Origin of the sequence: Mycobacterium parmense (assembly GCF_010730575.1) — a bacterium.
GTDB lineage: Bacteria > Actinomycetota > Actinomycetes > Mycobacteriales > Mycobacteriaceae > Mycobacterium > Mycobacterium parmense.
On the sequence record NZ_AP022614.1, the window covers coordinates 3,311,907 to 3,424,893 of the forward strand.

The 112,987-nt window shown below is 68.7% G+C and carries 112 protein-coding genes, 3 tRNA genes and 1 pseudogene (2 of these 116 only partly in view); 32 read left to right on the top strand and 84 right to left on the bottom strand.

Annotated elements, in window-relative coordinates; translation table 11 throughout:
• The 3 genes in view from G6N48_RS15220 to G6N48_RS15230 are tightly spaced (at most 12 nt apart) and all read left to right on the top strand, a layout consistent with a single transcriptional unit that may run on beyond the window.
• On the top strand, positions 1–243 hold the end of the coding sequence (locus G6N48_RS15220; protein ID WP_085271962.1) for a class I SAM-dependent methyltransferase. Its footprint begins 705 nt before the window's first position; the window shows 243 of its 948 coding nt (coding positions 706–948); the start codon falls outside the window, past its left edge; it ends in the stop codon at positions 241–243.
• 12 nt (positions 244–255) lie between these two features.
• On the top strand, positions 256–1,167 hold the full coding sequence (locus tag G6N48_RS15225; RefSeq protein ID WP_085271961.1) for a class I SAM-dependent methyltransferase: 912 nt from the start codon (positions 256–258) through the stop codon (positions 1,165–1,167).
• Positions 1,168–1,176: 9 nt separating this feature from the next.
• Positions 1,177–2,091, top strand: a complete 915-nt coding sequence (locus G6N48_RS15230) for a class I SAM-dependent methyltransferase (protein ID WP_085271960.1) — start codon at positions 1,177–1,179, stop codon at positions 2,089–2,091.
• 310 nt (positions 2,092–2,401) lie between these two features.
• On the opposite strand, the gene sppA is transcribed toward G6N48_RS15230, so the two are convergent.
• A complete protein-coding gene (gene sppA / locus G6N48_RS15240) occupies positions 2,402–4,204 on the bottom strand; it encodes a signal peptide peptidase SppA (RefSeq protein WP_085271959.1) in 1,803 nt (600 codons plus the stop codon).
• A gap of 38 nt (positions 4,205–4,242) precedes the next feature.
• Between sppA and G6N48_RS15245 the strand changes: the two genes are divergently transcribed.
• Positions 4,243–5,172 carry an LLM class flavin-dependent oxidoreductase gene (locus tag G6N48_RS15245; protein WP_085271958.1) on the top strand — a complete coding sequence of 310 codons (930 nt, stop codon included), beginning with the start codon at positions 4,243–4,245 and terminating at the stop codon, positions 5,170–5,172.
• Here G6N48_RS15245 and rplO read toward each other — a convergent pair whose 3' ends face one another.
• The 13 genes from rplO to G6N48_RS15310 form a co-directional block, all read right to left on the bottom strand.
• On the bottom strand, positions 5,173–5,613 hold the full coding sequence (gene rplO, locus G6N48_RS15250; RefSeq protein ID WP_085271957.1) for a 50S ribosomal protein L15: 441 nt from the start codon (positions 5,611–5,613) through the stop codon (positions 5,173–5,175).
• On the bottom strand, positions 5,610–5,795 hold the full coding sequence (rpmD, locus tag G6N48_RS15255; RefSeq protein WP_085271956.1) for a 50S ribosomal protein L30: 186 nt from the start codon (positions 5,793–5,795) through the stop codon (positions 5,610–5,612). Before rpmD ends, rplO begins: the two co-directional genes overlap by 4 nt.
• Positions 5,792–6,478, bottom strand: coding sequence for a 30S ribosomal protein S5 (rpsE, locus tag G6N48_RS15260; protein WP_085271955.1), 687 nt, complete (start codon positions 6,476–6,478; stop codon positions 5,792–5,794). The genes rpmD and rpsE overlap by 4 nt, the downstream gene beginning before the upstream one ends.
• Positions 6,479–6,518: 40 nt before the next feature.
• Complete coding sequence (rplR, locus tag G6N48_RS15265; RefSeq protein ID WP_085272082.1) at positions 6,519–6,887, bottom strand: 50S ribosomal protein L18; 369 nt, start codon at positions 6,885–6,887, stop codon at positions 6,519–6,521.
• Between the two features lie 41 nt (positions 6,888–6,928).
• Positions 6,929–7,468, bottom strand: coding sequence for a 50S ribosomal protein L6 (gene rplF / locus G6N48_RS15270; RefSeq protein WP_085271954.1), 540 nt, complete (start codon positions 7,466–7,468; stop codon positions 6,929–6,931).
• A 21-nt stretch (positions 7,469–7,489) separates the two neighbouring features.
• A complete protein-coding gene (rpsH, locus tag G6N48_RS15275; protein ID WP_085271953.1) occupies positions 7,490–7,888 on the bottom strand; it encodes a 30S ribosomal protein S8 in 399 nt (132 codons plus the stop codon).
• Between the two features lie 142 nt (positions 7,889–8,030).
• On the bottom strand, positions 8,031–8,216 hold the full coding sequence (locus G6N48_RS15280) for a type Z 30S ribosomal protein S14 (protein ID WP_007167851.1): 186 nt from the start codon (positions 8,214–8,216) through the stop codon (positions 8,031–8,033).
• A gap of 4 nt (positions 8,217–8,220) precedes the next feature.
• A complete protein-coding gene (gene rplE / locus G6N48_RS15285) occupies positions 8,221–8,793 on the bottom strand; it encodes a 50S ribosomal protein L5 (RefSeq protein ID WP_085271952.1) in 573 nt (190 codons plus the stop codon).
• Between the two features lie 4 nt (positions 8,794–8,797).
• Positions 8,798–9,115 (bottom strand): 50S ribosomal protein L24, encoded by a 318-nt coding sequence (gene rplX, locus G6N48_RS15290; RefSeq protein WP_085271951.1) that lies wholly within the window; start codon positions 9,113–9,115, stop codon positions 8,798–8,800.
• Entirely contained in the window at positions 9,116–9,484 is a 369-nt protein-coding gene (gene rplN / locus G6N48_RS15295; RefSeq protein WP_003403649.1) for a 50S ribosomal protein L14, read from the bottom strand.
• A gap of 282 nt (positions 9,485–9,766) precedes the next feature.
• Complete coding sequence (locus tag G6N48_RS15300; protein WP_085271950.1) at positions 9,767–10,723, bottom strand: DUF4436 domain-containing protein; 957 nt, start codon at positions 10,721–10,723, stop codon at positions 9,767–9,769.
• 239 nt (positions 10,724–10,962) lie between these two features.
• Positions 10,963–11,853 carry a formylglycine-generating enzyme family protein gene (locus G6N48_RS15305; RefSeq protein ID WP_085271949.1) on the bottom strand — a complete coding sequence of 297 codons (891 nt, stop codon included), beginning with the start codon at positions 11,851–11,853 and terminating at the stop codon, positions 10,963–10,965.
• A 29-nt stretch (positions 11,854–11,882) separates the two neighbouring features.
• Positions 11,883–12,830 carry a DUF4436 domain-containing protein gene (locus G6N48_RS15310; RefSeq protein WP_085271948.1) on the bottom strand — a complete coding sequence of 316 codons (948 nt, stop codon included), beginning with the start codon at positions 12,828–12,830 and terminating at the stop codon, positions 11,883–11,885.
• A gap of 382 nt (positions 12,831–13,212) precedes the next feature.
• Between G6N48_RS15310 and pstS the strand changes: the two genes are divergently transcribed.
• On the top strand, positions 13,213–14,334 hold the full coding sequence (gene pstS, locus G6N48_RS15315; RefSeq protein ID WP_139826030.1) for a phosphate ABC transporter substrate-binding protein PstS: 1,122 nt from the start codon (positions 13,213–13,215) through the stop codon (positions 14,332–14,334).
• 17 nt (positions 14,335–14,351) lie between these two features.
• Here pstS and G6N48_RS15320 read toward each other — a convergent pair whose 3' ends face one another.
• The 14 genes from G6N48_RS15320 to G6N48_RS15385 form a co-directional block, all read right to left on the bottom strand.
• Entirely contained in the window at positions 14,352–15,278 is a 927-nt protein-coding gene (locus G6N48_RS15320) for a DUF4436 domain-containing protein (RefSeq protein WP_085271947.1), read from the bottom strand.
• 128 nt (positions 15,279–15,406) lie between these two features.
• The gene (locus tag G6N48_RS15325; RefSeq protein WP_085271946.1) at positions 15,407–17,776 is read right to left on the bottom strand and encodes an arylsulfatase; all 2,370 of its coding nucleotides are present in this window, start codon (positions 17,774–17,776) and stop codon (positions 15,407–15,409) included.
• Positions 17,777–17,878: 102 nt separating this feature from the next.
• Positions 17,879–18,220 carry a 30S ribosomal protein S17 gene (gene rpsQ, locus G6N48_RS15330; protein ID WP_085271945.1) on the bottom strand — a complete coding sequence of 114 codons (342 nt, stop codon included), beginning with the start codon at positions 18,218–18,220 and terminating at the stop codon, positions 17,879–17,881.
• Positions 18,220–18,453 (bottom strand): 50S ribosomal protein L29, encoded by a 234-nt coding sequence (rpmC, locus tag G6N48_RS15335; RefSeq protein WP_085271944.1) that lies wholly within the window; start codon positions 18,451–18,453, stop codon positions 18,220–18,222. Before rpmC ends, rpsQ begins: the two co-directional genes overlap by 1 nt.
• Positions 18,453–18,869, bottom strand: a complete 417-nt coding sequence (gene rplP / locus G6N48_RS15340; RefSeq protein WP_085271943.1) for a 50S ribosomal protein L16 — start codon at positions 18,867–18,869, stop codon at positions 18,453–18,455. Before rplP ends, rpmC begins: the two co-directional genes overlap by 1 nt.
• Positions 18,870–18,872: 3 nt before the next feature.
• On the bottom strand, positions 18,873–19,706 hold the full coding sequence (gene rpsC / locus G6N48_RS15345; protein ID WP_085271942.1) for a 30S ribosomal protein S3: 834 nt from the start codon (positions 19,704–19,706) through the stop codon (positions 18,873–18,875).
• Positions 19,706–20,239, bottom strand: a complete 534-nt coding sequence (gene rplV / locus G6N48_RS15350) for a 50S ribosomal protein L22 (RefSeq protein ID WP_085271941.1) — start codon at positions 20,237–20,239, stop codon at positions 19,706–19,708. The genes rpsC and rplV overlap by 1 nt, the downstream gene beginning before the upstream one ends.
• Entirely contained in the window at positions 20,236–20,517 is a 282-nt protein-coding gene (gene rpsS / locus G6N48_RS15355) for a 30S ribosomal protein S19 (protein WP_019514048.1), read from the bottom strand. The genes rplV and rpsS overlap by 4 nt, the downstream gene beginning before the upstream one ends.
• 29 nt (positions 20,518–20,546) lie before the next feature.
• Entirely contained in the window at positions 20,547–21,389 is an 843-nt protein-coding gene (gene rplB, locus G6N48_RS15360) for a 50S ribosomal protein L2 (RefSeq protein WP_085271940.1), read from the bottom strand.
• Between the two features lie 27 nt (positions 21,390–21,416).
• Positions 21,417–21,719: a 50S ribosomal protein L23 gene (gene rplW / locus G6N48_RS15365; protein ID WP_085258076.1), complete on the bottom strand. Its 303-nt coding sequence runs from the start codon at positions 21,717–21,719 to the stop codon at positions 21,417–21,419.
• Positions 21,719–22,378 (bottom strand): 50S ribosomal protein L4, encoded by a 660-nt coding sequence (gene rplD / locus G6N48_RS15370; RefSeq protein ID WP_085271939.1) that lies wholly within the window; start codon positions 22,376–22,378, stop codon positions 21,719–21,721. The genes rplW and rplD overlap by 1 nt, the downstream gene beginning before the upstream one ends.
• Positions 22,378–23,031, bottom strand: coding sequence for a 50S ribosomal protein L3 (rplC, locus tag G6N48_RS15375; RefSeq protein ID WP_085271938.1), 654 nt, complete (start codon positions 23,029–23,031; stop codon positions 22,378–22,380). Before rplC ends, rplD begins: the two co-directional genes overlap by 1 nt.
• Before the next feature lie 15 nt (positions 23,032–23,046).
• On the bottom strand, positions 23,047–23,352 hold the full coding sequence (gene rpsJ, locus G6N48_RS15380) for a 30S ribosomal protein S10 (protein ID WP_003873519.1): 306 nt from the start codon (positions 23,350–23,352) through the stop codon (positions 23,047–23,049).
• A 442-nt stretch (positions 23,353–23,794) separates the two neighbouring features.
• Positions 23,795–24,403, bottom strand: a complete 609-nt coding sequence (locus G6N48_RS15385; RefSeq protein ID WP_264050398.1) for a TetR/AcrR family transcriptional regulator — start codon at positions 24,401–24,403, stop codon at positions 23,795–23,797.
• 156 nt (positions 24,404–24,559) lie between these two features.
• Between G6N48_RS15385 and G6N48_RS15390 the strand changes: the two genes are divergently transcribed.
• Both G6N48_RS15390 and G6N48_RS15395 read left to right on the top strand, forming a co-directional pair.
• The gene (locus G6N48_RS15390; RefSeq protein WP_085271936.1) at positions 24,560–26,176 is read left to right on the top strand and encodes an MFS transporter; all 1,617 of its coding nucleotides are present in this window, start codon (positions 24,560–24,562) and stop codon (positions 26,174–26,176) included.
• Positions 26,177–26,333: 157 nt separating this feature from the next.
• A complete protein-coding gene (locus G6N48_RS15395; protein ID WP_085271935.1) occupies positions 26,334–27,170 on the top strand; it encodes a PE family protein in 837 nt (278 codons plus the stop codon).
• Between the two features lie 7 nt (positions 27,171–27,177).
• On the opposite strand, the gene mftG is transcribed toward G6N48_RS15395, so the two are convergent.
• The 7 genes from mftG to mftA all read right to left on the bottom strand — a co-directional run bounded on the left by mftG (position 27,178) and on the right by mftA (position 33,691).
• Entirely contained in the window at positions 27,178–28,614 is a 1,437-nt protein-coding gene (mftG, locus tag G6N48_RS15400; protein WP_139826029.1) for a mycofactocin dehydrogenase MftG, read from the bottom strand.
• Positions 28,615–28,632: 18 nt separating this feature from the next.
• Positions 28,633–30,045, bottom strand: a complete 1,413-nt coding sequence (gene mftF, locus G6N48_RS15405; protein WP_085271933.1) for a mycofactocin biosynthesis glycosyltransferase MftF — start codon at positions 30,043–30,045, stop codon at positions 28,633–28,635.
• Positions 30,042–30,773 (bottom strand): mycofactocin biosynthesis peptidyl-dipeptidase MftE, encoded by a 732-nt coding sequence (gene mftE, locus G6N48_RS15410; RefSeq protein WP_085271932.1) that lies wholly within the window; start codon positions 30,771–30,773, stop codon positions 30,042–30,044. Before mftE ends, mftF begins: the two co-directional genes overlap by 4 nt.
• 157 nt (positions 30,774–30,930) lie before the next feature.
• Positions 30,931–32,118: a pre-mycofactocin synthase MftD gene (mftD, locus tag G6N48_RS15415; RefSeq protein ID WP_085271931.1), complete on the bottom strand. Its 1,188-nt coding sequence runs from the start codon at positions 32,116–32,118 to the stop codon at positions 30,931–30,933.
• Between the two features lie 2 nt (positions 32,119–32,120).
• The gene (mftC, locus tag G6N48_RS15420; RefSeq protein WP_085271930.1) at positions 32,121–33,326 is read right to left on the bottom strand and encodes a mycofactocin radical SAM maturase; all 1,206 of its coding nucleotides are present in this window, start codon (positions 33,324–33,326) and stop codon (positions 32,121–32,123) included.
• A complete protein-coding gene (gene mftB, locus G6N48_RS15425) occupies positions 33,327–33,596 on the bottom strand; it encodes a mycofactocin biosynthesis chaperone MftB (RefSeq protein ID WP_085271929.1) in 270 nt (89 codons plus the stop codon).
• A 5-nt stretch (positions 33,597–33,601) separates the two neighbouring features.
• Positions 33,602–33,691: a mycofactocin precursor MftA gene (gene mftA, locus G6N48_RS15430; protein ID WP_083112842.1), complete on the bottom strand. Its 90-nt coding sequence runs from the start codon at positions 33,689–33,691 to the stop codon at positions 33,602–33,604.
• A 104-nt stretch (positions 33,692–33,795) separates the two neighbouring features.
• On the opposite strand from mftA, the gene mftR reads away from it, so the two are divergent.
• The gene (gene mftR / locus G6N48_RS15435; RefSeq protein WP_163670967.1) at positions 33,796–34,392 is read left to right on the top strand and encodes a mycofactocin system transcriptional regulator; all 597 of its coding nucleotides are present in this window, start codon (positions 33,796–33,798) and stop codon (positions 34,390–34,392) included.
• Complete coding sequence (locus G6N48_RS15440) at positions 34,389–35,429, top strand: DUF2332 domain-containing protein (protein WP_085271928.1); 1,041 nt, start codon at positions 34,389–34,391, stop codon at positions 35,427–35,429. Before mftR ends, G6N48_RS15440 begins: the two co-directional genes overlap by 4 nt.
• Positions 35,430–35,436: 7 nt before the next feature.
• Here the strand turns inward: G6N48_RS15440 and G6N48_RS15445 are convergent, their stop codons facing one another.
• From G6N48_RS15445 to G6N48_RS15480, 8 genes are all read right to left on the bottom strand, one after another.
• Entirely contained in the window at positions 35,437–36,645 is a 1,209-nt protein-coding gene (locus G6N48_RS15445) for an NAD(P)/FAD-dependent oxidoreductase (protein ID WP_085272079.1), read from the bottom strand.
• A gap of 46 nt (positions 36,646–36,691) precedes the next feature.
• Positions 36,692–37,516 carry a mycofactocin-coupled SDR family oxidoreductase gene (locus tag G6N48_RS15450; RefSeq protein ID WP_085271927.1) on the bottom strand — a complete coding sequence of 275 codons (825 nt, stop codon included), beginning with the start codon at positions 37,514–37,516 and terminating at the stop codon, positions 36,692–36,694.
• Between the two features lie 80 nt (positions 37,517–37,596).
• A complete protein-coding gene (locus G6N48_RS15455; RefSeq protein ID WP_085272078.1) occupies positions 37,597–38,412 on the bottom strand; it encodes an SHOCT domain-containing protein in 816 nt (271 codons plus the stop codon).
• A 124-nt stretch (positions 38,413–38,536) separates the two neighbouring features.
• On the bottom strand, positions 38,537–39,727 hold the full coding sequence (gene tuf, locus G6N48_RS15460; RefSeq protein WP_085271926.1) for an elongation factor Tu: 1,191 nt from the start codon (positions 39,725–39,727) through the stop codon (positions 38,537–38,539).
• 163 nt (positions 39,728–39,890) lie between these two features.
• The gene (gene fusA / locus G6N48_RS15465; RefSeq protein WP_085271925.1) at positions 39,891–41,996 is read right to left on the bottom strand and encodes an elongation factor G; all 2,106 of its coding nucleotides are present in this window, start codon (positions 41,994–41,996) and stop codon (positions 39,891–39,893) included.
• Positions 41,997–42,080: 84 nt separating this feature from the next.
• Positions 42,081–42,551 (bottom strand): 30S ribosomal protein S7, encoded by a 471-nt coding sequence (gene rpsG, locus G6N48_RS15470; RefSeq protein WP_085271924.1) that lies wholly within the window; start codon positions 42,549–42,551, stop codon positions 42,081–42,083.
• Positions 42,551–42,925, bottom strand: a complete 375-nt coding sequence (gene rpsL / locus G6N48_RS15475; RefSeq protein WP_007767794.1) for a 30S ribosomal protein S12 — start codon at positions 42,923–42,925, stop codon at positions 42,551–42,553. Before rpsL ends, rpsG begins: the two co-directional genes overlap by 1 nt.
• Before the next feature lie 260 nt (positions 42,926–43,185).
• Positions 43,186–43,833: a TetR/AcrR family transcriptional regulator gene (locus tag G6N48_RS15480; RefSeq protein WP_085271923.1), complete on the bottom strand. Its 648-nt coding sequence runs from the start codon at positions 43,831–43,833 to the stop codon at positions 43,186–43,188.
• Between the two features lie 193 nt (positions 43,834–44,026).
• Here G6N48_RS15480 and G6N48_RS15485 point away from each other — a divergent pair, with 193 nt between their 5' ends.
• Positions 44,027–44,404, top strand: coding sequence for a DUF3060 domain-containing protein (locus G6N48_RS15485; RefSeq protein ID WP_085271922.1), 378 nt, complete (start codon positions 44,027–44,029; stop codon positions 44,402–44,404).
• A 44-nt stretch (positions 44,405–44,448) separates the two neighbouring features.
• Positions 44,449–44,922 carry a DUF3060 domain-containing protein gene (locus G6N48_RS15490; RefSeq protein WP_085271921.1) on the top strand — a complete coding sequence of 158 codons (474 nt, stop codon included), beginning with the start codon at positions 44,449–44,451 and terminating at the stop codon, positions 44,920–44,922.
• Positions 44,923–44,940: 18 nt separating this feature from the next.
• Here the strand turns inward: G6N48_RS15490 and G6N48_RS15495 are convergent, their stop codons facing one another.
• Genes G6N48_RS15495 through G6N48_RS15520 form a run of 6 tightly spaced genes read right to left on the bottom strand, consistent with a single transcriptional unit; the run spans position 44,941 to position 50,655 of the window.
• A complete protein-coding gene (locus tag G6N48_RS15495; protein WP_085271920.1) occupies positions 44,941–45,708 on the bottom strand; it encodes a crotonase/enoyl-CoA hydratase family protein in 768 nt (255 codons plus the stop codon).
• Positions 45,705–46,427, bottom strand: a complete 723-nt coding sequence (locus tag G6N48_RS15500; RefSeq protein ID WP_085271919.1) for a PaaX family transcriptional regulator C-terminal domain-containing protein — start codon at positions 46,425–46,427, stop codon at positions 45,705–45,707. Before G6N48_RS15500 ends, G6N48_RS15495 begins: the two co-directional genes overlap by 4 nt.
• Positions 46,428–46,429: 2 nt before the next feature.
• Positions 46,430–47,368, bottom strand: coding sequence for a crotonase/enoyl-CoA hydratase family protein (locus G6N48_RS15505; RefSeq protein WP_085271918.1), 939 nt, complete (start codon positions 47,366–47,368; stop codon positions 46,430–46,432).
• A gap of 8 nt (positions 47,369–47,376) precedes the next feature.
• The gene (locus G6N48_RS15510; RefSeq protein ID WP_085271917.1) at positions 47,377–49,005 is read right to left on the bottom strand and encodes an acyl-CoA dehydrogenase family protein; all 1,629 of its coding nucleotides are present in this window, start codon (positions 49,003–49,005) and stop codon (positions 47,377–47,379) included.
• A 46-nt stretch (positions 49,006–49,051) separates the two neighbouring features.
• Positions 49,052–49,894 carry an extracellular catalytic domain type 1 short-chain-length polyhydroxyalkanoate depolymerase gene (locus tag G6N48_RS15515; protein ID WP_085271916.1) on the bottom strand — a complete coding sequence of 281 codons (843 nt, stop codon included), beginning with the start codon at positions 49,892–49,894 and terminating at the stop codon, positions 49,052–49,054.
• 5 nt (positions 49,895–49,899) lie between these two features.
• Entirely contained in the window at positions 49,900–50,655 is a 756-nt protein-coding gene (locus G6N48_RS15520) for a deoxyribonuclease IV (RefSeq protein WP_085271915.1), read from the bottom strand.
• Between the two features lie 69 nt (positions 50,656–50,724).
• On the opposite strand from G6N48_RS15520, the gene G6N48_RS15525 reads away from it, so the two are divergent.
• From G6N48_RS15525 to G6N48_RS15535, 3 genes are read left to right on the top strand one after another with little or no spacing between them, the layout of a single operon-like run.
• Positions 50,725–51,021 (top strand): hypothetical protein, encoded by a 297-nt coding sequence (locus tag G6N48_RS15525; protein ID WP_085271914.1) that lies wholly within the window; start codon positions 50,725–50,727, stop codon positions 51,019–51,021.
• A gap of 2 nt (positions 51,022–51,023) precedes the next feature.
• Positions 51,024–52,301 (top strand): WXG100 family type VII secretion target, encoded by a 1,278-nt coding sequence (locus tag G6N48_RS15530; RefSeq protein ID WP_085271913.1) that lies wholly within the window; start codon positions 51,024–51,026, stop codon positions 52,299–52,301.
• A complete protein-coding gene (locus G6N48_RS15535; RefSeq protein WP_139826028.1) occupies positions 52,298–52,912 on the top strand; it encodes a hypothetical protein in 615 nt (204 codons plus the stop codon). The genes G6N48_RS15530 and G6N48_RS15535 overlap by 4 nt, the downstream gene beginning before the upstream one ends.
• Here G6N48_RS15535 and G6N48_RS15540 read toward each other — a convergent pair.
• The 5 genes from G6N48_RS15540 to G6N48_RS15560 all read right to left on the bottom strand — a co-directional run bounded on the left by G6N48_RS15540 (position 52,909) and on the right by G6N48_RS15560 (position 64,249).
• Complete coding sequence (locus G6N48_RS15540) at positions 52,909–53,451, bottom strand: hypothetical protein (RefSeq protein ID WP_085271911.1); 543 nt, start codon at positions 53,449–53,451, stop codon at positions 52,909–52,911. The two genes, G6N48_RS15535 and G6N48_RS15540, sit on opposite strands and share 4 nt — an antisense overlap.
• Before the next feature lie 180 nt (positions 53,452–53,631).
• On the bottom strand, positions 53,632–57,594 hold the full coding sequence (locus G6N48_RS15545) for a DNA-directed RNA polymerase subunit beta' (protein WP_085271910.1): 3,963 nt from the start codon (positions 57,592–57,594) through the stop codon (positions 53,632–53,634).
• Between the two features lie 60 nt (positions 57,595–57,654).
• A complete protein-coding gene (rpoB, locus tag G6N48_RS15550; RefSeq protein ID WP_139826027.1) occupies positions 57,655–61,170 on the bottom strand; it encodes a DNA-directed RNA polymerase subunit beta in 3,516 nt (1,171 codons plus the stop codon).
• 417 nt (positions 61,171–61,587) lie between these two features.
• On the bottom strand, positions 61,588–62,598 hold the full coding sequence (locus tag G6N48_RS15555) for an ABC transporter ATP-binding protein (RefSeq protein WP_085271908.1): 1,011 nt from the start codon (positions 62,596–62,598) through the stop codon (positions 61,588–61,590).
• Between the two features lie 169 nt (positions 62,599–62,767).
• Positions 62,768–64,249, bottom strand: coding sequence for a carotenoid oxygenase family protein (locus tag G6N48_RS15560; protein ID WP_085271907.1), 1,482 nt, complete (start codon positions 64,247–64,249; stop codon positions 62,768–62,770).
• 107 nt (positions 64,250–64,356) lie between these two features.
• On the opposite strand from G6N48_RS15560, the gene G6N48_RS15565 reads away from it, so the two are divergent.
• Entirely contained in the window at positions 64,357–65,067 is a 711-nt protein-coding gene (locus tag G6N48_RS15565) for a TetR/AcrR family transcriptional regulator (protein WP_085271906.1), read from the top strand.
• Between the two features lie 53 nt (positions 65,068–65,120).
• Here G6N48_RS15565 and rplL read toward each other — a convergent pair whose 3' ends face one another.
• The 5 genes from rplL to G6N48_RS15590 all read right to left on the bottom strand — a co-directional run bounded on the left by rplL (position 65,121) and on the right by G6N48_RS15590 (position 72,093).
• Positions 65,121–65,513, bottom strand: a complete 393-nt coding sequence (gene rplL, locus G6N48_RS15570) for a 50S ribosomal protein L7/L12 (RefSeq protein ID WP_085271905.1) — start codon at positions 65,511–65,513, stop codon at positions 65,121–65,123.
• 32 nt (positions 65,514–65,545) lie between these two features.
• Positions 65,546–66,109: a 50S ribosomal protein L10 gene (gene rplJ, locus G6N48_RS15575; protein ID WP_085271904.1), complete on the bottom strand. Its 564-nt coding sequence runs from the start codon at positions 66,107–66,109 to the stop codon at positions 65,546–65,548.
• A 259-nt stretch (positions 66,110–66,368) separates the two neighbouring features.
• On the bottom strand, positions 66,369–67,283 hold the full coding sequence (locus tag G6N48_RS15580) for an ROK family protein (RefSeq protein WP_085271903.1): 915 nt from the start codon (positions 67,281–67,283) through the stop codon (positions 66,369–66,371).
• A gap of 5 nt (positions 67,284–67,288) precedes the next feature.
• Positions 67,289–67,906 carry a DUF7158 domain-containing protein gene (locus G6N48_RS15585; protein WP_085271902.1) on the bottom strand — a complete coding sequence of 206 codons (618 nt, stop codon included), beginning with the start codon at positions 67,904–67,906 and terminating at the stop codon, positions 67,289–67,291.
• Positions 67,903–72,093, bottom strand: a complete 4,191-nt coding sequence (locus G6N48_RS15590; protein ID WP_085271901.1) for a glycoside hydrolase family 38 N-terminal domain-containing protein — start codon at positions 72,091–72,093, stop codon at positions 67,903–67,905. The genes G6N48_RS15585 and G6N48_RS15590 overlap by 4 nt, the downstream gene beginning before the upstream one ends.
• 50 nt (positions 72,094–72,143) lie before the next feature.
• Between G6N48_RS15590 and G6N48_RS15595 the strand changes: the two genes are divergently transcribed.
• The 8 genes from G6N48_RS15595 (at position 72,144) to G6N48_RS15630 (ending at position 80,007) form a co-directional block, all read left to right on the top strand.
• Positions 72,144–72,743, top strand: a complete 600-nt coding sequence (locus G6N48_RS15595; protein ID WP_085271900.1) for a DinB family protein — start codon at positions 72,144–72,146, stop codon at positions 72,741–72,743.
• A gap of 26 nt (positions 72,744–72,769) precedes the next feature.
• Positions 72,770–74,116, top strand: a complete 1,347-nt coding sequence (locus tag G6N48_RS15600) for an ABC1 kinase family protein (protein ID WP_179969879.1) — start codon at positions 72,770–72,772, stop codon at positions 74,114–74,116.
• 6 nt (positions 74,117–74,122) lie between these two features.
• Positions 74,123–75,040 (top strand): alpha/beta fold hydrolase, encoded by a 918-nt coding sequence (locus tag G6N48_RS15605; protein WP_085271899.1) that lies wholly within the window; start codon positions 74,123–74,125, stop codon positions 75,038–75,040.
• An 88-nt stretch (positions 75,041–75,128) separates the two neighbouring features.
• Positions 75,129–75,989, top strand: a complete 861-nt coding sequence (locus tag G6N48_RS15610; RefSeq protein WP_085271898.1) for a cyclopropane mycolic acid synthase family methyltransferase — start codon at positions 75,129–75,131, stop codon at positions 75,987–75,989.
• Positions 75,990–76,103: 114 nt separating this feature from the next.
• Entirely contained in the window at positions 76,104–76,985 is an 882-nt protein-coding gene (locus G6N48_RS15615; RefSeq protein ID WP_085271897.1) for a cyclopropane mycolic acid synthase family methyltransferase, read from the top strand.
• 75 nt (positions 76,986–77,060) lie between these two features.
• Positions 77,061–77,957 (top strand): hydroxymycolate synthase MmaA4, encoded by an 897-nt coding sequence (gene mmaA4 / locus G6N48_RS15620; protein ID WP_085271896.1) that lies wholly within the window; start codon positions 77,061–77,063, stop codon positions 77,955–77,957.
• Between the two features lie 96 nt (positions 77,958–78,053).
• Positions 78,054–78,752 carry a YciI family protein gene (locus G6N48_RS15625; RefSeq protein ID WP_085271895.1) on the top strand — a complete coding sequence of 233 codons (699 nt, stop codon included), beginning with the start codon at positions 78,054–78,056 and terminating at the stop codon, positions 78,750–78,752.
• 10 nt (positions 78,753–78,762) lie between these two features.
• Entirely contained in the window at positions 78,763–80,007 is a 1,245-nt protein-coding gene (locus tag G6N48_RS15630; protein WP_085271894.1) for an RNA polymerase sigma factor, read from the top strand.
• Between the two features lie 105 nt (positions 80,008–80,112).
• Here the strand turns inward: G6N48_RS15630 and rplA are convergent, their stop codons facing one another.
• The 12 genes from rplA to G6N48_RS15690 all read right to left on the bottom strand — a co-directional run bounded on the left by rplA (position 80,113) and on the right by G6N48_RS15690 (position 85,142).
• On the bottom strand, positions 80,113–80,820 hold the full coding sequence (gene rplA / locus G6N48_RS15635; protein ID WP_085271893.1) for a 50S ribosomal protein L1: 708 nt from the start codon (positions 80,818–80,820) through the stop codon (positions 80,113–80,115).
• A gap of 72 nt (positions 80,821–80,892) precedes the next feature.
• Positions 80,893–81,321: a 50S ribosomal protein L11 gene (gene rplK / locus G6N48_RS15640; RefSeq protein ID WP_085271892.1), complete on the bottom strand. Its 429-nt coding sequence runs from the start codon at positions 81,319–81,321 to the stop codon at positions 80,893–80,895.
• 41 nt (positions 81,322–81,362) lie between these two features.
• Positions 81,363–82,160: a transcription termination/antitermination protein NusG gene (gene nusG, locus G6N48_RS15645; protein ID WP_085271891.1), complete on the bottom strand. Its 798-nt coding sequence runs from the start codon at positions 82,158–82,160 to the stop codon at positions 81,363–81,365.
• Between the two features lie 31 nt (positions 82,161–82,191).
• Complete coding sequence (secE, locus tag G6N48_RS15650) at positions 82,192–82,659, bottom strand: preprotein translocase subunit SecE (RefSeq protein WP_085271890.1); 468 nt, start codon at positions 82,657–82,659, stop codon at positions 82,192–82,194.
• Between the two features lie 97 nt (positions 82,660–82,756).
• Positions 82,757–82,829 (bottom strand) — tRNA-Trp (locus G6N48_RS15655).
• 155 nt (positions 82,830–82,984) lie between these two features.
• A complete protein-coding gene (hadC, locus tag G6N48_RS15660) occupies positions 82,985–83,485 on the bottom strand; it encodes a (3R)-hydroxyacyl-ACP dehydratase subunit HadC (RefSeq protein WP_085271889.1) in 501 nt (166 codons plus the stop codon).
• A gap of 3 nt (positions 83,486–83,488) precedes the next feature.
• Positions 83,489–83,917 carry a (3R)-hydroxyacyl-ACP dehydratase subunit HadB gene (gene hadB, locus G6N48_RS15665; protein WP_085271888.1) on the bottom strand — a complete coding sequence of 143 codons (429 nt, stop codon included), beginning with the start codon at positions 83,915–83,917 and terminating at the stop codon, positions 83,489–83,491.
• On the bottom strand, positions 83,904–84,380 hold the full coding sequence (hadA, locus tag G6N48_RS15670) for a (3R)-hydroxyacyl-ACP dehydratase subunit HadA (protein WP_139826025.1): 477 nt from the start codon (positions 84,378–84,380) through the stop codon (positions 83,904–83,906). Before hadA ends, hadB begins: the two co-directional genes overlap by 14 nt.
• Positions 84,381–84,429: 49 nt before the next feature.
• Complete coding sequence (gene rpmG, locus G6N48_RS15675) at positions 84,430–84,597, bottom strand: 50S ribosomal protein L33 (RefSeq protein ID WP_003898538.1); 168 nt, start codon at positions 84,595–84,597, stop codon at positions 84,430–84,432.
• 44 nt (positions 84,598–84,641) lie between these two features.
• Positions 84,642–84,715, bottom strand: a tRNA-Met gene (locus G6N48_RS15680).
• 52 nt (positions 84,716–84,767) lie between these two features.
• A tRNA-Thr gene (locus G6N48_RS15685) sits at positions 84,768–84,840 on the bottom strand.
• A 95-nt stretch (positions 84,841–84,935) separates the two neighbouring features.
• Positions 84,936–85,142 carry a type II toxin-antitoxin system VapB family antitoxin gene (locus tag G6N48_RS15690; protein WP_085271887.1) on the bottom strand — a complete coding sequence of 69 codons (207 nt, stop codon included), beginning with the start codon at positions 85,140–85,142 and terminating at the stop codon, positions 84,936–84,938.
• 90 nt (positions 85,143–85,232) lie between these two features.
• On the opposite strand from G6N48_RS15690, the gene G6N48_RS15695 reads away from it, so the two are divergent.
• The 3 genes and pseudogenes from G6N48_RS15695 to G6N48_RS15705 all read left to right on the top strand — a co-directional run bounded on the left by G6N48_RS15695 (position 85,233) and on the right by G6N48_RS15705 (position 87,564).
• Positions 85,233–85,946 (top strand): MBL fold metallo-hydrolase, encoded by a 714-nt coding sequence (locus tag G6N48_RS15695; RefSeq protein WP_085271886.1) that lies wholly within the window; start codon positions 85,233–85,235, stop codon positions 85,944–85,946.
• A 71-nt stretch (positions 85,947–86,017) separates the two neighbouring features.
• Positions 86,018–86,850: pseudogene (locus G6N48_RS15700) on the top strand (hypothetical protein); the annotation flags it as partial.
• An 18-nt stretch (positions 86,851–86,868) separates the two neighbouring features.
• Complete coding sequence (locus G6N48_RS15705) at positions 86,869–87,564, top strand: crotonase/enoyl-CoA hydratase family protein (RefSeq protein WP_085272075.1); 696 nt, start codon at positions 86,869–86,871, stop codon at positions 87,562–87,564.
• Between the two features lie 148 nt (positions 87,565–87,712).
• Here G6N48_RS15705 and cynS read toward each other — a convergent pair whose 3' ends face one another.
• From cynS to G6N48_RS15720, 3 genes are read right to left on the bottom strand one after another with little or no spacing between them, the layout of a single operon-like run.
• Positions 87,713–88,168 carry a cyanase gene (gene cynS / locus G6N48_RS15710; RefSeq protein WP_085271884.1) on the bottom strand — a complete coding sequence of 152 codons (456 nt, stop codon included), beginning with the start codon at positions 88,166–88,168 and terminating at the stop codon, positions 87,713–87,715.
• Between the two features lie 8 nt (positions 88,169–88,176).
• On the bottom strand, positions 88,177–88,692 hold the full coding sequence (locus G6N48_RS15715) for a nitroreductase family protein (protein WP_085271883.1): 516 nt from the start codon (positions 88,690–88,692) through the stop codon (positions 88,177–88,179).
• A 19-nt stretch (positions 88,693–88,711) separates the two neighbouring features.
• Positions 88,712–89,314, bottom strand: a complete 603-nt coding sequence (locus G6N48_RS15720; RefSeq protein ID WP_085271882.1) for an HD domain-containing protein — start codon at positions 89,312–89,314, stop codon at positions 88,712–88,714.
• A 99-nt stretch (positions 89,315–89,413) separates the two neighbouring features.
• Here G6N48_RS15720 and recC point away from each other — a divergent pair, with 99 nt between their 5' ends.
• From recC to recD, 3 genes are read left to right on the top strand one after another with little or no spacing between them, the layout of a single operon-like run.
• Complete coding sequence (gene recC, locus G6N48_RS15725; protein ID WP_085271881.1) at positions 89,414–92,740, top strand: exodeoxyribonuclease V subunit gamma; 3,327 nt, start codon at positions 89,414–89,416, stop codon at positions 92,738–92,740.
• The gene (gene recB / locus G6N48_RS15730) at positions 92,737–96,060 is read left to right on the top strand and encodes an exodeoxyribonuclease V subunit beta (RefSeq protein ID WP_085271880.1); all 3,324 of its coding nucleotides are present in this window, start codon (positions 92,737–92,739) and stop codon (positions 96,058–96,060) included. The genes recC and recB overlap by 4 nt, the downstream gene beginning before the upstream one ends.
• Positions 96,057–97,781: an exodeoxyribonuclease V subunit alpha gene (gene recD / locus G6N48_RS15735; protein WP_085271879.1), complete on the top strand. Its 1,725-nt coding sequence runs from the start codon at positions 96,057–96,059 to the stop codon at positions 97,779–97,781. Before recB ends, recD begins: the two co-directional genes overlap by 4 nt.
• A gap of 87 nt (positions 97,782–97,868) precedes the next feature.
• Here recD and G6N48_RS15740 read toward each other — a convergent pair whose 3' ends face one another.
• A complete protein-coding gene (locus tag G6N48_RS15740; RefSeq protein WP_085272074.1) occupies positions 97,869–98,894 on the bottom strand; it encodes an aldo/keto reductase in 1,026 nt (341 codons plus the stop codon).
• Positions 98,895–99,110: 216 nt separating this feature from the next.
• Between G6N48_RS15740 and G6N48_RS15745 the strand changes: the two genes are divergently transcribed.
• Positions 99,111–99,986, top strand: a complete 876-nt coding sequence (locus G6N48_RS15745) for a helix-turn-helix transcriptional regulator (protein ID WP_085271878.1) — start codon at positions 99,111–99,113, stop codon at positions 99,984–99,986.
• A gap of 30 nt (positions 99,987–100,016) precedes the next feature.
• Here the strand turns inward: G6N48_RS15745 and G6N48_RS15750 are convergent, their stop codons facing one another.
• The 4 genes from G6N48_RS15750 to G6N48_RS15765 form a co-directional block, all read right to left on the bottom strand.
• Complete coding sequence (locus tag G6N48_RS15750) at positions 100,017–101,576, bottom strand: B12-binding domain-containing radical SAM protein (RefSeq protein ID WP_085271877.1); 1,560 nt, start codon at positions 101,574–101,576, stop codon at positions 100,017–100,019.
• 106 nt (positions 101,577–101,682) lie between these two features.
• A complete protein-coding gene (locus G6N48_RS15755; RefSeq protein WP_085271876.1) occupies positions 101,683–102,036 on the bottom strand; it encodes a VOC family protein in 354 nt (117 codons plus the stop codon).
• 33 nt (positions 102,037–102,069) lie between these two features.
• A complete protein-coding gene (locus G6N48_RS15760) occupies positions 102,070–103,011 on the bottom strand; it encodes a class I SAM-dependent methyltransferase (RefSeq protein ID WP_085271875.1) in 942 nt (313 codons plus the stop codon).
• A 3-nt stretch (positions 103,012–103,014) separates the two neighbouring features.
• Positions 103,015–103,959 (bottom strand): class I SAM-dependent methyltransferase, encoded by a 945-nt coding sequence (locus tag G6N48_RS15765; protein WP_085271874.1) that lies wholly within the window; start codon positions 103,957–103,959, stop codon positions 103,015–103,017.
• A 147-nt stretch (positions 103,960–104,106) separates the two neighbouring features.
• On the opposite strand from G6N48_RS15765, the gene G6N48_RS15770 reads away from it, so the two are divergent.
• Positions 104,107–106,485, top strand: a complete 2,379-nt coding sequence (locus G6N48_RS15770; protein ID WP_085271873.1) for a lysylphosphatidylglycerol synthase transmembrane domain-containing protein — start codon at positions 104,107–104,109, stop codon at positions 106,483–106,485.
• A gap of 18 nt (positions 106,486–106,503) precedes the next feature.
• Here the strand turns inward: G6N48_RS15770 and G6N48_RS15775 are convergent, their stop codons facing one another.
• The 5 genes from G6N48_RS15775 to galT all read right to left on the bottom strand — a co-directional run bounded on the left by G6N48_RS15775 (position 106,504) and on the right by galT (position 112,560).
• Positions 106,504–109,131, bottom strand: a complete 2,628-nt coding sequence (locus G6N48_RS15775; RefSeq protein WP_085271872.1) for a GH92 family glycosyl hydrolase — start codon at positions 109,129–109,131, stop codon at positions 106,504–106,506.
• A gap of 70 nt (positions 109,132–109,201) precedes the next feature.
• A complete protein-coding gene (locus G6N48_RS15780; RefSeq protein ID WP_085271871.1) occupies positions 109,202–109,882 on the bottom strand; it encodes a PAS and ANTAR domain-containing protein in 681 nt (226 codons plus the stop codon).
• Complete coding sequence (locus tag G6N48_RS15785; RefSeq protein WP_085271870.1) at positions 109,879–110,232, bottom strand: hypothetical protein; 354 nt, start codon at positions 110,230–110,232, stop codon at positions 109,879–109,881. Before G6N48_RS15785 ends, G6N48_RS15780 begins: the two co-directional genes overlap by 4 nt.
• 85 nt (positions 110,233–110,317) lie before the next feature.
• Positions 110,318–111,409, bottom strand: a complete 1,092-nt coding sequence (locus G6N48_RS15790; protein ID WP_085271869.1) for a galactokinase — start codon at positions 111,407–111,409, stop codon at positions 110,318–110,320.
• Complete coding sequence (galT, locus tag G6N48_RS15795) at positions 111,406–112,560, bottom strand: galactose-1-phosphate uridylyltransferase (protein ID WP_085271868.1); 1,155 nt, start codon at positions 112,558–112,560, stop codon at positions 111,406–111,408. The genes G6N48_RS15790 and galT overlap by 4 nt, the downstream gene beginning before the upstream one ends.
• A gap of 207 nt (positions 112,561–112,767) precedes the next feature.
• Here galT and G6N48_RS15800 point away from each other — a divergent pair, with 207 nt between their 5' ends.
• Positions 112,768–112,987 carry the 5' portion of an FUSC family protein gene (locus tag G6N48_RS15800; RefSeq protein WP_085272073.1) on the top strand. It continues 1,964 nt past the right edge of the window, so only the first 220 of its 2,184 coding nucleotides appear in the window; it begins with the start codon at positions 112,768–112,770; the stop codon falls past the right edge of the window.

The following is a 112,987-nucleotide window of genomic DNA, read 5'->3' on the forward strand; positions in this document are numbered from 1 at the left end:
CTCAGGGAGCGGATGCAAAGCATCTCCGAACGCTGGCGCGCCCACGGCTTCGAGCTGGACATGGCGGGCCTCGTCTATTTCGGTGACCGCAACGAGGCGGCCCCCTATCTCGCCGAGCGCGGCTGGCGGTTGAACAGCGTCAGCATCAAGGAGCTGTTCGAAGCCAATGGCCTCGAGCCGCTCACCGACGACGATATGCGCATGGGCGACATGCTGTACACCAGTGGCACTCTCGAGAAATAGGAGCTTCTTTCGATGACCACGAACACCGGACGGACCGAGGGCGACAGCTGGGATCTGGCTTCCAGCGTGGGCGCGACCGCCACTATGGTGGCGGCCGCCCGGGCCGTCGCGTCCCAGGGACCCGACGCGCTCCTCGACGACCCCTTCGCCGAGCCCCTGGTTCGCGCCGTGGGCTTGGACCCCTTCATCCGCATCGTCGACGGGCAGTTGGACTTCGACGACGACCCGCTGCTCAACCGGCGCACCCGCGCCGAGCAGATGACGGTCCGGACAAGGTTTTTCGACGACTTCTTCACCGGCGCCTCCGCGGCAGGCGTCCGGCAGGCGGTGATCCTGGCCTCCGGGCTGGACACCCGTGCCTACCGGCTGCCATGGGCGGCGGGCACGGTGGTTTACGAAATCGACCAGCCGCGGGTCATCGAGTTCAAGAGCACCACGCTGGCCGATCTCGGCGCCACACCCACCGCCGAGCGCCGCACCGTGGCCATCGACCTGCGCGAGGACTGGCCTGCGGCCTTGCGGGAGAAGGGTTTTGACGTGGAACAGCCGACCGCGTGGAGCGCCGAAGGCCTGCTGCCCTACCTGCCACCGGAGGCTCAGGACCGACTGTTCGATCACATCACCGCGCTGAGCGCCCCGGGCAGCAGGCTGGCCACCGAGCACATGCCCGACCCTAATAACTTCACCGAAGCGCGCATGCAACAGATCACCGATCGATGGCGCCGCGCGGGTCTGGACATCAACGCGGCCGACCTGTTCTACCTGGGCGAGCGCAGCGTCGTCGTCGACTATCTGACCAACCACGGTTGGCAGGTGACGGCGCACCCTGCCAGGGAGCTCTATGCGCACAACGGGTTCGAGTTCCCTGAGAGCGAACTCGCGGCTTTCGGTGACCTCAGTTACGTGGCGGCAACCCTGCAGTAGGGTCTTCCCATGTCACGTGCTCACGACGACACCTGGGACCTGGCCTCCAGCGTGGGCGCCACCGCGACGATGGTCGCGGCGGGGCGCGCCATGGCGACCAGGGATCCGCGCGGCCTGATCGACGACCCCTACGCCGAGCCGCTGGTGCGTGCGGTGGGCGTCGAGTTCTTCACCAAGATGATGGACGGCGAGCTCGAGCTCTCAGCGCTCGAGACGATGTCGCCAGCCCGCATGCAGGCGATGGTCGACGGGATGGCGTTGCGCACCAAGTACTTCGACGATTACCTGGTCGAAGCGACCGGCGCCGGGGTGCGGCAGGTGGTGATCCTGGCGTCCGGACTGGATTCACGCGCCTACCGGTTGCCGTGGCCGGCCGGCACCGTGGTCTACGAGATCGACCAGCCTCAGGTCATCGACTTCAAGACGACCACCCTGGCGGGCATCGGGGCGCAACCCACCGCGACGCGGCGCACCATCCCCATCGACCTGCGGGCCGACTGGCCGACCGCGCTCAAGGCCGCCGGGCTGGACACCACGGCCCCGGTGGCGTGGCTGGCCGAAGGCCTGCTGATCTATCTGCCGCCCGAGGCTCAGGACCGGTTGTTCGACAACATCACCGCGCTGAGCGTGCCCGGGAGCGCCGTGGCCACCGAATTCGTCCCGGGCATCATTGATTTCGACGCCGATCGGGTGCGCGAGATGGTCCGCCCCTTCCGCGAGCACGGTGTGGACATCGACATGGCCGCACTGGTCTATGCCGGAGAGCGCAACCACGTCGTCGACTATCTGACGGCGAAGGGCTGGGACGTCGAGGGAGTGCCGCGCACGGAACTGTTCAAACGACAGGGCCTCGACGTCCCCCAGGCCGAGGACGACGATCCGCTCGGCGAGATCATCTTCATCAGCGGCACCCTGGCCGGCTAGTCCCGAAGCGTGTCGCCACGATTGTGACCCGTGGCGATCGCGAGCGCGGCGTAGCCGGGCGAAGCGGGTCGCCACGATTTGACCCGGGTCGATCGCGAGCGCGGCGTAGCCGGGCGAAGCGGGTCGCCACGATTTGACCCGGGTCGATCGCGAGCGCGGCGTAGCCGGGCGAAGCGGGTCGCCACGATTGTGACCGGTGGCGATCGCGAGCGCGGCGTAGCCGGGCGAAGCGGGTCGCCACGATTGTGACCCGTGGCGATCGCGAGCGCGGCGTAGCCGGGCGAAGCGGGTCGCCACGATTGTGACCGGTCTACAAACGGGAATTCCCCAGCCACAGCACGCTGGCGCCGGTGAACGTCTGCTCGACGTTGTGCAGGATCCCCGCGAGGGTGCGGCCGGCCAGCGCGCCCAGCGCGTCGGGCAGCGACGCCGCGGCCGGTTGCGACGAGGGCCTCGGCCGCACCATGTCCAGCAGCGACGACGCCGGATAGTTGATGACGCGGACGTCGGTGTCCTCGTCGAGGCCGGCCAGGACCTTGGCCCTGCGTACGGCGGCCCGGAAGCCGCCCAGCTCGTCCACCAAACCCCGCTCGAGGGCGTCCGCGCCGGTCCAAACCCGTCCCTGGGCAACATGATCGACAGCTTCGACGCTCAGGTTGCGGCCTTCGGCGGCCCGCTCGATGAAGTCGGTGTAAACCAGGTCCGCCTCCGCCTCGCGGTGTGCCCGCTGCTCGGGTGTGAACGGTGAGTCGATGGACCACGCGTCGGCATTGGCGTTGGTGCGCACCGTGTCCGACCCCACCCCCAGCCGGTGCAACAGGTCACGCACCACCAGCTTTCCGGTGAGCACCCCGATCGAGCCGGTGATGGTGCCGGGGTTGGCCACGATCGCATCGGCTCCCATCGACACGTAGTAGCCACCCGAGGCGGCGACCGCCCCCATCGACGCGACCACCGGCGTGCCGCCGTGCCGCACCCGGCACACCTCCCGCCAGATGGTTTCCGACGCGGTGACCGCGCCCCCGGGGCTGTCGACCCGCAGCACGATGGCGAATACCGAGTGGTCGGCGGCGGCTTCGCGCAGCGCCGCCGTGATGGTGTCGCTGCCGGCGGTGGACGTGCCGACGGGCATGAACTGCGGTCCACCACGACCGTCGACGATCGAGCCGTCGATGGTGACGACGGCAAGCGTCGGCTTGGTCCGGCGACCGGGAACCGACGGCACCGGCGGGGTCAGGCGGGCGCGCGCCGCGCCCGCGTACCGCGCCAGGTAAAGACGCGGCGGCCTTTGGTCTGCGTCGTCTCCTTCGAAGGCTTCCCCTTCTTTGCCAACCAGTTCCGCCATCCGGGCGTAGGCCTCGTCGCGGAAGCCGATCCGGTCGACCAACCCCGCGGCCACCGCATCGTCGCGCAGTAGCGGCGCCCGATCGGCCAGCGCGTCCAGGGCGGCCGGCTCGGTGTTGCGGGATGCGGCGATCGCCTGCCACACCTGGTCCTGCAGGCTTTCCAGCATGCGGGTGACGGCCTCGCGGTGGGCCTCGGTGAAACCGTGCTCGGTGAAAAGGTTTGCCGCGGATTTGTATTCGCCGCGGGCGACGAATTGCGCCTCGATGCCGGCCTTGTCCAGGGCGTCGCGCAGGAACGTAGCATTGCTCGCGAAGCCGATCAGGCCGACCGTTCCCGACGGCTGCATCCACACCTCACCGAACGCCGACGCCAGGTAGTAGGACAGCGTGCCCGGGTAGGTCTCGGCCCATGCCAGCGACGGCTTGACGGCGCTGAATGCCGCGACTGCCTCCCGCAACTCCTGCACCGCCGCCGGGGGCGCCGACGAGAGCTGCACGCGGGCGATCAGCCCGGCGACGCGCGGGTCCTCGGCGGCTCGGTGGATGGCGGCCACCATGTCGCGCAACGACATCGGCCGGCCACCGCCGGTGATGAACACCAGCGGGTCGAAGCCCGTCGTCTCCGGCGGCACGACGCGCAAATCGAACTCGAGCACGCAGCCGTTGGGTATGCCGTGATGACGGGCGGTGTCGACCCGCCCGGCCAGCGCGCGGATATCGGCGGCCCCTTTGGCGAGGCCGGGGATCGAGGGCAGGAAAGCGAACATGCCTGCAGAGTACCCACGAGCGGCCCTAGGCTGACCTGGTGAGGTTTTCGATCGCCATCCCACAGTTCGACTACCGCGGTTTCGACGCCGCCGGGCTTCGCTCCTACCTCGCGAGGGCCGAGGAACTCGGGTTCGAGGGGGGCTGGGTCCTCGAGCAGACCGTCGGGCCGGCTCCGCTGCTCGCACCGCTGGAGCTGCTGGCATACTGCGCTGCCTGCACCGAGCGGCTGCGCTTGGGTGTCGGCGTGCTGGTGACGTCGCTGCACGAGCCGCTGCAGCTGGCCCAATCCGTCACGGCGGTCGACCGGCTCAGCCACGGGCGGCTCGATGTCGGCGTCGCCCCAGGCGGGGGCGGCCGCCAATTCGCTGCCTTCGGGGTGGACAGGGAGCACTTCATCTCCTACTTCACCGAGGGCCTCGAGCTGATGAAGGCCGCCTGGTCCGACGAGCCCACGGTGACGTTCCACGGCCGGTACCGCGACGTCGACGGCCTACCCTTTAGCCCGAAGCCGGTGCAGCGCCCGCACCCGCCGATCTGGTTCGGCGGCCTGGCCCCCAAGGCGTTGGCCAGGGCTGTGCGCCTTGGTGACTCGTTTCTGGGCGCCGGCTCGTCGACGACGGGGCACTTCGCCGGCGCGGTCGCCGTCGTCCGCGAGGAGCTCGACAAACAGCAGAAGGACCCGGCGCGTTTCACGATCGCCAAGCGCGTCTATCTGATGGTCGACGACGACGCCGCGCGCGCCCGGGAACGCGTCCTCGACGGCCTGCATCGCATCTACGCCAACGTGATTCCCGGCATCGAAGCGGTCCCGGTGTGGGGCACGCCCGACGACGTCACCCGCGGGCTGCGCGAGGTGATCGACGCGGGCGCGCAGATGCTGCTGCTCAATCCCGTCGGCCCCGACGTGCCCGAGAACCGTGAACAGATGGAACGGCTTGCCGCGGAGGTGATCCCGCAGCTGAGCTGACTAGAGCTCGGTTGCCGACCCGCCCGCGGCGGTGATCTTCTCGCGTGCGCTGCCGCTGAACTTGTGGGCGGACAGGTCCACCTTGACGGTCAGCGGTCCGTCGCCGAGAACCTTGACCAAGGTGTTCTTGCGAACGGCTCCCTTGGCCACCAGCTCGTCGACGCCCACCGAACCGCCCTCGGGGAACAGCCGGTTGATGTCGCCGACGTTCACCACCGCGTATTCGGTGCGGAACCGGTTCCGGAATCCCTTGAGCTTGGGCAGCCGCATGTGGATCGGCATCTGCCCGCCCTCGAAGGTCGTCGGGACCTGCTTGCGGGCCTTGGTGCCCTTGGTGCCGCGGCCGGCGGTCTTGCCCTTGGAGCCTTCACCGCGACCGACGCGGGTGCGAGCGGTCTTGGACCCGGGCGCGGGGCGCAGGTCGTGCAACTTGATGGTCATTTGGCCTCCTCCACCTCGACGAGGTGGCCCACCACCGCGATCAGCCCACGGGTCTGCGGGTTGTCCTCACGGACCACCGAATGGCGGATCCGCCGCAGACCCAGGGTGCGCAGCGATTCGCGTTGTTTCCAGCGTGCGCCGATCGTGCTGCGCACCTGGGTGATCTTCAGTTGATTGCTCATGGTTGCGCCCCTGAAGTCTGGCTCGCCTCACGCGCGGCCGCCGCGGCCAGCGCGTCGCTCTCCCGGCGGGCCTTGAGCATGCCGGCGGGAGCCACGTCCTCGATGGGCAGTCCGCGGCGGGCGGCCACCTCCTCGGGACGCTGCAGCAGCTTGAGCGCGGCGACGGTGGCGTGCACCACGTTGATCGCGTTGTCACTGCCCAGCGACTTGGCGAGGATGTCGTGCACGCCGGCGCATTCCAGGACGGCGCGCGCCGCGCCGCCGGCGATCACACCGGTACCCGGGCTGGCGGGACGCAACAGCACCACACCCGCGGCCGCCTCGCCCTGCACCGGGTGCGTGATGGTGCCGCGGATCAGCGGGACGCGGAAGAAGCCCTTGCGCGCCTCCTCCACACCCTTGGCGATCGCGGCCGGCACCTCTTTGGCCTTGCCGTAACCGACGCCGACCATGCCGTTGCCGTCGCCCACGATGACCAGCGCGGTGAAGCTGAATCGCCTACCGCCCTTGACCACCTTGGAGACACGGTTGATCGCGACCACACGTTCCAGGTAGTTGCTCTTGTCGCCGTCGCGGTCGCGGCCGCCACGGCCGCCGCCGTCGCGCCGTCCGCGGCTGTCACGGTCACCGCGCGCGTCGCGGCTGTCCGGGGCGCCCTGCCCGCCGGCCGGCTGCTCCGCCATTATGCGGTCCTTCCAGTTGTCATCAGGACGATGTCGTTCATCAGAATCGCAATCCGTTCTCGCGGGCGGCATCGGCCAGCGCCGCGATCCGTCCACCGTAGGTGTATCCGCCGCGGTCGAAGACCACGGTGTCGATGCCGGCGGCCTTGGCGCGCTCGGCGATCAGCTGGCCCACCCGGATGCTGCGGGCCTTCTTGTCCCCGTCCAGCCCCCGCACGTCGGCCTCGATCGACGACGCGGCGGCCACCGTGGTGCCGTTCTCGTCGTTGACGAGTTGCACGTGGATGTGACGGGAAGACCGGTTGACCACGAGGCGTGGCCGCTCCGGCGTGCCGGCGAGTTTCTTGCGCAGCCGCGCGTGCCGGCGCAGGCGCGACACCCGCCTGGTTGCGGATACGCTCTGGCCCACCGGCTTCCGCGCGGCGGCGTCAACTTGTGATTGCGCCATGACTACTTACCTGTCTTTCCGACCTTGCGGCGGATCTGCTCACCCTCGTAGCGCACGCCCTTGCCCTTGTACGGGTCGGGACGGCGCAGGCGGCGGATGTTCGCCGAGATCTGGCCGACCTTCTGCTTGTCGATACCGGAGACCGTGAACTTCGTGGGCGACTGGACCGCGAAGGTGATGCCCTCCGGGGCCTCGATCACCACCGGGTGGCTGTAGCCCAGGGCGAACTCCAGGTTGGAACCCTTGAGCTGCACGCGGTAACCGACCCCGTAGATCTCCATCTTGGTCTCGTAACCCTTGGTCACGCCGGTGACCAGGTTGGACACCAGGGTGCGCGACAGTCCGTGCAGCGAGCGGTTGTGCCGCTCGTCGTTGGGACGGGTCACCACGATCGCACCGTCGTCGTTGCGCGACACGGCGATCGGCTCGGCGACCGTCAGCTCCAGGGTGCCCTTGGGGCCCTTCACGGAGACGTTCTGGCCGTCGATCGTTACGTCGACTCCGGAGGGGACCGGAACCGGTTGCTTACCAATACGTGACATCGCTAGTCCTTCTGGCCTTCGTCACCACACGTACGCGAGGACTTCGCCGCCCACGCCCTGTCTGGCAGCCTGACGGTCGGTCAGCAGGCCCGAGGAGGTGGAGATGATCGCCACGCCCAGGCCGCCGAGCACGCGCGGCAGGTTGGTCGATTTCGCATACACCCGCAGACCGGGCTTGGACACCCGGCGCAGCCCGGCGATGCTGCGCTCGCGGCTCGGGCCGTACTTGAGCTGCACGACCAGCGACTTGCCCACGCGTGCGTCCTCGGTGTGGAAGTCGGTGATGTAGCCCTCGCTCTTGAGGATCGCGGCGATGTTGGCCTTCAGCTTGGAGTGAGGCAGCGTCACCTCGTCGTGGTACGCCGAATTGGCGTTGCGCAGACGTGTCAAGAAGTCTGCGATCGGGTCAGTCATAGTCATCGAGCGCCACTCCTCTTCATTGCTGCGCTCTGCATCATCGCTGTCGCGGTCATGACAGGTCTGTAACCTTCCTCGCGGTGGTTCCCCGCTCCGGGGGCCTGCCGCGCACCTTTTCTGGTAGGGGCGATGTCGTGGGGGTCTGTTACCAGCTGCTCTTCTGCACGCCGGGCAGCTCACCCGCGTGCGCCATCTCGCGCAGGCAGATCCTGCACAGCCCGAACTTGCGGAACACCGCGCGCGGGCGGCCGCACCTGTTGCAGCGGGTGTAGCCGCGCACCGCAAACTTCGGCTTGCGCGCGGCCTTGTTGACCAGTGCCTTCTTAGCCATCTGCTCAGTTCTCCTTGAAGGGAAAGCCGAGGGCCCGCAACAGCGCTCGTCCTTCGTCGTCGGTGGTCGCCGAGGTGACGACGTTGATGTCCATGCCACGGACCCGGTCGATCTTGTCCACGTCGATCTCGTGGAACACCGACTGCTCGGCCAGCCCGAAGGTGTAGTTGCCGACACCGTCGAACTGCTTGGGCGACAGGCCGCGGAAGTCGCGGATACGGGGCAGTGCGATCGAGGTGAGACGGTCGAGGAACTCCCACATGCGGTCGCCGCGCAGCGTGACCCGCGCGCCGATCGGCATGCCTTCGCGCAACTTGAACTGTGCGATCGACTTCCGTGCCCGACGGATCTCGGGCTTCTGCCCGGTGATCAGGGCCAGGTCGGCGACCGCGCCGTTGATCAGCTTGGCGTCGCGCGCCGCATCACCGACGCCCATGTTGACGACGACCTTGGTGACGGTCGGGATCTGCATCACGTTGGCGTAGCCGAACTGCTGCTGCAGCGAAGCCCGGATCTCGTCGCGGTAGCGCGCCTTCAGGCGCGGCTGGACCTTTTCTGTACTTTCCACGGTGGTCATAGCCTCAGATGTCCTTGCCATTGCGCTTGGAGACGCGCACACGCTTGCCGGTCTCCTCGTCCACGCGGTAACCGACCCGGGCCGGCTTGCCGTCCGAGTCGACCACCATCACGTTGGAGACGTGGATGGGGGCCTCCTGGGTGACGATGCCACCCGACCGGGCTCCGCGCTGGTTCGTCGACACCGCGGTGTGCTTCTTGATCCGGTTGACGCCCTCGACCAGGACCCGGCTGCGCTCGGGGTACGCCTGCAGGACTTTGCCTTTGGCGCCTTTGTCCTTGCCCGCGATCACCAGGACGGTGTCGCCTTTGCGGACCTTCATCTACAACACCTCCGGGGCCAGCGAGATGATCTTCATGAATCGCTTCTCGCGCAGTTCGCGACCGACCGGCCCGAAGATGCGCGTGCCGCGCGGGTCGTTGTCGGGCTTGATGATCACGGCCGCGTTCTCGTCGAACTTGATGTAGCTGCCGTCGGGACGCCTGCGCTCCTTGACCGTGCGCACCACCACGGCCTTGACCACGTCTCCGCGCTTGACGTTGCCGCCGGGGATGGCGTCCTTGACGGTGGCCACGATGACATCACCGATGCCGGCGTAGCGTCGCGACGAACCGCCGAGCACCCGGATGCACAAGATCTCCTTGGCGCCGGTGTTGTCGGCGACTTTCAGCCGCGATTCCTGCTGAATCACTGACAGCTCCTGATCTGGTTGCGTTTGCACGACAGGAGAACTCACGTGAATGAGCGGTGGTGGGCACATGCCCGCCGACAACCTGACGTGCGCGGTCTGGTAAAGCAGTAGCTACCCGAGGGCACGCGGGGCCGATGATCTTGCGTTTACCGGCCGAGGTCTGCCCGAGGCAACCCCTAGAGTCTAGGCGACGACCTGCTCCCAGCCAAATTCCTGCCCACCGCGGGCGCGACCGCCCCGGGCGGTGACGATGCGCTGACGGTGCGCTCGCGCAACGGCGCCTCAGTCACCTTGGCGGATCCAGGCGAAGATGTACAAGCTCATCGCCGTCACTAGGGCGATCAGCACCCATTGGACTATGGCCTGGTCGATCCACGCGCCCGGCGGCGGTGCGCCGGGCAGGATGTTGCGCAGCGGGACGATGGCGAACAGGTTCGCGGCGTACCAGGTCGCGAACGGCGGCAGGAACTTGCGCCGGCCCAGCGCCATCGGAATGGCCACCAACAGCGCCAGGGTCGGCAGGCTGATGAGGACCAGGCAGATGCCGAGGTCGAAGATCAGCGGACCCTTTGCCCTGCGCAGCGTGATGATCACGTTGCCGTTGTCGCTGCCGCGCTGGGTCGGCAGAGCCGCGGGATCGTGAACGCGGTTGATGCTGATGTCCCAGCCGTCCAGCGATCCGGTGACCTCGACGCGGGCGGGCACCTTCTTGACGGTGTCGCCGCTGCCGACGAACGCGTCGGCGGAGATGGGCTCGGTCCGGTAGGTGTCGAATGGCCAGTCGCCGGGATCGCCGTGCGCTTCGATCGTGGTGCTGAGTTGCGCGGGCGCCTTGCCCTTGGGGTAACGCAGGTCCCCGAGATCACTCGTGGGATACAGACGCACGCCGACGTCGGTGCCCAACACGTCGAAGCGATTGTCGTAGAACGAAATTCCGGGATAGACGAGGACGTTCACCGTGAGGCGGTTCGCGACGGGCTTCAGCTCCTCGAGGCGCAGCTGGACGATGGTGGCATCGCCCCCGCCCTGGCTCAGATCCAGCGGGGGCAGCGGCCCTTCCGATTTCTCCAGTAGGTGCACGCCGAACAGCGACAGCGCATAGGCGGCGATGACGACCGCAAGGACGCCCACCCCGATGATGATGCGCGGTCGCGACCTCTTCGGCTTCGGCGGAGGCGGCGGGGGTGGCGGCTCGTCGGTTGGTGGAGGCGGAAGTGTCGGCTGCGCCTCGGTGGTCATCGATTGCCACCGCAAGCAACAATGTGCAGGGGACGCGGAATTGCTTGCTGACACCGATCGAAGGCCGCCTGCTGAAGTCCGGCTTGTCGGGGCGTCACGTGGTCCGATGCTAGCGAACGGGCGTGCCTGCCGCTTGCCTAAACCCCACGTCTACCGGCTTTTTTTGATTACGTCACCGCTCGTCAACCGGTCGTTCACCGACAGCCTCGGGCCGCGACGGGCCGAACGGGAAAGGTTTGCTAAGGCGACGCGGAATCCGCAACACAGCGAAACCCGATGTGGGTGGTCGCGGAGTCCTGTGACTGCGGCGAACGCGCCGCCGGACGGTAGCGGTGGCAGTACTCCGGTGCGCACAGGTGCGAACCGCCCTTGAGCGCCTGGCTGACCGCCGGGTCCGCCGGCCCCGACGGCGTGCAGCAGCCCTTCGGCGACCCGTCCGGCCGGTGATGGGCGAAGAATCGCGTGACGGTCCACTCCCACACGTTGCCGATCATGTCGAGCAGGCCGAAGCCGTTGGGGGGGAACGTTCCCACCGGCGAGGTGCCCACCCAGCCGAGGGCGCCGTCGTTGCGGTACGGGAAGGCGCCCTGCCAGGTGTTCGCCATGAGCCGGCCGCCGGGTTTCACCTCGTCGCCCCACGCGTAGCTCGACGTGCTGCCGGCGCGGGCCGCGTACTCCCACTCGGCCTCGGTCGGCAGCCGCCGGCCTGCCCAGCGCGCGTACGCCGCGGCGTCGGGGTAGGCCACCTGCACCACGGGATGCTCGGCCCGGCCGGTGATGTCGCTGCCCGGACCGAAGGGGTGGCGCCAGCTCGCCCCCGGCACCCATTCCCACCACTGGCGCCAATCACGTAGATCGACCGGCCCGGCGGCCGGCCGGAACACCAGCGCGCCCGGCACCAGGTCTGCGGGATTCGCGCCGGGGTACAGCGCGGGATCGATCGCCTGCTCGGCCACCGTGACATACCCGGTGGCACAGACGAATTCGTCGAACTGAGCGTTGGTCACCGGATGCCGCTCCACCGCGAATGAGCCCACGGTCACGGTGTGGACGGGCGCCTCTTCCGGGTAGAAGCTCGTCGAGCCCATGCGGAACGATCCGCCGGGCACGTCGACCAACTCGGTGAGCACCAGTCCAGGGTAGGGCCGCCGGGCGAGCTCTAGTCAGACTGCCGGTACCACGTCACCATGTACAGGACCATCGCGGCGACCAGCGCGATCAGCACCCAGAGCACCAGTGCCTGGTCGACCCAGGCGCCCGGCGGCGGCGCGCCGGGCAGGAAGTTGCGTATCGGGATGACGGCGAACAGCATCGCGGCGAACCAGGTGACAAAGGGCGGGACGAATTTCCGTCTGCCCAGCGCGATCTGGGTGGCCACGGCAAACGCCAGGGCGGGCAGGCTGAACAGCACGAGGCAGATGCCCAGGTCGAAGATCAGCGGGCCCTTGGCGCGGTGCAGCGTGATGACCACGCTGTCCAGACGATCGGAATCCTGGCTGGCCTCCCCCACCCGCCTGACACTGACGTCCCAGCCGTCCAACGCCCCGCTCACCTCCACCCGTGCAGGGATGTACTGGCGGGCATCGCCGGTCCCGACCAGGACGTCGGCCGACAAGGTGTCGGTGGTGTAGGAGTCGAAGGGCCAGCTGTTCGGGTCGCCGTGCGCCTCGATCGTCGTGGCGACCTGCGCCGGTGACTTCCCGGCCGGGTACTGCAGATCGCCGAGGTCGTTGGGAGGATCCATTCGTACCGCGGTATCGCTCTTGAGCACGTCGAGGCGCTTGTCGAACATTGAATCCTGAGGAATGACAAGCACTTTGACCGTCAGCCGGTTCGCGACGGTCTTCAGCTCCTCGAGGCGCACCAGCACCACGGTGTCGTCGGTCGCGTTGAGGTCCGGCGGCTTGAGCGGCCCCGACGACTTGGCCAGCGTGTGAAATCCGAATAGCGACAGGGCGTAGACGACCACGAAAGCCGCCAGGAGCCCGAGACCGATGATTAGGCGGCGCGACTTCGCCGGCGTTTCCGCCGATCGCGCGGCCGGTGCAGCCGGCGGCGGTGTAGCTGGAGTCGGCGGGGGCGCAGCGGGCGGGACGTGGTGGGTCATCGGTCACTGCCTTCGTCGGGAGTCATGAAAGAGCGGGGTGCGGCGACACGAGGCAGATCGTAGCGAATCGGTATTGTCCATGCGGCAAATCGTCAGTCGCGTCTCGACATCGATTTTCTCCGCTGTGACAAACCGACATCCGCCCGACAGCAAATCGCCGGACGTGTCGGCGGCGCCCCGGGGCGCCGCACGCCGGGCAATTTTGCGGCGCCCGTGCTTCATCCGTCGGGCCAGACCAGTTCATCTGATGTTTGTTTGCTTGCCGGATTGCACAGCTGTCACTCTCAAGAAGAGTCGTAATCGGGGCGCGCGCGCCGTGCCCCCGAGCGCCCGCCGCCGGCGCCGGGCGTCATCGCCGGCTTCTTTCAGAGAGGCAACTACCGTGAAGCACCATCGGTCGGCCATGAACCTGGTGGCCGCGAGTGCACTACTGCTCGCGGGGTGCGACAGCGCCCACGCGACCCTGCCCTACACCGCCGGCGCCAAGGTGGACTGCGGCGGCAAGCCGGACCTGATCGCCAGCGGCTCAACCGCGCAGGCGAACGCGATGACGAGGTTCGTCGACGCCTACCGCAAGGCGTGCTCGGGTCAGAGCCTGGACTACACCGCCAACGGCTCGGGTGCCGGAATCAGCGACTTCCTGGCCGGCAAAACCGATTTCGGCGGATCGGACACGCCGTTATCCGGTGACCAGTACGCGGCCGCGAAGCGGCGATGCGGCGGTGCCGACGCGTGGGATCTTCCCGTGGTGTTCGGCCCGATGGCGATCACCTACAACCTCAGGGACGTGGACTCGCTGGTGCTGGACGCGCCCACGCTCGCCAAGATCTTCAACGGCACCATCACGCGCTGGGACGACCCGGCCCTCACCGCGCTCAACGCGTCCATGCCCGCGGAGGACATCCGGGTCATCTACCGCAGCGACGCGTCGGGCACGACCTACAACTTCCAGGCCTACCTGCAGGCCGCCTCCGGAGGCGTCTGGAATCAGGGCGCGGCGAAGACGTTCACCGGCGGTGTCGGCACCGCCGCCGCGGGCAACAACGGCACGGCGGCGTTGGTGAAGACCACCGAGGGTGCGATCAGTTACAACGAATTGTCGTTCGCGCTGCAGCAGGGCCTCTTTGCCGCCGAGATCAAGACCCCGGCCAGCCGGCGGGCGTTACGACCGGTGCGGATCGGCACCGACACGGTCGGCAAGACCATCACCGGCGCCAAGATCGTGGGCGCCGGCAACGACCTGGTGCTCGACCTCTCGTCGTTCTACAACCCCGCCTATCCCGACGTCTATCCGATCGTTATGGCGACCTACGAGATCGTGTGCTCGAAATATCCCGGCGCCGACCAGGGCAAGGCGGTCAAGGCCTTCCTCCAGGCGGCGATCGGTCCCGGCCAGGTCGACCTGAACAGGATCGGGTACATCCCGCTGTCGCCGGGCTTCCAGTCCAGGGTCTCGAACGCGGTCGACGCGATCACCTACCCCGGGGCGCCCGACCCCGGCTGATCGGCGTCTGACCGAAACTACTTCGCCTTCTTCCGGTCTCGTTGCCGCCACCAGGCGACCAGGAACAACGACATCGCGACGACCAGCCCGATCAACACCCAGATCACCACGGCCTGGTCGATCCACGAGCCGAACGGTGGGCTGCCCGGAAGGATATTGCGCAGCGGGACGATCGCGAACAGCATGGCGGCGTACCACGTGATGAACGGTGGCAGGAAGGTGGTCCGGCCAAGCGCCATGGGAATGGCGACCCACAACGCCAGCGCGGGCAGGGCGAGGAGAACCAGGCAGATGCCGAAGTCGAAGACAAGCGGCCCCTTGGACCTGTGCAACGTGACCCGCACGTTGTCCTGCACGTCGGGAGGGTCGGCGGAATCGTGGATGCGGGTCACGACCGCGTCCCATCCGTCCAGCTTCCCGGTCACTTCGACTCGGGCGGAGGTCTTTTCGCGACTCTGGCCGGATCCCGTGAACACGTCGGACGCGATCTCGTCGGTGCTGTAGGAGTCGAAGGGCCAGTTCCCGGGGTCACCATGCGCCTCGATCGTGGTGCTGACCTGCGCGGGGGCCTTGCCCACCGGGTACTGCAGATCCCCCAGGTCGTTTTCGGGATACAACCGCACGGCCGCGTCGGTGGTCAGCACGCCGAAGTTCTTGTCGTACAACGAATCCTTAGGGTAGACAAGGACATTCACCGTGAGGCGGTTGGCGACGGTGTCCAGCTTCTCCAGGTGCACCTGCACGACGCTGTCCTCGGCCTCGATCTTGCTGAAGTCCACGGCGGGCAGCGCGGGCGCGGACCTGGCCAGCAGGTGCACCGCGATCAGGGAGAGCACGTAGATGACGATGACCGCCACCACGATTCCGAAAGCGATTGCTATGCGGGGTCCTCGCGACGCGGGCGGCGCGGGTGGCGCGGGCGGCGGCGGAGGCACAGCGGTCATCGAGGCATCACGGGGCCAGATGCTAGCAGCCGGGTGACCGTCTCCGGACGCAATTTGCTGCCGCGCCCAGCGTGTCCGCTGCGGCCCGTGCGACACGGTCGCGCGCCGGAACCCCGGAGGCAGCAGACTCAGTCGCGCGAGAACGCCAGTGCGAGTTCCTTTTCCACGTCTATGTAGGGCCGACCGGACACGTCGACGGTCACCCGCGCGATGGTGCCGCCGGTGAATCTGAACGGCGCCTTGTACCGGCTCGACACCGCCGAGCCGCCGTTGCGTCCGACGGTGATCCCGGCGCCGGCGAGCCCGAACGTCCCGGGGTGCGAGGTCACGTCGGCAAGCGCGCCGACCTCCCTGTCGTCGATGAACAGCGTGACGTCACCGAGCGGCGTGTGGCTGTTGGGAACGGTTCCCTTCAGCGCGTAACGAGCCCCGAACACGTGCCGGCCCAGCGGCACCGCGTCCGACGACGACACCAGCTGCTGGCGCTCCCCGAGGAAGTTGTACACGTAGTAGAGACGCCCGTCCTGAATGAAAAGGACGTGGCCCCCGTGCGCGCCGCCTTGTTTGAACAGCACACCTTCGGCTCCGGTGGTGTCGACGGTGACGTCGGCCAGCACCGCGAACGAGCGGCCGCGGATCTCCACCGCGGCACCGATGCCGACATCCGCACAGTCGGGGTAGTAGACGTAACTGTCCCGCTCGGTCACCAGATACGGGCGTTGCCTGGTCATGGTCTCGAAGATGTTGAGATCCGAAAGCGGTAGGCCGTTGAACTTGGCGGCCTCGGAGAACCACAGCGCCTTGAGTTCGTCGAGCTTGTCGGGATGCTCGGCGGCCAGGTCGTGGCACTGGCTGCGGTCGGCTTCGATGTGGAACAGTTCCCAGCGGTCGGCGTCGAAATGCCCCCAGCCGGCGGGCGTCGCCGCGTGCACGGTGTTGGCGAACCAGCCCTCATGCCAGATCCCGCGGGTACCCAACATGGTGTAGAACTGCGTCCGCTTGCCCGTGTCGGCGGCCGAATCCGTAAGCGCCACTTTGAAGCTCACGCCGTCCAGCGGCTGCTGGGCGATCCCCTTGACAGTGTCGGGCGGCGTCATGCCCAGCAGGTCGTAGACGGTCGGAGTGATGTCGCAGACGTTGACGTAGTTGTCGCGGACCTCGCCGTGCGCGGCAATCCCGTTGGGCCACGAGATGATTGCCGTGTCGGCGATTCCGCCCTCGTGTGAGGCGTAGCGCTTGTAGAGCTTGTACGGGGTGTTGAAGGCCATCGCCCACCCGATCGGGTAGTGGTTGTAGGTCTGCGGCCCGCCGAGCTGATCGAACAGCTTCATGCTCTCTTCGACGGTGTCGATGTAGCCGTTGAAGAACTTGCCCTCGTTCACCGATCCGTTCGGGCCGCCCTCGCCGCTGGCCCCGTTGTCGGAGATCACCACGATGATGGTGTCGTCCAGCTGCCCCGATTCCTCCAGGTAGTCCAGGATCCGGCCGATCTGGGCGTCTGTGTAGCTCTGGAAACCGGCGAACACCTCCGCCATCCTGCTGAACAGCTTCTTCTCTTCGCCGGTCAGTGAGTCCCAGGGCCGCACCGTGTCCTGCAGCGGCCACGGCTCGCCGTTGGGGCCCTTGACGTCCAGATAGGGATTGACCGGCGACAATTCGGTGTCCTGCGGCACGATGCCCATCGACTTCTGCTGCTCGAGCACGATCTCGCGGTACCGTTCGTAGCCCATGTCGAAGCGGCCCGCGTAGCGGTCCGCCCACTCTTTGAAGACGTGGTGCGGCGCGTGCCCCGCACCCGGGCATACATAGCTGAACCACGGCTTGTCGGGCGCGATCACCTTGGCGTCGCGGATGAATTCGATTGTCTTGTCGGCGAGATCCTTCGACAGGTGGTAGCCGTCTTCCGGCGTCGCGGGCGGGCTCACCGGGTGGTTGTCGTACACCAGGTCCGGGTACCACTGGTCGGTCTCCCCGCCCAGGAACCCGTAGAACCGTTCGAAGCCGCGCGACGTGGGCCAGTGCCTCTTGGTCGCGGCGAGGTTCGATTCTTCCAGCGGGGTCAGGTGCCACTTACCCAGGCAGTAGGTGTTGTAGCCGCGCTCGGCGAGCACCTCGGAGAGCAGCGCGGTCTCGGCGGGGATGCGCCCGTTCGAGTTCGGGAACCCCTCCGTGAACTCCTCGATCATCGCCATGCCGACGGTGGTGGCGTTGCGGCCGGTCAGCAGCGACGCCCTGGTCGGCGAGCACAGCGCGGTGGTGTGGAATTGCGACAGGCGCACACCGCGCTCGGCGATGCGTGTCATGGCCGGCATCTCGACCAGACCGCCGAAGCAGTCCCAGGTCGCGATGCCGGTGTCGTCCCAGACCAGATAGAGGATGTTCGGTGAGTTCGCGGGGGCGGTGGGCGCGGCGTACGGTCCCCAGTCGGGCTCCGAATCGCGGATATCGAGTTCGATCTTTCCGCCGAAACCGCCCGATGGGCCCGCATCACTCGCCATGGCAGCCTCACTCTCGTCGTGGCTTCATCTGCCGAACGTCGAGAGACTACACCCCCGAAGAGACGTCCGAGCGCTACCGGCGCCCGGGGCCCTGATTCGCCGCTACTTCGCCTTTTCGAGGATCTCGACGAGGCGCCAGCGCTTGGTCGCCGACGTGGGTCGTGTCTCCATCAGGGAGACGCGGTCACCGATGCCGGCGGTGCTGTTTTCGTCGTGCGCCTTGACCTTCTTGGTGGTGCGGATGATCTTGCCGTAGAGCGGGTGACGCACGCGGTCCTCGAGCTCGACCACGATGGTCTTCTGCATCTTGTCGCTCACCACGTAACCGATGCGCACCTTGCGGCGGCCGCGCGTCTTAGGCGTGCCCGGGGTGTTCTTGGGGCCCTTCTCCTTCGACGCGCCGTCGGTCGGGGCGGTCTTGCTGGCTGCCTTGGCTTCTGCCATCACGAATCCTTACCGTCAGGCCCGGATGCCAGGCCCAGTTCACGTTCACGCAGCACGGTGTACACCCGCGCGATTTCCTGACGCACCGTACGGAGCCGCCGGTTGTTGCTGAGCTGTCCCGTCGCCATCTGGAAGCGAAGGTTGAACAACTCCTCCTTGGATTCGCGCAGGCGCTCGGCCAGCTCCTCGTCGGTGAGCTCGCGCAGTTCGCCAGGCGAAATGCCCACTGCCATCAGAACTGTTCCTCTCGGGTCACGATGCGTGCCTTGATCGGCAGCTTGTGGATTGCGCGGGTCAGCGCGGCGCGGGCGATCTGCTCGTTGGGGTAGCTGAGCTCGAACAGCACGCGGCCGGGCTTGACGTTGACGACCCACCATTCGGGCGAACCTTTACCCGAACCCATCCGGGTCTCCGCCGGCTTCTTGGTCAACGGGCGGTCCGGGAAGACGTTGATCCAGACCTTGCCGCCACGCTTGATGTGCCGGTTGATCGCGATACGCGCCGACTCGATCTGCCGGTTGGTGACGTAGGCGTGCTCGAGGGCCTGGATGCCGTAGTCACCGAAGTTCACCGACGTGCCGCCGCTGGCGATGCCGCGCTGGCGGGGATGGTGCTGCTTTCGGTGCTTGACTCTGCGGGGAATCAACATGATTCAGCTCTCCGTGCTCTGCGTTTCCAGGGGCGGCGCAGCCTCGGCGGACGATCCGGCCGCGGCTTCCTCGCCGGCCGCGCGTCCTGCCTCGGTGCTGGTCGCCGTGGTGCCCGATGCCCCGCTGCGCCGCGGGCGCGTGCCCGACGGCCGTTCGCGGCGGGGACGGTCGGCGCCGGCCGGGGCGGCCGCCGCCAGTTCACGCTTGCCACCGACGATGTCGCCCTTGTAGATCCACACCTTCACGCCGATCCGGCCGAAGGTGGTCTTGGCCTCGTACAGGCCGTAGTCGATGTCGGCGCGCAGCGTGTGCAGCGGCACCCGGCCCTCGCGGTAGAACTCCGAGCGGCTCATCTCCGCGCCGCCGAGGCGGCCCGAGCACTGCACGCGGATGCCCTTGACGTTGGGCTGACGCATCGCCGACTGGATGGCTTTGCGCATCGCGCGGCGGAACGCCACGCGGTTGCTCAGCTGCTCGGCCACGCCCTGGGCCACCAACTGTGCCTGCGACTCCGGGTTTTTGACCTCGAGGATGTTCAGCTGGACCTGCTTGCCGGTCAGCTTCTCCAGGTCCGCACGGATGCGGTCGGCCTCGGTGCCGCGGCGCCCGATGACGATGCCGGGACGCGCGGTGTGGATGTCCACCCGGACCCGGTCGCGGGTGCGCTCGATCTCCACGTCGGCGATGCCGGCGCGCTCGAGACCGGTCGACAACAGCCGCCGGATCGCGACGTCTTCCTTGACGTACTCGGAGTACTGCTTGTCGGCGTACCACCGGGACTTCCAGTCGGTGGTGATGCCCAGCCGGAAGCCGTGCGGATTGATCTTCTGGCCCACTAGTCTGAGCCTCCCTTCGCTTCAGAAGTCTCAGGCGCCTTGGCTTCCGCCTTCGGGGAAGCCTTGGCGGCAGAGGCCTTCTTGGCCGCCGGCGCCTTGTTTGCGGGCGCCTTCTTCGCGGCGGCCTTGCTGGCCTCGGCACGGCGGGCCCTGGTCGACTTCGCCGACCGCTCGTCCTTGACCGGCCGGCTCTCCACCACGACGGTGATGTGGCTGGTGCGGCGGCGGATCCGGAACGCACGTCCCTGGGCGCGCGGGCGGATGCGCTTGGCGGTCGGCCCCTCGTCGGCATAGACCGTGGCGACCACGAGTGTCGAGGGGTCCAGGCCGTCGTTGTTCTGCGCGTTGGCCGCGGCGCTGGCGATCACCTTGGCCACCGGCTCGCTGGCGGCCTGCGGCGCCCAGCGCAGGATGTCGAGCGCGTCGGCCACCGACTTTCCACGCACCAGGTCGATGACCCGGCGCGCCTTGGTCGGCGACACCCGCACGAACCGTGCCTTGGCGACCGCAGACGGGAATTCGGTTGTCGTCATCGCCGTTTGGCCTTCCGGTCGTCCTTGATGTGCCCCTTGAAGGTGCGCGTCGGCGCGAACTCTCCGAGCTTGTGACCGACCATCGACTCGGTGACGAACACCGGGACGTGCTTGCGTCCGTCGTGCACGGCAAAGGTGTGGCCGATGAAGTCCGGGATGATCGTCGACCGGCGCGACCAGGTCTTGATGACCTGCTTGCTGTTCTTCTCGTTCTGGACGTCGACCTTCTTCAACAGGTGGTCGTCGACGAACGGGCCCTTCTTCAGGCTGCGTGGCATGAGCTCTTTACTCCTGGTCCTGGACTGCCTCAGCGACCGTGCTTCTTGCCGGTGCGCCGGCGCCGGACGATGAGTTTGTTGCTTGCCTTGTTCGGCTTGCGGGTGCGGCCCTCGGGCTTGCCCCACGGGCTGACCGGGTGGCGGCCACCCGAGGTCTTGCCCTCACCACCGCCGTGCGGGTGGTCCACCGGGTTCATGACCACACCGCGGACGGTCGGGCGCTTGCCCTTCCACCGCATACGGCCGGCCTTGCCCCAGTTGATGTTCGCCTGCTCGGCGTTGCCGACCTCGCCGACCGTTGCGCGGCAGCGCACGTCGACGCGGCGAATCTCGCCACTGGGCATGCGCAGCGACGCGTAGCTGGCTTCCTTGCCGAGCAGCTGGATGCTCGACCCGGCCGAGCGCGCCAGCTTTGCGCCACCGCCCGGCCGCAGCTCCACGGCGTGCACGAGCGTACCGGCCGGGATGTTGCGCAACGGCAGGTTGTTGCCGGGCTTGATGTCCGCGTTGGGGCCCGACTCGACCACATCACCCTGCGAAAGTCCCTGCGGCGCAAGGATGTAGCGCTTCTCGCCGTCCAGAAAATGGAGCAGGGCGATGTTGGCCGTGCGGTTCGGGTCGTACTCGATGTGCGCGACCTTGGCGTTGACGCCGTCTTTGTCGTTGCGGCGGAAGTCGACCAACCGGTAGGCGCGCTTGTGGCCGCCGCCCTTGTGGCGGGTGGTGATCCGGCCGTGCGCGTTACGCCCGCCATGGCCGTGAAGCGGGCGCACCAACGACTTCTCCGGCTCCGACCGGGTGATCTCGGCGAAGTCGGACACGCTGGAGCCGCGGCGGCCCGGGGTCGTCGGCTTGTACTTGCGGATTGCCATGTCTAATCAGGTCTCTCTCTCGCGCGGCTAGGCCGGCGCTCCGAACAGATCGATCGGCTTGCTGCCCGGCGCCAGGGTGACGATGGCGCGCTTGGTGCTCTTGCGCTTCCCGAACCCGGTCCGGGTCCGCTTGCGCTTGCCCTGCCGGTTCGCGGTGTTCACCGACGCGACCTTGACGGAGAAGATCTTCTCGATCGCGATCTTGATCTGCGTCTTGTTCGAATCGGGGTGAACCACGAACGTGTACACGTTGTCGTCGAGCAATCCGTAGGACTTCTCGGAGATGACCGGCGCCAGGATGATGTCGCGGGGGTCAGCGATGGTCGCCATCAGGCCGAAACCTCCTCGGCAGTAGTCGGCGTTGCCGCCGCGATGTAGGCGTTGAGGGCCTCGACGCTGAACACCACGTCGTCAGAGCGCAGCACGTCGTAGGTGTTGAGCTGGTCGGGCGCCAGGATGTGCACGCCGGGCAGGTTCCGCACGCTCTTGGTGCCCGCCTCGTCGCTGCGGCCGATGACCACCAGGACCTGCTTGCGGTCGGTCAGGCTGGCCAGGAACGTCTTGGCGCTCTTGGTGGACGGGGTCTGGCCCGACACCAGCTCGGTGACCGCGTGGATGCGTCCGTTGCGAGCCCGGTCGGACAGCGCACCGCGCAACGCCGCGGCGATCATCTTCTTCGGCGTGCGCTGGCTGTAGTCGCGCGGCTGCGGGCCGTGCACGACGCCACCACCGGTGAACTGCGGGGCTCGCGTCGAGCCCTGCCGCGCGCGGCCGGTTCCCTTCTGCCGGTACGGCTTGCGGCCACCGCCGCTCACCGCGCCGCGAGTCTTCGTCGCGTGCGTGCCCTGGCGGGCCGCCGCGCGCTGCGCGGTGACGACCTGGTGCATCAGCGCCACGTTGGCCGGCGCGTCGAACAGCGCGGCCGGCAGCTCGATGGAGCCGCCGCCCTTGCCATCCGGCGTCTTGACGTCAATCTTTAGAGCTGCCATTACTTCTCACCTCGTTTGACCGCGCTGCGGACCACCACGAGTCCACCGGTGCGGCCGGGGACCGCGCCTTTGATGAGCAGCACGCCGTTCTCGGTATCGACCTTGTGCACCAACAGGTTCTGGACGGTCACCCGGTCGTTGCCCATCCGGCCCGCCATCCGCGTGCCCTTGAACACCCGGGCGGGAGTCGCGCAGCCACCGATGGAGCCCGGGCGCCGGTGCACCGCCTGGGCGCCGTGGCTGGCGCCCTGGCCGCGAAAACCGTGGCGCTTCATGGTGCCGGCGAAGCCCTTCCCCTTGGAGGTGCCGGTCACGTCGACGTAGGTGCCGTCGGCGAAGATCTCCGCCGTCAGCTCCTGACCGACCTCGTATTCGGCCGCGGCGTCGGGGTTCTCCAGCCGAAGCTCGGCCAGAAACCGGCGCGGGTTGACGCCCGCCGCGGTGTACTGACCGGTCACCGGCTTGTTGACCTTGCGCGGGCTGATCTCTCCGTACGCGAGCTGCACGGCGCTGTAGCCGTCGCGCTCCGGGGTGCGGATGCGGGTCACCACGTTGGGGCCGGCCTTGACGACCGTCACCGGGACCACCCGGTTGTTCTCGTCGAACACCTGCGTCATGCCCAGCTTGGTACCCAGAATGCCTTTTCTTGCCATGAGTCCACCAAGCTCCTACTGGATGTTGACGTCGACGCTGGCCGGAAGGTCGATACGCATCAGCGCGTCGACGGTCTTGGGCGTCGGGTCGAGGATGTCGATCAGCCGCTTGTGGGTGCGCATCTCGAAGTGCTCCCGCGAGTCCTTGTACTTGTGCGGAGAGCGGATGACGCAATACACGTTCTTCTCGGTCGGCAGCGGCACCGGCCCCACGACGCTGGCACCCGTGCGGACGACGGTCTCGACGATCTTGCGCGCCGACGCGTCGATTGCCTCATGGTCGTAGGCCTTGAGCCTGATGCGGATCTTCTGTCCCGCCACGCTTCTCCTACCCTCACTCCACTTGAAGTCCGATGTGTCGGACTGGTGCCTCCCGGCGCGCCGATTGACCCGGCCCGCCGTGGGGCCGATCGAGCGTCGCGCCGAATACTGCGCCGCTGTTTACCTGTCGTGGTCCACCGGCCCCCGCGCTCGGGTGTGTCACCCTCACGCAGCCTCGATCGCGGCTGAAATCAGTCGCGCTCCGAGGATGGGACCGGACGCGCCCGTTTGGGCGCTGGTCGTATGCCCGGCCAGGCGCAAACCCGGCTCGAGGCAACCTGAACAGTATGCCCTAGAACGTGGGTTTGACCAAATCTCCGGCGGAGCCGGCGCACCCGGTGCCACGCGACGATGTAGCGCCTGATCACGGGGGCGCCGCGGCGCCCGCCGGGCCCGTCGTACGCGGCCCCTTTTGCCCGTCGCCACGCGGCTCTGGGGAAGCTCAGGCACCCGCCGATTCGACGTTGGCCGCGCCGGCCCTGCCGCGCGCGCGCTGCACGTGCAGGAAGCCGTCGACGGCGGCGATCGCACACTCGCGGTAGTCGAAATCGGGAAGCGTCGACAGGCGCCCCAGCGCCAGCGGGCCGATGAGCAGGGCGATGGCGCGGGATCGGTCGACCTCACCGAGCTCGGCCGCTTCCGGGCTGTCGAAAAGGGCGTCGAACGGCGCCGCGTACTGCTGGGCGATGCGTTCCCGCAGCGTCGTGATGGCCGGGCTGCCGCCGGACCTTCCGTCGCGCGGCTCGGGCAAACCGTTGAGGTCGGGCCCGAGGGCCAGCCAGGACATCGCGGTCAGCGCCATCGGCGCCTCGGCGACGAATTCGGCCTGCGCCAGCACCATGGCGATCAGCCGGTCCCGCAGCGAGCCCTCGTCCGGCGGCATCGGCGACGGCGGGATCAGGCTGCCGAAAGCGGCCGCCAGCAGGTCGTTCCCGCTGGAGAAGTGGCGATACAACGTAGCCCTCGCCACATTGGCGGTCCGGGTGACGGCGTCGACCGTCACCGCACTCGGGCCCCCTGAGCGCAGCAGCGCGGCGGCGGCGTCGAGCAACCGGGCGCGAGACCGTGCGGGGCGGGGATCGGTGCCGTTGCCCGTGGCCTCCACGTTAATTGTGATCCACCTCCCTGTTTGGGGATGAGACTATCTGTCTATCTCCGAGACGAACAGTCTCGAAAGTCAACCGCCAGCTCGAGGAGGCGAAAGCTCGTGGTCGATACCCTTATCGGGCCTGACCAGCGTACCGACGCGGTGGTCAACGGTGGAAGCCGCCGAGCCCGCGCGTGGACCCTGACGATCGCCTGCATGGGTGTCGGCCTGGTCGTGGCCTCCATGACGGCCCTGAACACCGCGCTGGGCGACCTCGCGGTGGCGACCTCGGCGACGCAGTCGCAGCTGAACTGGATCGTCGACGGCTACACCGTGGCGCTGGCGTGTCTGCTGTTGCCCGCCGGCGCGATCGGCGACCGGTACGGCAGGCGGGGCGCGTTGCTCATCGGGCTGGTGGTGTTCTCCCTCGGCTCGGCGGCACCGGCGATGCTGCACGGCCCGGCCGAGATCATCGCCGGGCGGGCGGTGGCCGGGGTCGGTGCCGCCTTCGTGATGCCCGCGACGCTGTCGCTGCTGACCGTGGCCTACCCGAAAGAAGACCGGGTGAAGGCGGTCGGGATCTGGGCGGGCACGGCCGGCTCCGGCGCGGTCCTCGGCATGCTCGGATCCGGTCTGCTGCTTCGGTTCTCGGACTGGCACTCCATCTTCTGGTCCCTGGGCGCCGCGGGGCTGGCGATCTTCGCCCTGGCGTGCACGGTCGCCCCGTCCCGTGACGCCGACGCGCCGAGGATCGATTCGCTGGGGGCGGTCCTGATCGGGGTGGCCGTCGCGATCGCCGTGGCCGCCATCCTCGAGGCGCCCGACCGCGGCTGGGACGACCCCCTGGTGTGGGGCGGCCTCGTGGTGGGCGCCGTCTTCGCCGTCGTCTTCGGCGTCGTCCAGTACCGGCTCGCGGTGCGCGGGCGCCACCCGCTGCTGGACGTCCGGCTCTTCGGCGACCCGAATTTCGCCACCGGCGTGGCGACGATCGTCGTCCTGTTCGGCGCCACGTTCGGCTTCTTCTATCTGGGCATGCAGTACGTCCAGCAAATCATGGGCTACTCACCGCTGATGACGGCGGTGGCCTTCGGGCCGTTCATGGTGCCGCTGGGCATCTTCTCGGCGCTGTCGTTCTGGTACGTGCCCCGGCTCGGCCTGCGGCTGGTGCTGTTCGCGGGCATGCTGCTGATGGCCGTCGGCTTCGCCTGGATGCGGGTGCTCGACCTGCAGTCGACGTACGCCGACCTGGCCTGGCCCACCCTTGTTCTCAGCACCGGAATCGGATTCTGCACGGCGCCAACGACTTCGGCGATCATGGGGGCCGTTTCCGACGAGAAGCAGGGGGTGGCCTCCGCGGTCAACGACACGTCGCGCGAGATGGGCGGGGCGCTGGGGATCGCGGTGGCCGGGTCCATCCTGGCCGGGCGTTATTCGCACGAGCTCACTCCCCGGCTGGCGGCGTTCCCCGAGCCGGTCCGCGGCCCGGCGGCCGACTCGCTGGCCAAGGCGGTGCAGGTGGCCGGCAAACTCGGCCCGCGGGGCGGCCAACTGGCGGAGATCAGTAAAGCCGCCTTCCTGACGGCGCTGCACGCCTCGACGATGGTGATGGCGGTGCTCGTCGCCGTCGCCGCGGTCGCGATCGGGCTCTGGGCTCCCGGCCGGGGCGGTCGTCAGCTGCGGCCCGTGCGCCGCATGCTGGCCGGCGGCCGTCGTGACCGACTCGACAAACCACACTGACCAGCACCGCGGCGGCGAGGCGCGGCCGTCCCGGACGAAAGTTCACGGGTATGCCACTCAAAACGCTCCGGGGTACCGCGGCGGCACGTTACGATCGGCGACAGAGTCCGTCAGTGGGGAGTCGGGCTAACATCCGGCCTGCATAGGGGAATGCGGAATGTCATTTGTGATAGCGGCACCGGAGTACGTGGCGGCTGCCGCGTCCGACCTTGCCAATATCGCATCGACGCTGAGTTCCGCCAACTCCGCCGCCTCGGGCCCGGTGTCCAGCGTGTCCGCCCCGGGCGCCGACGAGGTGTCGGTGGTCATCGCGTCGCTGTTCGAGGCCCACTCGCAGATCTACCAGGCTTTGAGCGCGCAGGCGGCGGCCTTCCACACCCAATTCGTCCAGCTGATGAACAGCGGTGCGGCGGAGTACGCCATGACCGAGGCGGCCAACGCCTCCCCCCTGCAGACGGCCCAGCAGGGCGTGCTCAGCGTGGCCAACAACGCGTCCAGCCAGATCCAGTCGGTGCAGCCGCTCATGAGCACCGCGGCGGCGCCGGCCTCGGCCGCGGCCGCGGTGCCGTCGTCCATGGCCGGGCTGGCGAACACACCGGCGCCGGCCGCCTCGGTGGCGCCGCTGGCGACCGTTCCCCCGGCGTCGGTGGCCCCGGCGGCCCTCGCCGCCACGAACACTCCGGCCGCCGCCGCGCCCGCAGCGCTGGCGGGCACGCCCGTGACGCCCCTGCAGGCCGCCACGCCGGCCTACTCCGCGGCCGCCGAGGCCACACCGGTGGCGGCGTCCGCCGGCGCGCCGATCACGGCGGTCCCCGCCGAGGCGGCGGAAATCTCGCCGGCCTCCGCGACGACACCGCTGGCCGGCACCCCGATACCGCCGACTCAGACGGCGCAGGCCTCGACGGCGTCCTACCGCCCCGCGACGCCGGCCTATTCCACGTCGACGTCATCCGCCGAAGAGGAATCGGCGGCATCCTGGGCGACCCGGGGCTGACCCACTCTCAACGCACGAACTCGGCCGCCCGGTGCCCGAGCATCACGATGGTGGCGTGCGGACCGCGGCTGGTGATCACCGGCAGGACGGAGCCGTCGATCACCCATAGATTCTCCACACCGTGCACCCGGCACCGGTGGTCGACCACGGCCCGCGGGTCGTCCGCAGGGCCCATCGGTGTTGTGCCACAGAGGTGTTGCGACGTCGACCACGCAGGCTCTCCGAGATGTGTTGCTCCCGCGACCAATTCACGGGCCAATTCGCTGCCCTGGCGCAACGCCCTGATGTCGTCGGGCTCGCTGTCGTACCGGTGCTCGATCAACGGCGCCACGTCGGGATCCGCGGATACCAGCGTCATACGGCCCCGGGCCCGCGGCCGCATCAGCGCCACACCGAGGTGCGGCCAGTCGGGGCGGCCTCCCGAGCCGTCACCGGTCATGGCGACGAATCCACCGGTGTAGGGCCTGATCTCGAGGTCACCGGTCAGGAGAACGACCTCGAGGACAGGGCGGCCGGGAGCCACGGCCCAATCGGTCGGAAGCACCCACTCGGGGTGGTCGCTGAACGACGCACCCACCGGCAGCGGGGCGATCGGTTCTATATCGACGGCGCGCAGCATCCCGTGGCCACCCACGCCGGAGAGCATCAGCAGGTGTGCGGACTGGATCGCGCCGCCGCACAACACGATCCGATCGGCGGTCATGCTCGCCGACCCGTTCGGTCCGATCGCGTCGACCCCCACCGCGGTGGTGCCCGCAAAGCGCAGCCGGGACGCCCGTGTCTGCGAGAGCACCGTGAGGTTCGGCCGGCCCAGTGCCGGAATCAGGTATGCCGCACCGGATCCGATGCGGATTCCATCGACGATGTTCAGCGGCACCGAGCCGACCCCCGAATCAATCTGCGGCGCAGAGTCATTGACGTCGGCGATCCACTCGAAACCGGCGCGCTGGGCAGCGGCGATGAAACGCTCTGTGGTCCCGGTCATTTCGCGGGTCCTGCGCACCGCGATTGGACCGCTGTCGCCGTGGGCCGGACCGGTGAAATCGAGATCTGTCTCGATGGCACGGAAGCTCTCGAGCACCTCCGGCCATCCCCACCCGGGGATGGCCGGCTCGTCGAAGTCGCGCGGCAGGCCGCGGCAGAAGTATCCGCCGTTGACGGCACCCGAGCCGCCGATGGTCGCGCCGCGCACTATCGGCGCCCGGCGCGGCGGCCGATCGGTCAGCGTGGTCTGGTAGCGCCGAACCAGCGGGCTGCCGGCACCTATCGGCAGCTGTAAGCCGTTGGCGGTCCGGGCGAGCAACGCCGGATCGGCGAGCGCGGGCCCCGCCTCCAGCACCGTCACGGCACACCCGGGATCGGCGGAAAGGCGTTCGGCGACAACCGACCCGGCGCTGCCGGCACCGACGATCAGCACGTCGCTGTGCGAGGTGGCCCTACCCAAGGCGGATCAAGGTGTCGGCTAACTCCGGATCTGCGGCTTGAGCGCCCGAAGATTGCGCTCCCTGAACACACCCCACCACAACCCGAGCCCGTAGGCCAGGTCGTCGACACGCTTGAGCAGCAGATAGGTCAGCACACCGATCGGTTCGACGTCGTCGCAGGTGGCGTCGCGGCGGCGCAGCCAGTCCACCACGCCGTCCATCACGGCCGCGACGACAACGACCCGTCTGCAGTGGCGCGACATGGTCGCCGCGATCAGCGCCAGCGGCCAGTAATGCCGGCACAGGGCCGACGCCAGCTGCAGCGCCGCCGACCACAGCCCACGGGTGGCGATCGCGACCACGTCGTTCAGCGACGTGTCGGCGCCGCGCATCGCCCTGGCGATCCGGCCACCCGTGAGCACCGCGACCGCGATCGAGGCCACCTGGCCCAGGCTCGACCCCAGCGCAACCAGAATCCAGGTCATCAGCGCCCACCCGGAGATCACGACGGGTGCCGTCTTGTCCGGGTGACGCACCGACAACGGGGCGGCCGACCCACCGTAAAACGCTTTGCGCGCCAGCCAATCCCGCAGTTCGGTGCGGTGGTCGTGCGCGACCAGCGCGATCGGCTCGTAACGCAGCCGCGCGCCGGCCTCGATCAGTCGCCAGCACAGGTCGACGTCCTCGCCGGACTGCAACGTCTCGTCGAAGCCGCCAACGTTGCGGATGGCCGAGGAGCGGCAGACGATCGCCGCGCTGGGGACGTAGGACACCGTGCTGTGCGGCAGCACCGGCGCCTCGCGTTCCCCGAGGTCCAGCGACGAGTGCACCGCCTCGTAGCGCGCCACCACGTTCTCGCTGTGCGAGAGGCCGACGATGCGCGGCGCGACCAGGGCGACCGTGGGATCGCAGAAGTGACCGAGCAGCGCTTCCAGCCAGCCGCGGCGCGGTGCGACGTCGGAGTCCAGAAAGGCGACGAAGTCGGTCTTGCAGGCGGCGAGCCCGGTGTTGCGCGCGGCGGCCGGCCCCTTGCTGCGGTGGTGGTGCAGCACCTCGATGTCGCAGTGCGCCCCGACGAAGTCTTCCGGCTCGATGGGCGGTAACGACCCGTCGTCGACCACCACGACCCGCAACCCGCGCAGCGAACTCACCAGACGACGCACGCCGGAGATGTTGTTGCGCACGGGGATTACCACCGTCACGTCGCGATGCGACGGGCCACCGGCGGGCCGCGGATGAGCGACGGTGGCGTCCAGCAGGGTGCGCGCCAGCTGCGCGCTGAGGTCGTCGCGGACCTTCAGCCGGCCGTCGCTCAGCATGCCCTGGGCGGCCGGGGCCAGCTTCAGCAGGCGGGTCGGCGATCCGCCGAGCAGGGCCGAGCCGTCGCCGAGCACCCGCACGCGACGATCGACCTGGACGGCGAATCCGTCCGGCAGCCGAGGCTGGCTCATGTCAGCATCCCGTCGGCCCCGGGCATCCACCGGGCGACTCGACGGACGCATCCGTCCACCATCTCCCCCAGGATGCGTCTGCCCTCGGCGGCGGTCGCGGTGGTCGGGTCTCCCAACACACCCACGGGGCTGACCGCGGCCACTCCGCCGCGGCGCATGGACGGCAGCAACTCGGCCACGGGCACCCGGTTTCCGACGAGCCATCGGTCGGTCAGCACGTCGGTCGGCGAGATGTGCAGCAATAGCGACGTTTCGGTATGGCCGGCGTGGGCGTCGGCGCCGGCGACCACACAGGGGCACCATCCGGCGTCGCGCCCCTCGGAACGAAGCGTGGCCACCGCGACGTTCAGCGCGGCGGCGTTGCCGCCGTGGCCGTTGACAAAGACCAGGCGACCGGCCCAATCGGAGGCCGACCTGCCGTACTCCACCAACACAGCGGTGAGCGCCGCGGTGCCGATGGAGATCGTCCCGGGGAAACTCTGGTGCTCGCCGCTGGCGCCGTAGGCGATGGCCGGCGCCACCAGCCAGTCGTGCTCGAGGCGCGCGGCAACACCCCTGGCGACTGCGGTCGCGACCCGGGTGTCGGTGTCCAACGGCAGGTGGGGACCGTGTTGTTCGGTCGACCCCAGCGGGACCAAAATCGACGAGGAGCTGCGCGATAGCTGGCTCGACGTCGCAGCTCCCAATTCGCCGAGTACGGGCACTCGGTGATGGTAGGACGAATTCACCTGGCGTGCACCAATTGTTGAACCACGAAAACAAGTTTTTTTCCGGCGCGCCCAACGTGCGTCGAAATTAGTGACTCGTCCGTCACGGTTGCCACGCGTGTACCACGATTCAAGTGATGAATTCTCAGCAGTTTCGTCCAATTAGTCGGAAATTGCGTTACGCCCCCTCGACGCGAGGGACCCCGATCTCCTTGGCAAACCCGTCCGGCACCAGAATGTCGTCGGGGCTGAGGTCGTGGACGCTCGCATGCCCCAGTCCGATGAGCGCCGAGTCGATGCCCCCGCGCAGGATGTCGAGGACGTTCTCGACGCCGGCCTGCCCGCCCGCGGCGAGGCCCCACAGGTAGGCCCGGCCGATCATGACCGCCCGGGCCCCCAGCGCCACGGCCTTGACCACGTCACTGCCGCGCCGGATGCCGCCGTCCAGCAGCACCTCGACCTGATCCCCGACGGCTGCGGCCACCGCGGGCAGGGCGCGGATCGACGCGGGCGTGCCGTCCAGGTTGTTGCCGCCGTGGTTGGACACCGAGATCGCCGAAACGCCCGCGTCGACAGCCCTTTTGGCGTCGTCGACGCGCATGACGCCCTTCAGCATGAACGGGCCGCCCCACAGTTCGCGAAGCCAGGCGATGTCTTCCCAGGTCGGCGGGGGGGTGCCCATCCACTCGCCGTAGGCGGCGAAGAACGGCGGCCCCGGCTCGCCGCGGCGCCCCTGGTTGGGCACCCTCAGGTCCGGCGGCCGCAGCGTCTTGCCGAACTTCCACAGCCACCGCGGCCGGACGACCGCCTCCGGGGACAGCCGCAGGATGGTTCGCAGGTTCATCTCCTCGGGGATCTTCGGGCTGCCCCAGTCGCGGCCGTGCGAGAACGTCCAGTCGGTGGTGACGATGAGGCCGACGGCGCCGGCCTGGCGCGCCCGCTCCACCCGCTCGGCGATCGCGTCGCGCCCGCCGAGCCAGTACACCTGGAAGAAGACCTTGGGGTTGGCGGCGACGACCTCCTCGATCGGCTTGCTCGCGAACGAGGACAGCCCCATCGCCGTTCCCCGCGCGGCGGCGGCCCGCGCGACGGCCACCTCCCCGTCCGGATCGACGGCCTGAACCCCGGTCGGCGAGATGATCACCGGCATCGAAATGTCTTGTCCCATCACCGTCGTCGAGAGGTCACGCTTTTCCTGCGCGCCGATCACGTGGGGCGCGAAACCGAGTTCGGTGAATGCCTCGACGTTGTCGGCGACCGTAATTCCTCTTTCGCTCGCCGAAATGAGAGACGAATAGACCGACTTCGGCAGCCGCCGCTTGGCGAGTTGCTGGGCGATGTGAACCGTTTCGAACCACTCGGCCATGGCTACAGCGGGCTCTCGTTGCAAGGACGCGCCGGTGGCACCTCCGGCGGCCGGACCGACAGGGTCAGCGGGACCGGGCCGCGAGCCCCGCGCGAGTGGTCCGCCCGCGGCCGGGGCGTCTGCCGCTGCAGAGTCAGGGCCGAGGCGCTGTGCCCTTGCACGCACTCGGGATCAGGGCCGTCGATCGGCAGGCCGGTGAAGAACTTCGCCGCCATGCACCCGCCCCGGCAGCTGTCGTAGTGCCCGCAGCTGCCGCACGCTCCCGCGGACTGCGGCTCGCGCAACTCCCGGAACAGCGGAGCGTGCTTCCAGACGTTGGCGAAGCCGGTACCGAAGCCGGTGTCCGTCAAGACGTTTCCGGCCAGAAAACGGTCGTGGATGGCGAACGGGCAGGCGTACACGTCGCCCACCGGGTCGATCAGGCACACCACCCGGCCGGCCCCGCACATGTTGAGCCCGGCCAGGGCGCCGGACTCGCCGAGCGGGGACAAGTGGAAAAACGAGTCACCGGTGAGCACCCGCTCGCCGTTGGCGACCAGCCAGTCGTACAGCGCGACCTGTTGGTCGGCGGTGGGGTGGAGCTCGTCCCAGACGTCCGCGCCCCGGCCCGAGGGGCGCAGCCGGGTGATCCGCAGGGTCGCGCCGTAGCGCTCGGCCAGCGCGGCGAACTGGTCGAGCTGGTCGACGTTGTGCCGCGTGACGACGACGGAGATCTTCGCCCCGCCATTGGCGGAGAAGCCCGCATTAGCGAGGTTCTCCAGCGCGCGCACGGCCATCGCGAAGGAGCCGGGGCCACGGACCGCGTCATTGACCTCGGCGGTCGCCCCGTCCAGCGAGACCTGCACGTCGACGTAATCGCTCGCGGCCAGCCGGGCGGCGACCTCGGGCGTGATGCGGACCCCGTTGGTGGAGAACTTCACGCCGACGTGGTGGGCGGTGGCGTAGTCGACGAGCTCCCAGAAGTCCGGTCGCACAGTGGGTTCCCCGCCACCGATGTTGACGTAGAAGACCTGCATGCGTTCCAGCTCGTCGATGATGTCCATGCACTGGCGCGTGGACAACTCGCGGGGATCCCGCCTCCCCGAGGACGACAGGCAGTGCACGCAGGCCAGGTTGCACGCGTACGTCAATTCCCAGGTCAAGCAGATGGGCGCGTCCAGTCCGCGTTCGAACTGCTCGATGAGCCGGGGCACGGCTACGGCTGTCATCTATGCCTCCTGTGGCACCAGCATGTTGGATTCGGCGAGCACGCTCAGCGCGCGCAGGTAGGGGGCCTGGCCGGCGTCGTCGACTCCCGCTCCGCGGCACGCCGACCGGACGTCGGCGTGATCGCCCAGCGACTGCACCACTTCGAGGATCGTGCGGTTCTTCAAGAAGGACAGCTTGCGGGTGCCGAAATGGTAGAGCAGCGCGCCGAACGGCTCCGGCCGCACCGCCACCTGCGGATGCAGCCGCCAGCCGCGGTCGGGGTCGAACATGTCGGTCAGTAGACGCCGCACATTCCGTCGATGGAGACCTCTTCGACCAGGGTCTCGGTGACGAGTTCGGTGTCGGTCTCGTTCTCGCGGTCCATGAGCATTGCCTTTCGTCCAGGTGTCTCGACAATGAGGGGTGGTACTGGTCACAATCGTCGCCAAGAATATGGCATCGAGTGCCGAAATGGAAGGGCGGGGTCCGATGATGCCGCAGACGCGGGTGGGCCGACGCCGCTCGACCACGCCACAGCAGATCGCCGATGTCGCCATCAGCCTGTTCGCCGCGCGCGGGTTCGCCGATGTGAGCGTCGACGACGTCGCTCAGGCCGCCGGCATCTCCCGCCGCACCCTGTTCCGCTATTACGCGTCCAAGAACGCCATCCCGTGGGGCGATTTCGACACCCACCTCGCACACCTGCGCGACCTGCTCGCCGGCGTCGGCCCGGGAGAACCGCTTAGCGGTGCGCTGCGGTCGGCTTTGTTGGCGTTCAACACCTTTGACGAATCCGAGACCACCAGGCACCGTCGGCGCATGCGCGTCATCCTGCAGACCGCCGAACTGCAGGCCTATTCGATGACCATGTACGCCGGCTGGCGCGAGGTGATCGCGGGATTCGTCGCCGGCCGCACCGACCGCAAGACCACCGACCTGCTGCCCCAGACAGTGGCGTGGACGATGCTCGGGGTGGCGCTGAGCGCCTACGAGCACTGGCTGGGTGATGAATCCGTCCCGTTGCCGGTGGCCCTCGGCCAGGCGTTCGACGTCATCGGCAACGGCCTGGACAGCCTCGCCCCATGAACGAGCGGATGCTGTACAACCTGCGGTCGCAGGGCAGGTTCTGCGAGAAGTCCGGCTCGCCGATGTACGGCGAACTCCTCGAGCTGGTGGCGCGGGACGTCGAGGCCGGGGGCGTCTTCGCGGCGATACTGGCCGGCCACGAGGACGATTCCGCGCGCGACGCGGTGCCGCTGCGGTTGCTCGGCGGCCTGCACCGGTTGGCACTCGACGGCCGGGCGCCGCGTCTGCGCCGCTGGTATCCGAGCACCGGTGGCAGCTGGGATGCCGCGGCCGCCTGGCCGGACATCTTGCGGACCGCCGACGACCACGCCCAGACGCTGCGCGGGTCGCTCGACCAACCGCCGCAGACCAACGAGGTGGGCCGGTCGGCGGCGCTGGTCGGTGGTCTGCTGCGCATCAACGAATACGGTTTGCCGATAAGGCTATTCGAGATCGGATGTAGCGCGGGGCTCAACCTGCGGGCAGACCACTACCGGTACCTGTTCGCCGACCGCCAGTGGGGACATGCCGACTCACCGGTGACCATCGAGGACGCGTGGTACGGCGCGGTGGTGCCCGAGGGCGAGTTGCGGATCGCCGAACGGCGCGGCTACGACATCGCGCCCATCGACGTCACGCAGGCCGCCGGGGAGGTGGCGGCACTGAGCTACGTGTGGCCCGACCAGCAGGCTCGGATCGACCGGATGCGCGGCGCCGTCGCGGTGGCACACACCGTGCCGGCCCCGCTGGAGCGCCGAACCGCGGCCGACGCGGTCACCGGCCTGGCCCTGGCCGAGGGCGCGCTGACGGTGTTGTGGCACTCGATCACCTGGCAGTATCTCTCCGCCGCAGAACGAGTTACGGTGCGCGCCAGCGTGGAAGCGCTGGGCCGCAAGGCCGACGCTTCCTCGCCGTTCGCGCACCTGACGATGGAGCCCGCCCGCGACGGGCCCGGCACGCCGATCAGGTTTCTCGTGCGGGCCCGTCGCTGGCCCGGCGGGCGCCCCGAGGTTCTCGGGCAATGCCATCCTCACGGCCCACCGGTGCGGTGGCTTTGAGGACGCCTCAGCCGAGCATCTCCGAAACCGGTGCGCCGGCAGCGATCTTGGCGCGGACCTTCATGACCTTGCCCGGCATTCCGCCGCCGACCACCCCGACCAGCACCCCGTCGCGCTCGTAGTAGGCCAGGAACTTGCGGCCGTCGTCTTCGACAAGGTGGACGGTGTCGGTGGCCTCCGGCTCCCCGAGGCACTGGATCTTGACGTCGTACTGGTCGCTCCAGAAGTACGGGACCACCACGGCCGACGGCACGTCCTGGCCCAGCATGGCGGGCACAACGACCCGCGCCTGGTCGGCGACGTTGCTCCAATGTTCAACGCGCCCTTGATGTCCCGTCGCGTCGCGCCAGGACGCGACGTCGCCCAGCGCCCACACGCCCGGCGCACTGGTGCGTCCGACCTCGTCGCAGATCACCCCACCATCGACACTGTCGACTTCGATGCCGCTGCCGGCCAGCCACGCGGTCGCCGGGCGTGATCCGATGCCGACCACCACCAGGTCGGCCGGCAGCTCGGTCCCGTCGGTGAGCACCACGGTGTCGACGTGGTCGTGGCCGCGGACCTCGGTCACGCCGACGCCCAGGCGCACATCGACCCCCTCGGCGCGATGCAGACGCGCCACGAGTTCGCCGATCTGCTCGCCGAGGACCGAAGCCAGCGGCGTCGGTTGCGGCTCGACGAGCACGACGTCCACCCCCAGCTTGCGCAGGCTGGCGGCCACCTCGCAGCCGATGAAGCCCGCGCCGACCACGACAGCGTGCAGTGCGGCGGACGCGTGCTCGCGCAGCGCCATGCTCTCGTCGAACGACCGCAGCACCCGGATGCCCTCCAGATCCGGCAACGCGGGGATGCGGCGCGGCACCAGCCCGGTAGCGATGACGAGTTCGTCGTATCCGATCGCGGTTCCGTCGGCCAGCGTCACCGTCTGCGCCGCCGTGTCGAGCGCGGTGGCCGCCGAGCCCAGTCGCAGCGTGATGTCGTTCTGGTCGTACCACTCGCGCGGCTTGAGGAACACGTCGTCGACCTCTTTGCGCAGCACCTCCTTCGACAACGGCGGGCGGTCGTACGGCAGGTGCACCTCGTCGCTGACGATCGTGACGCGACCGGAGTACCCGGACCGGCGCAGTTGCTCGGCGGTCCGGGCGGCGGCCAGGCCGCCGCCGACGATCACAATTCCCCGTTCGAAGCCCCGCTCGAAGCCCCGTTCGAACCCCAGGTCAGAACCCTTACTGGTCACGTGGAGTTCATACACGATCGGCCGATCAGTACTTCAAGGCACCCTTGTCAACGTTGATCTGAGTGCCCGACAGCGTGCCGGAGCCATCGCCGGCGAGCCACACCACGACGTCGGAAACCTCGTCAGCCGACATGAAGCTCTTGGGTTGCAACGGCATTGGCGGGAAGCTGTGCACGAATGCGGGATGCTTGGCAAAGATCTCCATCATCGCGTCGGGCTCGATCATCGGGGTGTCCACCGAATAGGGGTGGATGGAGTTGACCCTGATGCCGTATTCGCCGAGCTCGATCGCCAGCGTGTTGGTCAGCGCGGTCAGTCCGTATTTGCTGGCCGAGTAGTGGCCGTTGCCCGGGGTGGCCTTGACGCCCGCCGCCGAGCTGACGACGACGATCGAGCCGCCGTTACCGGCCTCGATCATCGCGGGGATCGCGGCGCGCAGGGTGCGCCAGGTGCCGGTCAGGTTGATCCCGACGACGGTTTCCCACTGCTCGTCGGTGAGCTCCCAGACCCGCCCCCAGCCGAGCACTCCCGCGTTGGCCACCAGGATGTCGAGCCGGCCGAACTGTCCGATCCCGTCGGCCACCAGCTGCCGCAGCGCCGCATCGTCGCGGATGTCGGCCTCCCTGGCCAGCACCGCGCGGCCCTCGGCCTCCACCAGGCGGACCGTCTCCTTGAGGTCCTCGGGGGTGGCCGGAGTGTAGGTCACCCCGGCCGACGCCGGCCCGCAGAGATCCAGTGCGATGATGTCGGCACCCTCGCGGGCCAGCCGCACGGCGTGCGAACGCCCCTGCGCGCGGGCGGCACCGGTGATGAAGGCGACGCGTCCCTGCAGTGATCCTTGCCCGGCCACGTCGCGCCCCTTCCACCCGGCCCGTCAACGCAGCCAGGCTAGCAGTGAAACTGAAACGTGTTCTAACCAGCCCCGGCGGGTCAGATCTCGGCAATGATCTGCGCCCGCCGGCTGCTGTACTCCTGATCGGTCAGCGCCCCGCCGGCGCGCAGGGTCTCGAGCTCCTGAAGGCGCTGGGCGATCGACGGCTGCCCCGGGGCCGGGCCGGTGGGGGCGCCCGCGGCCGCCGGTTGCTGCTGCTGCACGGCGCGGCGCACCACCGCCTGGATCTGCTGACGCAGCGCGGGGTTGGACCGGATGTCGACCATCCGGTTGACCGGAACATTGTTGGCTTTGAGGATCTGCAGGATCTCCATCAGGGGGCCGGCCTGCCCGCTGAGATCGTAGGTCGTGTTGTCCTCGGCCACCGTGAACTGCGCGGGCACCAGGCCGTTGACCAATGCGCTTCGCTCCCAATCGATCCGGTACTCCTGCGTGGTCGGGTTGACCAGGACCACCAGCTTGCGCGCGGTGAGGTTGCCCAGCCGGGTGACGTTCGCGATCACCCGGTCCTGGCTGTCGAACGGCACGAAGCCGGGTCCGGAGATGTGCAGGTCCACCTTCACCAGCGGCTGCTCGTTGATCCGGGTGCCCGTCTCCGTCAGGCCGGTGATCTGCGCGAGCGCCAGCACGCCGTGCTGCTCGAGCTCGGCCGATTTGGCCGCCGACTTCGCACCGAAGTTGGTCAGCGCCAACGCGATCACCACGTCGGCGACGGTGATGAGCAGACCGACGTAGAGCATCCACTGCAGCAGGCTCCCGAGCCCGAGGGCAAAGTAGACGACCAGAAATATCGGGCCCACCAGCCCGCCGCACAGCAAAACGACCAATTGTGCCTTCAGGTAGCGCGCCAACACGGTGTTCTCCTCCGCTTGCACCGAAGTCCGTGTCAGAGTAGCGCTCGCAGCCCGGGCACAACAGCCCAATGCGCAAAGCCCGGACCACCGTGCGGCGGTCCGGGCTCTGGCTAACTCGCTGGAACTACTTGATGATCTTGACGACCCGGCCGGCGCCGACGGTGCGGCCACCCTCGCGGATCGCGAAGCGCAGGCCGTCGTCCATGGCGACGGGCTGGATCAGCTTCACCGAGATGTTGGTGTTGTCACCGGGCATCACCATTTCGGTGCCCTCCGGCAGCGTCACCACACCGGTCACGTCGGTGGTGCGGAAGTAGAACTGCGGGCGGTAGTTGTTGAAGAACGGCGTGTGCCGGCCGCCCTCGTCCTTGGACAGGATGTAGACCTGGCCCTCGAACTCGGTGTGCGGCGTGGTGGTGCCGGGCTTCGTGACGACCTGACCGCGCTCGACGTCCTCGCGCTTGATACCACGCAGCAGCAGCCCGACGTTGTCGCCGGCCTGCCCCTGGTCGAGCAGCTTGCGGAACATCTCCACACCGGTGACCGTGGTCTTGGTGGTGGTCGGGCGGATGCCGACGATCTCGACTTCCTCGTTCACGTTGACCACACCGCGCTCCACGCGACCGGTGACGACGGTGCCACGGCCGGTGATGGTGAAGACGTCCTCGACGGGCATCAGGAACGGCTTGTCGGTCTCGCGGACCGGGTCCGGGATCGACTCGTCGACGGCGTCCATGAGCTGCTCGACGGACTCGACCCACTTGGCGTCGCCCTCGAGCGCCTTGAGCGCCGACACCCGCACCACCGGGGCGTCCTCATCGAACTCCTGGGCGGCCAGCAGTTCGCGGACCTCCATCTCGACGAGCTCCAGCAGTTCCTCGTCGTCCACGGCGTCGGCCTTGTTCAGCGCGACCAGGATGTAGGGCACGCCGACCTGACGCGCGAGCAGCACGTGCTCGCGGGTCTGCGGCATCGGGCCGTCGGTGGCGGCGACCACCAGGATGGCGCCGTCCATCTGGGCGGCACCGGTGATCATGTTCTTGATGTAGTCGGCGTGGCCCGGGGCGTCGACGTGCGCGTAGTGGCGCTTCTCGGTCTGGTACTCCACGTGGGAGATGTTGATCGTGATGCCGCGCTGACGCTCCTCGGGCGCGTTGTCGATCTGGTCGAACGCGCGCGACTCGTTCAGGGTGGGGTACTTGTCGTGCAGGACCTTGGTGATCGCCGCGGTCAGTGTGGTCTTGCCGTGGTCAACGTGACCAATGGTCCCGATGTTGACGTGGGGCTTGGTCCTTTCAAACTTCGCCTTCGCCACTGTGGTGTCCTCCGACTTTGTTGGTGCTTGTTAGGCAGTGTTGATGATTTCAGTTGTGCCGCGGTGGTGACCGGGCAAGGTTACTCCGGGTGGTTCTCGATCTTTACTGACCCGTCGCCTTCGCTGGGCCCACTGCTCGGCTCCGTGCCCACTGACCTGACGCTCACTGACCCGTCGCCTTCGCGATGATCTCCTTCGACACGTTCGCCGGAACTTCGGCATACGAGTCGAACACCATGGAGTAGTTCGCCCGGCCTTGCGTCTTCGACCGCAGGTCGCCGACGTAGCCGAACATCTCCGACAGCGGCACGTGCGCCTTGACGACGCGCGCACCCGCCCGCTCCTCCATGGCCTGGATCTGGCCACGGCGGGAGTTCAGGTCGCCGATCACATCGCCCATGTAGTCCTCGGGCGTGGTGACCTCGACGGCCATGATCGGTTCCAGGATGACCGGTTGCGCTTGCTGCGCAGCCTTTTTCAGCACCTGGGAACCGGCGATCTTGAACGCCATCTCCGACGAGTCGACCTCGTGGAAGGCCCCGTCGAGCAGGGTGACCTTCAAGTTCACCAGCGGGTAGCCGGCCAGCACGCCGTACTGCATGGCGTCCTGGGCACCGGCATCCACGGAGGGGATGTATTCCCGGGGGATGCGCCCACCGGTCACCTTGTTCTCGAACTCGTACGTCGCACCGTCTTCACCGGTGAACGGCTCGAGGTTGATGATGACCTTCGCGAACTGACCCGAGCCGCCCGTCTGCTTCTTGTGGGTGAACTCGACGTTCTGCGCGGCGCGGCGGATGGTCTCCTTGTAGGCCACCTGCGGCTTGCCGACGTTAGCCTCGACCTTGAACTCGCGGCGCATGCGGTCCACCAGGATGTCCAGGTGCAGCTCGCCCATGCCGCCGATCACGGTCTGGCCGGTCTCCTGGTCCAGGTGCACCTTGAAGGTCGGGTCCTCCTCGGCGAGCTTCTGGATCGACAGCGACAGCTTCTCCTGGTCGCTCTTCGTCTTGGGCTCGATGGCCACCTCGATGACCGGGTCGGGGAAGGTCATCGACTCCAGCACGACCTGGTCGTTCGGGTCGCTCAGGGTGTCGCCGGTGGTGGTGTCCTTCAGGCCGATCACCGCGTAGATGTGCCCGGCCGACGCGGTCTCCACCGGGTTCTCCTTGTTGGAGTGCATCTGGAACAGCTTGCCCAGCCGCTCCTTCTTGCCCTTGGTGGAGTTGATCACCTGACTGCCGGAGTCGACCTTGCCCGAGTACACCCGGACGTAGGTCAGCTTGCCGAAGAACGGGTGCGTGGCGACCTTGAACGCCAGCGCCGAGAACGGCTCGTCGGTCGACGGCTTGCGGATGACCTCGACGTCCTCCTTGCCCGGGGCGTGCCCGACGGCCGGCGGCACGTCCAGCGGCGACGGCAGGTAGTCGATGACCGCGTCGAGCATGGGCTGCACACCCTTGTTCTTGAACGCGCTGCCGCACAGCACCGGGTAGGCCTCCGAGCTGATCGTCAGCTTGCGGATCGCGCCCTTGATCTCGTCGACCGTGAGCTCTTCGCCGCCGAGATACTTTTCCAGCAGCGCCTCGTCGGTCTCGGCGACGGCCTCGAGCAGCTTGGTGCGGTACTCGTCGGCCTTCTCCTGCAGTTCGGCGGGGATGTCGACCACGTCGTACTTCTCGCCGAGCTTGGCCTCGGCGCTCCACACCTTGGCCTTCATCTCGACCAGGTCGACGACGCCGGAGAAGTCACCCTCGGAGCCGACGGGCAGCTGGATCGGGATGACGTTGGCGCCCAGCCGCTCCTCCATGGTCCGCACGGAGAAGTAGAAGTCGGCACCGATCTTGTCCATCTTGTTGACGAAGCAGATCCGCGGGACGTCGTACTTGTCGGCCTGCCGCCACACCTGCTCGGACTGCGGCTCGACACCTTCCTTGCCGTCGAAGACCGCGACGGCGCCATCGAGAACCCGCAGGCTGCGCTCCACCTCGACGGTGAAGTCGACGTGCCCGGGGGTGTCGATGATGTTGATCTGGTTGTCTTTCCAGAAGCAGGTGGTGGCCGCGGAGGTGATGGTGATCCCGCGTTCCTGCTCCTGCTCCATCCAGTCCATGGTGGCGGCGCCGTCGTGCACCTCACCGATCTTGTAGCTGATACCGGTGTAGTAGAGAATGCGCTCGGTCGTCGTCGTCTTGCCGGCGTCGATGTGCGCCATGATGCCGATGTTGCGGACCCTGGTCAGGTCGGTAAGCACGTCCTTCTGTGCCACAGAAGTCTTCCCACTCTTTCGATTGCGTAGTTCGCTGTCTCAGTTGCGCCCGGCCACTCTGCCCGCTGGCGCGGCCTTCGGCTTCTACCAGCGGTAATGCGCGAAGGCGCGGTTGGCCTCGGCCATCTTGTGGGTGTCCTCACGCCGTTTGACGGAGGCCCCGAGGCCGTTGCTGGCGTCGAGGATCTCGTTCGCCAGCCGCTCGATCATGGTCTTCTCGCGGCGCTGCCGCGAGAAGCTGACAAGCCAGCGCAGCGCGAGCGTGGTCGACCGGTCCGGACGCACCTCGACGGGCACCTGGTAGGTCGCACCACCGACGCGGCGGCTGCGCACCTCCAAGGCGGGCTTGACGTTGTCCAGAGCACGCTTGAGCGTGATCACGGGATCGGTACCTGTCTTTTCCCGGGCATTCTCGAGCGCACCATAAACAATGCGCTCGGCCAGCGATTTCTTCCCCTGCAGCAGGATTTTGTTCACCAGCTGGGTGACCAGCTGCGACCCGTACACGGGATCGTTGACCAACGGGCGCTTGGGCGCCGGCCCCTTGCGCGGCATCAGCTCTTCTCCTTCTTGGCGCCGTAACGGCTGCGGGCCTGCTTGCGGTTCTTCACGCCCTGGGTGTCGAGCGAACCGCGGATGATCTTGTACCGAACACCCGGCAGGTCTTTGACTCGGCCGCCACGCACCAGCACCATCGAATGCTCCTGCAGGTTGTGGCCCTCGCCCGGGATGTACGCCGTTACCTCGACCTGACTCGTCAGCTTGACGCGCGCGACCTTCCGAAGCGCCGAGTTCGGCTTCTTCGGGGTGGTGGTGTACACGCGGGTGCACACACCACGGCGCTGCGGGCTGCCCTTGAGTGCCGCGGTCTTGACCTTGGCTACCTTGTCGCGGCGACCCTTGCGGACCAGCTGCTGAATGGTTGGCATCTAGGAGGCTTTCTTTCTGTACTCGGAGGTTCGTGTTCCTGCTGGTGTCTCAAGTCTTCGTACTGCGGTTATGTCCGGCCACCTCACCCCGCGGCCGGGTGTGTCGCACGCTTCGCGCACCGAACCCATCCGATGCATCGTGGACATGCGAATTTGCCCGGCATCCATTTCCTCACGGTCAGGCGCCGCAAGCCGCCAGGCACGAGGTACTACGATACCCGTCGCCGGTCTCGCAGGTCAAAGCGGCGGCCTGGCGGGGACTAGCCGAGGTCTGGCCCGTCGCGCGCGGTGCGCCTCTCCAGGCCGGCGGCCAGACGCAACACCATATCCGAGAACAGCGCGTCGGTGTCGACGTCACCCATGACGCCGGTCATCTCGAGCAGTACGAAGCCGTGCATCGCCGACCAGAACTCCAGCGCCGCGTGGAAGGCATCGGCGCCATCCAGGCCGTAGGAGGACAGCACGGCGATCACCGGGGCGGCGGCTCCCCGGGTGGCCTCCGTGTACTCGGGGTCGTCGCCGCCCAGCGGCATCCTCGTGAAGGCCGAGTAACGGCCGGGGTGGTGATGGGCATAGCTGCGGTAGGCGCCCGCCATGACCAGCACGGCGTCGTCGCGGGAGCGCCCCTCGCCGACCCGGTTCAGCATCAGGATGATGTCGTCGATGACGCGGATCCGTACGGATCGCCGCAGGTCCTCCAAACTGTCCACGTGGTTGTAGAGCGAGGGCCCCTTGGTGCCGAGCTGCGTCGCCAGCGCGTTGATGGTCAGGGCGTCCCAACCCTCCCGATCCAGAAAGGTCAGCGCGCCGTCGACGATTCCGTCGCGGCTCAGCTTGGCCGGCCGGGACCCGGATCTGCCCGCACGCTGGCGCCCGGCCACCGACGGCGGTCCCGGCTGAGCGGCCATGGCGAGCGCCCTTTCCGTGGGTTGATGCGTGTCCAACTAATGACTCTAGTTCACGAGCCGGTTCACCAGCCGGAGCCGCCGCGCGGCGCCGGCAGGCACACGAACCGGGACAACGTCGGGAAACTCTGCCGCCGGGTGCATGCATGGACGTAATGTCATTGCGGCAGACTCTCCCGTCGTGAAGGGGGCCGCAATGAAGTGGACGACCGTCGCCGGGGCGCTGGCCGGCTGCGTCGTCGCCGGGGCGGCCGCCTCCGTGGCCACGCCGCCGGCCGCGCACGCCAAGAACGGCGACACCCACGTGATCGGCGAAGGCATCGAGCAGACGGTCGACTGCAACGATGCCACCTTGCTGGTCAACGGGACCCGCAACACCGTCACGGCATTGGGCAACTGCTACGCGGTGACGGTCATGGGCTCGTCCAACACGGTCGTCGCGGATTCCGTCAGCCACGACATCACCGTCTACGGCTGGGACGAGACGGTGTTCTATCACGGCGGCGCGCCGTTCGTCTGGGATCGTGGCCGCGAATTGGGCATGACCAACCGGCTGCAGCAGGTACCCGGCTGAGGCTTTCGCACCCGACCGCATCCAACCGAGGGAATCGAGGAACATTGCCCGCCCACACCTTCCAAGCGCCCAGGCTCGTCGCCCTGGCCGCGGCGCCCGCCGTCGCGGCAACCCTGCTTGCCGGATGCAGTTCGACGGCGAACCCGCCCGCGACCTCGACGACGACCAGTAGCGCGGCCTCGACGACCGCCGGAGCGGCGCCGACCAGCTCGGGCGGCGCGAGCACCACCGCGTCGGTCGAGATCGGCAACACGATCAACTACGGCTCGATGAGCACCACCGCCACTTTGGACTGCGCCAGCGGCAAGTCCCTGAACGTTGGCGGCTCGGATAACACGCTCACCGTCACGGGCACCTGCGAGACGCTGACCGTCGGCGGGGCCAACAACAAGATCACCGTGGACAAGGTCAACACGCGCATCAGCGTGGTGGGGCTCAACAACACCATCACCTACAAGGACGGCGATCCCAAGGTCGACAACCTCGGCTCCAGCAACAGCATCAACAAAGGCAGCTGAACCGGCCCGGGGCGCCGATCAGCCGGCGGGCGCGCCGTGGCGGCCGGCGCCCGCAGCGAACCGCCCGGCACCCTCGTTGGCCTCCGCGGCCACGCGCGAGATGCTGGCGAACTCGGCGTCCAGCGCGTCGGCTTCCGTTGCGCCCCACTGGTTTAGCGCCGACAACCGATCGGCGCGCAGGCACTGCTGCGGCAGTGCGGCCAGCTGACCCGCCAGCTCCTCCGCCTCCCGGCGGGCCTGCCCCGTGGGCACCACCCGGTTTGCCAACCCGATCGCCAGCGCTTCGTCGGCCTTGACCGCCCGGCCGGTCAGAATCATGTCCATCGCCCGGCTGTGTCCGATCAACCGCGGCAGCCGTACCGTGCCGCCGTCGATCAACGGCACCCCCCAGCGCCGGCAGAAAACACCGAACACGGCGTCCTCCTCGGCGACCCGCAGGTCGCACCACAGGGCCAGCTCCAGGCCGCCGGCCACGGCATAGCCGCTCACCGCGGCGATCACCGGTTTCGACAAGACCATGCGCGACGGCCCCATCGGGCCGGGCCCAGTCCGGTGCACCGCGTTGGCCTCGGGCGTCCCGAAGGCTTTCAAATCGGCTCCTGCGCAGAAGGTTCCGTTATCGCCCCACAACACGGCGACCGCCGCGGAATCGTCGCGGTCGAAGTCCTCGAAGGCCCGGTGGAGCGCGGTCGCCATCGGCCCGTTGACGGCGTTACGCGCGCCCGGCCGGTCCAGGATCACCGTGGTCACCGGACCCTTGCGCTCCACACGCACCGGCTCGTTCATGTCGCCTCCTGTAGTTGGGTTAGGTCGCGTCGCTGGGCCAGTTCGGTGGCGAAGTCGTGGTAGGCTGCGCGCAGCCGTGCGCCGGGCCAATCGGCCGGCAACAATTCGCCGGGCAGCATCGGGTCGGTGAGCAGGTGGCGCACCGCGCCCGCGGCCGCCACAAAACGGCCGGGAATGTCGGGGGCAGCCGACATTTCGTCAAGCAGCCGCTGCCCGGTGTCCGACCACCCGGACAGGTCCCAGAGCCGGCCGGCCAGCTCGGCGGGTGCGTCGTCGCGGGCGCTCAACAACCGCACCCGCGCTCGCATGTCGGGCTCGAGGTCGAGGTCGAGGTTGTCGGGCCGCAGCCACACCCCTTCGCGCAGCTCGCCGAAACGCTTGTGGTGCATCGTCGTCCGCAGCGCGGCGCGGGCCCGCGCATCAGTGCCCACGCTCGTGACGATCAGCACATGCCAGCATCCACGCCAGTCCCGGGTGCGCGGGCGCATCGCATCGTCCTGGCGACGCTGGCGGGCCAGCAGGCGATCCGACAACCGGTAACCGTCGTCGGAACGGACCAGGTCGCCCGCACCGACCATGCGGGTCAGCGCGACCCGCAGCGCGGTCTCCTTGATACCGAAATCCGCTGTCAGCCGGACTAATTCGCTGGCACTCGCCCAAGCCGGGTGGGCGCCGAGCAGCACGCTGAGCACCACGGACCGCGCCGTCATCTTCCGCATGGCTAGACTTCCGAAGCCCGCCTGCCGTAGTCGCCGAACGGCTCGTCACGCTGGCGTACCGCCTCGCGAAAGCCGTGCTCGACCGAGTCGGCGACGAAGGCGTGCCCCTCGGGCGTATGGCGGGCGATGCCGTCGAAGACCGTGCCGACCATCCTGCTGGTGGCCACCCCCTGTTGCAGCAGGGCGGAATTCAGCGCGAGCTTGATCATGATCAACTGGTTGACCGGCACCGCCGCGATCCGCTGCACCAATCGTTCGGTGCGCTCGTCGAGATCGTGGGGATCGGGCGCCTCGACGGCCAGGCCCCATTCGGCGGCCTGGGCACCCGTGATCGAGTCGCCGGTGAACAGCAGGCGTTTGGCGCGCTGATCGCCGAGCCGGTGCGCCCACAACCCCGCCGCCGGCACGCCCCACACCCGGGTCGGGGGGTAGCCGATCTTGGCGTCGGCCGCGGCGATCACCTGGTCGGCATGCAGGGCGATGTCGGTGCCGCCGGCAACGCAGTAGCCGTGGATCTTGACCACCGTCGGCTTGTCGGCGTGCATCAGGGACGAGAAGCCGCGCACGAAGCGGCTCATCATCTGATAGTCGATCATCGGGTCCCACGGCTGATCCGGCCGATGGTTGACGCCCTGCGTCCTGCCGTCCAGCACGGTGCCCTTGTAGGCGCTGCCGCCGCCGGCCGAGGACGACCCCTCAGCGTAGGCGCCCAAATCGAATCCGGCGCAAAAACCTTCGCCGCGACCGGAAACCAGGATGACGTGGACTGCGGGATCCAGGTCCGCACGCTCCACCAATGCCGACAACTCCAGCGGCGTGTCGGCGACGATCGCGTTGCCCTTCTCCGGCCGGTTGAAGGTAATGCGGGCAACCCGGTCGGTGACCTCGTAGGTCATCGTCTTCAGGTTGTCGAAATCGACCGGCCTGATCGCGTGGGTCACTGTGCGGCTCAGCCCTTTACCAGGACCCGCTCCAGGATGGGCGACAGATCCAGCCCGGTCGGCATGGTGCCGAACGCACCGCCCCAGGCACCGCCCAGCCTGGTCGCCAGGAACGCCTCGGCGACGGCGGGATGACCGTGACGCACCAACAGCGAGCCCTGCAGCGCCAGGCAGATATCCTCGGCGACCTTGCGGGCGCGGTAGGCGATGGCGTCCAGATCGGCGAGCTGTTCGCGCAGCCGCTCGACGTGGCCGCCCAGCCGCGGATCCTGACCCGCGGATTCGGCCACTTCGGTGAAGAACACCTCGACGCATTCGGGCCGCGTTGCCATGGCGCGCAGCGTGTCCAGCGCGCTGACGTTGCCCGACCCTTCCCAGATACCCATCAACGGCGCCTCGCGATACAGCCGCGGCATTCCGGATTCCTCGACATAGCCGTTGCCGCCCAGGCACTCCAGCGCTTCGGCGGCGTGCGGGGTGGACCGCTTGCACACCCAGTACTTGCTGGCCGCCAGGCCGATGCGGCGCAGCAGCGCTTCGGTCGCGTCGCCCCGCACCGCCCGGTCGGTGGCGCCGGCCATTCGCATCGCGACGATCGTGGCGGCCTCGGCCTCCACGGCCAGGTCGGCCAGCACGTTGCGCATCAGCGGCTGGTCGATCAGGTAGGCACCGAATGCTTTTCGATGCGCGGCGTGGTGGATGGCGCGGGTCAGGCCCGTGCGCATGCTGGTGGCACTGCCCAGCGTGCAGTCCAGCCGGGTGAGGTTGACCATCTCGATGATGGTCGGGACGCCACGGCCCTCCTCGCCCACCAGCCACGCGATGGCTCCGTCGTATTCCACCTCGCTCGACGCGTTGGCGTGGTTACCCAGCTTGTCCTTCAAGCGCTGCAAGAACATTCGGTTGCGGCTGCCATCGGGCAGCACCCGCGGCAGCATGAAGCATGACAGCCCGCCGGGGGCCTGCGCGAGCACCAGGAAGATGTCGCACATCGGCGCCGAGGTGAACCACTTGTGACCCGTCAGGCTGTAGGTCCCGTCCGCGTTCGGCGTCGCCTGGGTGGTGCCGGCGCGCACGTCGGACCCGCCCTGCTTCTCGGTCATCGACATACCGGCGGTGATGCCGGCCTTCGTGGTGGCCGGCTTGAGCTCCGGGTCGTACTCGCGGCTGGTCAGCAACGGCTCGTACACCGCGGCCAGCTCGGGGTTGTAGCGCAGCGCCGGCACCACGGCATAGGTCATCGAGATCGGGCAGACGTGGCCCGGTTCCACGGTCCAGGCCGAGGTCTTGGCCGCCCGCACCACGTGCGCCCCCGGCCGCTCGTCGGCCCACGGCGCGGCGTGCATGCCGTGCGCGATCGCCGCCCGCATCAGCTCGTGGTAGGCCGGGTCGAACTCGACTTCGTCGACTCGATGCCCGGTGCGGTCGTGGGTGTGCAGAATGGGCTGATTGCGGTCGGCGAGCTCGCCCCAGCGCTGAGCCTCGCGACTGGCCGACAGCGCCCCGACCTCGTTGACCTCTTCCAGCCCCCACTGGCCACCCTCGCGGATCAGTGCCTCGACCAGCATCGGCGACGTGGCGGGGTTGTAGTTCTCCAGCGGCGGGACCTGGTTGGTGACGACATGCGTGTCTGGCATGCCACCCATATTACAATTTCCCGACAACTGCACAAGAGGTGTAACACTAGCGAGTGTGTGCGGCGAAGAAGCCCCAGAGTGTCCGGGTCGCAAACGGCGGCCACTCGTGGCCGCCTCCGTCGACGGTGACCAGCGCGACGCCACGGCCGCCGGGGCACGCGGCCGTCGACGTGGTCACCCGGCCGCTCGTCGTGTCGGTGGGCGCGCCGCAGCGATCAACGTTGCGCCAGAACGCATTCACGTCCGGGATCGACGGTCCGTTGATGACGCTGAAGCCCTGCCCGCCGGCGTAGGGGACGAGCCGATCCGTCGTGCCGTGCACCGCCATCACCGAAGTCGGCCGTGGCGACGCGCACGAGTTCAGCTGCGTTCCGGCGACCGGTCCGATCGCCGCGAAGATGTCGGTGGTGCACGCCAGGGTGTAGGACATGATGCCGCCGTTGCTCATGCCGCTGGCGTAGATCCTCGCGGGGTCGATGCCGACGTTCTCGGCCACGTCGGCGACGGCCGCGCGGATGAACCCGACATCATCGACCCCTTCCCGGCCGGACCGGCCGCAGCAGGTCTCCCCGTCCACGTTCCATGCCCGGCCCAGGCCATCCGGGTAGGCGACGGCGAACTTGCCCGAATCGGCCAAACCGTCCCAGCCGTAATCCCTTTCGACCTGCCTGGCGCTGCCGGAATAGCCGTGCAGCACGACGACCAGCGGGGCCGAGGCGAGCAGCCCTGCGGGCTTGTAGAGCCGATAGCTGCGATCGCGTCCGCCTACGCTGAGGTGGTGCAGGCTGGTTCCGGTGTCGAATCCCGACGGCAGCGTCACGTTCTCCCACGCCGCACAACCCGCGACCACCAGCACCAAGCCGACGATCGCGGCGAGTCGACGGGCCACGGCGGTCAGCCGTTGACGTGTTCTCGCAGGAACGCTATGTCGTCCTTGCGGCCCTCGTCGGCGGTCTCGCAGATCACCGGGGCGTCGGCCGCCTTGACCACCGCCGCCAGCAGCTGGGGGTCGATCTGGCCGGTGCCGAAGTTGGCGTGCCGGTCGGCGCCGGAACCCGCCGCGTCCCGCGAGTCGTTGCAGTGCACCAGGTCGATGCGACCGGTGAGGGCCTTGATCCGGTCGACGGCGTCGATCAGCGCTTCACCCGCGGCCCAGGCGTGACAGGTGTCGAGGCAAAAGCCAATGCCCTTGTCGCCGATGCGGTCCCACAGCCTGCCGATGGTGTCGAAGTAACGGGCCATCGCGTGGTCGCCGCCCGCGGTGTTCTCCAGGTATACCTGCACGTCCGTCTCGAGGTAGTCCACAGCCTTGGCCCACCGCTCGAAACCGGCCTCCATGTCGTTGTCGTCGGCGTGGCCGCCGTGCACGATGACCGCCGCCGCGTTGATCTCGGCGGCCGCGTCGCAGGTGTCCTGAAGGATCTTGCGCGACGGGATCCGAACGCGATTGTTGGCCGATGCGACGTTGATGAGATACGGCGCGTGGACGTACAGCGGAATGGTCGAGGCCTTCAGCGTCTCGGCGTCCTCGCGAGGCTTCGGCTTCTTCCAGCTTTGTGGGTTGGACAGGAAGAACTGGACCACGTCGGCGCCGTCGGCCTGGGCGGCGGCGAGGGGATCGTCGTTGCGGACGTGCGAGCCGATGAGCACGTGGCCAGTGTAGTGAGTGGGCGGTCCGGGTGACTTTCGCGGCGCCGTGTTCTGAATAGACTTGCGCCCATGCAGCCGCTGCGCGTGGATACGGCCGCTGTGCGGGCGATGGCCACTCGGTGGGGCGCGGCGGCCGGCGAGCTGAGCGAGACCGTCACACCGGCGGAGGCGGGACTGTCGTGCCAGCCCAGCGCGGCCGCCGTCAGCGCGGCGCACGCGGAGGTCGCCGCCTTCATCGCGTCGCTGGCCGGCCGGGTGGGCGCGCACTCGGCCCGTGTCGGCGTGGCCGACTCCGGCTATCTCGCCAACGAGGCCGACGCGGTCGACCAGATGCTGGTGGTGGCGCCGCGGATGAGCGGCGTGTAGTCATGGCCACGGTCGCGGCATCTCCGGACCTCTCCCAGCTGTTGTCCTGGCCCACCGAACACCTCACCGAGGCCGCCGATCACTGGGAGGCCGCCGGCGCGCGCAGCTACGGGGTGGCCCATCAGGTTTGGCGTGACGCGCTGTCGGTCGATTGGCAGGGTCAGGGCGCCGAGGCGTTGCGGGCGGCGGCGCACACGGACATGAGGGCGACCAGCGGGGTGGCCGACCAGTTGCAGGCGGCCGCCAAGACAGCCCGCGGCGGTGTCTCGGACCTGCATGCGGCCCGCTCGCGGCTGCGGCACGCGGTGCGAGACGCCAACGCGGCCGGGTTCGACGTCGACGAGGAGATGTCGGTCGTCGACCGCTCCGCGGGCGGACCGGCTGCGCACCGCGCGGCCCGCGAAGCCCAGGCGGAGGCCCTCGCCGCCGACATCCGCCGGCGCGCCGCGCAACTGGTCGCCCTGGACCAACAGGTCGCGGGGCGGGTCACCGCGGCGGTCGCCGGGATCCGCGACACCTTCCCGCAGACGCCCGCGCGTAGACCCGAGGTTCACGGCCTCGACAACCACACGTTCAAGCAAGACCCGGCGCCGCCGACCAATCCGGGGGCGGACCCGCCCTGGAAAAACCTGCCGACGCCGAAGACCTTGGAGGACATCCGAAAAGTATTGCGGCAGTTGCCCAAAGGCAGAAATAGGCCGATTCGGGAACTGGAAACTCCGGAGGAGATCAAGGATTTCTGGGACTGGCTGACAAAAGGCGCCGGCGACTTGCCGCCACGCGGCGATACCGCGCGGAAGGTCCTGCCCGACGGGACCGAAATCGACCTGCGGCCGGACAGCGAGTCGGGTGGACCGACCATCGAGGTGGTCACACCCGGCTCTGGGAAGAACCCCAAGGTGCACTTGCCGCTGCCCTTCGTCGATGACCCACCCGCGCTGCCCCCGGTGCTCGATCACCCACGGATCGCGCCGGTGCCGCCATCGCCGGGTCATCCGGCGCCCCTGCCGCCGTGGTTGCAGAACCCTTCGCCGCCGGGTTTCACCCTGAGCCCGGTGCAGCAGCCGCCTGTGTTTGGCTGGGATCAGCCGGACCCGCCGGCATCACCGGTTCCTCATCCGGCGCCGTCGCCGCCGGGTGGCCAGTCGTGGCTGCCGCAGGTCGGCCACGATCTCAGCGAGGGAGGTAAGGCCGTGTTCGGCTGGGTGGTGGTCGGCGGAGTTCTGGTGTGGACGATCCTGTCCGGGGGCGGGCAGGGTGGCGAGGCGGCGGCGCCATGACCGCATCGTCTCCCTCACAGCGCTGGCAGCCGCTGCCAGCGTCCTCACTGCTCGAAGCGCTTGCCGAGGATGAAGACATCGAAGACGTTGTCGCCTTGTCTGCGGCGGAGATACCAGAGTCGGTGCGGCAATTGAGCATCCCGACGGGCTGGCAACTACTCGAGCTCCCCGACAACCCGGAACCACCACTGGTGCGCATAGCGGTACAGGGATCGCTTGGTGACGGCGAATGGGAGGCCGCCGACACGATCAGCGTGTTCGGCTACACCGGTTGGCCGGTCTTCTACGACGTGTTCCACAACGCCGATGGCGTGTTGCGCGATCTCAACGCCACCCACGTCGCCGTCAAAGCGTTGCCCATGCCTGCAATCCAACGGGCGGCAGCACTCCGCGCCAGCGGCAGCGCCACAATTCGCGGCCGGAGGGTATGGATTCAGCAGAGCACCTATGTCGCCGGTTCCGAGCGGCCGCACGGGAGTCGACTTTTTGTCCACAGCCTCTTCGTCGATGCCGCATGCCGCGCCCGGCTGAACGGGGACGTTGCCCAGCTCAGCGAGGCGGTGCACCACGGGCTCATTGCCGCACTCGTCGGCGGGGACGGCGGGAGCTAGTCGTCGCTGGCGATCACCAGTGCCACACTGCCCGCGCGGCGGTCGATCAGCACGAACTCGAAGAAACCCGTCACCGCGCCAACTGAGCCACCCCAGTCGTGTTCGGCGGCATCGCGCAGGTCCGGCAACTGGTATCGGCTTGTCGCGTTTCGGATCCGCGGATACAACTCCCGCTCCATCTCGTCGCGACGACCATCGGGAAGCGGTGCCGCGTACTCGGCCCACGTGCGAATCAACGTCTCGGCATCGATGGCGGAGACAGGCGAAAAGACCTCCGGCGCAATGGCGTACAGCCAATACGGCCCGTGGATGGTTTCCATGTCCTTGTCGCCCGTGCCGCCGTAGCTGTCGCGGTAGCGGATGTGACCGATAAGCAGCCTCAACACCGTGTAGTCGTCGACATCGGCCGGCAGCGCGAACAGCTTGAGGCTGACCCACTGGTAGGTGTGGTTGCGAAAGTTGATGAAGACCTCGCCCTGGTATCTCAACCGCTCCTCGACCGGCACAGCGGCCGGGCCGGCATCGGCCGGTTCTCGCATCGCTTCCCACCTCCTTCGGCCCCTAAGCACACGCGGAATTTTGCCGGTGCGCAAGCCACCGTTACGCACTCTCGAATGTGAGGCTGGCCGCACACTCGGCGCCGAGTGTGCGGCTGGCCGCACACTCGGGGGCAAACGAAAAGCCCCGGGGCGCGGACACCCCGGGGCTTCGTCGTCGATCTAGCGGTAGTCGCTGTAACCGTAGTCGTCCAGCGGAACCGCGGCTCCGGTCGCCTGGCCGAAGTCGGGGCTGTAGTACTGATCCTCGTAGGACGGGATCGTGTACGCAGCGGCCCGGGCCTCTTCGGTGGGCTGCACCTGGATGTTGCGGTACCGGTTGATGCCGGTACCGGCCGGGATCAGCTTTCCGATGATCACGTTCTCCTTCAGACCCTGCAGCTTGTCGCTGCGGCAGTTGATCGCCGCATCGGTCAGCACCCGCGTGGTCTCCTGGAACGACGCCGCGCTCAGCCACGAGTCGGTGGCCAGGCTCGCCTTCGTGATCCCCATCAGGACCGGACGCCCGGCGGCGGGCTCGCCGCCCTCGGCCACGACCCGACGGTTCTCCGCCTCGAAATCCGCGCGGTCGATCAGCGAGCCGGGCAGGAACTCCGTGGCGCCCGAGTCGATGATGGTGACGCGGCGCAGCATCTGGCGGACGATCACCTCGATGTGCTTGTCGTGGATGGACACACCCTGTGCGCGGTAGACCTCCTGGACCTCGCGGACCAGGTGGATCTGCACCTCGCGGGGGCCCTGCACGCGCAGCACCTCGTGCGGGTCGGCCGAGCCCTCCATCAGCTGCTGGCCCACCTCGACGTGGTCGCCGTCGGAGAGCACCCGCTCGGAACCGTCCTCGTGCTTGAACACCCGCAGCCGCTGCCGCTTGGAGAGCTTGTCGTACACGACCTCCTCGCCCCCGTCGTCGGGAACGATGGTGATCTTGTAGAAGCGCTCGCCGTCCTCGAGATGCACCCGGCCGGTGACGTCGGCGATCGGCGCCTTGCCGCGCGGCACGCGGGCCTCGAACAGCTCCTGCACACGCGGCAGACCGCCGGTGATGTCCTCACCGACACCACCCTGGTGGAAGGTGCGCATGGTCAGCTGCGTGCCCGGCTCACCGATCGACTGGGCCGCGACGATACCCACGGCCTCGCCGATGTCCACCAGCTTGCCGGTGGCCATGGACCGCCCGTAGCAGGTCGCGCAGACGCCGGTGCCGGTGGTGCACGTCAGCACCGAACGGACCTTGACCTGCGTGATACCCGCAGCCAGCAGCGCGTCGATCTCCGGGTCACCCAGATCTTCGCCGCGCGCGACGACCACGTTGCCCGCCTCGTCGACCGCGTCGGCACCCAGAGTCCGCGCGTACGCCGAGGTTTCGATGTACGGGTCGCGGATCAGCGTGGCCGTGCCATCGGCGGCGGTCTGACGCTCGGCGAGCTCGACGATGATGCCGCGCTCGGTCTCGCAGTCGTGCTCGCGGACGATGACGTCCTGGCTCACGTCCACCAGACGACGGGTCAGGTAACCCGAGTCGGCGGTACGAAGAGCGGTGTCCGCCAAGCCCTTTCGAGCGCCGTGGGTGTTGATGAAGTACTCCAGCACGGTCAGGCCCTCGCGGAACGACGACTTGACCGGACGCGGGATGAACTCACCCTTCGGGTTGGTCACCAGCCCCTTCATGCCGGCCAGGGTCCGGGTCTGGGTGAAGTTACCCGTGGCACCCGAGTCGACGATCGTGATGATCGGGTTGTCGCTGGGGTAGTGCTCGCGGAGCGCCTGACCGACCTCGTCGGTGGCTTCCTTCCAGATCTCCACCAGCGCCTCGTTGCGCTCGTCGTGGTTCAACGCGCCACGCTGGAACTGCTTTTCGACCTTCTCGGCCCGCTCCTCGTAGTGGTCGAGGATCTCCTTCTTGCGGGGCGGCACCAGCACGTCGGCCATCGAGACCGTCACACCGCTGCGGGTCGCCCAGTAGAACCCGGCGTCCTTGAGCTTGTCGACGGTCTGCGCCACGACGATCATCGGGTAGCGCTCGGCCAGGTCGTTGATGATGGCGGCCTGCACCTTCTTGTGCATCTGCTTGTTCACGAACGGATAGCCGTGCGGCAGTAGCTCGTTGAACAGCACGCGACCCAGCGTGGTCTCGGCCATCCAGGCCTCACCCGGGTGCCAGCCGTTCGCACCGAACAACTCGGCCTCGACCTCGGCCGGCGGACGCAACTGCGTCAGCCGCACCTTGATCTTGGCCCGCACCGACAGCACGCCGCGGTCCGAGGCCATGATCGCCTCGGCCGGCGAGGAGTACACGCCCACCTCCGGCTGGTCGCCGGCGGCCGGCCGGTACTCGCCCTTGTCGCCCTCGACCTCGGTGGTCAGGAAGTACAGCCCGGTGACCATGTCCAGACGCGGCATGGCCAGCGGGCGGCCCGACGCCGGCGACAGGATGTTGTTCGAGGACAGCATCAGGATTCGGGCCTCGGCCTGCGCCTCGGCGGACAGCGGCAGGTGCACCGCCATCTGGTCGCCGTCGAAGTCGGCGTTGAACGCCTCACACACCAGCGGGTGCAGCTGAATGGCCTTGCCTTCCACCAGCATCGGCTCGAAGGCCTGGATGCCGAGGCGGTGCAGCGTCGGCGCGCGGTTCAGCAGCACCGGGTGCTCGGCGATGACCTCTTCGAGGACATCCCACACCTGGGGACGCTGCCGCTCCACCATTCGCTTGGCGCTCTTGATGTTCTGCGCGTGGTTGAGATCGACGAGCCGCTTCATCACGAACGGTTTGAACAGCTCGAGGGCCATCAGCTTGGGCAGACCGCACTGGTGCAGCTTGAGCTGTGGGCCGACCACGATGACCGAACGGCCCGAGTAGTCGACACGCTTGCCGAGCAGGTTCTGCCGGAACCGGCCCTGCTTGCCCTTGAGCAGGTCGGACAGCGACTTCAGCGGGCGGTTACCCGGCCCGGTGACCGGGCGGCCGCGACGGCCGTTGTCGAACAGCGCGTCGACGGACTCCTGCAGCATCCGCTTCTCGTTGTTGACGATGATCTCGGGAGCACCGAGGTCGATCAGCCTCTTGAGCCGGTTGTTGCGGTTGATCACGCGGCGGTACAGGTCGTTCAGGTCGGACGTGGCGAACCGGCCACCGTCGAGCTGCACCATCGGGCGCAGCTCCGGCGGGATCACCGGAACCGCGTCGAGCACCATGCCCATCGGCGAGTTGCCCGACTGCTGGAATGCCGCAACGACTTTGAGGCGCTTGAGGGCGCGAAGCTTCTTCTGCCCCTTGCCGCTGCGGATCACCTCGCGCAGCGAGTCGGCCTCGGCGTCGATGTCGAAGTTCTCGATGAGCTTCTGGATCGACTCGGCACCCATGGCGCCGGTGAAGTACTCGCCGTAACGGTCCTGCAGCTCGCGATAGAGGTTCTCGTCCACGATCAGCTGCTTGGGGGCCAGCTTGGTGAAGGTGCTCCAGATGTCCTCGAGCCGGTCGAGCTCGCGCTGGGCCCGGTCGCGCAGCTGACGCATCTCGCGCTCGCCGCCGTCGCGAACCTTGCGGCGCGCATCGGCTTTCGCGCCCTCGGCCTCGAGCTCGGCCAGGTCGGCCTCCAGCTTCTGCGCGCGTGCCTCGAGGTCGGCGTCGCGCTGGTCCTCGACGGCCTTGCGCTCGACCATCATCTCGGCCTCGAGCGTCGAGAGCTCGTTGTGGCGCATCTCGTCGTCGACCGCGGTGATCACGTACGCGGCGAAGTAGATGATCTTCTCGAGGTCCTTCGGCGCCAGGTCCAGCAGGTAGCCCAACCGCGACGGCACGCCCTTGAAGTACCAGATGTGGGTGACCGGAGCGGCGAGTTCGATGTGGCCCATCCGCTCGCGGCGCACCTTGGCGCGGGTCACCTCGACACCGCACCGCTCACAGATGATGCCCTTGAAGCGGACGCGCTTGTACTTACCGCAGTAGCACTCCCAGTCGCGGGTCGGTCCGAAGATCTTCTCGCAGAACAGGCCGTCCTTCTCGGGCTTCAGCGTGCGGTAGTTGATCGTCTCCGGCTTCTTGACCTCGCCGTAAGACCATTGCCTGATGTCCTCCGCTGTGGCCAGGCCGATACGGAGTTCATCGAAGAAGTTGACGTCGAGCACGTAACTCCCTTTCCCCTTGCGGGTTTGGTTACCAATAAGACGCCGGCTTTCGCGTTGCCGCTAAGCCAGGTCCTCTACAGACGCAGATTCGTTGCGGGACAGGTTGATTCCCAGGTTCGCCGCAGCCCTTTCCAGGTCCTCGTCCTCGCCTTCGCGCAGCTCGATCGCCGCGCCGTCGCTGGAGAGCACCTCGACGTTGAGGCACAGCGACTGCAGCTCCTTGAGCAGCACCTTGAACGACTCGGGGATGCCGGGCTCGGGGATGTTCTCGCCCTTGACGATCGCCTCGTACACCTTGACCCGGCCGACGGTGTCGTCGGACTTGATGGTCAACAGCTCCTGCAGCGTGTACGCGGCGCCGTAGGCCTGCATGGCCCAGCACTCCATCTCACCGAACCGCTGGCCACCGAACTGCGCCTTACCGCCCAGCGGCTGCTGGGTGATCATCGAGTACGGCCCGGTGGAACGGGCGTGGATCTTGTCGTCCACCAGGTGGTGCAGCTTCATGATGTACATGTAGCCGACCGTCACCGGGTACGGGAACGGCTCACCGCTGCGCCCGTCGAAGAGCACCGCCTTGCCGTCGCCGTTGACCAGCACGTCGCCGTCGCGGTTGGGCAGCGTCGAGCCCAGCAGGCCCTGCAGCTCCTCCTCCTTGGCGCCGTCGAACACCGGGGTCGACACGATCGAGTTCGACTCGGCGTGCAGCAGGTCCTCGGGGAGGTTGGCCGCCCAGTCCGGCGTCCCGCCGGCCACGTCGATGTTCCAGCCGGCCTTGGCGACCCACCCGAGGTGGGTCTCGAGGATCTGGCCGATGTTCATCCGTCGGGGCACACCGTGGGTGTTCAGGATGATGTCCACCGGGGTGCCGTCGGGCATGAAGGGCATGTCCTCGACCGGCAGGATCTTGCCGATGACGCCCTTGTTGCCGTGCCGTCCGGCCAGCTTGTCGCCGTCGGAGATCTTGCGCTTCTGGGCCACGTACACGCGGACCAGCTCGTTGACGCCGGCGGGCAGCTCGTCGTCGTCCTCGCGGGAGAACACCCGGATGCCGATGACCTTGCCGGACTCACCGTGCGGCACCTTCAGAGACGTGTCGCGGACCTCGCGCGCCTTCTCGCCGAAGATCGCGCGCAGCAGCCGCTCCTCCGGGGTCAGCTCGGTTTCCCCCTTCGGGGTGACCTTGCCGACCAGGATGTCGCCGTCACGAACCTCGGCACCGATGCGCACGATGCCGCGCTCGTCGAGGTCGGCGAGCACCTCGTCGGACACGTTGGGGATGTCGCGGGTGATCTCCTCGGCGCCCAGTTTCGTGTCACGGGCGTCGATCTCGTGTTCCTCGATGTGGATCGAGGTGAGCACGTCCTCTTCGACCAGGCGGTTGGAGAGGATGATCGCGTCCTCGTAGTTGTGGCCCTCCCACGGCATGATCGCCACGAGCAGGTTCTTGCCCAGCGCCATCTCGCCGTTCTCGGTGCACGGGCCGTCGGCGATGACCTGGCCCGCCTCGACGCGGTCACCCGCGTCCACGATCGGCGACTGGTTGGCGCACGTGCCGTGGTTGGAGCGCGCGAACTTGCGCATCCGGTAGGTGTGCCGGCTGCCGTCGTCGGCCATCACGGTGATGTAGTCGGCGGAGACCTCCTCGATCACCCCGGCCTTCTCCGCCACGACCACGTCGCCGGCGTCGATCGCCGCGCGCAACTCCATGCCGGTGCCCACCAGCGGCGCCTCGCTGCGTACCAGCGGAACCGCCTGGCGCTGCATGTTGGCGCCCATCAGGGCACGGTTGGCGTCGTCGTGCTCGAGGAACGGGATCATGGCCGTGGCCACCGACACCATCTGGCGCGGCGAGACGTCCATGTAGTCGACCTCGGACGATGGCACGTATTCGACCTCGCCCGCCTTGCGGCGGACCAGGACGCGCGCCTCGGCGAACCGGCCGTCGTCGGCCAGCGGCGAGTTGGCCTGCGCCACGACGTGGCGGTCCTCCTCGTCGGCGGTCAGGTACTCGATCTCGTCGGTGACCACGCCGTCGACGACCTTGCGGTACGGCGTCTCGATGAACCCGAACGGGTTGACCCGCGCGTACACCGACAGCGAGCCGATCAGACCGATGTTGGGACCCTCCGGGGTCTCGATCGGGCACATCCGGCCGTAGTGCGACGGGTGCACGTCGCGGACCTCCAGCCCGGCGCGCTCACGCGACAGACCGCCGGGCCCCAGCGCCGACAGCCGGCGCTTGTGGGTGAGCCCCGACAGCGGGTTGTTCTGGTCCATGAACTGCGAGAGCTGGCTGGTGCCGAAGAACTCCTTGATGGCTGCGACCACCGGCCGGATGTTGATCAGCGTCTGCGGCGTGATCGCCTCGACGTCCTGGGTCGTCATCCGCTCGCGGACCACGCGCTCCATCCGGGACATGCCGACCCGGATCTGGTTCTGAATCAGCTCGCCGACCGTGCGCAACCGGCGGTTGCCGAAGTGGTCGATGTCGTCGGTCTCCACCGGGACCTCGACGCCGCCGGGAACGGTCATCATCGGCTGACCCTCGTGCAGGCGGACCAGGTACTCGATGGTCGCGACGACGTCTTCCTCGGTCAGGGTCGACGACGTGATCGGCTCGCCCGCGTGCAGGCCGAGCTTCTTGTTGACCTTGTACCGGCCCACCCGGGCCAGGTCGTAGCGCTTCTCCTTGAAGAACAGGTTCTCCAGCAGCGTCTGCGCGGACTCCTTGGTGGGCGGCTCGCCCGGACGCAGCTTGCGGTAGATGTCCAGCAGGGCCTCGTCGGTGCCGGCGGTGGGGTCCCGCTCCAGCGTCGACATCATGATCTCGGAGAAACCGAACCGCTCGGAGATCTGCTCGTTGGTCCACCCGAGCGCCTTGAGCAGCACCGTGACCGGCTGCCGCCGCTTGCGGTCGATGCGCACGCCGACGGTGTCGCGCTTGTCGATGTCGAACTCCAGCCAGGCGCCCCGGCTGGGGATCACCTTGACGCTGTGCAGCAGCTTCTCGGTGGACTTGTCGATGGTCTCGTCGAAGTAGACACCGGGCGAGCGCACCAGCTGGCTGACGACCACGCGCTCGGTCCCGTTGATGATGAAGGTGCCCTTCTCGGTCATCATCGGGAAGTCACCCATGAACACCGTCTGGCTCTTGATCTCACCGGTGTTGTTGTTGATGAACTCGGCCGTGACGAACAGCGGGGCCGCGTACGTCATGTCCTTGTCTTTGCACTCGTCGACCGGCGCCTTGACCTCGTCGAAACGGGGATCGGAGAACGACAGCGACATGGAGCCGGAGAAGTCCTCGATGGGCGACAGCTCGTCCAACACCTCTTCGAGGCCGCCCTTGGGGTCGACCTCGCCGCGCTCCACGGCCCGCTCGCGCCAGCCGGCCGAACCGATCAACCACTCGAAGGAGTCGGTCTGAACGTCGAGCAACCCCGGGACCTCGAGCGGTTCGCGGAGCTTGGCGAACGAAACCCGGTTGGGCGCCCCGGGCACGGAACCGTTTGAGGAACTTCCGTTAGAGGAACTATGTGGGCGGTCCGTCTTGCTCTGGCGGAAATCTGCCAAGATGCATCCTTCCAGCACCTCGTGCGACTCACGAGGGCCGGTGCGACCGGCCCGTTCGCCGCGAATTGTGTCGGTTTGGCCGGCGAACGAACTGTCCGTATCTCACGCGCGCAACTGAATAGACCGAGCTGCAAACAGGGGCTCAGGCTAAGACCACGGTGTCAGTGGCGGGTGAGGTGGGCAGGAGGTAGCCAGCGCAACGTCCAACAATAGCGCAGGACGGCGCATTCCTCAACTGCCCAGCATTGTGCTCCCAGGAGTATCGACGCTGGCTGGCATTCCGACGTTCCGCTGGAGACATGCTGCCTCACACATTGACCCGTTTAGGCCGCGTCGTCAAGAGGGCGGGCCGCCAAGTTACGCCAAGTTATCGCCGACTTCCCGGGATCGCAGCATGCGCGGGCACTTCGGATGCGCCTAGTCGCCGAACTCGTGCGCGCGGTACTTGTGGGTTCCCTCGAGGTCGTCGAGGATCGCCGTCTGGGCCTTCTGCGGCAGCGTGTGCAAGATCTCGCGCACCCGCGCCTGCCGGCGGGCGACGGCCTTGCGCTCCGGCATCCCCGGCGACGCGACGATCTGCGGGGGCACCCCTTCGATCTCTTCCACGCCACCCGCGTGCTGACCGGCTTCGAGGGCCGCCTGCTCCTCGGCCATGGTCGCCTCGTCCTTCTCCTCCGACATGCCGATCGGGCCGATGCGGCGGCCGTTGAGGAACTGCCGCACGACCGGCTCATCGCTGGTCAGCAGCACCTCACGCGGGCCGAACATGACCAACTTGCGGCGGAAGAGCATGCCCATGTTGTCCGGCACGGTGCGGGCGATGTTGATGTTGTGCGTGACGATCAGCACGGTGGCGTCGATCTGGGCGTTGATGTCGAGGATCAGCTGGCTCAGGTAGGCGGTGCGGACCGGGTCCAGACCGGAGTCGGGCTCGTCGCACAGGATGATCTGCGGGTCGAGGACGAGGGCGCGGGCCAGGCTGGCGCGCTTGCGCATACCGCCGGAGATCTCACCGGGGAACTTCTTCTCGTCGCCGCCCAGGCCCACCAACGACAGCTTCTCCATGACGATGTCACGGATCTCGCCTTCCTTCTTCTTGGTGTGCTCGCGCAACGGGAAGGCCGCGTTGTCGAACAGGTTCATCGATCCGAACAGCGCGCCGTCCTGGAACATGACGCCGAACAGCGTGCGGATCTCGTAGAGCTCCTTGGCCGAGCACTCGAGGATGTCGGTGCCGTCGATGACGATCGAGCCGCGCTCCGGGCGCAGCAGGCCGATGAGCGACTTCAAGAACACCGACTTTCCGGTACCCGACGGGCCCAGGAGAACGCTCACCTCCCCCGCGGGAATCTCCATCGTCACGTCTTCCCAAATCCGGGACGGCCCGAAGGACTTTGTCAGCCCGTTGACCTCAATAGCGACGCCCATGGGGATCCTTCCGTTGACGCACGTGCCCGCCACCTGCCCTTTTGTGTGGCATGAGTCACTGTAGCGCACGCTCGACGCAGGGCATCGGGGTTGCGCGGCACAGCCCGCAAAAAGTGGCCGACCTGAGATTTCGCGGTCCTGCGGCGGAGGCCACTATTGGACGCGCGTACTAACCCGTGGGCGCCCAGTTTCCGTGGAATCCCAGCGGCACCCGCTGTGGCAGGTGCACCGTGGCCACCGACTCGAGGGTCTGCGCGTCGAGCATCAGCAGCTGCCCCTCGTCGCGGCCCCGGTGGTGGCCGAAGCCCAGCAGAACGCCGTCGTCCTCGGCGCCCGCTCCGGGATTCGGCACGAAGGACACCTCACCGATCACGACGTCGGGGTCGAGGGGGGCGACCGCGCTGGACCCGGTCGCGTAGTCGTGCTTGTACAGGGCGGAGGCGGCGCCCGCGAAGCTGGCGCCGACGGTGTAGCCGTACCGGTGGCGACCGCCGAGCAGGGTTTCGTTGATCCGCGGGAACTCCTGCGGCCGGTCGTCGCGGCATTCGCTGGTGACCTTGCCGGTGGTCAGGTCGACCGTCCAGCGGTCCAGCGTCGGCGGGGTGTCCCCGGGACCGCGCCGGTCCCTGTCGAACATCCGCGAGTAGCGCACGACGTCGAGGACCAGGATCTCCGAACCGTCGCGGACCTCGGAGTACGCGTTCAGCGGGTGGTAGACGTAGCAGGGTTCGATGTCGAACCAGCGCACGTCTTTGTCGCCGCCCTCGCGCGGCATCACGCCGATCCGCGCCGGGTAGCGCGGGTTCCACGCGTAGGGCATCCGGTCGGAGTGCTTCGGGTCGCGGTTCATCCGCGCGGTGATGGGGCCCGGCACCCGGACGCGTCCGATCAGCGACTGCATCGCCAGCCGGGCCGGCAGCCGCGACCACGGCGGCATCCGCGTCGGCAGCGCCTGCATGGGGTCGAAGGTGACCGGCAGGTCGTAGATCACCACATATTTGTCGGTCAGCGAGAAGTCGTGCATCATCGGCGACCCGCCGACCGTGATGTCGACCGTGCGCCGGGCCCGGCCCCGCGTGTCGATCACCGAGTACTGGACGGTGCGCCCGCGCGCGAAGGAATAGGACACCGCATGCAGTTCGCCGGTCCGCGGGTCGCGGTGCGGATGCGCCGTGTAACCACCGGCCAGTGTGCCGTCGAAGTCGCAGGTGCCGACGGTGTCCAGTTCGTCGGTCAGTTCGTAGTTGGCGACGCCGCCTTCCACCAGGGCCAGGGTCTTCCCGGCGTGGCCGAGCACGCTGGTGTTGGCGCCCATGCTCAGCATGCCCGCGCGGGGGTCGAGCCGGGCGGGCGGCGTCTCGCCGAGGGCGGCCGCCGCCGACAGGCTGCGCACCCAGCGGTTGCGGTACCAACGGGCCTGGCCGCCTCCGAGGGCGACCCCGTGCACCATGCCGTCACCGCTGAACCAGTGGTAGGTGGCCGGGTCGACCTCGGCGGCCGGGTTGGGCCCGTTGCGCAGGTAGCGCCCGTCGAGGTGTTCCGGGATGTGGCCGGTGACGGGCAGGTCGTGCGCGGTCACTTCGGTGTTGACCGGCGCGAGGAAGCCTTCCAGGTACGGGTTGCCGATGCCGCGGGTCTGCGTGGTCGTCACTCTGAGCTCCTATAACATTGTTATTACGCCGTTATCGCGAACCTACGCCCTCGATGAGAAGATGGCAAGGGTCGGTTCGACGGGGTGATGAGGAGGTGCCCGGAGAGATGTCGTCGCAGTTGCTCCCGGACGAGCAGCGCAGCGTCCGCGAGGAGATGCTGTCCGCCGCGGTCGAACTGCTGCACGCGGACGGCCCCGACGCGCTGCAGACCCGGAAGGTCGCGGGGGCTGCGGGCACCTCGACGATGGCGGTGTACACCCACTTCGGCGGGATGCGCGGCCTGATCGCGGAGGTCGCCGCGGAGGGCCTGCGGCAATTCGACGCTGCGCTGAGCGTGCCCCGGACCGCCGACCCGGTCGCCGACCTGTTCGCCCTCGGCGCGGCGTACCGGCGTTATGCGATCGAGCGCCCGCACATGTACCGGCTGATGTTCGGCAGCACCAGCGCCCACGGCATCAACGCGCCCGCGACCAACGTCCTGACGCTGACGATCCCCGAGATCGAGCAGCGCTACCCCAGCTTCGCGCACGTGGTGCACGCGGTGCACCGCTGCGTGCTGGGTGGCCGGATCGGTACCGGGCGGCCCGCGGATCCCGACGATCGAGCCGATTCGGACGAAAAGGTGGTGGCCACCGCGGCCCAGTTCTGGGCGTTGATCCACGGGTTCGTGATGCTCGAGCTGGCCGGCCACTACGGCGAGGACGGCGCCGCCGTCGGGCCGGTGCTCGTCGCGATGACCTCGAATCTGCTTGTCGCGCTGGGTGACTCACCCGATGCGGTGACCCGGTCGCTGCGGGGTCAGGCCGGCGCGCCCTGAGGCGCACGACAGCCCCCGAAACCGGCGGTTCCGGGGGCTGTCGCGAAAGAGAACTACTTGACGGTGACGGTGGCGCCGGCGGCCTCGAGCTTGGTCTTGGCCTCCTCGGCGGCTTCCTTGGCGACCTTCTCCAGCAGCGGCTTGGGCGCGCCGTCGACGAGGTCCTTGGCCTCCTTGAGGCCCAGGCCGGAGACGATCTCGCGGACCACCTTGATGACGCCGATCTTCTTGTCGCCGGCGGCCTCGAGGATGACGTCGAACTCCGACTGCTCCTCGGCGGCCTCGGCGGCGGCGCCACCGGCGGCGGGGCCGGCCGCGGCGACGGCGACCGGAGCGGCCGCGGTGACCTCGAAGGTCTCCTCGAACTTCTTGACGAAGTCGGAGAGCTCCAGCAGCGTCATCTCCTTGAACGCGTCGAGCAGGTCGTCAGTGGACATCTTTGCCATGGTGTGGGTCCTTCCTAATGAGAGGTTTGTGGTTATTCGGCGTCAGCCGGTGTCTCGGTCGCAGCAGCCGGGACCGGAGCCTCGGCAGCCTTCTTCTCCTGCAGCGCGGCCGCCAGGCGGGCGACCTGAGAAGCGGGTGCGTTGAACAACCCGGCCGCCTTGGCGAGGTTGCCCTTCATCGCGCCGGCCAGCTTGGCCAGCAGCACCTCGCGGGACTCGAGGTCCGCGATGCGCTCGACCTCGGCGACCGTGAGCGCGCGGCCGTCCATGTAGCCGCCCTTGATGACCAGCGCCTTGTGCTCCTTGGCGAAGGTCTTGATGGCCTTGGCGGCGTCGACGGGCTCGCCGGTGACGAACGCGATCGCCGTCGGGCCGGCGAACAGCTCGTCGAGGCCCTCGACTCCGGCCTCCGAGGCGGCGCGCTTGATCAGCGTGTTCTTGGCCACCGAGTAGGTGGCCGCCCCGCTCAGCGACCGGCGCAGCTCGGCAAGGTTGGCCACGGTCAACCCGCGGTATTCGGTGATCAAGGTGGCGGTCGCGTCCTTGAACTGCTCCGCGATGTCCGCAACGGCGGTGGCCTTGTCAGCCTTGGCCATGCCTACCTCCTGGGGGTGGAACAAACTTTGAAAAGATTTATCGTCTGTGATCACCCGAAGAACGACGAACGCCCCGGCGCAGGAAGCGGCCGGGGCGTCTAAACGAGCGCCGGCATGCACCGGCGTCTGCCTCGTCCTCCTGCGTGGGCCGCCGGGATGTTTCCCGGACCTTCGACCGATTGCTCGGTGACCGACGGTCTTCGGTGGATCGGCCATCAGGATAGCGTCACCCCGGGCTTTGCACCAAAACGGTGTTCGGCTATGCCGGGCCCACCGCGGCGAGCCGCGCGGCGCCGACCAGACCGGCCCGGCCGCCGAGCCCGGCGGTGACCACGCGCAGGCCGGCGAGGAAGTCGAGCCCGGCGTAGCCGCCCAGCGCGACGCGCAACGGGTCGAACAGCACGCCGCCGGAATTGGCGACGCCGCCGCCGACGACGACGAGGTTCAGGTCACACACCGCCGCCACCGAGGCGATCGTCGCCGCCAGCGCGGTGGCACCCCGGTGGAACGCGCTCTGCGCCACCGGGTCGCCGGCCGCCGCCGCGGCGGCGAGGTCCCTGGCGCCCGCGCCGGGCGGCGCGGACCAGCCGTTCTCCCGCGCCCAGCGCACCATCGACGGCCCGGACGCAACGGTCTCGACGCAGCCGTGGCCGCCGCACGTGCACGCCCGGCCGTCCTGCTCGACCACCACGTGCCCGACGTGGCCGGCGTTGCCGGTGCGCCCGGGGTAGGGCACCCCGTCGAACACCAGGCCGCCGCCGACGCCGGTCGACACCACCATGCCGAGCATGAAGCGCGACCCGCGTCCGGCGCCGCGCCAGTGCTCGGCCAGTGCCATGCAGATGCCGTCGCCGCCCAGCCGCACCGGCACCCCGGGCATCGACGCCGCGACCCTGTCGCGCAGCGGGAAGCGCTGCCAGCTCTTGATGTTGATCGGGCTGACGGTTCCCTCGGGCAGGTCGACGGGCCCTGCGCAGGCGACGCCGACGGCGCCGACGGGCTCGGCGGCCGCGCGCCGCACGTCGTCGATGGTCGCGGCGACCGCGTCCCACACCCGCTCGGCGTCCGTGCCGGCGGGGGTCGGGCGCACGGCGGTGTGCACCAGTTCGCCGGCCGGGTCGGCCAACCCGCCGGCAATCTTGGTGCCACCGATGTCCAGGCACAGAGTGAGCATGCCGATCAGTGCCGGTGGGTGTTGTCGGGCTGGCGCGGGTCGCCGGGATGTTCGTAGCCGGGAGCGAGCCGGACCACCGCGGCCCGCCGCGCGTCCAGCCAGACCCGGAACGCCCGCCGGCTCGCCGCGCCGCGCAGGTGTTCGGCGATGTCCGCCCGCACCTCGTTCAGGGAGGGCCCCACCGGCGACGGGTCCCGCCAGCCGCCGCGGCCGGGGCCCGGCCGGGCGAACCGCAGCGGGTTGCGGGCGTGGTAGTCGGCGATGTCGTCGTCGGTCACCCGGACCGCCGCGGAGACCTCGGCGAACAGCGCCCGCGCGCGAGGATCGGCCAGAGCGGCCGCGGCGACGCTGCCGAGCTCGAGCCGGGCGGCGGCGTCGGGCATCAGCCGGGCCTCGGCGGGCGCGTCGCGACCGGTCAGGCCGCGGGCGGCCGCCTCGGCGGCCACCAGCCGCCGGGTCACGATCAGCTGGGTCAGCCAGCGCCGCAGTTGGCGTCCCTCGCCGGTGCCGGCCGCGGGCAGCGTGGCCGCCAGCGCTCCGGCGCGCAACCGCGCCTCGGCGGCGTCGACCTCCTCGACCGGCACGGGAGCCCCGGCGACGGTGGCCACCACGCCGGCACTCATGTGACGGTCACCTTCACCGCCGGCGAGTAGACCAGCCGGCCGGCGCAGCCGACGCGGATCAGCGCCCACCATTGACCGGGATCCTGCCAGGCCGGCGGGGCCACGTCGAAGCCGAATTCGACGCTGCCGCGGGCAGGCAGCACCGCGCCGAGCGCGGCGGGGCCGGTCCACTCCCACGTGCCCCAGGGGCTGATGAGGTGCGCCTCCGCGGCCAGGTCGGCCCCGGCGCGGGTGCCGACCGTGACCGTCACCCGGGCCGTGCCCCCGGCCGCCACCGTGACCTCGGCGGGTTCCCCGACCAGGAAGAGCAGGTCGGCGAGGTCGGCCCCGGTTGAGGCCCCGCCGACGCAGACCACGCACACGTCCTCGACCACCTGCCGCCAGGCTTGCGGGATGCCGGCCCCGCCGGTCCCCGTGACGCGGAGCTGCGCCCGGACCGGGTACAGCCCGGCCGGGGTGTGGGGCGGGACAGTCACGACCACGTCGGCCTCCCGGTGCTCGCCGCTGGGCAGCGTGAACGGCAGCGCCCCGGGCATGACCGGCCAGCCGGGCGGGCCGACGACGGTCACCTCCCCGTCCAGCGCCGCGTCGCGGCAGTCGCTGGCCGCGGTGAGGCGCAGCGCGACCACGCCGCCGGGGTCGGCGGCCACGAGGCGGGGGTGCAGGTGCGCGACGGCGGGCAGCCCGCCCATGGGTGCGGGGCCGCGATTGTGCAGCCAGTACCGCGCGTAGAGCGGCTGGGCGGCCTCGGCGAGCGGCGCCAACGGGGTGGAATCGCCGGCGATCGCGGGCATGTCGAGCCGGGCCAGCGCCGTGGCCACCTGATAGCCGTGCAGGGCGAGCGGACCCGCGTGCTCGCGCGGCCGTTCCAGCAGGTCGGCGTCGCGCAGGTCGCTGATCGCGCCCAGCGCCGAGCCCACGGCCACCCGGGTGTGCCGCCCGCTGGTTTCCACCAACCGCAGGGCCACCTTCGCCGGGGTGACCCGCGCGGCGCTGCCCGACGTCAGGGGGTTGCCGGCGGCCTTGAGCGCCGCCAGCCGCACCGGGCCCTCCGGGTCGACGTGCAGCAGCGACCCGACGGGCGCCAGGGTTCCGGGTTGCCGGGCGGCAACGACGGCGAGCAGCGGTTGGGAGAACTCGGCACTGCGGGCGGGGATTCCGGCTTGCCGCCAGTCGCCCGCGTCGCTCGCCAGCGCGTAGTCGAAGGCGTGGGTCCAGTGCTGCAGCGCGAAATTGGAGCCGTCGGGCGCGGTGCGGCGCGGCCCGTCGATCCAGGTGCCGGACGGCCATCCGGTGCAGGACCGCATCAGCGCCGTGTGCAGCGTGCCCTCGGTGTCGACGGCGAAGCTGGGCACGCCGCGGTTGAGCAGCGCAACGGTGCGGGCGTCGAAGGGGCCCAGCTGCGCGGGTGCTTGCTGCGCGACGGCGATCTCGGCGGCGGCCAGCTCGCCGGCCACGTCGGCGACGGCCGCGCGCAGCTCGTCGGCGTCGCGCCCGTCGACCACCAGCACGGGCAGCGCCCGCGGCGCACGCAGGTCGGCGCCCGGCACCCACACGTCGGCCAGCGACCCGAACTCTTCGGCGGCCGGCACCCAGACCCTGGCCCGTCCCGTGGCGGCCAGCTGGTGTTCAAGCTCTTGGGTGTACACCGGATCCGCTTGGGCGAGAACGGTTTTAGCGAACGAATTGCGCGCGGGCCCGCCCAGCGCGATCCGCACGTCGGGCAGGTTGGAGTCGACGGCGAGGTGGCCGTAGCGTGGTTTTTCGGCGCCGCTGCACGTGGCCGTGACGCCGGCGCGGACCAGTGCGACCATCAGCTCTCGCGCCAGCGGCCCGGACCGCGTCTCGTCGGGCGACACGACCTCGGCCACCGACACCGCCCGCGCCGTGTCATCCGCGGTCCCGGCCCGGACCCTGACCGTGGAGGACAGGCCGAACCAGCCGTAGGCCGGGTTGTCCAGCGTCCACAGGTGCACCGCGGTGTCCACCGAGCGCGGCCCGTCGTGCAGCAGGGCGAAGCCCCGCCCGACGACGGCGTCCCCGACCTCGCTGACGGGCATGGCACCCGGCACCGGGCACGGCCAACGCAGGCGCAACAACCGGTCTTCGCCGGTGAAGTCGTCGATGGTGGTGCGGCAATCAAGGCGCGCGACGCCGTTCCACAACGTCAGGGTCTGGGTGTAGCGCAGCAGCGTGCCGACCCGTCCGCGCACCACGAGCCGCTGACCCAGCGGACCCCGGAAGGCCTGCACCCGCGCCGGCGTCTCCGACGAGCACACCACCGGCCCCTTGGGCAGTAGGTGCCACGGCCCCTCCCCCTGCCTCGGGTGCGCCGGATACTCCTCGTAGACGGCAAGTTCGTTGCCCACCCGCCCGTCGGCGATCAGCTCGCGCTCGCCCTGTTGCAGCGAAGCCACGCCCCCGCCGCGCACAGGGTCGACCGCCAGCCGGTAGTGCTCGTTGGCGATCCGCAGGCCGGGCGCCGGTTCCCAGCCGGCGCACTCGGTCGCGGGTACCAGCCGGTAGGACCGCCACCCCAGCGACGGCACGTCGCGGGCCAACCAGGTGACCGATCGGCCGCCGTGCTCGACGTGCGCGGGCACCTCGGCGCCGTCGGCGTCGAGCACCCGCACGGCCGCGGCCGGCGGGGGGTCCAGGCGGGCGGTCACGACGTCGGTCCGCCGGTGGCTCAGCGGGTTCCACACCACGACGTCGCCGCCGGCGGCGCGGGACAGCACTGCGAGCGAGTTGTCGCGGGCGGTGCGGCCCAGCTCCCACGCGTCGCGCCAGCCGGTGAGCAGGTCGAGGTAGACCTGGTCGGACTCCGAGCCGGTGATGGCGTCGTGGTGAGCGCCGTAGGCCAACTGCACCCACGCCTTGGCGAGGGCCGCCTGCGGGTAGTCCGCGCCGGTCATCGACGCGGCGAACACGGCGAAGCGCTCGGCCTCGAGCACGGCGTTCTCGCTGGCCCGGTTGGCCTGCTTGGTGTCGATGTAGGACACGTCCTTGCCGGTGTAAATGGGGTTCATGTCGCGCGTCTGCGGCGACGGCGCGCGCCGGCCCTGCGAGAGCTCGGCACGCACCGCCGCGAAGAAGTCTCGCGGTATCGCGCACACGAACCGTGGCCACGTGTAGCGCGCGGCCCAGTCGCGGTGGATCGCGGTGACCCATTTGTTCGGCGGCGTGTAGTCCGTCCCGACGGGCAGCAGCACGTTGCGGGTCAGGGCGACCCGCTTCAGCCGTGCGAACAGCGCATAGGTGGCCGCCTCGGCCTCGGCCAGCGACGCCGAGGAGTCCATCCCCCAGCCCGCCCCGTAGTGGGCGGGCATGTAATGGGTGAGCAGGCCGCGACCCGACGGCGCGATCCACTCGAACTCGCTGCTGAACTGCATGCGGTCGACGTCACCGTCCTGCGCCGGGCCCCACTGGTGGTGCGGTCCGCGGGCCCACGAACTCGACGTCAGGCCGGCGTCGGCGGCCAGCCCCGGGAACTGCGGGTCGTGGCCGAACACGTCGAGCTGCCAGGCGGTGGCCGGGTCGGCGCCCAGCACGTCGCGTTGAAAGCCACTGCCGTGCACCAGGTTCCGGATCGTGGTCTCGGGGCTGGTGAGGTTGGTGTTGGGTTCGTTGTAGCTGCCGCCCATCACCTCGACGCGGCCCTCGGCCAGGAGCCGGCGCAGGTCGGCGCGGTCTTCGGGGCGGGCGTCCCAGTACGGCTTGAGGTAGTCGACCTCGGCCAGCACGAACTTGTACTCGGGTTCGCGGCGCGCCATCTCCAGGTGCGCGTGCACCAGTTCGAAGCCGTTGGTCTGCCGGCCCGGCGGGTCCTCGGTCCATTCGCTGGTGTAGGCGCCCTGGGTGTTCCACCAGACCGGGTCGTAGTGGAAGTGGCTGACCATGTACATGGTCCAGCCCGGCTCGGCGACGGTGAACTCGAACGGCAGCCGGGCGTCGCCGGCGTGGGCCCGCGCGGCCCGCCGTTCACCGACGAGCGGGTCCCGCACGGCGACCGGGACCTCGATGACGCCGCCACCCGGCCGGGCCACAGCTGCGCCGCTGAGCCCGTCGCCGTCGATGCGGACCGTGGTGGGCTCGGCACACCCGGACACGGTGACGCGCGCCAGCTGCAGCGGCGCGTCGGGCGGGCCGACGAACAGTTCCGGGGACTCCGCCGAAACCAGCTGCATGACCGCACCTTACGAGGAACGATCGACGAATGCCCGCACTTGCCCCGCCCGTGGCCGACGAGCGCAGCGCCCTGCGCGAGTACCTGGCCTACCACCAGAGCGCCTACTTCGCCGTCTCCCACGGCCTCACCGACGAACAAGCCCGGTCGTCACCCTCGGTCAGCGCACTGTCGATCGGCGGCCTGGTGAAGCACGCCACCGGCATGCAGCGCAGCTGGATGAACCGGGTCGCCGCCGCCCCGGACCTGCCTGCGCCGGATCCCCGCCCGTTCGACCAGGTCTCCAAGGAGTACGCCGACCAGCACGTCATGGGCCCCGACGAGACGCTGGCCGGCCTGCTGCGGGCGTTCGAGGCGCAGAACGCGGAGTCGTTGCGACTGGTGGAGACCGCCGACCTCGACGCCGCGGTGCCCGTGCCGCAGGACATCCCCTGGTTCCCGAAGAACCAGAAGGCGTGGTCGGTGCGCTGGGTGATCCTGCACGTGATCAACGAGCTGGCCAGGCACGCCGGTCACGCCGACATCGTCCGGGAGAGCATCGACGGCGCCACCATGTACGAGCTGATCGCCGCGCGGGAGGGCTGGGCGATACCGGGATGGGTTCAGCCCTGGAAAGGGCGTGCCGAGCCCGGTCAGACGATTGGGACTTGACACGTCCGGTTTGGCAGACTGCTGGGATGAGCTCTACCAAACACCGCGAGGTGGCCAAGCTCGCCCGGGTGCCGTTGCCGGTCGAAGCGGCTCGCGTGGCCGCGACGGGCTGGCAGGTCACCCGCGCCGCCGCCCGCGTCGTCACGAAACTGCCGGGCAGGGGGCCGTGGCAGCAGAAGGTGATCTCCCAGCTCCCGCAGGCCTTCGCCGACCTGGGGCCGACCTACGTGAAGTTCGGTCAGATCGTCGCCTCCAGCCCCGGGGCGTTCGGTGAATCGCTGTCCCGCGAGTTCCGCGGCCTGCTCGACCGGGTGCCGCCCGCCGATTCGGCCGCAGTCCACAAGCTCTTCGTGGAAGATCTCGGCCGCGACCCCTCCGAGCTGTTCGCCAAGTGGGACGAGACACCGTTCGCGTCGGCCTCGATCGCCCAGGTGCACTACGCGACCCTGCACAGCGGCGAAGAGGTGGTGGTCAAGATCCAGCGCCCCGGCATCCGCCGCCGCGTCGCCGCCGACCTGCAGATCCTCAAGCGATTCGCGCAGGCCGTGGAGCTGGCCAAGCTGGGCCGCCGGCTGTCGGCCCAGGACGTTGTCGCCGACTTCGCCGACAACCTGGCCGAGGAGCTGGACTTTCGTCTCGAAGCGCAGTCGATGGAGGCGTGGGTCGCGCACCTGCACGCCTCCCCGCTGGGCCAGGGCATCCGGGTGCCGCAGGTGCACTGGGACTTCACCAGCGGGCGTGTGCTGACGATGGAGCGGGTGCAGGGCATCCGCATCGACGACGCCGCCGCCATCCGCAAGGCCGGGTTCGACGGCACCGAGCTGGTCAAGGCGCTGCTGTTCAGCCTGTTCGAGGGCGGGCTGCGGCACGGGCTGTTCCACGGCGACCTGCACGCGGGCAACCTGTACGTCGACGAGCAGGGCCGGATCGTGTTCTTCGACTTCGGCATCATGGGCCGCATCGACCCGCGCACCCGCTGGCTGCTGCGCGAGCTGGTCTACGCGTTGCTGGTCAAGAAGGACCACGCCGCGGCCGGCAAGATCGTGGTGCTGATGGGTGCGGTCGGCACGATGAAGCCCGAGGCCGAGGCCGCCAAGGATCTGGAGAAGTTCGCCACCCCGCTCACGATGCAGACGCTCGGGGACATGTCGTATGCCGACATCGGCCGGCAGCTGTCCGCGCTGGCCGACGCCTACGACGTCAAGCTCCCGCGGGAGCTGGTGCTGATCGGCAAGCAGTTCCTCTACGTGGAGCGCTACATGAAGCTGCTGGCGCCGCGGTGGCAGATGATGTCGGACCCGCAGCTGACCGGCTACTTCGCCAACTTCATGGTGGAGGTCAGCCGCGAGCACTCCTCCGACGTCGAGGTCTAGGGGCCGATGCAGATACGCAGCGGCCATGCGGCAGTGCCTCATCCCGACGGCGACCTGAAGCTGTACTACGAGGACATGGGCGACGTCGACCACCCGCCGGTCCTGTTGATCATGGGGCTGGGCGCGCAGCTGCTGTTATGGCGGACCGAGTTCTGCGAGCAACTGGTGGGCCGCGGCCTTCGGGTCATCCGCTACGACAACCGCGACGTAGGACTGTCCGGCAAGACGCGGCACCGCAGCTCCGGTCAGTCGCTGGTGACACGGCTGGTTCGCTCGTTTCTGGGCCTGCGCAGCAACGCGGCGTACACGCTCGAAGACATGGCCGACGACGCGGCCGCGCTGCTGGATCACCTCGGCATCCGGCACGCCCACATCGTGGGGGCCTCGATGGGCGGCATGATCGCCCAGATCTTCGCGGCGCGATTCCCCGAGCGAACGAAGACCCTGGGCGTCATCTTCTCCAGCAACAATTCGGCGTTTCTGCCCCCGCCGGCCCCGCGCGCGCTGCTGGCGCTGCTCAAGGGCCCGCCGCCGGACTCGCCGCGCGAGGTGATCATCGACAACGCGGTGCGCGTCAACAAGATCATCGGCAGCCCTCGCTACCGCACGCCGGAAGAGCAGGCCCGCGCCGAGGCCGCCGAGGGCTACGACCGCAACTATTACCCCCAGGGGGTTGCTCGGCACTTCGGGGCGATCCTGGGCAGTGGCAGCCTCAAGCGCTACAACCGGCGGACCGTCGCACCCACGGTCGTGATCCACGGGAAGGCCGACATGTTGATGCGGCCGTCCGGCGGCCGCGCGATCGCCCGGACGATCCGCGGAGCCGAATTGGTGTTGTTCGACGGAATGGCTCATGATCTGCCGCAGCAGTTGTGGGAGCATGTCATCACCGTGCTGACAAGCAACTTCGCCAGGGCGAGCTGAGCCGAAATCTTTTAGGTAAAACGTTCCCCTGCGATTTTCGCGAAAAGTCGCCGGGTTGTACGGTTGTCGAAGGAGGTTGGACGTCCCGATGGCCAAACTGAAGCCGTATTACGAAGAGTCGCAGGCAACCTACGACATTTCCGACGACTTCTTCGCGCTGTTCCTCGACCCCAACATGGTGTACACCTGCGCCTATTTCGAGAACGACGACATGACGCTGGAAGAGGCGCAGCTCGCAAAGCTGGATCTGGCGCTGGGCAAGCTGCACCTCGAGCCGGGCATGACGGTGCTCGACGTCGGATGCGGCTGGGGCGGGGCCGTGGTTCGGGCGCTCGAGAAGTACGACGTGAACGTCATCGGTATCACGCTGAGCCGCAATCACTACGAGCGCACCAAGGCACGGCTTGCCGCGATCCCGACGACCCGCCGCGCCGAGGCCCGCCTGCAGGGCTGGGAAGAGTTCGACGAGCAGGTCGACCGGATGATGAGTTTCGAGGCCTTCGACGCGTTCAAGAAGGAACGCTGGCCCGCGTTCTGGGATTGGGCCTACAAGACGCTCCCCGATGACAGCCGAATGCTGATGCACAGCATCTTCACGTATCCGCAGTCGCGATGGAAGGAGCTTGGCATCCCGATCACCATGACGGATCTTCGCTTCTTCCATTTTCTCGGCAAGGAGATCTTCCCCGGCGGGCAGATGTGCGGCGAACCCGACATCGTCGACTTGTCACGGAACAGCGGATTCGCGCTCGAGGAGACCCAATACTTGCAGGCGCATTACGCGCGGACCCTGGACATCTGGGCCGCCAACCTGCGGGCCAATCGCGACCGCGCGATCGCCATACAGTCCGAAGAGGTCTACGAGCGATTCATGCGGTACCTGACCGGCTGCGCGGACCTGTTCCGCAAGGGCATCTCCAACGTCGCGCAGTTCACGCTCACGAAGTAGGCGGCGGCAAGCCGGTCGGGGAATCGCGGAGACCGCTTCCTCGATTCCCCGCGTTACGGGTGTAGCCTTCCCCGGATGGTCACTTGAGGTGCCCGTGAATCCGGGAGGTACGTCATATCTACCAACCCCGCCGACGCCGGCGCGACACGGTCCAACGTGGACGACGTCCAGGCACATTACGACCTTTCGAACGAATTCTTCGGGCTGTTCCAGGATCCGACGCGGACCTACAGCTGCGCGTACTTCCCCCGCAACGGCATGACCCTGCAGGAGGCCCAGGTCGCCAAGCTCGATCTGACGCTCGGCAAGCTGGGGCTGCGGCCCGGGATGACGCTGCTGGACATCGGCTGCGGCTGGGGTTCGGTGCTCAAGCGCGCCCTGGAGAAGTACGACGTGAACGTCGTCGGCCTGACACTGTCCCGAAATCAGCTGTCCTACTGCAGGGAACTGCTCGACGACGTCGACAGCGGCCGCTCGCGCCGGGCGCTGCTCTGCGACTGGTCGGAGTTCGGCGACTCGGTGGACCGGATCGTCGTCATCGAGGCGTTGGAGCACTTCGGGTTTGACCGGTACGACGACTTCTTCACGTTCGCCTACAACGCCCTGCCCGACCGGGGGGTGATGCTGCTGCATTCGATCACCGGGTTGCACAGCAGCCAGGTCATCGAGCGCGGCATGCCCCTGACGATGGAGTGGGCGAGGTTCATCAAGTTCCTCGTCACCGACATCTTCCCCGGCGGCCGCCTGCCGACGATCGAGACCGTCGAGGAGCACGCGAGGAAGGCCGGCTTCGAGGTGACGGGCGTCCAGTCCCTGCAGTCGGACTTCGCCCAGACCCTCGACCTGTGGTCGGAAGCCCTCCGGGCGCGCCGGGACGAGGCCCTCGAGATGCAGTCCGAGGCCACCTACGACCGCTACATGCGGTACCTCACCGGCTGCGCCAAGGCGTTCCGGACTGGCTACGTCGACTGCAACCAGTTCACGCTGCAAAAGTAGACTTCAGTGCACACATCGCGCGACGCGCGCATGCCCTACCGGCAGTGATCGATATGCAGGAGAGAACCAGAAGAAATGGCTGATCAACGGACTAGCCCGACGAAGACGCGGACGCGCTTCGAAGACATTCAGGCGCACTACGACGTCTCCGACGATTTCTTCGCCCTGTTCCAGGACCCCACCCGGATCTACAGCTGCGCGTATTTCGAGCGCGACGACATGACGCTCGAAGAGGCCCAGTACGCCAAGATCGACCTCAACCTGGACAAGCTCGACCTCAAGCCGGGCATGACCCTGCTCGACATCGGCTGCGGCTGGGGCACCACCATGAAGCGGGCGGTCGAGCGGTTCGACGTCAACGTCATCGGCCTGACGCTGTCGAAAAACCAGCACGCCCGCTGCGAGCAGGTGCTGGGGGCGCTGGACACCGACCGTTCGCGCCAGGTGCGGTTGCACGGCTGGGAGGACTTCAACGAGCCCGTCGACCGCATCGTGTCGATCGAGGCGTTCGAGCACTTCGGCCACGAGAACTACGACGACTTCTTCAAGCGCTGTTTCGACATCATGCCCGACGATGGCCGGATGACCGTGCAGAGCAGCGTCAGCTACCACCCCTTCGAACTGGCGTCCCGCGGCAAGAAGCTGACCTTCGAGACGGCGCGCTTCATCAAGTTCATCGTGACCGAGATCTTCCCGGGCGGCCGGTTGCCCTCCACCGAGATGATGGTCGACCACGGCGCGAAGGCGGGTTTCCAGGTCCCCGAGCCGCTTTCGCTGCGGCCGCACTACATCAAGACGTTGCACATCTGGGCCGACACACTCGAATCCAACCGCGAAAAGGCCATCGAGATCACCTCGGAAGAGGTCTACGAGCGCTACATGAAATACCTGCGCGGTTGCGAGCACTACTTCACCGACGAGATGCTCGACGTCAGCCTGGTCACCTACCTCAAGCCGGGCGCCGCCGCCTAGTTCTCGGATCGGGGCTGTCGGATCGGGGCTGCGCCGTTCGTCAAACAGGTAGAGAGTGAGAGCATCAGGCCTCGCTCACTACCGGAGGTGACGAACATGCAGTACTTCGCGCTGTTGATCGGTCGAGAGCAAGACCGCTCACCCGACGATGCGGCCGCCGCGATGGCGGAATGGGAGAGGTTCCACGCCACGGCCGGCTCCGCCATCAAATCCGGAGACGCGCTGGCCCCCGCGGCCGCCGCCGTGGCCATCACCGGCGGCCCGGACGCGCCGACGGTCACCGACGGCCCCTTCGCCGAGTCCGCGGAGGTGGCGTGCGGCTACTACGTGTTCGAGGCCGAGAACCTCGACGAGGCGCTGGCGCTGGCGCGCGATGTCCCACTCGCGAAGTTCGGGGCCGTGGAACTGTGGCCCACGGTCCACGCGATCGACCAATCCCGCGCGCTCACCGGCAACGACTGGCTCGCGTTACTGCTGGAACCGCCCGCGTCCGCGCACACGCCGGGCACACCGGAGTGGGAGGCCGTGGCGGCGAAGCACGCGGATCTCCACGCGGCCGCGGGCGACCACATCATCGGCGGCGCCGCGCTGCACGACCGGTCCACGGCGACAACCGTGCGGGTACGCAATGGCGAGGTCCTGATCACGGACGGGCCGTACGTGGAAGGGGCCGAAATCGCCACCGGGATCTACCTGTTGAGTGCCGCGGACCGCGACGAAGCCGTCAAGCTCGCGTCGATGATTCCCGCTTCGACGGTGCAGCTGCGGCAGCTGGCCGGCATCTCCGCACTGTAGCTCCTCGCGAATGCCCGACCTGGACGGCGTCTTCCGGCGCGAGTGGGGACCGGCCGTGGCCGCGCTGGCGCGGTGGTGCGGTGATCTCACCGTCGCCGAAGACGCCGTCCAGGAAGCCTGCGCCGAGGCGCTGCGCACCTGGCGCCGAGACGGTCTGCCCGACAATCCCGGCGGATGGCTCATGACCGTTGCCCGCAACCGCCTGCGGGATCGGCTTCGCCGTGAATCCAACCGCCCCGCAAAGGAATTGGCTTACGTCGTGGATGACATCCAGGCTGTCCGGGCGCGCACCGAACGCACCGAGCCGCATCCGGTTCGTGACGACGAGCTGCGGATGATGTTCACCTGCGCGCACCCCGCCCTCGACCGGCAGTCGCAGCTGGCGCTCACCCTGAGGTTGGTGTCCGGGTTGACCGTCGCCGAGATCGCCAGGGCGCTCCTGCAGACCGAGCCGGCCGTCGGTCAGCGAATCACCCGCGCCAAGAACAAGATCCGGCGCGCCAACATCCCCCTGCGCGTACCGCCCGCCGCGCTCCTCGACGAACGCGTGCCGCACGTGTTGGCCTGTGTGTACTCCGTCTTCACCGAGGGGTACTGGTCGACGGGCGGCCCGTCGGCGATCCGTGACGAACTGTGCGACGAAGGCATCCGGCTGGCCACCGAACTGTGCGCGCTGATGCCGGCCGAGCCGGAGGCGCACGCGCTGGCCGCCCTGATGCTGCTGCATGATTCGCGGCGAGCGGCGCGGGCCGACGACACCGGAATGCTGGTGCCGCTCGAGGACCAGGACCGTCGCACGTGGGATCGCGGTCGCATTGCCCGTGGGTTGCAGCGGCTGGCGCGCGCGCAGGGCTCCACGGGCCCGTACCTGCCCCAGGCGGTGATCGCCGCGCTGCATGCCACGGCGCCGTCCTGGGAACGGACCGACTGGGTCGCCATTTGCGTCGCCTACGATCGGTTGGTGGCGCTGACCGATTCGCCGGTCGTGCGCGCCAATCGCGCACTGGCGGTAGGTTTGCGCGACGGGCCCGACGCCGGCCTGACCGCCCTCGACAAGGTCGCCGGCGATCCGCGGCTCGCGCGCTCCAACCTGGTCGCGACGGTGCGCGCGGATTTACTGCGACGCGCCGGACGGCCCGCCGACGCCCTGAAGTGGTACCGAATAGCGTTGACGGGCAACGGCTCTGAGCCGGGCCGCGAATTCCTGCGCCGGCGCATCGCCGAGTGCCAATCCTGCGAAGCCCCGCGCCGGTGACGCGGCGCATGGTCGGCTGCGTTCGCCCGCGCCTCACGGCGCGCGCTCACTACGCCTCGGGATCGATGGTCGGCTGCGTTCGCCCGCGCCTGAAGCGCGCGCTCACTACGCCTCGGCGAAGTTGCGGGTGACGGCCGGGTCGACCGGGATGCCCGGGCCCGTCGTCGTCGACACGACGATCTTCTTCAGGTAGCGGCCCTTCGACGCGGACGGCTTGAGCCGCAGCACCTCGTCGAGCGCGGCACCGTAGTTCTCGGCCAGGGCCTTCTCGTCGAAGGACGCCTTGCCGATCACGAAGTGCAGGTTGGCCTGCTTGTCGACGCGGAAGTTGATCTTGCCGCCCTTGATGTCGGCAACGGCCTTGGCGACGTCGGGGGTGACGGTGCCGGTCTTGGGGTTCGGCATCAGGCCGCGCGGGCCCAGCACGCGGGCGATGCGCCCGACCTTGGCCATCTGGTCGGGCGTCGCGATGGCGGCGTCGAAGTCCAGGAAGCCGCCCTGGATCTTCTCGATCAGGTCGTCGCTGCCGACGATGTCGGCGCCGGCGGCCAGCGCCTGCTCCGCCTTGTCGCCGACGGCGAACACCGCGACCCGCGCCGTCTTGCCGGTGCCGTGCGGCAGGTTGACCGTGCCGCGGACCATCTGGTCGGCCTTGCGCGGGTCGACACCGAGCCGGATCGCGACCTCGACGGTCGCGTCCTGCTTGCTCGACGACGTCTCCTTCGCGAGCTTGGCGGCCTCGAGCGGGGTGTAGAGGTTGTCGCGGTCGACCTTCTCGGCGGCCGCGCGGTATGCCTTGCTGTTCTTGCTCATTCGTTCATCCAATCGTGTGTTGGGTCGTGGTCGGCGGGCCGAAGCTGGCCCTCCCACGCTTTCTTTGTCGTGCTATTCGACGGTGATGCCCATCGACCGGGCGGTGCCGGCGATGATCTTGGCGGCCGCGTCGACGTCGTTGGCGTTGAGGTCGGCCTTCTTGGTCTCGGCGATCTCCTTGACCTGGTCCCAGGTGACCTTGGCGACCTTGGTCTTGTGCGGCTCGGCGGAGCCCTTGCCCACGCCGGCGGCCTTGAGCAGCAGCTTGGCGGCGGGCGGCGTCTTCAGCGCGAAGGTGAAGCTGCGGTCTTCGTAGACCGTGATCTCCACCGGGATGACCTGACCGCGCTGGTTCTCCGTGGCGGCGTTGTACGCCTTGCAGAACTCCATGATGTTGACGCCGTGCTGGCCGAGCGCGGGTCCGACCGGCGGCGCAGGGTTGGCCTGCCCCGCCACGATCTGCAGCTTGATCAGCCCGACGACTTTCTTCTTCGGGGCCATGTGATGTGGGTGTTCCTTCCTGGACTGGGCGTGCTGCCCGGCTAAATCTTCGAAACTTGGCTGAAGGTCAGCTCGACCGGCGTTTCGCGGCCGAAGATCGACACCAGCACCTTGAGCTTCTGCTGTTCGCCGTTGACCTCGCTGATGGTGGCGGGCAACGTCGCGAACGGCCCGTCCATCACGGTCACGGATTCGCCGACCTCGTAGTCGACCTCGACGGCCGGACGCTCCAGGCCGCCCGTCTCGGCGACGGCGGTGGTGCTGGCCGCGCCCTTGGCGGCCTTCTTCGCGGCACCCCGGGGCAGCAGGAACTTGACCACGTCGTCGAGAGCCAGAGCCGACGGGCGCGACGTCGCGCCCACGAACCCGGTGACACCCGGCGTGTTGCGCACCGCGGCCCACGAATCGTCGGTCAGGTCCATGCGGACCAGGATGTAGCCGGGCAGCACCTTGCGGTTGACCTGCTTGCGCTGACCGTTCTTGATCTCGGTGACCTCTTCGGTGGGCACCTCCACCTGGAAGATGTAGTCGCCGACGTCGAGGTTCTGCACGCGCGTCTCGAGGTTGGCTTTGACCTTGTTCTCGTAACCCGCGTAGGAGTGGACGACGTACCAGTCCCCGGGCTTGCGGCGCAGTTCCGCCTTGAGCGCCACGGCGGGGTCGACGTCCTCGTCCGACTCGGGCGCGGCGGGGCTTTCGGTGCCCGCGGGGCTGTCGGCGTCCTCCGGGCCGCCGGCGTCCTCGACGCCTTCTGCTCCTTCTGCGCCTTCGGTGGCCGCGGCGGCGTCCTCTACGTCGACCGCTTCACCCGCGGACGTGTCACCGTCGAAGGTAGTCACGGTTTGCAGTCCTCTCTGTCAATCTCAACGCTCAGCCGAACACCAGCAGCACGAGCTTGGTCAGGCCGAAATCGGCGAGGCCGACCACCGCCACCATGAACGCCAGGAACGCCAGCACGACCGAGGTGTAGGTGAGCATCTGCTTGCGGTTGGGCCAGATCACCTTCCGCATCTCCGCCACCACCTGCTTGAGGTAGGTGTAGACGAAGACGAACGGATTGGCCGAACGCTCGCCCGGCTTCTTGGCCGCCTTGACCTTCTTGGCGGCCTTGCCCTTCTTGGCTTTCTTGTCCTCTGCGGCCTCGGCCTCGTCGGTCGCCTCGGAGGCGACGTCGACGTCGGTCTCGGCCGCCCGTTGCCGGGACCTCTTGCCGGTGGGACGCTGCGGCCGCGTCGCAGCCTTGGTCACCAGGGCAGTGCGGCCACCGCCTGCGCGCGTCTCCTCGGTGTCGCCGCCGTCGCGTGCGGCGTCGTTGGCGGCGTCGCCCTCGTCGCTCACAGCGTGCTCCTTTGTTTGCCGGTAATCCGTGTGCCAGCCCACTGTGGTATGGGCATCGCTTCAGTGTCCACCATGGCACACACTCGGTGTCTGCTTGCAGGGGCGACAGGACTTGAACCTGCAACCTGCGGTTTTGGAGACCGCTGCTCTGCCAGTTGAGCTACGCCCCTCTGCGGTTGGCAGGCCAACCTGTGCTTGCCTGTGCCGGGGCCTACATGACACGCGCGCCCCCGCTTGTCACTCGCGGAAAGCGCGCTGATGCTGGGAAAACCCCGACGACCGAGTGTACTCGATTCCCCTTAAACCCAGGAAATCCGATTTCGCCTCACGCGGTTCGGACGACCTGACCGGTTTCCTTGTCCCATTTCAGCTGGATCGAGTTGTCGCCCTCGTGTCCCATCAGGGTGGTGTAGGCCTCCAGGATCACGTCGCCGTCCTGGTTCGTGCAGGTGTTCTTCGTGACGACGATGTCGGCGCCGAAACGTTCGTCCACCGAGTGGATGTCCATCCGGGCGAAGAGTTTGTCGCCCACCCGCACCGGCCTGAAGTAGATGAACTTCTGGTCGACCTGGACGATCTGCATGGTCTCCATGCCGACGTCGACATTGCGGAAGAAGTCGTCCTGGACGAGCTTGGCGAAGATCGAGACGAACGTCAGGGGCGCAACGAGGCTGCCGTAGCCCAGTTCGGCCGCCGCCTTCTCGTCGTGGCTCGCCGGATCGTCGCACTTGATCGAGCGCGCGAAACCGCGAACCTGCTCGCGGGCCACTTCGAAGTAGTCGGGGTACAGCCAAGTCATCCCGCGGATATCGGTCTTCAGAGCCATCCGCTAGGCCAATTTCGCCGACGCGATCGCGCGTCCGAAGATCTTCTTGCCCCCGGTGGTGGCGGTCAGCGCGATGGTCACCGACTTGCTCTCGGGATCGACGGACTTCACCTTGCCGCTGAAGACGAGCTCGGCGCCCTTGCCGTCGTTGGGAACGGGGACCACGGCGGTGAACCGCACGTTGTACTCGGTGACCGCCCCCGGGTCGCCGACCCAGGAGGTGACGTAGCCGCCGCCGATGCCCATGGTCAGCATGCCGTGCGCGATGGCGGTGTCGAGTCCGACGACCTTGGCGATCTCGTCGTCCCAGTGAATCGGGTTCAGGTCACCGGAGACCCCCGCGTAGTTCACCAGGTCCTGGCGCGTCAGGGGGTACACCCTTTCCGGAAGCTGGTCACCCACCTTCACCGAATTGAACTCACGCAGTGGCATGGCTGAATCCCTCTTCCCCATCGTCGCCGGCACGACCCGCCAGGGTCGTGTACGTCTCCTGCACAATGTCACCGGCTTCGTCGGTGATGACGTTCTTGGTCACGATGATCTGCGTGCCGTGCGCCTCGCGCACCGAGTCCACGTACACGTCACAGTAGAGCTTGTCTCCGGCCACGATCGGCTTCGAAAATTGCAGCACCTGGTCGACCTGCACGATCTGCTGGTCGGTGACTTCGATGCCCGCGTGCCTGAAGAACGCCGATTGGGCCATGTAGCCGAACACGCAGATGAACGTCAGGGGGGCGAGCAGCCCGGTGTAACCGAGCTCGGCTGCCGACTTCTCCTCGAAGAACTCAGCGCTGTCGTTCTGCACGGCCACCGCATACTCGCGGATCTTCTCCCGCTCGACCTCGTAGTGGTCGGGATAGCGGTAGTGCATCCCGACGATCGTGGACAACGACACAGCCTAAAAACCTACCTAGTTCGTCTCAACAAATGCCCGCAGGCCGACGCTAGCGTGTCTCGCGGTGCGCCTGGTGCTTGCCGCAGTTGGGGCAGAACTTCTTGAGTTCGAGCCGGTCGGGGTCGTTCCGGCGGTTCTTCTTGGTGATGTAGTTACGGTGCTTGCACACCTCGCAGGCCAAAGTGATCTTCGGCCGGACGTCGGTACTGGAAGCCATGGGGGTTCTCTCTTCGACTCTCTGTCTGTCGCGCTGTTGTGTTGTAGCGATGGCCGGACTCGAACCGGCGACCTAACGATTATGAGTCGTTCGCTCTAACCGACTGAGCTACATCGCCTCTGGCCATCCCTTTCGGGGTTGGAGCCGCCCTGCCTGCTCGGCGTCCGCCGAGCCCCCTAACGGAATCGAACCGTTGACCTTTTCCTTACCATGGAAACGCTCTACCGACTGAGCTAAGGGGGCCTTTCACCCGAACCGGCCGGTCATGCCGCGGGCCAAAAAGAGGGTACAGCCTGCTTCGCAACGTCTCCAAACCCACGGGTGCGGTGGTGCGGCGCTCAGCCCCCGTCACCGGAGCGGCGGGGCTCCCATGCGCTGAGGTCGCTGAACTCGTCGTACGCGTCGTCCTGATCGGCGTCGTCGGTCTTGTTGAGAAGTGTCCGCAACGCGAGATGGACCGCCTCGCGCGGGTCGGCCAAATGGAAGCGGCGGATGGCCTCATCCACCAGGTCGGTGTCGATTTCGAGCTCGACATTCTTCCTCATAGGCCAACAGTACCCAGCGGCCCCGGGCGCAAGCCACGGCGCCCGGGGCGTTTCGGCGACCGTCGAAGGCCGACGCCCTAGTCTGATCACGTGCCAGAAGACCGCCTGTATTTCCGTCAACTGCTCTCCGGTCGCGACTTCGCCGCCGGTGATGTGATCGCGACGCAGATGCGCAACTTCGCCTATCTGATCGGCGACCGGCAGACCTGCGATTGTCTGGTGGTGGACCCCGCCTACGCGGCCGGGGACCTGCTGGACGCGGTCGAGTCCGACGGCATGAAGCTGTCGGGTGTGCTGGTGACGCACCACCACCCCGACCACGTCGGCGGATCCATGATGGGGTTCGAGCTGAAGGGCCTCGCCGAGCTGCTGGAACGCGCGGCCGTGCCGGTGCACGTCAACACCCATGAAGCGGTGTGGGTTTCGCGCGTGACCGGGATCAGCCTCGCAGACCTCACCACCCACGAGAACCACGACAAGGTGCAGGTCGGCGACATCGAGATCGAGTTGCTGCACACCCCGGGCCACACCCCGGGCAGCCAGTGCTTCCTGCTCGACGGCCGGCTGGTCGCCGGCGACACGCTGTTCCTGGAGGGTTGCGGACGCACCGACTTCCCGGGTGGCGACTCCGACGCGATGTATCGCAGCCTGCAACAGCTTGCCGCGCTGCCCGGCGACCCGAGGGTGTTCCCGGGGCACTGGTATTCGGCGGAACCCAGCGCTTCCCTGGCCGAAGTAAAGCGTTCCAACTATGTGTACCGCGCCGCCGACCTCGACCAGTGGCGCATGTTGATGGGCGGTTGAGGGGCCAATCGACGGGCGTCCGGGCGATCGCGGGGCCGTTGGCTCTGTGATATAAGCGGAAGGTGGATTCCATGGGGTGGATCCGGGACAGCTGGCACGAAGTCACCCATGTTGGGTCCAGCACCTGGATAGCGTGGGCGGCGTGGGCGGCGATCGTGCTCGCCGTCATCACATTGGTCTTCACCAACCGCCAGATCGCGCGGAACCGGCAGCTGGCCGCCGAGCAAACCCGTCCCCAGGTCACGATGTTCATGGAACCGCATCAGGCGGATTGGCACGTGATCGAGCTTGTGGTCAGGAACTTCGGCAAGACCGCTGCCTATGACATCAGCTTCTCCTTCGAGAACCCGCCGACGGTGGCGCAGTACGAGAACGCCACCGACGGCTACGCCGACGTCGTCGAGTTGCGACTGCCCCACGAGTTGCCGATGCTGGCGCCCGGCCAGGAATTCCGCATGGTGTGGGACTCGGCGCTCGACCGCAACGAGATCGGCACCGGCATCGAGTCGCGCTTCGTAGGCACCGTGAGCTACTTCGACCGGCCCGAGAACCCGCAGCGCCGGCGGTTCTGGCACCGCGACCGCGACCCGCTGCAGACGCGGGTGGTGCTCGACTGGGAGGCCCTGCCGCCCGTCCAGCGCATCGAGCTGATGACGACACACGACCTGGCGAAGCGCGAGAAGCAGAAGCTGGAACTGCTGCGCGGCCTGCTCACCTACTTCCATTACGCCAGCAAGGAAACCCGCCCCGAGGTCTTCCGCAGCGAGATCGAGCGGATCAACGGCGCCGTCCGGGAGACCCAGGACAGATGGCGGACGCGCCAACTCGATGAACCCACCGATGTCAGCCTGCGCTGGGCCAATGCCGACGGCGAATTGGGCAGACACCACAGCCAGCCCGCGTGACGGGTAAGGAGCAGCCCATGAGCGGCCCGGTCCACTACAGCGTGAAGGATTCCGTCGCCGTCATCAGGATGGACGACGGCAAGGTCAACGCGCTGGGCCCCACGATGCAGCAGGCCCTGGGTGAGGCGATCGACCGGGCCGAGAGCGACAACGCGGGGGCGCTGGTGATCGCCGGCAACGACCGGGTGTTCAGTGGCGGATTCGACCTGAAGGTTCTCACCTCGGGCGAGGCGCAGCCCGCGATCGACATGCTCCGGGGGGGCTTCGAGCTCTCCTACCGCCTCTTGTCGCACCCGAAGCCCGTCGTGATGGCCTGCACCGGTCATGCCATCGCGATGGGGGCGTTCCTGCTGTCGTCCGGCGACCACCGCGTGGCCGCCCACGCCTACAACATCCAGGCCAACGAGGTCGCGATCGGCATGACGATTCCGTACGCGGCCCTCGAGATCATAAAGCTGCGCCTCACCCGGTCGGCGTACCAGCAGGCGGCCGGCCTTGCCAAGACGTTCTTCGGCGAGACCGCGCTGGCGGCCGGGTTCGTCGACGAAATCGTGTTGCCGGAAATGGTGCTCAGCCGGGCCGAGGAAGCCGCGCGGGAATTCGCCGGTCTTCACCAAAAGGCCCACGCCGCAACCAAATTGCGGGCCCGTGCCGACGCCTTGCAGGCCATCCGCGCCGGCATCGACGGAATCGAAGCCGAGTTCGGGCTCTAGGCGGCCGGGCAAACGGTGGGCGCCGCCGAACGTGAGAACGCGGCGGCCATCATGCCCAGCCGCCGCGTTGACATCGCCTCCTCGTCGCAAGTCTTGCACGCCCACGCCGCCGAGTCACTTTATTTCCGCAAATCGCCCGGACCCCGATTCAGTCCCGCGCCGAATCCCATTGGTATGGCAGGAATTTGCCGTCGAACGTCACGACGACACGATCGCCCGAGGGGTGTGGCTTTTTCTGCAGATCGACGCTGAAATTGATCGCGCTCATGATTCCGTCCCCGAACTGTTCGTGAATCACCTCCTTGATGGCGCCGCCGTAGACCTGCAGGGCCTCGTAGAAGCGGTAGATGGTCGGGTCGGTGGGGACCGCCGTGGGCAGCCCGCCACGCATCGGCGGCGCCGCCAGCACCGGCACGGCCGACTCGTCGAGCCCCAGCATGCCGACGAGCACCTTGCCGAGTTCGGCGGGAATCGGGTGCTGGCCGAGCAACGCCGACGTCGTCCACAGCAGCGGGCGGCCGATGGCGTCGGCGAGTTCCTGCCACGTCAGCCCCCGGCGGAGGCGGCCGAGCACGACCTGTTCGGTGACCTCATTCCGGTTCATCGTCCGCCTCACCAGTGCCCGTGGTGAACGACGTCGGTGAACGGGCGCCGGTTGGGCTTGCGGATCGGCTTGAGTGGGCGGTCGGCCGGATATCCGACGCCGAGCAGGAACGCCACCAGGTAGCCGTCGGGCACTCCCAGGATCGCGCGCGCCCTGACCTGGTCACCGACGGACGAGTGGCCCGTGCCGATCCCAAGGTCGGTGGCCGCGATCATCATCGCCATGGTGGCCTGACCGACGTCGTAGTTGTCGGTGACCACCCGGCGGTCATCCGGCGGCACCGGCACGACGATCGCGATCGCGGCGGCGGCCGCGGCGATGTGCCCGGCGCCCTGCCAGACGGTGGACAACTCCTGCAGCTGACCCCGGTCGGTGACGATGACGAAGTCCCACGGCTGGCGATTCTTCGCCGACGGCGCCCGCCAGCCGGCCTCGGCGATGCGGTCGAGGTGCTCCTCGGGCACCGGCTCGGGTGTGTACTGCCGGACATTGCGCCGAGCGCAAAGCGCGTCCCATGCCTCCATCACGTTCCCCTGCCTCTCGTTAGTTGCCGTCGCCGTCCATCTCGCCCTCGAGCGCGTCGAGCACCCTGCGGAGCTCGCCGACCATCCAGCTGCCGCTGCGCCGGTGCAAGACGTCCAGCAGCGACCGGTAGTACCACAGGTGCAGCCGCGGGTCCTGCACGCTGAACCGCTGCCACAGCCGGTTTCCCTCGGCACGGTAATCACGCAGGATCGCACGCGCATTGTCGAGCTTATCGGCGAGCGAAATCAGCACGGCGTCGTCGGACGCCGCACGCAGGTGGGCGATGTAGCGCTCCTTGCGCTCCCGCCAGGACGGTTTGGGGCTTTCGAACGTGTCACTGCATTCGGCGACGATGGACGCCACCCCGTTCCCGAACTTCTGCCGGATCTCGGCCAGCGTCTCCTGGCCGCCCTGGTCCTCGGCGGCGTCGTGCAGCAGCGCGGCGATGGCCTGCTCCTCGGTGCCGCCGTCGTCGATCACCAGCCCGGCCACCGACAGCAGATGGCCGACGTACGGCACTTCGCTGCCCTTGCGCGTCTGCCGGGCGTGCTTGGCGGCCGCGTAGCCCAGGGCGTCGGCGAACCTGGGCGTCAGGCGAGGCGGCGATGCCCGATGGGCCATACCCGCCTCCTTTCGGTGTCGAAGGGTTCGAAGGGCTTGCCTTCACTGTGGCACGGCGGTCCGACAGCTGTCGGCGCGGCGTTCTATGGTTGCAGCGCAATGGCCTTCCATCTTCACCGCGCCGAACGCACCGACCTGCTCGCCGACGGGCTCGGCGCACTGTTGGCCGACGCGTTGCCCGACCCGTTCGCTCGGGAACTGGTTCTGGTGCCCGCGCGGGGCGTGGAGCGCTGGCTGGGCCAGCGGCTCTCACACGTGCTCGGCCGCCGGACAGGACCGGGCGCGGCCGACGACGGGGTGTGCGCTGGCGTGGAGTTCCGCAGCCCCGGCTCGCTGATCGCCGAAATCTATGCCGTCGAGGACGATCCGTGGTCGCCCGAGGCCATGACCTGGCCGCTGCTGGAAGTCGTCGACTGTTCCCTGGACGAGCCGTGGTGTCGCACGCTGGCAACGCATTTGGGGCACTTCCACGCGGGCGCGGAGGCGGAGCTGCGGCGCGGCCGGCGATACGAGGTGGCACGCCGGCTGGCCGGTTTGTTCGCGTCGTACGCGCGCCAGCGCCCACAACTGCTCGTCGACTGGCTGGGCGGCGACACGGCGGGCCTCGACGACGATCTGCTCTGGCAGCCACACCTGTGGCGGGCCCTGGTCGAGCGCGTCGGGATCGATCCTCCGCACGTCCGCCACCGCGACGCCGTCGCCCGGCTGCAGCGCGGGCCCAGCGACCTGCCCCCCCGACTGTCGCTGTTCGGGCACACCCGGCTGCCGTGCACCGACGTCGAACTGCTCGAGGCGCTGGCGGCGCATCACGACCTGCACCTGTGGCTGCCGCACCCGAGCGACACGCTGTGGCGTGCGCTCGCCGGCGTTCGCGGCGCCGTCCCGCGACGATGCGACACCAGCCACCGCGCGGTCAACCACCCGCTGCTGGCGACGCTCGGACGAGACCTGAGGGAACTGCAACGCGGCCTGCCGGCCGCGGTTTTGACCGACGAGCACCTCCCCGGCACCGGGTACCCGGACACGCTGCTCGGCTGGCTGCAGTCCGACATCGCCGCCGATGCCAGTCGCCCACGCGGGCGCCGGCTCGCAACCGACGACCGGTCGGTGCAGATCCACAACTGCCACGGCCCGGCCCGGCAGATCGACGTGCTGCGCGAGGTGCTGCTGGGCCTGCTGGCCGACGACCCGACGCTGGAGCCGCGCGACATCCTGGTGATGTGCCCGGACATCGAGACCTACGCGCCCCTCATCGTCGCCGACTTCGGGCTCGGTGACATGGTCGGCGGCATGATCCGCGGTGCCCACCCCGCGCACCGGTTGCGGGTGCGCCTCGCCGACCGCTCGCTGATCCAGACCAACCCGCTGCTCGGCGTCGCCGCGCAACTGCTGGCGCTGGCCGGCGGCAGGGTGACGGCTTCCGAGGTGCTCAACGTCGCCCAGACGGCGCCGGTGCGCGCCCAATTCGGTTTCACCGACGACGATTTGGAGGCCATCACCCGCTGGGTTCGGCAGGCGAACATCCGGTGGGGCTTCGACCGGGAGCACCGGCAGCCCTACCACGTCGACTTCGTGCACAACACTTGGCGTTTCGGCATCGACCGGATCCTGGCCGGCGTCGCGATGTCCGAGGACTCCCATGCGTGGATCGACGCAACGCTGCCCCTCGACGACGTCAGCAGCAACCGCGTCCAATTGGCAGGCCGGTTCGCCGAATTCGTCGCGCGGCTGCAGCGCGCGGCCGACGCGCTCACCGGCCCGCGACCGCTGCACGAGTGGCTGGCCGCGCTGGCCGACGGCATCACCACGCTGACCCGCGTCGACGACCCGGACGCCTGGCAGAGCGCCCAGATGCAGCGCCAGTTCGCCGAGGTACTGGGGCACGCCGGACCACGCGCCGCCACCGTGCTGCGGCTGCCGGATGTCCGCGCGCTTCTGGCCCGGCACCTGTCCGGACGCCCGACGCGGGCCAATTTCCGCACCGGCACCCTGACCGTGTGCACGATGGTGCCGATGCGCTCGGTGCCGCACCGGGTGATCTGCCTGGTGGGGCTGGACGACGGGCTGTTCCCGCGCCTCGGCGTGGTCGACGGCGACGACGCGCTGGCCCGCGAGCCCATGACCGGCGAGCGCGACATCCGTTCGGAGGACCGGCAATTGCTGCTGGACGCGATCGGGGCGGCGACCGAAAAGCTCGTGATCACCTACACCGGGGCCAACGAATACTCCGGCCAGCCGCGCCCGCCCGCCGTCCCGCTCGCCGAGCTGCTCGACGCTCTGGACATGACCGTGCCCCCCGACGGCGCCGACCGGGTCCGCGACCGCATCGTCGTCGAACATCCGCTGCAGCCCTTCGATATTCGCAACGTCATACCTGGCGAGCTGGTGCCGGGGGTGCCGTTCACCTTCGACCCGGCGGCGCTGCGTTCCGCCCGCGTGGCCAGCGGTGCACGCGGCGAGCAGCCCAGGTTCATCTGCGAACCGCTGCCGCCACCACCGCCCGACGACGTGCCGCTCGCCGACCTCGTCGCGTTCTTCAGGGATCCGGTGAAGGGCTTCTTCCGCGCGCTGGAGTTCACCTTGCCGCGCGACGTCGACGGGGTGCAGGACGCCATGCCGGTCGACATCGACAACCTCGAGGAATGGACGGTCGGCGACCGGATGCTGGGTGACATCCTCCGGGGGATGACCCCGGACGACGCGCGCCAGGCGGAGTGGCGCCGCGGCACGCTGCCGCCCGGCCAGCTCGGCTGGCGCAAGGTCGCCGAGATTCGCGATCGGGTCACCGTTTTGGCGACGGAGGCGCTGCGGCATCGCGCGGCGGCCCCGCGGGCCTACGACGTCGACGTCGAACTGGGCGCCGGGCGTCGGCTCACTGGCACGGTGTCGCCCGTGTACGGCGACCGCCTGGTCTCGGTGACGTATTCGAAGCTCGACGGCAGGCACCTGCTTCAGTCGTGGATTGCGCTGCTGGCGTTGACCGCTCACGATCCCGGTCGCGATTGGTCGGCGGTGTGCATCGGCCGCGCGCCCCGGGGCCCGGCCGCTCGGGCGCGGGCGCTGGGACCTCCGCAGGGCCCCGCCGGTCAGGCCGCGGCGGTCCTGCGCGAGTTGGTCGCGATCTACGACGCGGGGCGGCGGGAGCCGATCCCGTTGCCCGTCAAGACATCTTACGCCTGGGCCGCCGCGCGGTTCTGCGGCGACGACCCGGTGCGCCAGGCGGAGTACCGGTGGAGGTCCGACCGGTACCCGGGCGAGGATCAGGCCCCGGCCCACGTGCGCGCCTGGGGCAGGAACGCGCCGCTGACCGATCTGATGCAACCGCTGCGCGCCGGCGAGGACTACGAGGCCGAGGAGCACCGGCTCGGCGCCTATGCCGCCCGGCTGTGGCTGCCGATGCTGCGCGCCGAGCGGGAGCCCTCGTGAAAGACGACGAGCCAGAGCGCTTCGATCTGCTGGGCCCGCTGCCGGCGGAGCGCTCGACCACGGTGCTGGAGGCCAGCGCGGGCACCGGCAAGACGTTCGCCCTGGCGGGCCTGGTGACCCGCTACCTCGCCGCGGGCGCGGCCACGCTTGACCAGATGCTGCTCATCACGTTCGGCCGGGCCGCCAGCCAGGAGCTGCGCGAGCGGGTCCGCTGCCAGATCGTGGCTGCCGTAACCGCTTTCGACGACCCGTCGACCGTCGGCGACAACGAGCTGGTGGCGTCGCTGCTGGAGGGCGACCCCGGCGAACGCGAGCTGCGCAGGCAGCGGCTCCGCGACGCCCTGGCCGGCTTCGACGCGGCGACGATCGCCACTACGCACCAGTTCTGCCAGCTGGTGTTGCGCTCGCTCGGCGTGGCCGGCGACACAGCCGCCGGTGTCACCCTGATCGAGAGCCTCGACGAGCTGGTCGGCGAGATCGTCGACGACCTGTACCTGGCGCACTTCTCCGGGCAACGCGACGAGCCGGTGCTGGGCTACCGCGACGCGCTGCGGCTGGCGCGCGAGGTGGCCAACAACCCCTCGACGCAACTGCGGCCCAGCGATCCACCGCCCGGGTCGCGGGCGGCGGTCTGTGTGGGATTCGCGAACGAGGTTCTGGCCGAGCTGGAAACGCGCAAGCGGCGGCTCGGCGTTCTGGGCTATGACGATCTGCTGACCCGGCTGGCCGCCGCGCTGGCGGCCGACGATTCGCCCGCCCGCACGCGCATGCACCACCGCTGGCCGATCGTCATGGTCGACGAGTTCCAGGACACCGACCCGGTGCAGTGGAAGGTCATCGACTGCGCTTTCAGCGGGCGCTCCACCGTGGTCCTGATCGGCGACCCGAAGCAGGCCATCTACGCCTTCCGCGGCGGCGACATCCAGACCTACCTGCAGGCGGCCGAGACCGCGGGCCAGAAGAAGACCCTCGGCACCAACTGGCGCAGCGACTCCGCGCTGCTCGATCGGCTGCAGGTGGTGCTGCGCGGAGCCCGGCTCGGTGACGCCGCGATCGTCGTCAAGGACGTCGACGCACACCACCTGGGCCACCGCCTTGCCGGCGCCCCCCGCAACGACCCGTTCCGGCTGCGCGTCGTACAGCGTAAACAGCTGGGCCGCAAGGGAACCGCGAACTTGCCCATCGGCGAGCTGCGGCAGCACATCGGTGCCGACCTCGCCGCCGACATCCGCACGCTGCTCGCTAGTGGCGCGACGTTCGGCGGCAGGCCGCTGCTGGCCCGCGACGTCGCCGTGATCGTCGAACGGCACGAGGACGCCGGCGCCTGCTTCAGGGCGCTCTGCGACGCCGGTGTCCCGGCCGTCTATACCGGCAACTCCGACGTGTTCACCTCCGAGGCCGCCGACGACTGGCTGTGCCTCCTCGAGGCATTCGACCAGCCGCACCGCCCGGGCATGGTCCGCGCGGCCGCCGCGACGATGTTCTTCGGCCACACCGCGGCGTCGCTGGCGGCCGGCGGCGACGCCCTGACCGACCGGATCGCCGAAACCCTGCGCGAGTGGGCCGGCCACGCCCGCGAGCGCGGGGTCGCCGCGATCTTCGAGGCGGCTCAGGCGTGCGGGATGGGCGACCGGGTGCTCGCGTGGCAGGGCGGCGAGCGGCACATGACCGACCTGGCGCACGTCACCCAGCTGCTGCAGAACGTCGCGCACCACGAGCACTACAACCTGCCCGCCCTGCGGGACTGGCTGCGCCGGCAGCGCGACGAACGCAGCGGCTCGACCGAACGCAACCGGCGGCTCGACAGCGACGCCGCCGCCGTGCAGATCATGACGGTCTACGTCAGCAAGGGCCTGCAATACCCGATCGTGTACCTGCCGTTCGCGTTCAACCGCAGCACGCCCAAGCGCGACATCGTGCTGTTCCACGACAACGGGGTGCGCTGCCTGCACGTCGGAGGCGCCGACACCCCGGACTTCGCGCAGGTCGAGGAGGCGGGTCGCACCGAGGACGCCGGCGACGGCAGCCGCCTGACGTACGTCGCGCTGACCAGGGCGCAGGCGCAGGTGGTGGCGTGGTGGTCGCCGGCGTTCAACGAACCCGGCGGCGGCCTCTCGCGGTTGCTGCGCGGCCGCCGGCCCGACGAGCCGCAGATACCCGAGCGCTGCGAACCCGCGAAGGTCAGCGACGAAGACGCGATGGCCCGGATGCGGCAATGGGAGGCCGCGGGTGGCCCGGTCGTCGAGATCTCCGTGGTGGGCCAGGCCCCGCCGCTGCCGCCCGAGCCGGCCCCGAAGAACCTGTGCAGCCGCCACTTTCACCGCGCCATCGACACAGCATGGCGGCGCACCTCGTATTCCGGCCTGATCCGGGTGGCCGAGACCGCGGGGGTCACCAGCGAGCCCGAGGTCACCGACCTCGACGACGAGGCCGGCGAGATCCCGTTGACCGGGGCGGCCGCGGGGGCCGACCTGCCCTCGCCGATGGCGGACCTGCCGACCGGAGCGAAGTTCGGGACGCTGGTGCACGCCGTGCTCGAGACGTCGGATCCCTTCGCCGCCGACCTGGCGGCCGAGCTGGAGTCCAACATCCGGCGGCATTCGGCGTCGTGGCCCGACATCGCCGCCGCCGTGGCCCCCGAGACGCTGGCCGCGGCCATGGTGCCGATGCACGATTCCCCGCTGGGCCCGCTGGCTTGCGGCCTGACGCTGCGCCGAATCGGGTTGCCGGACCGCCTGCGCGAGTTGGACTTCGAGTTGCCGCTGGCCGGCGGTGACCTGCGTGCGGCCACGCCGGCCGTCCGCCTGGCGGAGCTGGCGGCGTTGCTGCGTGGGCACCTTCCGGCCGACGACCCGCTGGCTCCCTACGCGGCCCGGCTGCTGAGCCCGCCCCTCGCCGAACAGCCGTTGCGCGGGTATCTGACCGGCTCGATCGACGCCGTGTTGCGCGTGCCCGACGGCGCTGGACACCGCTACCTGGTGGTGGACTACAAGACGAACTGGCTGGGCGACCCCGACCGCCCGCTGAAGGCCGCCGACTACGGCCGGCCCCGCCTGGTGGAGGCGATGCTGCACTCGGACTATCCGCTGCAGGCGCTGTTGTACACCGCCGTTCTCCATCGCTATTTGCGTTGGCGGGTAAAAGGATACGAGCCTGCACGACATCTCGGCGGCGTGCTGTACCTGTTCGTGCGCGGCATGTGCGGCTCGGAGACCCCGGTGGTCGACGGGCACCCGGCGGGCGTGTTCAGCTGGCGGCCGCCGCCGTCGTTGGTGACGGCGTTGTCGGATCTGCTCGACGGGCGCGAGGCCGCGGCATGAGCGTCGAAGCGATGTCGGTCACCGGGCTGCTCGGTGCCTTCAACGAAGCGGGCGTCTTCGAGGCCGCCGACATCCATGTGGCGCAACGCCTTACGGCGCTGGCCGGCGAGACCGACGAGCGGGTGGCGCTCGCGCTGGCGCTGGTGGTGCGGGCGCTGCGCGGCGGATCGGTGTGCGTGGATCTGCGCGCGACGCCGGCGCAGCTTGACGTCGCCGGTCTGCCGTGGCCCGACGCGGACGACTGGATCGCGGCGGTGCGGGCCAGCCCCCTGTCGTGCTCGCCGCCGGTGCTGCGGCTGCTCGGCGACCTGCTGTACCTGGACCGGTACTGGCTGGAGGAGCAGCAGGTGTGCGACGACGTGTTGTCGCTGTCGGTGCGGCACACGGCGGGCGAGTTGCCAGGCGGGGAAAGGCTTTTCCCGTCGGGCTACGAAGAGCAGCGGGCCGCCGCGCACCTGGCGCTGTCCCAGGCGGTCACCGTGCTGACCGGCGGCCCCGGCACCGGCAAGACGACCACCGTCGCCCGGCTGCTGGCGCTGCTGGTCGAGCAGGCCGAGCTGGCCGGCGCGCCGCCGCCGCGGATCGCACTGGCCGCTCCCACCGGTAAGGCAGCCGCGCGGCTGGCCGAGGCCGTGGCCGCCGAGGCGGAAAATCTCGAGCCGGTGGACCGGGCGCGGCTGGCCGGATTGAGCGCGACGACGCTGCACCGGCTGCTCGGGCCGCGACCCGACACCTCGGTGCGTTTCCGGCACGACCGTGGCAACCGCCTGCCGCATGACGTCATCGTCGTCGACGAGACGTCCATGGTGTCGCTGACGATGATGGCCCGGCTACTCGAGGCGGTGCGGCCCTCGACGCGGCTGATCCTGGTCGGCGATCCCGACCAGTTGGCCTCGGTGGAGGCCGGCGCGGTGCTCAAGGACTTGGTGGACGGCCTCAGTGCCCGCGACGAGGTGCACGTCGCGGCCCTGCGCAAGCCGCACCGGTTCGGTGAGTCGATCGGCGCGCTCGCCGAGGCGATCCGCGACGGCGATCCCGGGCGCGTGGTGCAATTGCTCTGCGCCGGTGGCGATCACGTCGAATGGGTCGACTCTGGTCACCCCGCTGACGCGCTGCGTCAGGTCCTGATCCCGCACGCCCTGCGGCTGCGCGAAGCCGCGCTGCTGGGAGACGCCGCGGCCGCGCTGGCCACGCTCGACGAACACCGGCTGCTGTGCGCCCACCGGCAGGGGCCGTACGGGGCGGCGCACTGGAACCGGCAGGTGCGGCGCTGGCTGTCGGAGGAGACCGGCCAGCCGGTCTCCTCCGACTGGTACGCGGGCCGCCCGCTGCTGGTGACGGCCAACGACTACGGCCTGCGCATCTACAACGGCGACAACGGCGTAACGCTCACCGGGCCGCACGGGTTGCGGGCCGTCATCGCGGGTGCGACGGGCCCGCTCGACTTCTCGACCAGCCGCCTGGGCAACGTCGAGACGATGCACGCGATGACCATCCACAAGAGCCAGGGCAGCCAGGCCGACGAGGTGACGGTGCTACTGCCGCCCGAGGACTCGAGGCTGCTGACGCGCGAACTGTTCTACACGGCGGTGACACGCGCAAAGTCCAGGGTGCGGGTGGTGGGCCCGGCGGCCTCGGTGCGCGCCGCGGTCGAACGCCGGGCGCTGCGGGCAAGCGGGCTGCGACTGCGGTTGCAACAGGCCAGCGGCCGGCCCCGCTAGCGTCCTGAGTCATCAATTCTGGTGCGGTAGTTGTGTTCTGGCATAATCTTTCCCTTCCCACAAATCCCGCCGGCTGATCGATCGTGATCAGGACGCCGCGGATGGGCGGGGCCGCCGGCGCAGGACCGGCTCGAGCAGCGCCGGGGGTCGGTAGGCCATGTCGAGGGTGCCGACGTCGGTTCCGGGGGCGACGATGTCGTCGATCCGATCGAGGATGTCGTCGGTGAGGGTGACCTCGGCACCCGCGAGTAGATCCTCAAGGTGATCCATGGTGCGCGGGCCGATGATCGCGCTGCTCACACCGGGATGGGTGACGGCGAACGCAATCGCCATGTGGCGCAGCGCCAGCCCGGATTCCTCGGCGAGGGTGGTCAGCTGTTCGACAGCGTCAAGCCGGCGTTCGTCACTGAGATGCTTGAAGAATGCTGCGCGGCGCAGGTCGGTCCGCTGCTGGCCCTTGCGGGCACGGCCGGTGAGCAGTCCCTGCGCCAGGGGGCTCCACACCAGGATGCCCATCCCATAGCGCTGCGCCACCGGCAGAACCTCGGCCTCGATGCCACGGTCGAGGATCGAGTACGGCGGCTGTTCGCACCGAAACCGTTGCAGTCCGCGCCTGTCGGCCACCCACTGGGCCTCGACCAAGTCCGACGCGGGCATGGTCGAGGAGCCGATGGCTCGGACCTTGCCGCTGCGTATCAGATCCGACAGCACCGACAGCGTTTCCTCGATGTCGGTGTCGGGGTCGGGCCGGTGGATCTGGTAGAGGTCGATGTAATCGGTCTGCAAGCGGCGCAGCGATTTGTCGACCGATGCCGTGATCCAAAGCCTGGAATTCCCACGCTGGACAGACGCATCTGCCGTCACACGATGGACTTTGGTTGCCAGAACCACGTTGTCACGTCGACCCCTGAGGGCCTTGCCGACGATCTCTTCGGACTCGCCGTCCGAATACGCCGGAGCGGTGTCGATGATGTTGATCCCGGCATCCACGGCCCGATGGACAATCCGGATCGACTCTTCGTGGTCGGGGTTGCCCATCGCGCCGAACATCATGGCGCCCAACGCGTACGGACTGACCTTGATGCCGGTTCGGCCCAGTGTGCGGTACCGCATGGTGATCTCCTGGTTCACTAGCTTCGACTCGCTGTCCTTCGAGTGCCGTGCGGCAGGGTCAGGCAGGACAGCCGTACCACATAGCGCGAACCGGCCGAGTTTGCTTTGGTTTGCACGAGGCCAGTGTGGGTCGAACACGGCGGCGCAACCAGGACGCGTACAACCGGGGACTGGGAGTCCCTGGCTAAGTGCAGACGCCGTGAGGACAATGGGCGCATGGATCGTGCTGCGCTGGCTGAGTTCCTGCGGCGCCGGCGCGAGGTGATCAGTCCCGCAGACGTGGGACTGTCGCCCGGTGCCCGCCGCCGCACGACCGGCTTGCGGCGTGAAGAAGTCGCCCAGTTGACGGGCATGTCCGTTGACTACTACAGCCGCCTCGAGCAGGCTCGCAGCACCCAGCCGTCCACGCAGATGGTCCGCGCGCTCGCCCGCGCACTGCGCCTGACCGACGACGAAACCGACCACCTCTATCGACTGGCCGGCCACGCGGTTCCCGACCGATCGGTGCGTTCCCCGCACGTGCGGCCCGCCCTGCTGTTCCTGCTCGATCAGCTGCGCGACGCGGCCGCCTTCGTCTGCTCGGACACCGAGGTCGTGCTTGCCCAAAACGACATGGCCAAAGCGCTGATGGGCGACATGGCTTCTGGCGACACGGGGCTTGACGCCAGCATGTGCTGGCATTGGTTCACGAATCCACGCTCCCGTGAAGCGATCCCCCAAGACGAGCACGGCCAACACAGTCGCAGCCGGGTCGCGGATCTACGGGCGGCGTGGGCTCGCCGCCGCACCGATCCCGACATGCGCGAACTTGTCGACGGCCTGCTCAAGCACAGCCCCGAATTCGCCGAGTTGTGGGCACGTCACGAGGTGGCGGTACGGCGCATGCAGCGCAAGACCTTCCTCACACCTGTCGGTCCAATCGCTCTGGACTGCGAAGTGCTTGCGACCACGGACGGCCAGCACCTCGTGGTACTCACGCCGCCGGCCGGGACATCGAGCATGGACAGGCTGCGCCTGCTCGCCGTCGTGGGTCGCCAGTCCCTTCAACCGCAACACGACGCTGTCGGCCCGCAGGGCCAGGGCTGTTCTTGAACGCTTTAAACGACGAAATCGCCGGCCCGGTTAGAACGTGTTGACCAGCTTGCGCTGTTCGCCCATCTGGTGCGCCATCGTGTAGTGGTGGTAGTGCATGGCGCACTTGATCACGCAGATGAACAACAGGCCCGGCTCCGGCCGCCGGCGAACCATGGTGCTCATGCGGCGGCGATAGATCCGGCGCAACTTCGGGTCGGGAATGTTGTTCATCAGCCGCAGGAACAGGCCGGTCGCCAGGACCGCGTCGACCGACTGCGACTTCCACTTCTGCCACCGGTGCGTGCGCCAGTAGGAGTTGCGGGCGCGGCTCCAATCGAATTCCCGCCTCAGGAACAGGTTCTCGAGCCGCTCGAAGTAGAACTCGGGCTCGTAGAGGTTCTGCATCAGCTCGATGTACCCGTCGCGCAGCTCCTCGCGAGTCATGCCCAGCGGAATCACATTGGTGCCATAGACCTGTTCGTCGTCGAGGTCGAGGCGTCCCTCGTGTTCGAGCCGGGCATAGAGCGGCGTCTTCGGGATGGCCGAGAGCATGCCGACCATCGCGTGCATGATGTCGGTCTGGCGGACGAACTCGTGCTGCGCCTTGAAGATCCGCGCGTCGTCGTGGTCGAAACCCACGATCATGCCGCACCATACCTCGATCCCCGAGTCCTGCACCTTGCGGACCCGGTCGACGATCGAGCCGCCCTTGCGGACGTTTTGGTACTTCTTCGTCTCGCGCAACGATTCCTCGTTCGGGCTCTCGATGCCGATGAAGGCGGTCACGATGTTGGCCGCATCCATCAACTTCATCAGCTCGTCGTCCTCGGCGAGGTTGAGCGAAACCTCGGTGAAGAACGTGAAGGGGTATCCCTCGGCGGCCTGCCACGCCGCCAGGTCGCGCAGCAACTCCTTGACCGCCACCTTGTTGCCGATCAGGTTGTCGTCGACGATGAACGCCATCCGCAGGTGCTGCTTACGCATCGCCTCCAGTTCGGCGATCACCTGCGCGCTGGTCTTGAGCCGCGGCCTGCGGCCGAACGTGACGATGATGTCGCAGAACTCGCACTGGAACGGGCAGCCGCGGCTGAACTGGACGCTGCCGAACAGATAGTTCTTGATCTTCAGCAGGTCGTAGCGGGGCACCGGCACGGTGGTCATGTCGGTAGCCTCGGTCTGCTCGTAACGACGCCGATGCCGCCCCTGGGCCCATTCGTCGAGGAACAGCGGCCAGGTCGTTTCCGCTTCGCCGACGAAGATCACGTCGGTCAGGCCGTCGAAGTAGTCCTCTTTCACGCTCACCCACGGTCCCCCGACGACGGTGAAGACGCCGCGGGCCTTCAGTTCGCGCAGGATCTCGCGCATCCGGGCGCGCTGGACGGTCATGCCGGTGAGCCCGACGATGTCCGCCCGCGCCAGACGGTCGTAGTCGATCGGCTCGACGTTCTCGTCGAGCAGGGTCACCGAGTGGCCGGCGGGAGTCAGCGCCGCGAGCAGCGGCAGGCAGGCGGTCGGCAGATTGCACTTCTTGCCGAGCAGTGGCAGCGCATGTTCGAGGCCCCAGTAAGACACCTCGAAGCGAGGGTTGATCAACACGATGTCGGCCACGAGCGCCTGCCCAGTTCGTCCGACGGCGCCCCCATCGCCGGTGTGGATACGGTCCGTACGATCCTAATCCGCGATCGACGATACCGACCAACCGGATATCGGGGCGCTAGCGTGCCAGCGGTCTGTAGAAGACGACGCCGTTGCCCTTGTTGTCATAGACGACGGCACGGCGCTCGTGCGCGTCGTCGTACGGACCCCTCACGATGCCGCCGCCGCTGGCCTCGACGGCCCTGGCGGCGGCGTCGACGTCCGCGGTCTTGATGCCGACGACGATCTGCCCGGGCATCGGATGGTCCACCTCGGTCGCCAGCGCCAGCGTGACGGGCCCGCCGTCGAGGGCGGCGAAGTGGGCCCCGTCGCGGAACTTCAGCGACATCCCCAGCGTCTGGCTGTAGAAACTGATCGACTCGTCCAGGTCGTCGGTCGACAAGATGACCATCTTCACTTCGTGGTCGGTCACGGCTGACTCCTTCGGCTGCGCCCCGGCGAGATCCTAGATCCGCTCGGCGGCCACGAACAGGTTCCCCGGCACCGTGTCCCTCACCTGTTCGGGTGCCGGGCGGCCGTAGCCCGCCATCAGCTCGTCGGACGGCGTCACCGTCACGTCCCAGCCGTGCCGCCGGAACCAGTCCCCGACGTCCTCGCGCTCCTCGAAGTACCACAGCTCGTCGGTCCGCGGGACCTCGCGACCCGGGTCGACCTTGGCCATCACGGCGCGGATCCGGTCCATCCGCGCGCGGCGCTTCTCGCGAAACTCCGGTTCCAGGAAGTTCGGCCCCAGCGCTTCCACGGCGACGCGGCTGCCGGGGACGGTCAGCCCCTGCACGCGCTCGAACAACAGCTCCTGCGCAGCGGCGGGCAGGTACGGCATCAGCCCCTCGGCCGACCAGACACTGGGCGCCGAGTCGTCAAAACCGGCCTGCCGCAACGCCGCCGGCCAGTCGTGACGTAGGTCGACGGGCACGGCGATCCGGCGGCAGGCCGGCTCGGCGCCGTGCGCGGCCAGGGTCGAGACCTTGAAGTCCAGGACCCGAGGCTGGTCGAGCTCGTAGACGGTGACGCCGTCCGGCCAGTCCAGCCGCCACGCCCGCGCGTCCAGACCGGACGCCAGGATCACCGCCTGACGGATACCCGCGCGCGTCGCATCGGCGAAGAAGCTGTCGAAGAACTTTGTGCGCGAGGCCATGTAGCCGACCATCGACTGCATCTGCAGCGGCAGCTCGGGTTCGGCTTCGACGACCTCGGCGGGCAGCTGCCCGCCGGCGTGCCAGTTCCACACCCCCTCGCCTGCGGCGTCGAGGAAGACCTGCGCGAACGGGTCGGTGATCAAAGGATTTTCGCTGCGCGTCTCCGCGGCGCGCGCCGACGCCACGCCGAGCGCCGTCGCGCCCACGCTCTCGGTGATCTCCCAGCTGTCGTTGTCCGTCCTCGCCATGGCCTAGCCCTCCCGCCGCGCCGACACGAACAGCGTCCGCGGGGCGGCGTCTTCGACGCCGGTGGGCGGCCTGCGGTCGTAGCCTGCCATCAGCTCCTCGGCCGGAGTGACCGTCGCATCCCAGCCGTGGCGGCGCAGCCAGTCGCCGACGTCTTCGCGCTCCTCGAAGTACCAGAGGTCGGTGACGTCGGGGATCTCCCGGTCCGGCTCCAGCTCGGCCATCACCTCGCGAAGCTGCTGCATCGTCTCGCGCTGCTTGTCCAGGGCCGCCTCGTCGAGGAAGTCCGGGCCGGGCGCCTCCACCGCTATCCGGCTGCCGGCGGCGCCGAGCGCCTGCACGCGCTCGAAGAGCTGCTCCTGGGCCGCCGCGGGCAGGAAGGGGAGCAGGCCCTCGGCCGACCAGGCGCTGGGCGCCGACGCGTCAAACCCGGCCTCGCGCAGGGCGGCGGGCCAGTCGTGCCGCAGGTCGACCGGAACGCTGACCAGGTTGCAGGTCGGTTGCGCGCCCTGCTCGCGCAGCGTCGAGGCCTTGAAATCCAGCACCCGCGGCTGGTCGAGTTCGAAGACGGTGACGCCGTCCGGCCAGTCCAGCCGCCACGCCCGCGAGTCGAGGCCCGCCGCCAGGATCACCACTTGGCGAACGCCCGCGCGGGCTGCGTCGAGGAAGAAGGAGTCGAAGAACGCGGTCCGCGCGGCCATGTAGTCGACCATCCCCTGCATGCGCGGCTTCAGGTCCGGCTGGGCCTCGGTGATCGGGGCGGGCAGGTTCGGGGCCCCGAACCAGCTCCACATGCCCTCCCCGACGGCGTTGAGGAACACGCGCGCAAACGGGTCGCTGATCAACGGGTTGTCGCTCTCGGTCTCCGCCGCGCGGGCCGCCGCGACGCCCAGGGCCGTCGCGCCCACGCTCTCGGTGATCTCCCAGCTGTCGTCGTCAGTTCTCGCCATGCTCAGGCCCTCCCATTTCGCTAGCACGCCTACCTATGCGACCCTACGCGCGCGATCTGTGGGCGAGCTGTCGGAAGAATCGCGATCCGGTTAACTTGTCGGCGAGCCGCTGCAGCGGTGCCGACGGATCCGAGGGATCGTTACACCATGCGAGTTGACGGGCGTGAGATCAGCGTGTCCGGCAATCTCTTGCAGCCACTGACCCGGCGCACCAACGACATCCTGCGGCTGATCCTGGCCGGGGTCTTCCTGGCGGTGGTGGTCACGAGTTCGCTGATCACCCGTCCCGAGTGGGTGGCCCTCGAGAAATCCGTCTCGCAGATCGTGGGGGTCCTCTCGCCCACCCAGGCCGACCTGGTGTACCTGATCTACGGGTTCGCGATCGTCGCGCTGCCGTTCGTGATCCTCATCGGTTTGATCGTCGCCGGACAGTGGAAGATGCTGGGCGCGTACGCAGCTGCCGGCCTGATCGCCGTCTTGCTGCTGTCGGTCAGCGGCAGCCACCTCTCGGCGCCCCGATGGCACTTCGACATCCCCGACCGGCTCAGCACGCTGCCCGCCCAGTTCCTCGACGACCCGCGCTGGATCGCGATGCTGGCCGCGGTGCTGACCGTTTCGGGCCCGTGGCTGCCGGCACGCTGGCGACGCTGGTGGTGGGCGCTGCTGCTGGCCTTCGTTCCCATCCACCTCGTGGTGAGCGCGATCGTGCCGGCCCGCTCGCTGGTGGGCCTGGCGGTCGGGTGGGTGGTCGGTGCCCTGGTGGTGCTGGTGGTCGGCACACCCGCGCTCGAGGTGCCCCTGGACGCCGCCGTGCGCGCGATGGCCAGACGCGAGTTCCTCGTCTCGGGCCTGACCGTGGTCCGCCCGGCCGGGCGTGGACCGCTGGTGCTGCGGGCCGGATGCGAGGATCCCGAATCCTCGGCGATGATCGAGCTCTATGGCCCGCACCAGCGCAGCCGCGGCACGCTGCGCCAGCTCAGGAGCAAGCTGTTCCTGCGCGACGCCGAGACCGCCCCCCTGGTGACCTCCATGCGCCGCGCCGTGGAGCATCGGGCCCTGATGGCGATCGCCATCGGCGACCTGGGAGTGGCGAACACATCGACGATCGCGGTCGCCACGCTGGACCGCGGCTGGATGCTCTACGCGCACAAGCCCCCTCGCGGCACGTCACTGCGCGAACGCACCGAGACGACGCCGGTGGAGAAGGTGTGGGAGGGGCTGCGGACGCTCAGCGACCAGCAGATCGCGCACGGTGACCTGCGCGGCCGGCACATCACCGTCGACGACGGGGCCGTGCTGTTCGGCGGCTTCGGCAGCGCCGAATACGGCGCCACCGACGCCCAGCTCCAGTCCGACGTGGCGCAGCTGCTGGTGACGACGTCCGCCCTGTACGACCCGAAGTCGGCGGTGGCCGCCGCGATCGACGTGTTCGGCAAGGACACCATCCTGACCGCTTCGAGGCGGTTGACGAAAATTGCCGTGCCCAAACCGATTCGGAAGTCGATCTCCGGAGCGTCGGCGGTGATCTCGGCCGCCCGTTCGGAGGTCAAGCGGCAGACGGGCGCGGACCAGATCAAGACCCAGACCGTCACGAGGTTCACCCGCGGCCAGATCATCCAGCTGGTGCTGTTCGGGGCGTTGGTCTACGTCGCGTACCCGTTCATCAGCACCGCGCCGACGTTCGTCTCGCAGATCAGAAACGCCGACTGGTGGTGGGCGCTGCTGGGCCTGGCGGTGTCGGCGCTGACCTACGTGGGCGCGGCGGCCGCCCTGTGGGCCAGCGCCGACGAGAAGGTCGATTTCTGGAAGCTGTCGATTGCGCAGGTGGCCAACACCTTCGCCGCGACCACCACGCCGGCCGGCGTCGGCGGGCTGGCGCTCAGCACGCGCTACCTGCAGAAGGGCGGCGGCCTGACCGCGATGCGGGCCACCACCGCGGTGGCCCTGCAACAGTCCGTGCAGGTGATCATGCACCTGGCGCTGTTGATCCTGTTCAGCACCGTCGCGGGCGCGTCGGCGGACGTCTCGCACTTCGTTCCCAGCGCAACGCTGCTCTACCTGATCGCGGGTGTGGCGCTGGGCATCGTCGGCACCTTCCTGTTCGTCCCCAAACTGCGGCGCTGGCTGGCCACGGACGTGCGCCCGAAGCTCAAGGAGCTCGCGGGCGACCTGCTCGAGGTCGCCCGCGAGCCGCAGCGACTGGGCCTGATCGTGTTGGGCTGTGTCGGAACCACTCTCGGTGCGGCGCTGGCCCTGTGGTCCAGCGTCGAGGCTTTCGGCGGGGGCGCGACATTCGTCACCGCCACCGTGGTGACGATGGTTGGCGGAACGCTGGCGTCCGCCGCGCCGACGCCCGGCGGCGTCGGCGCGGTCGAAGCGGCCCTGATCGGTGGGCTGGCCGCCTTCGGCGTCCCCGCGGCCGTCGGGGTTCCGTCGGTGCTGCTCTACCGGGTGCTCACCTGCTGGCTGCCGGTGTTCGTCGGCTGGCCCGTGATGCGGTGGCTCACCAAGAACGAGATGGTGTGAGCCGCAGGGATTTCCGGGTCAGGATGCCGCTTCGGCGATCACCAGGACGGCCGACCTGCTGACGCTCTGGCCCACCGTGGTGGCCAGGAACACCACGTAGTAGTCCTCGGGCACGCCGGGCGCCACGGAGATCGGGACGGTGACCGCGGCCGACCCGTCGGCGCCGAATTGTCCCGACACGGGCGCCGCGGTGACGCCGGCGTCCGATGACGTGCCGGTCACCGAGTAGCCGCCCGGGCCGTCAACCATCCGCGCAACGTCCAGCGTCACCGCTCCTTTGGCGCCCGGTGCGATCGTGACGACGGGACGGGCGATATTGGCCGCCACCGCCGAGCTGCCGGCACCGAACGATGGCGGTGCACTGGATTCGCTTGTCCCCCAGGACTTGTCCGGATACATCGCGAGCGAGAACGTGAGGTCGCCGCCGTCGCGGATCACCGATTCCGGAACCCAGGTGTGGTCGGTGGCCCGGCGGTCGATGCTGAGCCCACTGATGTATTTCAGGGGCATGGGCCCGGACGCGCCCGGCGCCGAGATGCGCATGGATCTGCCCGCGGGAAGGGCGATCACGACGCGGTCGAACACCGGGGCGCTCACGGTGAGGATGGGCACGCCCGGGGTGGCGGGATACAGGCCGAGCGCGGCCCACACATACCAGCCGGCCATGGCCCCCAGGTCGTCGTTGCCCGGTTCGCCGTCGGACGTCGGGCCGAACAGCCCGCGCACCCGGTCGACCATGCGCTGGGTCTTCCACGGCTGGCCGACGTAGTTGTACAGCCAGGGCACGCCGAAACCCGGTTCGTTCCCGGCCCACAGGTAGGGCTCGTTCGGGCCGACGTTGAGCCTTTCGGTGAAGCGGTCGAGACGGGCGGCCACCGCGCCGCGGCCACCGAGCGCGGTCACCAGGCCGGCGACGTTGTGCGGGACCCACCAGACGTATTGCGCGGCGTTGCCCTCGTCGAATCCGTCCTGCCCGAAGTTCGATGGATTCGTCGCGAAACCCGGCCCGGGTGCGAAGAATCCGGCCGCGCTGCGCGGCGAGATGTAACGGGTGCTGGGGTTGAACAGGTGCTGCCAGTATTGCGCCCGGTTCTGGAATTCGGCGGCTGTCGCGCCGTCCCCGAGCGCGTCGGCGAACCGGGAGATGGCGAAGTCGTCCACCGACCACTCGAGGGTGATCGACGCGTCGGCGATCCAGCCATCGTTGCCGAATTCTCTTGTGTGAGGAGCATATTGAAGCCGTTGATAGGTGCCCACCCCCGGTCGCTCGACGTAGCCGCCCAACCCCACGCCACCCTTGGTCGCCGCGTTCACCATGTGGCGCAGGGCGGCGCCGACGTCGAAATCCCTGGCCCCATAGACGTACAGGTTCACCATCAGCGGAACCACGCTGTCCCCGCTCATCTCACCCGTCGCGGCGTTGGCGAACGCCCAGCGCGGCAGCGCCCCGCTCTGTTCGGCGTCGTTGACCAGCGACTGGGCCATGTCGCCGGCTCGCTCCGGGAACAGCAGCGCCTGCAGGGCGGCCAGGCACCGGTAGGTGTCCCAGTCCGAGAAGTTGGCGTACTGCGTGTGCCCGGCGGGCAGGGTGTGGATGGCGCCGTCGAACCCGAGGTAGCGTCCGTCGGCGTCGTTGAAGGTGTTGGGGTTCAACAGCGAGTGATACAGCGCCGTGTAGAAGGTCTCCGTCCTCCCGCGGTCGCGTCCCGCCACCAAGATGCGCGACAGGGCGGCGTTCCACTGCGTCGCGGCGGCGGCACGGATGTCGTCGAAGCCGGCGTTGCCCTCGGCCGCCAGGTTGGCCCGCGCCCCGGCGACGCTGACGTAGGAGATCGCGGTCCGCACCTCGACCACCGATCCCGCCGGGAATTCGACGTAGCCGCCGCTGTACGGCGAGGCCGCGCCGCGGGCACCGGCGTAGACCGCGGCGCCGTCCCAGGTGCCGTACGAGCTGAACGGCCGGCTGAACTCCATGGCGAAATAGACGGTGTAGGTGTTGGGCTTCCCGCAGAACCCACCGCTGGTGGCCCATCCGCTGATCGTGGTGTTGTCGTCACCGATCTGGATGGTGGCGCGCGAATTGCCGGCCAGCGACGCGCCCGAGCGCACGTGCAGCAGGGCGGGCCGCCCGTCGTGCGGGTAGCTGAACCGGCCGACACCGGTGCGGGCGGTCGCGGTGAGTTCGGCGGTGACACCGGTCTGCGGGAACCGCACCGTGTAGTAGCCGGGCACGCCGCGCTCGCTGTCGTCGTGGGCGATTTCCTCCCACGCGTCCCAGGGGTGCGACCCGATCTCCTCGGTGGTGGGCAGCATCGAGATGTCGCCGAACGCGGCGCACCCCACCGACGCGTGGGTCATGCTGAAGCCGGTGGAGCGCGGGTTGTCGTAGTTGTAGCCGGCGTAGTTGCCCACGGTGTCCGGCGAGTACTGCACCATGCCGAACGGCAACGAGGCGCCGGGGAAGTTGTTGATCTCCCCGACCGTCTCGCCGCCCGTCCCGGTGCCGATGAGCGTGGCGACGTGGTCGACCGGGTCGGTTACGAACGCGGGCGGACCGTCGTAGGCGGCGGGCGGGGCCGCCGCGACGAACGCCAGGAAGACCGCCGACGCCGCGACGAGCGCAGCGAGGGCCCTTCGCGACCGCATAGCTGTCTCTTACTGCATCACCCGCGGTTGCGGGGTGTTTCGCCGCGAATGACTCATGGCGGCGCGTCGCTCAGGCGTTGTCGAGACGCACGCGCTGGTGCGCCGTGAGCAACGCCTGGTCGAAGCGCGAGCGGTTGATGACGCCCTGCTTGCCCAGCGCGCAAAAGTCCGCGTTGATCTGCTCGGCGAGCAACCCCAGCTTCATGTTGCGCACCTGCGACAGCGATTTGAGCAGGTTGAAGGCCGCGCCCTGGTCCATGCCGTACACCACCATCAGCATGCCCTTGGTCTGGTCGATGCTGCCGCGGCGCTCGGCGATCTCGGCGACCCGTGCCGTGATGTCGTCCTCGGTTTCATGGGTCGACGCCGGCGTGACGTCGACGTAGAAGCCGTGCGTGCCGACGACCTCGCCGTCGGCGTCACAGAACTGGTCACCGACGACCACGACCTCGTGGATGACACCGCCCGTGTCGATGATGCGGTGCCGAGTGCTGTAGGCCTGCCGGCGCCTGGTCATCGCGGCGATGCTCGCGGCCACCTCTCGGCGATCGTCGGGATGCTTGTGCGAGAGCACCAGCTCGGTGGTCGGCACCACGGTTCCGGGTTGGTAGCCGTGCATGCGCTGCACCTGGTCGGACCACTCCCAGCGCTCGTCTTCGAAGTAGAAGCGAAACCACCCCACCCGCTGCGGCGCCCCGCCGGCGAGCGCCTGCTCGACCGCGACCGCGTGCCCGTCCAGTTCCCAGGTCACTGCGCCCGCTCCGCCACCTCCGGGCCGGCCGCACGGGTTCTCCCGGACTGCCGCGGGACGGCCGCCGCCTGCTGCAGCCGCTCGGCGGACAGGCGGCACAGCTCGCGGGACCGGTCGACCTGCTCCTGAGAGCGCTGCAGGGAACGCGCGACCGAACGCTGCATCGCGTGGTAGACGTCGGACCCGCCCGACTCCGGCGCGGGTGCGTTCCTCAGGCGCTCGTGCAGCGTGGCGGCGCGGCGGGCGGTCCGCATCCGGTGCGCCTTCTGCCGGCAGGCCGGCGAACAGTACACGGCGTCGGACCGCGCGGAGAAGGTGGTGCTGCACACGGCGCAGCTGGTCGCAGCCATAACTGTTACGTTACAGGTAGGGCGCCTGCGTTACGGATAGAGAAGGCCGAAAAATTTGACGAAACCGCCCGAGTTCGCGTGTTGTTCACCCATGCGGCGCGGCGCCCGCCGCCGCATGGGTCCAGGTGATCACCGGCCGTGGGTGGCCCGCAGCGGTCACCGTCCGTCGCACCGTCTCCGCGACGGCGTCCGCCCGCCTGTCCGGCACCAACGCGATCACGCAGCCGCCGAACCCGCCGCCGGTCATCCGGGCGCCCAGCGCCCCCGCGCGCACCGCGCTGTCGGCGATCAGATCGATGTGTTCGGTGGTGATCCTGAAGTCGTCGCGCATCGAGACATGTGAGGCGTTCAGGATGCGTCCAGCCTCGACGAAGTCGGCAGCATCGATCGCCGCGGCGAAATCCAGGACCCTGCCGTTCTCGGTGAGCACATGGCGGGCGCGGCGCGCATCGATCGGGTTCCTGACCGCGTCCAACGACGCGTGTCCGCGGTCCCAGACGTCGCGCAGCGACGACGCCTTCAGGTCGGCGGCCGCCCGCTCGCACGACGCGCGAAGGGCGGCGTAGTCGCCGCCGGCGTGGTCGTGGCGGGACCGGGAATCGATCAGCAGCAGGGTGAGACCGTGCGCCTGTGGGTCGAACGCCACCGGCGAGACGGTGAGATCGCGGAAGTCGATCAGCAGCGCCGTCGCCGGCTCCCCGTACAGCGACGCGAGCTGATCCAGTAAACCCGTTGGGGCACCGACGTATTCGTTCTCGGCCCGCTGGGCGAGCCGCGCCTGCTCTTTTTTGTCGATGTCGATGCCGCCGGCCGCCGCGATGGCGCCCAGCACCGCGCACTCGAGCGCGGCCGAGGACGACAGCCCCGATCCCATCTCCACGTCGCTGCTGATCGACATCACGCCCCCGGGCACCCTGTGACCGGCCTCGCGCATCGACCAGACCACGCCCGCCACGTAGGCGGCCCAGCCGGTCACCTGACCGGGACGCGTGCCGACCGCGAAGCGCACCGCGACGTCCGCCCGCCGGCTTTCCACGGTGATCGCATCGGTGCCGTCCGCGGTGAACGTGACCACCGTGCGCTGCGGAAGGGCGATCGGCAGCGCGAACCCCAGGTTGTAGTCGGTGTGCTCGCCGATCAGGTTGATGCGCCCGGGCGCGGCGAACCGGACCGTCACGCGAGCTCCCGCAGGCGCTGCGCCACAGTCTCCGGTGAGACGTCGCTGATGAAAGCGTCCATCGCCGACTCCGAGGCCGCCAGGTACTTGAGCTTGCCGGCGCTGCGCCGGACCGACATCAACTCGACGTGGAAATAGCCTTCGGCCTGGCTGCCGGCGCCCGAATATTGGTGCAGCGCCGACATGTAGGGCAACGGAGCCGCATAGATCCGGTCGAACCGCCGCAACACGTCGAGGTAAAGCTCGGTGAACTCGCCGATCTCGTCCTCGTCGAGACCGAGGAGGTTGGGCACGAACCTGTTCGGGTAGATGTGCACCTCGACCGGCCAGCGCGCGGCGAAGGGCACGAACACGGTGAACCGCTCGGTGCGCGCGATCACGCGGCTGCCGTCGGCGGCCTCCTGTGCAAGCAGGTCCGCGAAGAGGTTGCCGCCGTGCCTCTTTCGGTGTTCGCGCGCCTGGGACAGCATGGCGGCGGTTCGGGGCGTCAGGTACGGATACCCGTAGATCTGCCCGTGCGGATGGGTCAGTGTCACCCCGATCTCCTCGCCGCGGTTCTCGAAGCAGAACACCTGCTCGACACCCGGCAAGCCCATCAGCTCGGTGGTGCGGTGCCGCCACGCCTCGACGACCAGCCGGGCGTGCGCCGGCGCCAGGCCCGCGAACGAGCCGGTGTGGTCGCTGGAAAAGCAGATCACCTCGGTGCGGCCGATCCCCGGCGCCGCGGCGAAGCCGTCCCCGGCGGGGACGGCGGCCGGGTCGCCGGTGCCGGACAGGCTCGGGAAACGGTTCTCGAAGACCGCGACGTCGTAGTCATCGACCGGGATCTCGCCGGTCAGCCCCGTGGGACTCGGGCACAGCGGGCACTGGTCGGCGGGCGGCTTGTAGGTGCGCTCCTGGCGCAGCGCCGCGATGATCACCCACTGCCCCGTCGTGCGGTCGTACCGCAACTGCGACTGGCCCACGACCCGCTCGGGCAGCGGCCTGCGGTCGGCGACCGGCGTCGGGCGATGACCCGGCAGCGAGAACAGCAGCAGGTCGCGGCCGTCAGCCAGCTTCGCCCGGGTCGGCGCCGTCACGCTGTCGAAGACTACCGACCGCCCCGCCCAGCCAACGGCCGCGCTCTGGTGCCGGTCTTGGACGCCGCTCATCGGGTATCAGTATGGGAGAAGACATGCGCAAACGAGAGGCGGTCGCGGGTGCCCGGTGGATTCGGCGTCGACGAGCGCCAGGTGGGACCCCCCGGGGTCGAGGGGCCGAACCCCGAGGCGACCACCGCGGGGCGGTCGGTGGCAGCGCTCTACCAGCGCGCCCAGATCTGGACGGTCGGTTCGGATCCGGGTCTACTACGGCTGCGGATGGCGGCCCGGACGACGTTGGCGTTGGGTTGCTCGTTGCTGGTGCTGTTCCTGCTGACCAAAGCGACGGGTCAACCGTTGACCGTCGCGCTCCTCGGCGCGGTGATCACCATGGTCGCGGCGCGCTCGGTCAACGAGCCCGACCCCCACCAGCAGCAGATCACGATGGCGCTGCTGCCGTTGCCGGCTGCGGCGTCCATCGTCGCGGCCGCGCTGCTGG

What these genes read in the sequence shown, in the direction of transcription:
- G6N48_RS15225 (WP_085271961.1), top strand. Translation starts at nt 256, where the DNA reads ATGACCACGAACACCGGACGGACCGAGGGCGACAGCTGGGATCTGGCT.
- G6N48_RS15230 (WP_085271960.1), top strand. Translation starts at nt 1,177, where the DNA reads ATGTCACGTGCTCACGACGACACCTGGGACCTGGCCTCCAGCGTGGGC.
- sppA (WP_085271959.1), bottom strand. Translation starts at nt 4,204, where the DNA reads ATGTTCGCTTTCCTGCCCTCGATCCCCGGCCTCGCCAAAGGGGCCGCC.
- rplO (WP_085271957.1), bottom strand. Translation starts at nt 5,613, where the DNA reads ATGACCATCAAGTTGCACGACCTGCGCCCCGCGCCCGGGTCCAAGACC.
- rpmD (WP_085271956.1), bottom strand. Translation starts at nt 5,795, where the DNA reads ATGAGCAATCAACTGAAGATCACCCAGGTGCGCAGCACGATCGGCGCA.
- rpsE (WP_085271955.1), bottom strand. Translation starts at nt 6,478, where the DNA reads ATGGCGGAGCAGCCGGCCGGCGGGCAGGGCGCCCCGGACAGCCGCGAC.
- rplF (WP_085271954.1), bottom strand. Translation starts at nt 7,468, where the DNA reads ATGTCACGTATTGGTAAGCAACCGGTTCCGGTCCCCTCCGGAGTCGAC.
- rpsH (WP_085271953.1), bottom strand. Translation starts at nt 7,888, where the DNA reads ATGACTATGACTGACCCGATCGCAGACTTCTTGACACGTCTGCGCAAC.
- G6N48_RS15280 (WP_007167851.1), bottom strand. Translation starts at nt 8,216, where the DNA reads ATGGCTAAGAAGGCACTGGTCAACAAGGCCGCGCGCAAGCCGAAGTTT.
- rplE (WP_085271952.1), bottom strand. Translation starts at nt 8,793, where the DNA reads ATGACCACCGTGGAAAGTACAGAAAAGGTCCAGCCGCGCCTGAAGGCG.
- rplX (WP_085271951.1), bottom strand. Translation starts at nt 9,115, where the DNA reads ATGAAGGTCCGCAAAGGCGACACCGTCCTGGTGATCGCGGGCAAGGAC.
- G6N48_RS15300 (WP_085271950.1), bottom strand. Translation starts at nt 10,723, where the DNA reads ATGACCACCGAGGCGCAGCCGACACTTCCGCCTCCACCAACCGACGAG.
- G6N48_RS15310 (WP_085271948.1), bottom strand. Translation starts at nt 12,830, where the DNA reads ATGACCCACCACGTCCCGCCCGCTGCGCCCCCGCCGACTCCAGCTACA.
- G6N48_RS15320 (WP_085271947.1), bottom strand. Translation starts at nt 15,278, where the DNA reads ATGACCGCTGTGCCTCCGCCGCCGCCCGCGCCACCCGCGCCGCCCGCG.
- G6N48_RS15325 (WP_085271946.1), bottom strand. Translation starts at nt 17,776, where the DNA reads ATGGCGAGTGATGCGGGCCCATCGGGCGGTTTCGGCGGAAAGATCGAA.
- rpsQ (WP_085271945.1), bottom strand. Translation starts at nt 18,220, where the DNA reads ATGGCAGAAGCCAAGGCAGCCAGCAAGACCGCCCCGACCGACGGCGCG.
- rpmC (WP_085271944.1), bottom strand. Translation starts at nt 18,453, where the DNA reads ATGGCAGTGGGCATTTCGCCTGGCGAACTGCGCGAGCTCACCGACGAG.
- rplP (WP_085271943.1), bottom strand. Translation starts at nt 18,869, where the DNA reads ATGTTGATTCCCCGCAGAGTCAAGCACCGAAAGCAGCACCATCCCCGC.
- rplV (WP_085271941.1), bottom strand. Translation starts at nt 20,239, where the DNA reads ATGACGACAACCGAATTCCCGTCTGCGGTCGCCAAGGCACGGTTCGTG.
- rpsS (WP_019514048.1), bottom strand. Translation starts at nt 20,517, where the DNA reads ATGCCACGCAGCCTGAAGAAGGGCCCGTTCGTCGACGACCACCTGTTG.
- rplB (WP_085271940.1), bottom strand. Translation starts at nt 21,389, where the DNA reads ATGGCAATCCGCAAGTACAAGCCGACGACCCCGGGCCGCCGCGGCTCC.
- rplW (WP_085258076.1), bottom strand. Translation starts at nt 21,719, where the DNA reads ATGGCGACCATCGCTGACCCCCGCGACATCATCCTGGCGCCGGTCATC.
- rplD (WP_085271939.1), bottom strand. Translation starts at nt 22,378, where the DNA reads ATGGCAGCTCTAAAGATTGACGTCAAGACGCCGGATGGCAAGGGCGGC.
- rplC (WP_085271938.1), bottom strand. Translation starts at nt 23,031, where the DNA reads ATGGCAAGAAAAGGCATTCTGGGTACCAAGCTGGGCATGACGCAGGTG.
- G6N48_RS15395 (WP_085271935.1), top strand. Translation starts at nt 26,334, where the DNA reads ATGTCATTTGTGATAGCGGCACCGGAGTACGTGGCGGCTGCCGCGTCC.
- mftF (WP_085271933.1), bottom strand. Translation starts at nt 30,045, where the DNA reads ATGAGCCAGCCTCGGCTGCCGGACGGATTCGCCGTCCAGGTCGATCGT.
- mftD (WP_085271931.1), bottom strand. Translation starts at nt 32,118, where the DNA reads ATGGCCGAGTGGTTCGAAACGGTTCACATCGCCCAGCAACTCGCCAAG.
- mftC (WP_085271930.1), bottom strand. Translation starts at nt 33,326, where the DNA reads ATGACAGCCGTAGCCGTGCCCCGGCTCATCGAGCAGTTCGAACGCGGA.
- mftB (WP_085271929.1), bottom strand. Translation starts at nt 33,596, where the DNA reads ATGTTCGACCCCGACCGCGGCTGGCGGCTGCATCCGCAGGTGGCGGTG.
- mftA (WP_083112842.1), bottom strand. Translation starts at nt 33,691, where the DNA reads ATGGACCGCGAGAACGAGACCGACACCGAACTCGTCACCGAGACCCTG.
- mftR (WP_163670967.1), top strand. Translation starts at nt 33,796, where the DNA reads ATGATGCCGCAGACGCGGGTGGGCCGACGCCGCTCGACCACGCCACAG.
- G6N48_RS15440 (WP_085271928.1), top strand. Translation starts at nt 34,389, where the DNA reads ATGAACGAGCGGATGCTGTACAACCTGCGGTCGCAGGGCAGGTTCTGC.
- rpsG (WP_085271924.1), bottom strand. Translation starts at nt 42,551, where the DNA reads ATGCCGCGCAAGGGGCCGGCGCCCAAGCGCCCGTTGGTCAACGATCCC.
- rpsL (WP_007767794.1), bottom strand. Translation starts at nt 42,925, where the DNA reads ATGCCAACCATTCAGCAGCTGGTCCGCAAGGGTCGCCGCGACAAGGTA.
- G6N48_RS15480 (WP_085271923.1), bottom strand. Translation starts at nt 43,833, where the DNA reads ATGGCCGCTCAGCCGGGACCGCCGTCGGTGGCCGGGCGCCAGCGTGCG.
- G6N48_RS15485 (WP_085271922.1), top strand. Translation starts at nt 44,027, where the DNA reads ATGAAGTGGACGACCGTCGCCGGGGCGCTGGCCGGCTGCGTCGTCGCC.
- G6N48_RS15495 (WP_085271920.1), bottom strand. Translation starts at nt 45,708, where the DNA reads ATGAACGAGCCGGTGCGTGTGGAGCGCAAGGGTCCGGTGACCACGGTG.
- G6N48_RS15500 (WP_085271919.1), bottom strand. Translation starts at nt 46,427, where the DNA reads ATGCGGAAGATGACGGCGCGGTCCGTGGTGCTCAGCGTGCTGCTCGGC.
- G6N48_RS15510 (WP_085271917.1), bottom strand. Translation starts at nt 49,005, where the DNA reads ATGCCAGACACGCATGTCGTCACCAACCAGGTCCCGCCGCTGGAGAAC.
- G6N48_RS15525 (WP_085271914.1), top strand. Translation starts at nt 50,725, where the DNA reads ATGCAGCCGCTGCGCGTGGATACGGCCGCTGTGCGGGCGATGGCCACT.
- G6N48_RS15530 (WP_085271913.1), top strand. Translation starts at nt 51,024, where the DNA reads ATGGCCACGGTCGCGGCATCTCCGGACCTCTCCCAGCTGTTGTCCTGG.
- G6N48_RS15535 (WP_139826028.1), top strand. Translation starts at nt 52,298, where the DNA reads ATGACCGCATCGTCTCCCTCACAGCGCTGGCAGCCGCTGCCAGCGTCC.
- G6N48_RS15540 (WP_085271911.1), bottom strand. Translation starts at nt 53,451, where the DNA reads ATGCGAGAACCGGCCGATGCCGGCCCGGCCGCTGTGCCGGTCGAGGAG.
- G6N48_RS15555 (WP_085271908.1), bottom strand. Translation starts at nt 62,598, where the DNA reads ATGGGCGTCGCTATTGAGGTCAACGGGCTGACAAAGTCCTTCGGGCCG.
- G6N48_RS15565 (WP_085271906.1), top strand. Translation starts at nt 64,357, where the DNA reads ATGTCGTCGCAGTTGCTCCCGGACGAGCAGCGCAGCGTCCGCGAGGAG.
- rplL (WP_085271905.1), bottom strand. Translation starts at nt 65,513, where the DNA reads ATGGCAAAGATGTCCACTGACGACCTGCTCGACGCGTTCAAGGAGATG.
- rplJ (WP_085271904.1), bottom strand. Translation starts at nt 66,109, where the DNA reads ATGGCCAAGGCTGACAAGGCCACCGCCGTTGCGGACATCGCGGAGCAG.
- G6N48_RS15580 (WP_085271903.1), bottom strand. Translation starts at nt 67,283, where the DNA reads ATGCTCACTCTGTGCCTGGACATCGGTGGCACCAAGATTGCCGGCGGG.
- G6N48_RS15585 (WP_085271902.1), bottom strand. Translation starts at nt 67,906, where the DNA reads ATGAGTGCCGGCGTGGTGGCCACCGTCGCCGGGGCTCCCGTGCCGGTC.
- G6N48_RS15590 (WP_085271901.1), bottom strand. Translation starts at nt 72,093, where the DNA reads ATGCAGCTGGTTTCGGCGGAGTCCCCGGAACTGTTCGTCGGCCCGCCC.
- G6N48_RS15600 (WP_179969879.1), top strand. Translation starts at nt 72,770, where the DNA reads ATGAGCTCTACCAAACACCGCGAGGTGGCCAAGCTCGCCCGGGTGCCG.
- G6N48_RS15605 (WP_085271899.1), top strand. Translation starts at nt 74,123, where the DNA reads ATGCAGATACGCAGCGGCCATGCGGCAGTGCCTCATCCCGACGGCGAC.
- G6N48_RS15610 (WP_085271898.1), top strand. Translation starts at nt 75,129, where the DNA reads ATGGCCAAACTGAAGCCGTATTACGAAGAGTCGCAGGCAACCTACGAC.
- mmaA4 (WP_085271896.1), top strand. Translation starts at nt 77,061, where the DNA reads ATGGCTGATCAACGGACTAGCCCGACGAAGACGCGGACGCGCTTCGAA.
- G6N48_RS15625 (WP_085271895.1), top strand. Translation starts at nt 78,054, where the DNA reads ATGCAGTACTTCGCGCTGTTGATCGGTCGAGAGCAAGACCGCTCACCC.
- G6N48_RS15630 (WP_085271894.1), top strand. Translation starts at nt 78,763, where the DNA reads ATGCCCGACCTGGACGGCGTCTTCCGGCGCGAGTGGGGACCGGCCGTG.
- rplA (WP_085271893.1), bottom strand. Translation starts at nt 80,820, where the DNA reads ATGAGCAAGAACAGCAAGGCATACCGCGCGGCCGCCGAGAAGGTCGAC.
- rplK (WP_085271892.1), bottom strand. Translation starts at nt 81,321, where the DNA reads ATGGCCCCGAAGAAGAAAGTCGTCGGGCTGATCAAGCTGCAGATCGTG.
- hadC (WP_085271889.1), bottom strand. Translation starts at nt 83,485, where the DNA reads ATGGCTCTGAAGACCGATATCCGCGGGATGACTTGGCTGTACCCCGAC.
- hadB (WP_085271888.1), bottom strand. Translation starts at nt 83,917, where the DNA reads ATGCCACTGCGTGAGTTCAATTCGGTGAAGGTGGGTGACCAGCTTCCG.
- rpmG (WP_003898538.1), bottom strand. Translation starts at nt 84,597, where the DNA reads ATGGCTTCCAGTACCGACGTCCGGCCGAAGATCACTTTGGCCTGCGAG.
- G6N48_RS15690 (WP_085271887.1), bottom strand. Translation starts at nt 85,142, where the DNA reads ATGAGGAAGAATGTCGAGCTCGAAATCGACACCGACCTGGTGGATGAG.
- G6N48_RS15705 (WP_085272075.1), top strand. Translation starts at nt 86,869, where the DNA reads ATGAGCGGCCCGGTCCACTACAGCGTGAAGGATTCCGTCGCCGTCATC.
- cynS (WP_085271884.1), bottom strand. Translation starts at nt 88,168, where the DNA reads ATGAACCGGAATGAGGTCACCGAACAGGTCGTGCTCGGCCGCCTCCGC.
- G6N48_RS15715 (WP_085271883.1), bottom strand. Translation starts at nt 88,692, where the DNA reads ATGGAGGCATGGGACGCGCTTTGCGCTCGGCGCAATGTCCGGCAGTAC.
- G6N48_RS15720 (WP_085271882.1), bottom strand. Translation starts at nt 89,314, where the DNA reads ATGGCCCATCGGGCATCGCCGCCTCGCCTGACGCCCAGGTTCGCCGAC.
- recC (WP_085271881.1), top strand. Translation starts at nt 89,414, where the DNA reads ATGGCCTTCCATCTTCACCGCGCCGAACGCACCGACCTGCTCGCCGAC.
- recD (WP_085271879.1), top strand. Translation starts at nt 96,057, where the DNA reads ATGAGCGTCGAAGCGATGTCGGTCACCGGGCTGCTCGGTGCCTTCAAC.
- G6N48_RS15740 (WP_085272074.1), bottom strand. Translation starts at nt 98,894, where the DNA reads ATGCGGTACCGCACACTGGGCCGAACCGGCATCAAGGTCAGTCCGTAC.
- G6N48_RS15745 (WP_085271878.1), top strand. Translation starts at nt 99,111, where the DNA reads ATGGATCGTGCTGCGCTGGCTGAGTTCCTGCGGCGCCGGCGCGAGGTG.
- G6N48_RS15760 (WP_085271875.1), bottom strand. Translation starts at nt 103,011, where the DNA reads ATGGCGAGGACGGACAACGACAGCTGGGAGATCACCGAGAGCGTGGGC.
- G6N48_RS15765 (WP_085271874.1), bottom strand. Translation starts at nt 103,959, where the DNA reads ATGGCGAGAACTGACGACGACAGCTGGGAGATCACCGAGAGCGTGGGC.
- G6N48_RS15770 (WP_085271873.1), top strand. Translation starts at nt 104,107, where the DNA reads ATGCGAGTTGACGGGCGTGAGATCAGCGTGTCCGGCAATCTCTTGCAG.
- G6N48_RS15775 (WP_085271872.1), bottom strand. Translation starts at nt 109,131, where the DNA reads ATGCGGTCGCGAAGGGCCCTCGCTGCGCTCGTCGCGGCGTCGGCGGTC.
- G6N48_RS15785 (WP_085271870.1), bottom strand. Translation starts at nt 110,232, where the DNA reads ATGGCTGCGACCAGCTGCGCCGTGTGCAGCACCACCTTCTCCGCGCGG.
- galT (WP_085271868.1), bottom strand. Translation starts at nt 112,560, where the DNA reads ATGAGCGGCGTCCAAGACCGGCACCAGAGCGCGGCCGTTGGCTGGGCG.